This is a genomic window from Ramlibacter sp. (genome assembly GCF_035655895.1).
GTDB lineage: Bacteria > Pseudomonadota > Gammaproteobacteria > Burkholderiales > Burkholderiaceae_C > Ramlibacter.
Window position 1 is genome coordinate 279,518 of the sequence record NZ_DASRTN010000013.1, and the last position, 109,463, is coordinate 388,980.

The 109,463-nt window shown below is 71.3% G+C and carries 111 protein-coding genes and 4 tRNA genes (2 of these 115 running past the window's edge); 56 read left to right on the forward strand and 59 right to left on the reverse strand.

All coding sequences use genetic code 11. The features are described 5' to 3' along the window. From VFE82_RS15695 to coaD, 3 genes are all read left to right on the forward strand, one after another. Positions 1-1,140 carry the 3' portion of a pitrilysin family protein gene (locus VFE82_RS15695; protein ID WP_325001253.1) on the forward strand. Its footprint begins 225 nt before the window's first position, so the window shows 1,140 of its 1,365 coding nt (coding positions 226-1,365); the start codon falls outside the window, past its left edge; the stop codon is at positions 1,138-1,140. 217 nt (positions 1,141-1,357) lie between these two features. Next, positions 1,358-1,966, forward strand: coding sequence for a 16S rRNA (guanine(966)-N(2))-methyltransferase RsmD (gene rsmD / locus VFE82_RS15700; RefSeq protein WP_325001254.1), 609 nt, complete (start codon positions 1,358-1,360; stop codon positions 1,964-1,966). 31 nt (positions 1,967-1,997) lie between these two features. Then, positions 1,998-2,504 carry a pantetheine-phosphate adenylyltransferase gene (gene coaD, locus VFE82_RS15705; RefSeq protein ID WP_325001255.1) on the forward strand — a complete coding sequence of 169 codons (507 nt, stop codon included), beginning with the start codon at positions 1,998-2,000 and terminating at the stop codon, positions 2,502-2,504. On the opposite strand, the gene VFE82_RS15710 is transcribed toward coaD, so the two are convergent. The 8 genes from VFE82_RS15710 to VFE82_RS15745 all read right to left on the reverse strand — a co-directional run bounded on the left by VFE82_RS15710 (position 2,501) and on the right by VFE82_RS15745 (position 11,280). Beyond that, positions 2,501-3,208 carry an alpha/beta hydrolase gene (locus VFE82_RS15710; protein WP_325001256.1) on the reverse strand — a complete coding sequence of 236 codons (708 nt, stop codon included), beginning with the start codon at positions 3,206-3,208 and terminating at the stop codon, positions 2,501-2,503. The genes coaD and VFE82_RS15710 overlap by 4 nt on opposite strands. Continuing rightward, positions 3,205-4,539, reverse strand: coding sequence for a tetratricopeptide repeat protein (locus VFE82_RS15715; RefSeq protein ID WP_325001257.1), 1,335 nt, complete (start codon positions 4,537-4,539; stop codon positions 3,205-3,207). Before VFE82_RS15715 ends, VFE82_RS15710 begins: the two co-directional genes overlap by 4 nt. Further along, a complete protein-coding gene (locus VFE82_RS15720; protein ID WP_325001258.1) occupies positions 4,529-5,950 on the reverse strand; it encodes an amidase in 1,422 nt (473 codons plus the stop codon). The genes VFE82_RS15715 and VFE82_RS15720 overlap by 11 nt, the downstream gene beginning before the upstream one ends. An 85-nt stretch (positions 5,951-6,035) precedes the next feature. Continuing rightward, positions 6,036-7,529, reverse strand: coding sequence for an ABC transporter substrate-binding protein (locus VFE82_RS15725; protein ID WP_325001259.1), 1,494 nt, complete (start codon positions 7,527-7,529; stop codon positions 6,036-6,038). 97 nt (positions 7,530-7,626) lie between these two features. Next, positions 7,627-8,436: an ATP-binding cassette domain-containing protein gene (locus tag VFE82_RS15730; protein WP_325001260.1), complete on the reverse strand. Its 810-nt coding sequence runs from the start codon at positions 8,434-8,436 to the stop codon at positions 7,627-7,629. Then, positions 8,433-9,434, reverse strand: coding sequence for an ABC transporter ATP-binding protein (locus VFE82_RS15735; protein ID WP_325001261.1), 1,002 nt, complete (start codon positions 9,432-9,434; stop codon positions 8,433-8,435). Before VFE82_RS15735 ends, VFE82_RS15730 begins: the two co-directional genes overlap by 4 nt. A gap of 3 nt (positions 9,435-9,437) precedes the next feature. Continuing rightward, on the reverse strand, positions 9,438-10,319 hold the full coding sequence (locus VFE82_RS15740) for an ABC transporter permease (protein WP_325001262.1): 882 nt from the start codon (positions 10,317-10,319) through the stop codon (positions 9,438-9,440). Between the two features lie 10 nt (positions 10,320-10,329). Next, the gene (locus VFE82_RS15745; RefSeq protein WP_325001263.1) at positions 10,330-11,280 is read right to left on the reverse strand and encodes an ABC transporter permease; all 951 of its coding nucleotides are present in this window, start codon (positions 11,278-11,280) and stop codon (positions 10,330-10,332) included. Positions 11,281-11,337: 57 nt separating this feature from the next. Between VFE82_RS15745 and VFE82_RS15750 the strand changes: the two genes are divergently transcribed. Further along, positions 11,338-11,625 carry a YfhL family 4Fe-4S dicluster ferredoxin gene (locus tag VFE82_RS15750; RefSeq protein ID WP_325001264.1) on the forward strand — a complete coding sequence of 96 codons (288 nt, stop codon included), beginning with the start codon at positions 11,338-11,340 and terminating at the stop codon, positions 11,623-11,625. On the opposite strand, the gene VFE82_RS15755 is transcribed toward VFE82_RS15750, so the two are convergent. From VFE82_RS15755 to VFE82_RS15790, 8 genes are all read right to left on the reverse strand, one after another. Further along, positions 11,622-12,092 carry a DUF4124 domain-containing protein gene (locus tag VFE82_RS15755; RefSeq protein WP_325001265.1) on the reverse strand — a complete coding sequence of 157 codons (471 nt, stop codon included), beginning with the start codon at positions 12,090-12,092 and terminating at the stop codon, positions 11,622-11,624. The genes VFE82_RS15750 and VFE82_RS15755 overlap by 4 nt on opposite strands. 29 nt (positions 12,093-12,121) lie before the next feature. Then, a complete protein-coding gene (pth, locus tag VFE82_RS15760) occupies positions 12,122-12,730 on the reverse strand; it encodes an aminoacyl-tRNA hydrolase (RefSeq protein ID WP_325001266.1) in 609 nt (202 codons plus the stop codon). Between the two features lie 84 nt (positions 12,731-12,814). Continuing rightward, the gene (locus tag VFE82_RS15765; RefSeq protein ID WP_325001267.1) at positions 12,815-13,489 is read right to left on the reverse strand and encodes a 50S ribosomal protein L25/general stress protein Ctc; all 675 of its coding nucleotides are present in this window, start codon (positions 13,487-13,489) and stop codon (positions 12,815-12,817) included. 79 nt (positions 13,490-13,568) lie between these two features. Continuing rightward, entirely contained in the window at positions 13,569-14,546 is a 978-nt protein-coding gene (locus VFE82_RS15770) for a ribose-phosphate pyrophosphokinase (protein ID WP_325001268.1), read from the reverse strand. A gap of 43 nt (positions 14,547-14,589) precedes the next feature. Continuing rightward, positions 14,590-14,666 (reverse strand) — tRNA-Gln (locus tag VFE82_RS15775). A 20-nt stretch (positions 14,667-14,686) separates the two neighbouring features. Then, the gene (gene ispE, locus VFE82_RS15780) at positions 14,687-15,547 is read right to left on the reverse strand and encodes a 4-(cytidine 5'-diphospho)-2-C-methyl-D-erythritol kinase (RefSeq protein WP_325001269.1); all 861 of its coding nucleotides are present in this window, start codon (positions 15,545-15,547) and stop codon (positions 14,687-14,689) included. A gap of 3 nt (positions 15,548-15,550) precedes the next feature. After that, complete coding sequence (locus tag VFE82_RS15785) at positions 15,551-16,072, reverse strand: outer membrane lipoprotein LolB (protein ID WP_325001270.1); 522 nt, start codon at positions 16,070-16,072, stop codon at positions 15,551-15,553. Beyond that, on the reverse strand, positions 16,069-17,814 hold the full coding sequence (locus VFE82_RS15790) for a tetratricopeptide repeat protein (RefSeq protein WP_325001271.1): 1,746 nt from the start codon (positions 17,812-17,814) through the stop codon (positions 16,069-16,071). Before VFE82_RS15790 ends, VFE82_RS15785 begins: the two co-directional genes overlap by 4 nt. A gap of 38 nt (positions 17,815-17,852) precedes the next feature. On the opposite strand from VFE82_RS15790, the gene mutM reads away from it, so the two are divergent. Genes mutM through mutY form a run of 3 tightly spaced genes read left to right on the forward strand, consistent with a single transcriptional unit; the run spans position 17,853 to position 21,692 of the window. Continuing rightward, complete coding sequence (mutM, locus tag VFE82_RS15795) at positions 17,853-18,668, forward strand: bifunctional DNA-formamidopyrimidine glycosylase/DNA-(apurinic or apyrimidinic site) lyase (protein ID WP_325001272.1); 816 nt, start codon at positions 17,853-17,855, stop codon at positions 18,666-18,668. 46 nt (positions 18,669-18,714) lie between these two features. Further along, entirely contained in the window at positions 18,715-20,664 is a 1,950-nt protein-coding gene (locus VFE82_RS15800; RefSeq protein WP_325001273.1) for a dynamin family protein, read from the forward strand. Beyond that, the gene (gene mutY / locus VFE82_RS15805; protein WP_325001274.1) at positions 20,661-21,692 is read left to right on the forward strand and encodes an A/G-specific adenine glycosylase; all 1,032 of its coding nucleotides are present in this window, start codon (positions 20,661-20,663) and stop codon (positions 21,690-21,692) included. The genes VFE82_RS15800 and mutY overlap by 4 nt, the downstream gene beginning before the upstream one ends. On the opposite strand, the gene rapZ is transcribed toward mutY, so the two are convergent. Genes rapZ through VFE82_RS15820 form a run of 3 tightly spaced genes read right to left on the reverse strand, consistent with a single transcriptional unit; the run spans position 21,689 to position 25,109 of the window. Continuing rightward, positions 21,689-22,567, reverse strand: a complete 879-nt coding sequence (rapZ, locus tag VFE82_RS15810; RefSeq protein WP_325001275.1) for an RNase adapter RapZ — start codon at positions 22,565-22,567, stop codon at positions 21,689-21,691. The genes mutY and rapZ overlap by 4 nt on opposite strands. Beyond that, positions 22,564-24,216 (reverse strand): DNA repair protein RecN, encoded by a 1,653-nt coding sequence (gene recN, locus VFE82_RS15815; RefSeq protein WP_325001276.1) that lies wholly within the window; start codon positions 24,214-24,216, stop codon positions 22,564-22,566. The genes rapZ and recN overlap by 4 nt, the downstream gene beginning before the upstream one ends. Further along, positions 24,213-25,109 carry an NAD kinase gene (locus VFE82_RS15820; protein WP_325001277.1) on the reverse strand — a complete coding sequence of 299 codons (897 nt, stop codon included), beginning with the start codon at positions 25,107-25,109 and terminating at the stop codon, positions 24,213-24,215. Before VFE82_RS15820 ends, recN begins: the two co-directional genes overlap by 4 nt. Before the next feature lie 44 nt (positions 25,110-25,153). Here VFE82_RS15820 and hrcA point away from each other — a divergent pair, with 44 nt between their 5' ends. The 3 genes from hrcA (at position 25,154) to VFE82_RS15835 (ending at position 26,990) form a co-directional block, all read left to right on the forward strand. Further along, the gene (gene hrcA, locus VFE82_RS15825) at positions 25,154-26,158 is read left to right on the forward strand and encodes a heat-inducible transcriptional repressor HrcA (RefSeq protein ID WP_325001278.1); all 1,005 of its coding nucleotides are present in this window, start codon (positions 25,154-25,156) and stop codon (positions 26,156-26,158) included. Positions 26,159-26,184: 26 nt separating this feature from the next. Then, positions 26,185-26,258, forward strand: a tRNA-Ile gene (locus tag VFE82_RS15830). A 360-nt stretch (positions 26,259-26,618) separates the two neighbouring features. Beyond that, entirely contained in the window at positions 26,619-26,990 is a 372-nt protein-coding gene (locus tag VFE82_RS15835) for a hypothetical protein (RefSeq protein ID WP_325001279.1), read from the forward strand. Between the two features lie 623 nt (positions 26,991-27,613). Here the strand turns inward: VFE82_RS15835 and VFE82_RS15840 are convergent. Genes VFE82_RS15840 through VFE82_RS15855 form a run of 4 tightly spaced genes read right to left on the reverse strand, consistent with a single transcriptional unit; the run spans position 27,614 to position 31,539 of the window. Continuing rightward, positions 27,614-27,955, reverse strand: a complete 342-nt coding sequence (locus VFE82_RS15840) for a response regulator (RefSeq protein ID WP_325001280.1) — start codon at positions 27,953-27,955, stop codon at positions 27,614-27,616. Beyond that, positions 27,952-28,446: a GAF domain-containing protein gene (locus VFE82_RS15845; RefSeq protein WP_325001281.1), complete on the reverse strand. Its 495-nt coding sequence runs from the start codon at positions 28,444-28,446 to the stop codon at positions 27,952-27,954. The genes VFE82_RS15840 and VFE82_RS15845 overlap by 4 nt, the downstream gene beginning before the upstream one ends. 28 nt (positions 28,447-28,474) lie before the next feature. Further along, positions 28,475-29,833, reverse strand: a complete 1,359-nt coding sequence (locus tag VFE82_RS15850; protein ID WP_325001282.1) for a chemotaxis protein CheW — start codon at positions 29,831-29,833, stop codon at positions 28,475-28,477. Beyond that, entirely contained in the window at positions 29,833-31,539 is a 1,707-nt protein-coding gene (locus VFE82_RS15855; protein ID WP_325001283.1) for a PAS domain-containing methyl-accepting chemotaxis protein, read from the reverse strand. The genes VFE82_RS15850 and VFE82_RS15855 overlap by 1 nt, the downstream gene beginning before the upstream one ends. Before the next feature lie 166 nt (positions 31,540-31,705). Here VFE82_RS15855 and VFE82_RS15860 point away from each other — a divergent pair, with 166 nt between their 5' ends. From VFE82_RS15860 to VFE82_RS15895, 8 genes are all read left to right on the forward strand, one after another. Further along, entirely contained in the window at positions 31,706-31,948 is a 243-nt protein-coding gene (locus tag VFE82_RS15860; protein WP_325001284.1) for a glutaredoxin, read from the forward strand. A 76-nt stretch (positions 31,949-32,024) separates the two neighbouring features. Beyond that, entirely contained in the window at positions 32,025-32,381 is a 357-nt protein-coding gene (locus tag VFE82_RS15865) for an Mpo1-like protein (RefSeq protein WP_325001285.1), read from the forward strand. Positions 32,382-32,876: 495 nt separating this feature from the next. Continuing rightward, positions 32,877-33,869, forward strand: coding sequence for a 3-oxoacyl-[acyl-carrier-protein] synthase III C-terminal domain-containing protein (locus VFE82_RS15870; RefSeq protein WP_325001286.1), 993 nt, complete (start codon positions 32,877-32,879; stop codon positions 33,867-33,869). Next, entirely contained in the window at positions 33,866-34,855 is a 990-nt protein-coding gene (locus VFE82_RS15875; protein WP_325001287.1) for an NAD-dependent epimerase/dehydratase family protein, read from the forward strand. Before VFE82_RS15870 ends, VFE82_RS15875 begins: the two co-directional genes overlap by 4 nt. 49 nt (positions 34,856-34,904) lie before the next feature. Beyond that, complete coding sequence (locus tag VFE82_RS15880; protein WP_325001288.1) at positions 34,905-35,696, forward strand: MBL fold metallo-hydrolase; 792 nt, start codon at positions 34,905-34,907, stop codon at positions 35,694-35,696. Then, positions 35,693-36,847 (forward strand): hypothetical protein, encoded by a 1,155-nt coding sequence (locus VFE82_RS15885; RefSeq protein ID WP_325001289.1) that lies wholly within the window; start codon positions 35,693-35,695, stop codon positions 36,845-36,847. The genes VFE82_RS15880 and VFE82_RS15885 overlap by 4 nt, the downstream gene beginning before the upstream one ends. Next, a complete protein-coding gene (locus VFE82_RS15890) occupies positions 36,844-37,977 on the forward strand; it encodes a hypothetical protein (RefSeq protein WP_325001290.1) in 1,134 nt (377 codons plus the stop codon). The genes VFE82_RS15885 and VFE82_RS15890 overlap by 4 nt, the downstream gene beginning before the upstream one ends. Further along, entirely contained in the window at positions 37,974-38,978 is a 1,005-nt protein-coding gene (locus VFE82_RS15895) for an aromatic ring-hydroxylating dioxygenase subunit alpha (RefSeq protein ID WP_325001291.1), read from the forward strand. Before VFE82_RS15890 ends, VFE82_RS15895 begins: the two co-directional genes overlap by 4 nt. Here VFE82_RS15895 and VFE82_RS15900 read toward each other — a convergent pair. The 3 genes from VFE82_RS15900 to VFE82_RS15910 all read right to left on the reverse strand — a co-directional run bounded on the left by VFE82_RS15900 (position 38,963) and on the right by VFE82_RS15910 (position 42,547). Then, a complete protein-coding gene (locus tag VFE82_RS15900; protein ID WP_325001292.1) occupies positions 38,963-40,255 on the reverse strand; it encodes a hypothetical protein in 1,293 nt (430 codons plus the stop codon). The genes VFE82_RS15895 and VFE82_RS15900 overlap by 16 nt on opposite strands. A 490-nt stretch (positions 40,256-40,745) precedes the next feature. After that, positions 40,746-41,261, reverse strand: coding sequence for a hypothetical protein (locus tag VFE82_RS15905; RefSeq protein ID WP_325001293.1), 516 nt, complete (start codon positions 41,259-41,261; stop codon positions 40,746-40,748). Between the two features lie 110 nt (positions 41,262-41,371). Further along, entirely contained in the window at positions 41,372-42,547 is a 1,176-nt protein-coding gene (locus VFE82_RS15910; RefSeq protein WP_325001294.1) for an MFS transporter, read from the reverse strand. A gap of 90 nt (positions 42,548-42,637) precedes the next feature. Here VFE82_RS15910 and VFE82_RS15915 point away from each other — a divergent pair. The 14 genes from VFE82_RS15915 to fabG all read left to right on the forward strand — a co-directional run bounded on the left by VFE82_RS15915 (position 42,638) and on the right by fabG (position 54,424). Continuing rightward, a tRNA-Arg gene (locus tag VFE82_RS15915) sits at positions 42,638-42,714 on the forward strand. Between the two features lie 208 nt (positions 42,715-42,922). Continuing rightward, entirely contained in the window at positions 42,923-43,192 is a 270-nt protein-coding gene (locus tag VFE82_RS15920; RefSeq protein ID WP_325001295.1) for a phosphopantetheine-binding protein, read from the forward strand. Position 43,193: 1 nt separating this feature from the next. Beyond that, the gene (locus VFE82_RS15925) at positions 43,194-43,865 is read left to right on the forward strand and encodes a hypothetical protein (protein WP_325001296.1); all 672 of its coding nucleotides are present in this window, start codon (positions 43,194-43,196) and stop codon (positions 43,863-43,865) included. Next, entirely contained in the window at positions 43,862-45,262 is a 1,401-nt protein-coding gene (locus tag VFE82_RS15930; RefSeq protein ID WP_325001297.1) for an AMP-binding protein, read from the forward strand. Before VFE82_RS15925 ends, VFE82_RS15930 begins: the two co-directional genes overlap by 4 nt. Continuing rightward, positions 45,255-45,608, forward strand: a complete 354-nt coding sequence (locus tag VFE82_RS15935; RefSeq protein WP_325001298.1) for a 3-hydroxyacyl-ACP dehydratase — start codon at positions 45,255-45,257, stop codon at positions 45,606-45,608. Before VFE82_RS15930 ends, VFE82_RS15935 begins: the two co-directional genes overlap by 8 nt. Further along, on the forward strand, positions 45,605-46,600 hold the full coding sequence (locus VFE82_RS15940) for an acyl-CoA synthetase (protein ID WP_325001299.1): 996 nt from the start codon (positions 45,605-45,607) through the stop codon (positions 46,598-46,600). The genes VFE82_RS15935 and VFE82_RS15940 overlap by 4 nt, the downstream gene beginning before the upstream one ends. Then, complete coding sequence (locus tag VFE82_RS15945) at positions 46,597-47,199, forward strand: LolA family protein (protein WP_325001300.1); 603 nt, start codon at positions 46,597-46,599, stop codon at positions 47,197-47,199. The genes VFE82_RS15940 and VFE82_RS15945 overlap by 4 nt, the downstream gene beginning before the upstream one ends. After that, complete coding sequence (locus VFE82_RS15950) at positions 47,196-49,583, forward strand: transporter (RefSeq protein WP_325001301.1); 2,388 nt, start codon at positions 47,196-47,198, stop codon at positions 49,581-49,583. Before VFE82_RS15945 ends, VFE82_RS15950 begins: the two co-directional genes overlap by 4 nt. 5 nt (positions 49,584-49,588) lie before the next feature. Beyond that, a complete protein-coding gene (locus VFE82_RS15955) occupies positions 49,589-50,452 on the forward strand; it encodes a polysaccharide deacetylase family protein (protein ID WP_414708771.1) in 864 nt (287 codons plus the stop codon). A 6-nt stretch (positions 50,453-50,458) separates the two neighbouring features. Further along, positions 50,459-51,223 carry a class I SAM-dependent methyltransferase gene (locus VFE82_RS15960; protein ID WP_325001303.1) on the forward strand — a complete coding sequence of 255 codons (765 nt, stop codon included), beginning with the start codon at positions 50,459-50,461 and terminating at the stop codon, positions 51,221-51,223. Between the two features lie 18 nt (positions 51,224-51,241). Next, a complete protein-coding gene (locus VFE82_RS15965; RefSeq protein ID WP_325001304.1) occupies positions 51,242-52,426 on the forward strand; it encodes a beta-ketoacyl-[acyl-carrier-protein] synthase family protein in 1,185 nt (394 codons plus the stop codon). Then, complete coding sequence (locus VFE82_RS15970; RefSeq protein ID WP_325001305.1) at positions 52,426-53,265, forward strand: beta-ketoacyl synthase chain length factor; 840 nt, start codon at positions 52,426-52,428, stop codon at positions 53,263-53,265. The genes VFE82_RS15965 and VFE82_RS15970 overlap by 1 nt, the downstream gene beginning before the upstream one ends. Then, complete coding sequence (locus VFE82_RS15975; RefSeq protein ID WP_325001306.1) at positions 53,262-53,708, forward strand: hydroxymyristoyl-ACP dehydratase; 447 nt, start codon at positions 53,262-53,264, stop codon at positions 53,706-53,708. The genes VFE82_RS15970 and VFE82_RS15975 overlap by 4 nt, the downstream gene beginning before the upstream one ends. Continuing rightward, positions 53,705-54,424 (forward strand): 3-oxoacyl-ACP reductase FabG, encoded by a 720-nt coding sequence (gene fabG / locus VFE82_RS15980; RefSeq protein WP_325001307.1) that lies wholly within the window; start codon positions 53,705-53,707, stop codon positions 54,422-54,424. Before VFE82_RS15975 ends, fabG begins: the two co-directional genes overlap by 4 nt. Before the next feature lie 9 nt (positions 54,425-54,433). On the opposite strand, the gene VFE82_RS15985 is transcribed toward fabG, so the two are convergent. After that, a complete protein-coding gene (locus VFE82_RS15985; protein ID WP_325001504.1) occupies positions 54,434-55,192 on the reverse strand; it encodes a glycosyltransferase family 2 protein in 759 nt (252 codons plus the stop codon). A gap of 188 nt (positions 55,193-55,380) precedes the next feature. Further along, positions 55,381-56,259, reverse strand: coding sequence for a MipA/OmpV family protein (locus VFE82_RS15990; RefSeq protein ID WP_325001308.1), 879 nt, complete (start codon positions 56,257-56,259; stop codon positions 55,381-55,383). Positions 56,260-56,485: 226 nt separating this feature from the next. Here VFE82_RS15990 and VFE82_RS15995 point away from each other — a divergent pair, with 226 nt between their 5' ends. Further along, on the forward strand, positions 56,486-58,351 hold the full coding sequence (locus tag VFE82_RS15995) for a sensor domain-containing phosphodiesterase (RefSeq protein WP_325001309.1): 1,866 nt from the start codon (positions 56,486-56,488) through the stop codon (positions 58,349-58,351). A 24-nt stretch (positions 58,352-58,375) separates the two neighbouring features. Here VFE82_RS15995 and VFE82_RS16000 read toward each other — a convergent pair whose 3' ends face one another. Beyond that, positions 58,376-58,786: a response regulator transcription factor gene (locus tag VFE82_RS16000; RefSeq protein WP_325001310.1), complete on the reverse strand. Its 411-nt coding sequence runs from the start codon at positions 58,784-58,786 to the stop codon at positions 58,376-58,378. 197 nt (positions 58,787-58,983) lie between these two features. Here VFE82_RS16000 and VFE82_RS16005 point away from each other — a divergent pair, with 197 nt between their 5' ends. Beyond that, positions 58,984-61,422, forward strand: coding sequence for a sensor domain-containing protein (locus tag VFE82_RS16005; RefSeq protein WP_325001311.1), 2,439 nt, complete (start codon positions 58,984-58,986; stop codon positions 61,420-61,422). Positions 61,423-61,480: 58 nt separating this feature from the next. Here VFE82_RS16005 and VFE82_RS16010 read toward each other — a convergent pair whose 3' ends face one another. Beyond that, positions 61,481-62,221: a hypothetical protein gene (locus tag VFE82_RS16010; RefSeq protein ID WP_325001312.1), complete on the reverse strand. Its 741-nt coding sequence runs from the start codon at positions 62,219-62,221 to the stop codon at positions 61,481-61,483. 170 nt (positions 62,222-62,391) lie between these two features. After that, the gene (locus VFE82_RS16015; RefSeq protein ID WP_325001313.1) at positions 62,392-62,688 is read right to left on the reverse strand and encodes a hypothetical protein; all 297 of its coding nucleotides are present in this window, start codon (positions 62,686-62,688) and stop codon (positions 62,392-62,394) included. Positions 62,689-62,852: 164 nt separating this feature from the next. Here VFE82_RS16015 and greB point away from each other — a divergent pair, with 164 nt between their 5' ends. Beyond that, a complete protein-coding gene (gene greB, locus VFE82_RS16020) occupies positions 62,853-63,425 on the forward strand; it encodes a transcription elongation factor GreB (RefSeq protein ID WP_325001314.1) in 573 nt (190 codons plus the stop codon). Here greB and VFE82_RS16025 read toward each other — a convergent pair. The 4 genes from VFE82_RS16025 to VFE82_RS16040 all read right to left on the reverse strand — a co-directional run bounded on the left by VFE82_RS16025 (position 63,414) and on the right by VFE82_RS16040 (position 67,654). Continuing rightward, a complete protein-coding gene (locus tag VFE82_RS16025) occupies positions 63,414-65,687 on the reverse strand; it encodes a bifunctional (p)ppGpp synthetase/guanosine-3',5'-bis(diphosphate) 3'-pyrophosphohydrolase (RefSeq protein ID WP_325001315.1) in 2,274 nt (757 codons plus the stop codon). The genes greB and VFE82_RS16025 overlap by 12 nt on opposite strands. A gap of 94 nt (positions 65,688-65,781) precedes the next feature. After that, positions 65,782-65,985 (reverse strand): DNA-directed RNA polymerase subunit omega, encoded by a 204-nt coding sequence (gene rpoZ, locus VFE82_RS16030; protein WP_061496933.1) that lies wholly within the window; start codon positions 65,983-65,985, stop codon positions 65,782-65,784. 21 nt (positions 65,986-66,006) lie between these two features. Next, positions 66,007-66,627 carry a guanylate kinase gene (gene gmk, locus VFE82_RS16035; RefSeq protein ID WP_325001316.1) on the reverse strand — a complete coding sequence of 207 codons (621 nt, stop codon included), beginning with the start codon at positions 66,625-66,627 and terminating at the stop codon, positions 66,007-66,009. A 109-nt stretch (positions 66,628-66,736) separates the two neighbouring features. Continuing rightward, on the reverse strand, positions 66,737-67,654 hold the full coding sequence (locus VFE82_RS16040; RefSeq protein ID WP_325001317.1) for a YicC/YloC family endoribonuclease: 918 nt from the start codon (positions 67,652-67,654) through the stop codon (positions 66,737-66,739). 69 nt (positions 67,655-67,723) lie between these two features. Between VFE82_RS16040 and VFE82_RS16045 the strand changes: the two genes are divergently transcribed. The 5 genes from VFE82_RS16045 to hemW all read left to right on the forward strand — a co-directional run bounded on the left by VFE82_RS16045 (position 67,724) and on the right by hemW (position 72,352). Further along, positions 67,724-68,722: a serine/threonine-protein kinase gene (locus tag VFE82_RS16045; protein ID WP_325001318.1), complete on the forward strand. Its 999-nt coding sequence runs from the start codon at positions 67,724-67,726 to the stop codon at positions 68,720-68,722. Positions 68,723-68,813: 91 nt separating this feature from the next. Further along, positions 68,814-69,716 (forward strand): PP2C family serine/threonine-protein phosphatase, encoded by a 903-nt coding sequence (locus VFE82_RS16050; protein WP_325001319.1) that lies wholly within the window; start codon positions 68,814-68,816, stop codon positions 69,714-69,716. Between the two features lie 52 nt (positions 69,717-69,768). Continuing rightward, on the forward strand, positions 69,769-70,497 hold the full coding sequence (gene rph, locus VFE82_RS16055; protein ID WP_325001320.1) for a ribonuclease PH: 729 nt from the start codon (positions 69,769-69,771) through the stop codon (positions 70,495-70,497). Between the two features lie 56 nt (positions 70,498-70,553). Beyond that, positions 70,554-71,159: an RdgB/HAM1 family non-canonical purine NTP pyrophosphatase gene (gene rdgB / locus VFE82_RS16060; RefSeq protein ID WP_325001321.1), complete on the forward strand. Its 606-nt coding sequence runs from the start codon at positions 70,554-70,556 to the stop codon at positions 71,157-71,159. 26 nt (positions 71,160-71,185) lie between these two features. Further along, positions 71,186-72,352 carry a radical SAM family heme chaperone HemW gene (gene hemW, locus VFE82_RS16065; RefSeq protein ID WP_325001505.1) on the forward strand — a complete coding sequence of 389 codons (1,167 nt, stop codon included), beginning with the start codon at positions 71,186-71,188 and terminating at the stop codon, positions 72,350-72,352. Positions 72,353-72,397: 45 nt separating this feature from the next. Here the strand turns inward: hemW and VFE82_RS16070 are convergent. Further along, a tRNA-Ser gene (locus tag VFE82_RS16070) sits at positions 72,398-72,487 on the reverse strand. A gap of 115 nt (positions 72,488-72,602) precedes the next feature. On the opposite strand from VFE82_RS16070, the gene VFE82_RS16075 reads away from it, so the two are divergent. Beyond that, complete coding sequence (locus VFE82_RS16075) at positions 72,603-73,454, forward strand: hypothetical protein (RefSeq protein ID WP_325001322.1); 852 nt, start codon at positions 72,603-72,605, stop codon at positions 73,452-73,454. A gap of 112 nt (positions 73,455-73,566) precedes the next feature. Beyond that, positions 73,567-73,803 carry a hypothetical protein gene (locus VFE82_RS16080; RefSeq protein WP_325001323.1) on the forward strand — a complete coding sequence of 79 codons (237 nt, stop codon included), beginning with the start codon at positions 73,567-73,569 and terminating at the stop codon, positions 73,801-73,803. A gap of 18 nt (positions 73,804-73,821) precedes the next feature. Here VFE82_RS16080 and ureG read toward each other — a convergent pair whose 3' ends face one another. From ureG to VFE82_RS16115, 7 genes are read right to left on the reverse strand one after another with little or no spacing between them, the layout of a single operon-like run. Further along, positions 73,822-74,475, reverse strand: a complete 654-nt coding sequence (gene ureG, locus VFE82_RS16085; RefSeq protein ID WP_325001324.1) for an urease accessory protein UreG — start codon at positions 74,473-74,475, stop codon at positions 73,822-73,824. Beyond that, positions 74,472-75,146, reverse strand: coding sequence for an urease accessory protein UreF (locus tag VFE82_RS16090; RefSeq protein WP_325001325.1), 675 nt, complete (start codon positions 75,144-75,146; stop codon positions 74,472-74,474). Before VFE82_RS16090 ends, ureG begins: the two co-directional genes overlap by 4 nt. Next, complete coding sequence (gene ureE, locus VFE82_RS16095; protein WP_325001326.1) at positions 75,121-75,714, reverse strand: urease accessory protein UreE; 594 nt, start codon at positions 75,712-75,714, stop codon at positions 75,121-75,123. Before ureE ends, VFE82_RS16090 begins: the two co-directional genes overlap by 26 nt. Positions 75,715-75,718: 4 nt before the next feature. Beyond that, positions 75,719-77,437: an urease subunit alpha gene (ureC, locus tag VFE82_RS16100; protein WP_325001327.1), complete on the reverse strand. Its 1,719-nt coding sequence runs from the start codon at positions 77,435-77,437 to the stop codon at positions 75,719-75,721. Between the two features lie 50 nt (positions 77,438-77,487). Further along, positions 77,488-77,793, reverse strand: coding sequence for an urease subunit beta (locus tag VFE82_RS16105; RefSeq protein ID WP_325001506.1), 306 nt, complete (start codon positions 77,791-77,793; stop codon positions 77,488-77,490). Between the two features lie 10 nt (positions 77,794-77,803). After that, positions 77,804-78,382 (reverse strand): HupE/UreJ family protein, encoded by a 579-nt coding sequence (locus VFE82_RS16110; protein ID WP_325001328.1) that lies wholly within the window; start codon positions 78,380-78,382, stop codon positions 77,804-77,806. A gap of 22 nt (positions 78,383-78,404) precedes the next feature. Further along, complete coding sequence (locus VFE82_RS16115) at positions 78,405-78,707, reverse strand: urease subunit gamma (RefSeq protein WP_325001329.1); 303 nt, start codon at positions 78,705-78,707, stop codon at positions 78,405-78,407. Between the two features lie 182 nt (positions 78,708-78,889). Between VFE82_RS16115 and VFE82_RS16120 the strand changes: the two genes are divergently transcribed. Further along, positions 78,890-82,252, forward strand: coding sequence for a hybrid sensor histidine kinase/response regulator (locus VFE82_RS16120; RefSeq protein WP_325001507.1), 3,363 nt, complete (start codon positions 78,890-78,892; stop codon positions 82,250-82,252). Further along, positions 82,249-83,232: a response regulator transcription factor gene (locus tag VFE82_RS16125; RefSeq protein ID WP_325001330.1), complete on the forward strand. Its 984-nt coding sequence runs from the start codon at positions 82,249-82,251 to the stop codon at positions 83,230-83,232. Before VFE82_RS16120 ends, VFE82_RS16125 begins: the two co-directional genes overlap by 4 nt. A gap of 81 nt (positions 83,233-83,313) precedes the next feature. On the opposite strand, the gene VFE82_RS16130 is transcribed toward VFE82_RS16125, so the two are convergent. Both VFE82_RS16130 and VFE82_RS16135 read right to left on the reverse strand, forming a co-directional pair. Continuing rightward, entirely contained in the window at positions 83,314-83,943 is a 630-nt protein-coding gene (locus VFE82_RS16130) for a hemerythrin domain-containing protein (RefSeq protein WP_325001331.1), read from the reverse strand. A gap of 25 nt (positions 83,944-83,968) precedes the next feature. Then, a complete protein-coding gene (locus VFE82_RS16135; protein ID WP_325001332.1) occupies positions 83,969-85,120 on the reverse strand; it encodes a glycosyltransferase in 1,152 nt (383 codons plus the stop codon). A 249-nt stretch (positions 85,121-85,369) separates the two neighbouring features. On the opposite strand from VFE82_RS16135, the gene urtA reads away from it, so the two are divergent. The 5 genes from urtA (at position 85,370) to urtE (ending at position 91,041) form a co-directional block, all read left to right on the forward strand. Further along, on the forward strand, positions 85,370-86,647 hold the full coding sequence (urtA, locus tag VFE82_RS16140) for an urea ABC transporter substrate-binding protein (protein WP_325001333.1): 1,278 nt from the start codon (positions 85,370-85,372) through the stop codon (positions 86,645-86,647). A gap of 115 nt (positions 86,648-86,762) precedes the next feature. Then, positions 86,763-88,331 carry an urea ABC transporter permease subunit UrtB gene (gene urtB / locus VFE82_RS16145; RefSeq protein ID WP_325001334.1) on the forward strand — a complete coding sequence of 523 codons (1,569 nt, stop codon included), beginning with the start codon at positions 86,763-86,765 and terminating at the stop codon, positions 88,329-88,331. Further along, on the forward strand, positions 88,331-89,470 hold the full coding sequence (urtC, locus tag VFE82_RS16150) for an urea ABC transporter permease subunit UrtC (protein WP_325001335.1): 1,140 nt from the start codon (positions 88,331-88,333) through the stop codon (positions 89,468-89,470). The genes urtB and urtC overlap by 1 nt, the downstream gene beginning before the upstream one ends. Then, the gene (gene urtD / locus VFE82_RS16155; protein WP_325001336.1) at positions 89,467-90,339 is read left to right on the forward strand and encodes an urea ABC transporter ATP-binding protein UrtD; all 873 of its coding nucleotides are present in this window, start codon (positions 89,467-89,469) and stop codon (positions 90,337-90,339) included. Before urtC ends, urtD begins: the two co-directional genes overlap by 4 nt. 9 nt (positions 90,340-90,348) lie before the next feature. Further along, positions 90,349-91,041 carry an urea ABC transporter ATP-binding subunit UrtE gene (gene urtE / locus VFE82_RS16160; protein WP_325001337.1) on the forward strand — a complete coding sequence of 231 codons (693 nt, stop codon included), beginning with the start codon at positions 90,349-90,351 and terminating at the stop codon, positions 91,039-91,041. A 218-nt stretch (positions 91,042-91,259) separates the two neighbouring features. Here the strand turns inward: urtE and VFE82_RS16165 are convergent, their stop codons facing one another. The 6 genes from VFE82_RS16165 to VFE82_RS16190 all read right to left on the reverse strand — a co-directional run bounded on the left by VFE82_RS16165 (position 91,260) and on the right by VFE82_RS16190 (position 95,996). Further along, positions 91,260-91,529: a hypothetical protein gene (locus tag VFE82_RS16165; protein WP_325001338.1), complete on the reverse strand. Its 270-nt coding sequence runs from the start codon at positions 91,527-91,529 to the stop codon at positions 91,260-91,262. 243 nt (positions 91,530-91,772) lie between these two features. Next, positions 91,773-92,234 carry a hypothetical protein gene (locus tag VFE82_RS16170; RefSeq protein ID WP_325001339.1) on the reverse strand — a complete coding sequence of 154 codons (462 nt, stop codon included), beginning with the start codon at positions 92,232-92,234 and terminating at the stop codon, positions 91,773-91,775. 126 nt (positions 92,235-92,360) lie between these two features. After that, positions 92,361-93,191, reverse strand: a complete 831-nt coding sequence (locus tag VFE82_RS16175) for an urease accessory protein UreD (protein WP_325001340.1) — start codon at positions 93,189-93,191, stop codon at positions 92,361-92,363. Positions 93,192-93,201: 10 nt separating this feature from the next. Next, positions 93,202-93,969: an ABC transporter permease gene (locus VFE82_RS16180; protein WP_325001341.1), complete on the reverse strand. Its 768-nt coding sequence runs from the start codon at positions 93,967-93,969 to the stop codon at positions 93,202-93,204. Further along, positions 93,966-94,862, reverse strand: coding sequence for an ABC transporter ATP-binding protein (locus VFE82_RS16185; protein ID WP_325001342.1), 897 nt, complete (start codon positions 94,860-94,862; stop codon positions 93,966-93,968). The genes VFE82_RS16180 and VFE82_RS16185 overlap by 4 nt, the downstream gene beginning before the upstream one ends. Before the next feature lie 99 nt (positions 94,863-94,961). Continuing rightward, positions 94,962-95,996 (reverse strand): ABC transporter substrate-binding protein, encoded by a 1,035-nt coding sequence (locus tag VFE82_RS16190; RefSeq protein WP_325001343.1) that lies wholly within the window; start codon positions 95,994-95,996, stop codon positions 94,962-94,964. Positions 95,997-96,329: 333 nt separating this feature from the next. On the opposite strand from VFE82_RS16190, the gene VFE82_RS16195 reads away from it, so the two are divergent. Next, the gene (locus tag VFE82_RS16195; RefSeq protein ID WP_135249388.1) at positions 96,330-96,596 is read left to right on the forward strand and encodes a GlsB/YeaQ/YmgE family stress response membrane protein; all 267 of its coding nucleotides are present in this window, start codon (positions 96,330-96,332) and stop codon (positions 96,594-96,596) included. A 135-nt stretch (positions 96,597-96,731) separates the two neighbouring features. Here the strand turns inward: VFE82_RS16195 and VFE82_RS16200 are convergent, their stop codons facing one another. From VFE82_RS16200 to VFE82_RS16215, 4 genes are read right to left on the reverse strand one after another with little or no spacing between them, the layout of a single operon-like run. Next, the gene (locus tag VFE82_RS16200) at positions 96,732-97,979 is read right to left on the reverse strand and encodes a M20 family metallopeptidase (RefSeq protein ID WP_325001344.1); all 1,248 of its coding nucleotides are present in this window, start codon (positions 97,977-97,979) and stop codon (positions 96,732-96,734) included. Continuing rightward, positions 97,976-99,763, reverse strand: a complete 1,788-nt coding sequence (gene uraD, locus VFE82_RS16205) for a 2-oxo-4-hydroxy-4-carboxy-5-ureidoimidazoline decarboxylase (RefSeq protein WP_325001345.1) — start codon at positions 99,761-99,763, stop codon at positions 97,976-97,978. Before uraD ends, VFE82_RS16200 begins: the two co-directional genes overlap by 4 nt. Positions 99,764-99,767: 4 nt before the next feature. Next, positions 99,768-100,745, reverse strand: coding sequence for an allantoinase PuuE (gene puuE, locus VFE82_RS16210; protein ID WP_325001346.1), 978 nt, complete (start codon positions 100,743-100,745; stop codon positions 99,768-99,770). Positions 100,746-100,791: 46 nt separating this feature from the next. Then, positions 100,792-101,463 (reverse strand): GntR family transcriptional regulator, encoded by a 672-nt coding sequence (locus tag VFE82_RS16215; protein ID WP_325001347.1) that lies wholly within the window; start codon positions 101,461-101,463, stop codon positions 100,792-100,794. A gap of 67 nt (positions 101,464-101,530) precedes the next feature. Between VFE82_RS16215 and uraH the strand changes: the two genes are divergently transcribed. Then, positions 101,531-101,884 (forward strand): hydroxyisourate hydrolase, encoded by a 354-nt coding sequence (gene uraH, locus VFE82_RS16220; protein WP_325001348.1) that lies wholly within the window; start codon positions 101,531-101,533, stop codon positions 101,882-101,884. 86 nt (positions 101,885-101,970) lie between these two features. On the opposite strand, the gene VFE82_RS16225 is transcribed toward uraH, so the two are convergent. Beyond that, complete coding sequence (locus VFE82_RS16225; protein WP_325001349.1) at positions 101,971-102,501, reverse strand: hypothetical protein; 531 nt, start codon at positions 102,499-102,501, stop codon at positions 101,971-101,973. Between the two features lie 152 nt (positions 102,502-102,653). Between VFE82_RS16225 and xdhC the strand changes: the two genes are divergently transcribed. The 5 genes from xdhC (at position 102,654) to VFE82_RS16250 (ending at position 107,920) form a co-directional block, all read left to right on the forward strand. Then, complete coding sequence (xdhC, locus tag VFE82_RS16230) at positions 102,654-103,454, forward strand: xanthine dehydrogenase accessory protein XdhC (protein WP_325001350.1); 801 nt, start codon at positions 102,654-102,656, stop codon at positions 103,452-103,454. Between the two features lie 7 nt (positions 103,455-103,461). Beyond that, positions 103,462-104,667: a urate hydroxylase PuuD gene (locus VFE82_RS16235; RefSeq protein ID WP_325001351.1), complete on the forward strand. Its 1,206-nt coding sequence runs from the start codon at positions 103,462-103,464 to the stop codon at positions 104,665-104,667. Positions 104,668-104,699: 32 nt separating this feature from the next. After that, on the forward strand, positions 104,700-105,116 hold the full coding sequence (locus tag VFE82_RS16240) for a secondary thiamine-phosphate synthase enzyme YjbQ (RefSeq protein ID WP_325001352.1): 417 nt from the start codon (positions 104,700-104,702) through the stop codon (positions 105,114-105,116). Positions 105,117-105,131: 15 nt separating this feature from the next. After that, a complete protein-coding gene (locus VFE82_RS16245) occupies positions 105,132-106,478 on the forward strand; it encodes a glycerate kinase (RefSeq protein ID WP_325001353.1) in 1,347 nt (448 codons plus the stop codon). Positions 106,479-106,576: 98 nt separating this feature from the next. Beyond that, positions 106,577-107,920 carry a hypothetical protein gene (locus tag VFE82_RS16250; protein ID WP_325001354.1) on the forward strand — a complete coding sequence of 448 codons (1,344 nt, stop codon included), beginning with the start codon at positions 106,577-106,579 and terminating at the stop codon, positions 107,918-107,920. Positions 107,921-107,932: 12 nt separating this feature from the next. On the opposite strand, the gene VFE82_RS16255 is transcribed toward VFE82_RS16250, so the two are convergent. The 3 genes in view from VFE82_RS16255 to VFE82_RS16265 are tightly spaced (at most 54 nt apart) and all read right to left on the reverse strand, a layout consistent with a single transcriptional unit that may run on beyond the window. Beyond that, positions 107,933-108,346: an acyl-CoA thioesterase gene (locus VFE82_RS16255; RefSeq protein WP_325001355.1), complete on the reverse strand. Its 414-nt coding sequence runs from the start codon at positions 108,344-108,346 to the stop codon at positions 107,933-107,935. Between the two features lie 4 nt (positions 108,347-108,350). Continuing rightward, positions 108,351-109,343, reverse strand: coding sequence for a tripartite tricarboxylate transporter substrate binding protein (locus tag VFE82_RS16260; RefSeq protein ID WP_325001356.1), 993 nt, complete (start codon positions 109,341-109,343; stop codon positions 108,351-108,353). Between the two features lie 54 nt (positions 109,344-109,397). Then, positions 109,398-109,463, reverse strand: partial view of an indolepyruvate oxidoreductase subunit beta family protein gene (locus VFE82_RS16265; RefSeq protein WP_325001357.1) — the 3' end only. Its footprint extends 1,572 nt past the window's final position; 66 of the gene's 1,638 nt are visible here — the last part of the coding sequence; the start codon falls outside the window, past its right edge; it ends in the stop codon at positions 109,398-109,400.

The following is a 109,463-nucleotide window of genomic DNA, read 5'->3' on the forward strand; positions in this document are numbered from 1 at the left end:
ACGGCGGGCATGGCCGGCAAGGGCGTGCTGCCCGCAGCCGGCGAACCGGCGCTGGACGAGAATCAGCTGGGCGAGGCCTGGGCCGACCTGGGGGCCGGCTTCGGCGCGGACGCCGGCTGGGACCGCATGAGCTTCACGCTGCGCTCGCTCACCGACCCGGCGCTGCTCGACCGCGCCGTCCTGCTGGCCTCGCGCCAGCTCGGCGAGCCATCCTTCCCGGTCGACGTCTGGAACCGCGAGCGCCAGCGCATCGGGGCCGCGATCCGCGAGAGCGACACCCGGCCGGGCACCGTCGCCTGGAAGGCCTTCCAGAAGGCCGTGTACGACAGCCATCCCTATGGCCAGGACACGACCGTGGCGACGCTGGCGGCGATCGGCGTCGAGGACATGCGGCGTTTCCACCGCGCGCACCTGCTCGCGTGCCGGGCCAAGGTGACGATCGTGGGCGACCTCGACCGCACGCGTGCTGATGCCATGGCGGCCCGACTGCTGGCACGCCTGCCTCGGCTGCCCGACGGGGCCGGCTGTCCCGAGCTGCCGGCGGTGCCCGAGGTGCAGCCGATCGCCGCGCCGGCGATGCAGAGCATCCCGTTCCAGTCGGCCCAGGCGCATGTCCTGTTCGGCGAGCCGGGCTACAAGCGCAGCGATCCCGACTACTTCCCGTTGCTGGTGGGCAACTACGTGCTCGGCGGCAGCGGGCTGGTGTCGAGGCTGAACCAGGAGGTGCGGGAAAAGCGCGGGCTGACGTACGGCGCCTCGAGCTCGTTCTCGCCGGGACTGCATGCCGGTGCCTTCACCGTGTCGCTGCAGACGCGACCCGACCAGGTGCAGCAGGCGCTGCGCGTCGCGCAGGAGGTGGTGGCGGGCTACGTGGCGCAAGGCCCCACGCCGGCCGAGTTGCAGGCGGCCAAGGACAACCTGATCGGCGGCTTCCCGCTGCGCATCGACACGAACCGCAAGTTGCTGGACAACGTCGCCTCGATCGCCTGGCACGACCTGCCGCTGGACTACCTGGACACCTGGACGGCGCAGGTCGCCAAGGTCACCGCGCAGGACGTGCGCGCCGCGATGGCGCGCAAGCTGCAGCCCGGCCGGATGGTGACGGTCGTCGTCGGCGCAACGCCGTCCGTCCGGCCATGAGGGCCGCCCCTGTCAATCTTGACAGGGGCGCCGCTTCACTCCTGTCCGGTTTGCCCAAGAATCCAACCACCTGCTGTCACACAGGTTCGGTTCACAGAGTTACTCCAAGCACTTCGAGAGGAATTGGGCGCAGCGTCTTCGGACCCTGCGCCTTTTTTTTGGCCTGCCGCTTTCCAGGCGCGGGATGCCGCCCCGATGCTGCCGGTAAGCTGCTGGCATGCCACGCCCGCGCGCTTCCGCTCCCTCGTCCGCCCGCCGTCCGCCGCAGGAGGTCCGCATCATCGGCGGACTGTGGAAGCGCACGCGACTCGCGGTGGCCGACAAACCCGGCTTGCGGCCCACATCCGACCGGGTGCGCGAGACCCTGTTCAACTGGCTCGGTCAGGACCTCGACGGCTGGCGCTGCGTGGACGTCTTCGCGGGAACCGGCGCGCTCGGGCTGGAAGCCGCCTCGCGCGGGGCAGCCCAGGTGCTGCTGGTGGAGCAGGACCCCGATCTCGTCGCGGCGCTGCGGGCTGTCAAGGCCCGGCTCGCCGCCGATGCGGTCGAGGTCCGCCGGGCCAACGGCCTGAGCGTGCTGAAGGACCTGGCCGGCACCGGCCAGGACCTGGTGTTCCTCGATCCGCCGTTCGACGCCGACCTGTTCGACAAGGCCGTCGCCGCCGCCGTGCCGGCCCTGGCCGAGGAGGGCAGGCTGTACCTCGAAGCACCCACCGCATGGTCGGAAGCGGCCGCCGCGGCGCACGGCCTGGTGCTGCAGCGCCACGTGAAGGCCGGGGCCGTGCACGCCCACCTGCTCGGCCGCGCGCCGGCCGCCGCCGCATAATCGCCAACGGCTCGACCACGAGGCAAGCTCCATGCCCCCCATCCACCCCGTCATTGCCGTCTATCCCGGCACCTTCGACCCGATGACCCTGGGCCACGAGGACGTCGTCCGGCGCGCCACCCAGCTGTTCGAGAAGGTCATCATCGCCGTGGCCGCCGGCCACCACAAGAAGGCGATGTTCACGCTGGCCGAGCGCATCGACATGGCGCGCGAGGTGGTCAAGGCCTACCCCGGCGTGGAGGTGGAGAGCTTCTCCGGGCTGCTGCGCGATTTCGTCGTCGCCCGCGGCGGCAAGGCGATGGTGCGCGGCCTGCGCGCGGTGACCGACTTCGACTACGAGTTCCAGCTCGCCGGCATGAACCGCAGCCTGATGCCGGATGTGGAGACCGTGTTCCTCACGCCCAGCGACAAGTACCAGTTCATCAGCAGCACCTTCGTGCGCGAGATCGCGGTGCTGGGCGGCGAGGTCGACAAGTTCGTCTCGCCGATGGTCCAGCGACGCCTGACCGAGAAGGTCCGCAGTCTCGGTGGACCCTAGGCCCAGGCCGGCAGGCTCTCCAGCCACTCCCGCAGCAGCGTGTTGACGGTCTGCGGCTGCTCCATCGTCAGCATGTGGCCGCATCGCGGCAGCAGCACCAGCCGGGCGTGCGGCACCAGCGACGCGATCTCGCGCGAGCGCTCCGCGGGCGTCAGCTGGTCGTCCTCCCCGCAGACCACCAGGGTCGGGCAGCGCAGTCGCGCCAGGTGCGGCCGGGCATCGGGACGCTCGACGATGGCCCGGTTCTGGCGCACCAGTTGCTCGCCACCGGCTTGCAGGACGAACGCCAGGTAGCGGCCCACGAGGTCGGCATCCTGCGCGTGGTCGGGGTGGAAGGCCATCGCCGCATTCGGCTCGATCACGTCGGCCACCCGGCCTTGCGAGAAGAGCGCGATGGCGCGCTCGCGCACCTGGCGCATCTCGTCGGTCTCCGGCTGTGCCGTCGTGCCGAGCAGGGCCAGCCCGGCCACCCGCGTGGGTGCCTGGCGCGCGACCTCCATGGCCACGATGCCGCCCATCGAGGCGCCGCACAGGACCAGCGGGCCGGGGTGCCGCACCAGCAGCGCCGCCGCCATCTCGGCCACGGTGGGATGCCGCATGTGGACATCGGTCACCACCGGTCGCCATCGCGCCAGGGCGGGCAGCTGGTCGCGCCACATCCGGGCATCGGCCGCCAGGCCGGGCAGCAGCACGAGCGTGGTCACAGGAACTGGTGCGCCACGGCCCGCAGGCCCAGCGATGTGTAGAGCTGCGCCGCCTGCCGCCGCAGCCGGCGCGACTCGGGTTGGGCGCGCAATTGCGGCTGCAGCAGGTTCTGCGCCCCGCTGCCGTGGCCGCTGCGCACCAGCGCGTCGAGGTGGACCTGCGCGAACAGGTCGCGCTGGGCGTGGCTGCCGCCGATCTCCTGCAGCCGGGGCAGGGCCTCGCCCAGCGACCGCACCGCCTGCGGGTGGTCGCCCCGCGCCCACGCCAGCAGTCCGCGGCTGGCCGGCAGGCAGACGTCGCGCCAGACATGGTCGTCGTCGCCCGCCTGCGCGGCGCGGCGCTCGATGTTGCGCATCAGCGCGTCGGCCTCGGGCCGGCCGGCGCGGGCCAGTCCCAGCAGGTACTGCATGTCCAGGAAGGGCAGGACCTGGTCGGCAGTGCGGCCCGCCAGGTGATTGCCCACGTCCTGCCAGCGATCGCCGACGTCCACCCCGGCCAGCTCCAGCCGCGCGAGCAGCGACACCGCGTTCACCTGGTCCTGCGTGTAGTCCTTGGCGACGCCCCACACCTGCCGGTCGTGCAGCACCAGCACCTCGTCGGCGCGGTCCAGTTCGAGCGCGAACAGCGCCTGGTGCCACCAGTTGTGCGTGGCCATGAACGAGTTCAGCCCGGTCCAGGTCGCGCTCACGTCGGCCAGGAAGGCGTGTCCCTCGTGCAGGCGGCCATGCGTGAGCATCACGTGGGCGAGCGCGTGGTGGGCCCACGGCTCCTTGCGCCGCAGCCGCATCGCCTGCCGCGCGGCCGCCTCTGCCTGCTCGAGCCCGTGGCACTGCTCCCACGCGAACGCCAGCATGCCGTGCAGATAGGGCACGTCGGCCGCCGCCGGCAACGCGGCCAGTGCCAGCCGCAGCATGCCGGGCGCATCGCCCCGGTTGAAGAGGTGGTACTGCGCGAGCTTCAGCGCCGCCAGGTCCCTCGGATGCTCTTGCACATGGGCCTCGTGCCGCGCCAGGGCGAGCGGCAGGTCGCCCTCGACCCACGCGCCGACGGCCTCGATGAAGCTGCGCTCACGCGGCGTGACGGCGCCAGCGCCCGCCCGGGCGCGCGCCAGGAACGGCCGGGCGTTGGCCGGTGCCGCCGCGGACTCGGCGAACATGTGCACCGCCGCGATCGACGCCTGCACGATGGGGCTCGGGTCATCGGCGGCGGCCAGGATGCGGGTGGCCCGCGCCTCGCTGGCGATGAAGCCTTCGACGAAGTCGTTCAGCGCTCCCAGGCCCGTGCCGCCCGGCTCCAGCGTGACGGCGTTGCCGAGGCTGTCAGTCCACATGGTCCAGCGCCTCGGACGGCGGCTGCGGCCAGGGCCGCTGCGGGCCGCGCAGCAACTCGAACGCGCGCGCCACCTGCAGCACGCCGAGATCGTCGAAGCGCTGGCCCGCGATCTGCAGGCCGATCGGCAGGCCCTCGGCGGTGAAGCCGCAATGGACCGACGCGGCAGGCTGCTCGGACATGTTGTACGGGACCGTGAAGCCGATGTGCTCGAGTGGTCGCAGGGGATCGTTGGTGGGCGAGGGGAGCCGGGCATCGAACGCCGGCACCGGCGACACCGGCGAGATCACGTAGTCGAACGGCCGGCAGGCCTCCACGGTGGCGACGCGCGTCAGGTGGAACTGGTGGAAGGCGCGGAACACCGCCTCCCCGTCCATGCCGGCGGCGCTGTCGGCCCACTGCCGGATGTAGGGCAGCACCTTGGCGCGGCGCTGCGCGGGGAGCATGGCCATGTCGACGCGCGACCGCATGCGCCAGAAGTGGTCCATGCCGTCGAGCATTCCCTGCGTCATGAACGGCGCCATCGGCGCGATGCGGGCGCCCGCGCGCTCGAACAGCCGCGCGGCGTGTTCGACGGCCGCGCGCACCTCGGGGGACACCGCCAGCCCGCAGCCGGCTTCCAGCAGCAGTCCGATGCGCAGGCCGGCGAGCCGCTGCGCGCCGCGGTCGAGGTCGCTCCAGGCGATGTCCTGCCAGGGCAGGCTCATGCTGTCGCGCGCGTCGGGACGCGAGAGCACCGACATCGCCAGGGCGGCGTCGGCCACGGTGCGCGTCATCGGACCGGCGGCACGTCCGATGTAGGGTGGATCGATCGGGATGCGGCCCAGGCTGGGCTTGAGGGTGAAGATGCCGCACCAGCCGGCCGGCAGCCGCAGCGAGCCGCCGATGTCGGTGCCCACGTGCAAGGGCCCGTAGCCCGCGGCCGCCGCCGCGCCGGCCCCGGCGCTGGAGCCGCCGGGCGTCTTGCGCAGGTCCCAGGGATTGCGTGCCAGGGCGTGGAAGCTGGACAGTCCCGAGGACAGCATGCCGTAGTCGGGCATGGTGGTCTTGGCCAGCAGCACGGCGCCGGCCTCGCGCACACGGGCTGCCGGCGGTGCATCGGCGGTGGCCGGCAGCAGGTCGGTCGCGGCGGTGCCGAGCGGGAGCGGATCGCCCGCCGTCGCGATGTTGTCCTTCAGGGTGAGCGGCACGCCATCGAGCGGGCCGAGCGGTTCGCCGCGCAGCCAGCGCGCTTCGCTGGCGCGCGCCTGTTCCAGCGCCCGCTCGGGTCGCAGCAGGTACAGCGCGCACAGATGCCGCTCCCAGCGCTCCACGTGGCCCAGCACCGCGCGTGTCGCCTCGACCGGCGAGAACTCGCGGCGGCGGTAGCCCTCGAGCAGGGCCGTGGCGGACAGCTCGTGCAGCGGCGTCATGCGGCACCCCGCGCGGCGCCGCAGCAACGCCGCGCGGGGTGCGGCCAGGCCGCGGTGAATGCGATCGCGAAGGGCACCGGAGACCTCAGGTCCAGGCGAGCGCCGACAGCTCGTTGCAGAAGATCGGCATGTCCTTCCACAGCCCCTTGAGGTTGCGGTTGGCCACCGTCACCCACTGCGCCTGGTACAGGAAGGCGTGCACGCAATCGTCGGCCAGCAGGCGCTGGGCGTCCGCGAGCAGCTTGTTGCGGTCGGCCGCCCGCTGCGACGTCTTGATGCGGTCGTAGATCTCGTTGAACTTCGGGTTCTGGTAGTTCCAGTAGTAGTCGGGCTTGGCGAAGTTGCCCAGGTCGAACGGCTCGACGTGCGAAATGATCGTCATGTCGTAGTTCTTGTTGCCGTACACGCCCGAGAGCCACTGCGCCCATTCGACGTTCTGCAGCTTCGCGTTGATCCCCACCTTGGACAGCTGCGAGGCCAGCACCTCGCCGCCCTGGCGTGCATAGGGCGGCGGCGGCAGCGTGATCGTCAGTTCCAGCGGCGAGGTGATGCCCGCTTCCTTGAGCAGGGCACGTGCCTTGTCGGGGTTGTACGGATTCACGCCGGTGGTGTCGACATAACCGGGTGCGCCCGGCACGTAGTGGCTGCCGATGGGCACGCCGTAGCCGTCCGCCGCGCCCTGGATGAAGGCCTGGCGGTCGATCGCCGCCGCGATCGCGCGGCGCACCCGCACGTCGTCGAGCGGCTTGCGACGGTTGTTCAGCGCCAGGATGGTCTTGGCCCGCGAGCCGGCCACCACCAGCTGGTAGCGCGGGTTGTCCTTGAACTGGGCGACGCTGCGCGGCGTGACCCGCGGAAAGACGTCGACGTCTCCGGCTAGCAGCGCCGCGACCTGGGCCGCCGGGTCGGGGATGAAGCGGAAGGTCGCACGCCTGAGCCGCACGTTGGCCGCGTTGCGGTGGCCATCCCACTTGGTGAGCGTGATGGCGGAGCCGCGCATCCAGTTCTCCAGCCGGTACGGACCCGTGCCCACGGGACGCGTCGCGTTGGTGTCGGCGCTCTTGGGCTCGACGATCGCGGCCGTGGCCTGTCCGAGCAGGAAGGGGAAGTCCGGGTCGATCTCCTTGGTCAGCACCACCACCGTGTGCTCGTCCACCACGCGCGTGGTGAGGTTCGCGAAGGTGCGCTTGTCCTTGTTGGTGCTGCGCTCGCCGCCGGCCCGGTCGAAGGAGAATTTGACCGCCTGGGCATTGAATGGCTCGCCGTTGTGGAACCGGACGCCCTTGCGCAGGCGGAAGGTGTAGGTGGTCAGGTCGGGCGAGACTTCCCAGCTCTCCGCGAGCAGCGGCGTCACGCCGCCGTCCGCGCCGATCTTGGTGAGCGTCTCGAAGATGTTGTAGAGCGTGACCTCGCCGATGGAGGAGGCCGCGCCGGCCGTGGGGTCCAGTCCGGGGCTCGGCTCGAGCGCCATGGCCAGCACGACGGCGTCCTTGCGTCCCTGGGCCCATGCCAGCTCCGGCAGTGCAAGCGGCAAGCCCGCGGCAGCGGCGGAAGAAAGGACGGTCCGGCGATTCAGCATGTGAAGGCTCCAGGCAGGTTCAACGGGTGCACTGTAGTGCGTGCGGCAAGGCGCCGGATCATCCGGCACATGGGCGTCGGGCGGCAAGGGGCATCGCTCAGCCCGCCACCGCCGGCGACGCGATGCGCGGCACCGAGGCCACCAGCGCGCGGGTGTAGGGGTGTTCCGGCGCGTGGAACAGGCGGGCCGGCGGGCCTTGTTCGACGATGCGGCCCTGCTGCAGCACGGCGACCTCGTCGCACAGGTGCTGCACCACGGCCAGATCGTGGCTGATCAGCACGTAGGTCACGCCGAAGCGGGCCTGCACGTCCTGCATGAGGTTGAGCACCTGCGCCTGCACCGAGACGTCCAGGGCGCTCACCGGCTCGTCGGCGACGATCAGGCGCGGCCGGGTGATGAGTGCCCGCGCGATCGCGATGCGCTGGCGCTGTCCGCCCGAGAACTCGTGGGGGTACTTGCGCAGGTCGCTGGCCCGCAGGCCGACCGACTCGATGGCTTCAGCCACGCGCGCCCGCCGCTGCGACGCCGTGGCGTCCCCCTGGGCAGCCAGGGGCTCGGCGACGATGCGGTCGATGGTCTGGCGCGGATCGAGCGATCCGTAGGGATCCTGGAAGACCATCTGGAAGTCGCGCCGGGCCTGCCGCAGCGCCCGGGCAGGCAGTGCGTGCAGGTCGCGGCCGTCCAGGAGCACCCGTCCCGCCGTGGGCCGGTCCAGCGCCATCACCAGCCGGGCCAGCGTGGACTTGCCGGAGCCGGATTCGCCCACGATGCCCAGGCTGCGGCCCGGGTGGACCTGGAAGCTCACGCCGGCCAGCGCGTGCACGACCGGCGGGGGCGAGAACAGCCGCGCGCGCGGCAGCGTGTAGTCGCGCACCAGTTGCTCGACCTGCAGCAGCGGCGCGCTCATGCGGTGTTCCGGCCGGGCGCCGCCCTGGCGGCCGCGACGGCGTCGAGCCGGATGCAGCGCGCGTGGTGCCCGGGACCCACCGGAGCCGGCGGCGGCACGGTGGTGTGGCAGTCGGGGATGGTGAACGTGCAGCGGCCGGCGAACGGGCAGCCGGGCGGCAGGTCGGGCAGGTCGGGCACGGTGCCGGGAATGGTGGCCAGCCGTTCGCCGCGCGCCCGGCCCAGGTGCGGCCGCGCGCCGAACAGCCCGAGCGTGTACGGATGCATCGGATCGGCGAACACCGTGCGCGTCGGGCCGCCTTCCACGGCGGAGCCGCCGTACATCACGATGAGGCGGTCCACGTGTTGTGCCACCACGCCCAGGTCGTGCGAGATCAGGATCAGCGCCATGCCGCGCTCCTGCACCAGGCCGCGGATCAGCTCCAGGATCTGCTGCTGCACCGTCACATCGAGCGCCGTGGTCGGCTCGTCGGCGATCAGCAGGTCGGGCCCGCAGGCCAGCGCCATCGCGATGGTGATGCGCTGGCGCTGGCCGCCCGAGAACTGGTGCGGGTAGCCGTCGATCCGGCGCGCCGCGTCCGGGATGCCGACCCGGTCGAGCAGCGCCACCGCCTCGCGGCGCGCCGCCGACGCCGACAGGCCCCGGTGCAGCCGCAGCGGCTCGGCCACCTGGCGGCCGATGGTGTGCACCGGATTGAGTGCTGTCATCGGCTCCTGGAACACCATGCCGATGCGGTCGCCGCGCAGGCGGCGCAGCTGCGACTCGGGCAAGCCGAGCAGCTCCTGCCCGTTCAGGCGCACGCTGCCGGTGGCGCGCGCGTTCTCGGGCAGCAAGCCCATGAGGGCCAGGGCCGTGACCGACTTGCCGCAGCCGGACTCACCCACCAGGCCCAGCGTCTGGCCACGCTCCAGCGTGAATCCCATGTCGCGGACCGCCCGCACCGGGCCGCGCTGCGTCTGCAGCGTGACGGCGAGGTCCTGGACGTCGAGCAGGGGCATGCGTCAGCGGCGGCGCGCCAGGCGGGGGTCGAGCAGGTCGCGCAGGCCGTCGCCGAGCAGGTTCAGGCCCAGCACGGCCATGGCGATCGCCACGCCGGGAAAGACCGCGAGCAGCGGCGCCTGGAACATCAGTGTCTGCGCCTCGGCCAGCATGCGGCCCCAGGACGGCTGCGGCGGCTGCGTGCCCAGCCCCAGGTACGACAGCGCGGCCTCGGCCAGGATGGCGATCGCGAACCGGATGGTGGCCTGCACCACCAGCACCGAAGCGATGTTCGGCAGCACGTGCTCCAGCGTGATCGCCAGCGTGCCCTTGCCGCAGGCGCGCGCGGCCAGCACGAAGTCGCGCGACCAGATCGCGTTGGCCGAGGCCCGGGTGATGCGGGCGAAGGTCGGGATGTTGTAGATGCCGATCGCGACGATGGCGTTGACCATGCCGGGCCCGAACACGGCCGTGAGCATGATGGCCGACAGGATGGCGGGGAAGGCGAAGCCGAAGTCGGCCACGCGCATGATCACCTCCTCGACCCAGCCGCGGCGCGCCGATGCCAGCAGGCCGAGCGCCGCGCCGACCACGAGGCCGATGCCGACGGCGATCACGCCCACCAGGATCGAGGCGCGCGCGCCCACCAGCAGCAGCGAGGCGACGTCGCGGCCGTACGGATCGGTCCCCAGCCAGTGCGTGCCGCCCGGCGGCAGCAGCTTGCTGGCCATGTCGACGTCGTATGGCGAATGTGGCGTCCAGCCGAGCGAGAGCGCTGCGGCGGCGGCCAGCAGCAGGCTGAGCACCGCGCCCACGACGAAGCTGGGATGGCGCAGCGCACGGCGGCCGAAGCCCGGACCGTCGGCCGGCGGCGGGGGCGGGGAAGGCAGGGGCACGGCATCCATCGGCTCGACCTCAGATGTCGCTCGCCTGGACCCGCGGGTCGATGGCCGCATACAGCAGGTCGACGACGAAGTTGACCACCACCACCATCGCGGCCAGCAGCATGACGCAGTTGCGCACCACGATCAGGTCGCGGTTGGCGATCGACTGGAAGATCAGCCGCCCCAGCCCCGGCAGGTAGAAGACGCTCTCGACGACGATGGTGCCCGCCAGCAGCTCGGCGAACTGCAGGCCCATGACGGTCACCACCGGCACCATGGCGTTGCGCAGCACATGCCCCCACAGCGTGCCGCGCCGCGAGACGCCCTTGGCGCGGGCCGTCCGCACGAAGTCCTCGCGCAGCACGTCAAGCACCGCCGAGCGCGTGATGCGCGCCAGGATGGCGGACTGCACCACGGCCAGCGAGAGGGCCGGCAGCAGCAGGGCCCGCAACCCCGGGAGCAGTCCTTCGCCCCACCCGGGGAAGCCGCCCGCGGAGAACCATTTCAGGTGCACCGAGAACAGCAGGATCAGCAGGATGGCGAACCAGAAGTTGGGGATCGCGACGCCCAGCTGCGACAGCCCCATCACGCCGACGTCGCCCAGCCGGTTGTGGCGGGATGCGGCGTAGACCCCCGCGACGAGCGCGATGACCGCGGTCAACGCCATGGCCATGACAGCCAGCGGCACCGTGACCTCGAGGCGCTCGAGCACCAGTTCGGACACCGGCGTGCTGTAGGCGTAGCTGTTGCCCAGGTTCCCGGTGAGCAGGCCGCCGATCCAGTCGGCATAGCGCTGCAGGGGCGGGCGATCCAGCCCGAGCTGGCTGGCCAGCTCCTGGACCGCTTCCGGCGAAGCATCAGGACCCATGAGCAGCTGAGCGGCGTTGCCAGGCAGCACTTCCAGCACCAGGAAGACCACGGCCGAAGCGCCAACCAGTGTCGCAACCAGGGTGATCAGCCGCTTGAACAGGAACACGCTCATGCAGCGCGGGATAATGCCAGATCAGGTCTGGACTCGAGCTGCTGCAAGGACACGTACATGGCATTGATGATCACGGATGAGTGCATCAACTGCGATGTCTGCGAGCCCGAGTGCCCGAATGCGGCGATCTCGCTGGGCCCGGAGATCTACGAGATCGACCCGGGCAAGTGCACCGAGTGCGTGGGCCACTTCGACGAGCCGCAGTGCGTGCAGGTGTGCCCCGTGGCGTGCATCCCGCCGAACCCGGCGCACATCGAGGACCGCGAGACGCTCTGGCTGAAGTACCGGCGCCTCACGCTGAGGGTCGAGCCGGTGGTGGTCCCCTCACCCGACGCCAAGGCCTAGGGCCGGCGACCGCCCGCGGCCATCCGCCCCGGTTCCGCTGTCGCGGCCGCCTTGTCGGTCGACGGCTTCGCGGTCTTGGCTTTCTCCTTCTTCCTGGCTGCGGCGCTTCCCGGCACGGTCGCAGTGAAGACGTCGAGCTTGCGCGTGCCCGCCTTGTCGGGCCACTTGTGGGCTTCGGGGCGCGGCAGGTCCGATGCCGGCACGACGGACGTGGCGCGCGCGGCGGTTTCCTGCCGGAGCCTGTCCTTTTCCATCGCGTCGGCCAGCCGTGCATCGCGCTGGGCGGCGGCCTGGCTGCGCGCCCTCTCGGCGGCCGTCGGGGGCGCAGGCGCGTCCGCCACGCTGCTGCCCCGTTCGCAGGGTTGCTGGCTGTAGGTGTTGTCGGCGCAGCGCCAGATGGTCTGGGCGCCGGCGCCCGCGGATGCGGCGGCGAGCAGGAGCGGGGCAATGGCCCGGATCGATGGCATGGTGGTCCTCCCTGCCGCCAGCTGTCGGTTCAGGCCTCCGGCGGCCGTGGCGGCTTCGGTCGCGGAGGCTTGCTCGTGTGCACGAGCAGGGTGGCCTTGTCCATCTCGCCCGCCAGCAGGGCGGGGAATGCCTGGAGGGTGCGGGCGATGCAGGCCTGGATCGCGTCGCGCTGGTCGGGCGCGGGTTTCTTCAGGACCCAGTGGATCACCTCGGACTTGACGCCCGGATGGCCGATGCCCAGCCGCAGGCGCCAGTAGTCGCCCGTGCCCAGCTGGGCATGGATGTCGCGCAGCCCGTTGTGGCCGGCATGGCTGCCTCCGAACTTGAGCTTGGCCTGGCCCGGCACGACGTCCAGCTCGTCGTGCACCACCAGGATCTCCTCGGGCTGGATCTTGAAGAACCGGGCGAGGGCGGCGACCGACTTGCCCGAGAGGTTCATGAACGTCTGCGGCTCGAGCAGCCACACGGTCTGGCCGTGCACCGTGCCACGCGCCACCAGCCCGTGGTAGCCCCGGTCCATCGTCAGGTGCAGCTTGAGGTCGCGTGCGAGTGCGTCGATCCACCAGAACCCCGCGTTGTGGCGCGTGTCCTCGTACTCGGAGCCCGGGTTCCCCAGGCCGACGAACAGCTTGATCATCGGGCGATGGTAAGTGCAAACATGGCGGTCCCCAGACGCAAGAAGGCCCGCCGAGGCGGGCCTTCTTCCTTCAGCTGAAGGGGCTTACTTCTTGGCGGCAGCCTTGGCCGGGGCGGCGGCCTTGGCGGGCGCAGCGCCCTTGGCCGGAGCAGCCTTGGCATCCGCGGCCGGGGCGGCGGCGGCCTCGGCGGGCTCCTCGGCCACGGTGGCCACGACGGAGACCAGCACCGGGTCCTTCTTGCCGTGCAGGACCGGGGTCACGCCCTTGGGCAGCTTGACTTCGGACAGGTGCAGCGACATGCCCTTCTTCAGGCCGGACAGGTCGACTTCGATGAACTCGGGCAGGTCGCCGGGGAAGCAGGCGACTTCCAGCTCGGAGATCACGTGGTTCACGACGCAGTGCTCGAACTTGACGGCCTGGGACTCCTCGGCCTTCACGTAGTGCACCGGCACCTTCATGTTCAGCTTGGTCTTGGCGTCCACGCGCTGGAAGTCGACGTGCTGCACCAGCTGCTTGAACGGGTGCATCTGCACGTCGCGCAGCAGGACCTTGCTGGTGTTACCGGCCATTTCCATCTCCAGGATGGTGGAGTGGAAGGTTTCCTTCTTCAGCGCGTGCCACAGCGCGTTGTGGTCCAGCTCGATCAGCTGGGGCTGGCCATCGCCACCGTAGACGATGCCGGGCGTGCGGCCGGTGTTGCGCAGACGGCGGCTCGCACCCGTTCCCTGCTTGGCGCGCTCGAAAGCGACGAATTTCATGTTTGACTCCGTGAAGAACCCACCGCGACCAGTGTGGCTCCGGTTGAAAAAGGCCCCCGACAGCGGAGGCCGCGATGCCTCAGAACAGGTTTTCCTGGTCCGAGAACAGACTCATCACCGACTCGCCCTTGGCGATGCGCTGGATCGTCTCGGCGATCAGCGGGGCCACGGTGAGTTGGCGGATCTTGCCGCAGGCGCGCGCGCCGTCCGACAGCGGGATGGTGTTGGTGACCACCACCTCGTCGAGCGCCGAGCCCTTGGCGATGCGTTCGATCGCCGGGCCCGAGAAGATCGGGTGCGTGCAATACGCGTAGACCTTGCGGGCGCCGCGTTCCTTGAGCACTTCGGCGGCCTTCACCAGGGTGCCCGCGGTGTCGATCATGTCGTCCATGATCACGCAGTTGCGGCCCTCGATCTCGCCGATGACGTGCATCACCTCGCTGACGTTCGCGCGCGGGCGACGCTTGTCGATGATGGCCAGGTCGGTACCCAGCTGCTTGGCCAGCGCGCGGGCGCGCACCACGCCGCCCACGTCGGGCGAAACCACGATCAGGTTCTCGTACTTCTTGGAGCGCACGTCGGCCAGCAGCACCGGCGAGGCGTAGATGTTGTCGACCGGGATGTCGAAGAAGCCCTGGATCTGGTCGGCGTGCAGATCCATCGTCAGCACGCGCGAGACGCCCACGGTCTGCAGCAGGTTGGCCACCACCTTGGCCGAGATCGGCACGCGCGAGGAGCGCGGGCGGCGGTCCTGGCGGGCGTAGCCGAAGTAGGGGATGACGGCGCTGATCCGCTCGGCCGAAGCGCGCTTGAGCGCGTCGACCATGATCAGCAGTTCCATCAGGTTCTCGTTGGTCGGAGCGCAGGTGGACTGCACGACGAACACGTCGCGGGCCCGCACGTTGGTGTTGATCTCGACCGTGACTTCGCCGTCCGAGAACCGCCCGACGCTGGCCGCTCCGAGCGAGATGCCCAGGTGGCTCGCGATCTCGGCCGCGAGGCCGGGATTGGCGTTGCCGGTGAACACCATGAAGTCGGGAGTCTGAGCAGACTGCATGTGCGGTCCCAGCGATCAGTTAACCAATGTGTGCCAATGAATTTGGCAGGGGAGGAAGGACTCGAACCCTCGCATGCCGGAATCAAAATCCGGTGCCTTAACCAACTTGGCGACTCCCCTACACGGGTCGACCGCTGCAATCAGCGGCAAACCGATGAATCGTCGCTGGGTGCCCATCCCACGAGTGGATGGACCTCCATGTTGCTGCACTCCCTGACCGCCCAGCCGTCCGGTGCCTGCGCCATCGACTGTCCCGGCGGAAGCGGCGCGAACACCGCGCTCCCCGAGCCTGTCATCCGGCCGGCCAGCCCTTGCGAGGCCAGCCATTCCAGAGCCCGGCCCACATCGGGGCAGAGCCGCTGGGCCACCGGCTGCAGGTCGTTTCGACCGAATTGCAGCGGGTCTGCAGCAAAGCCCGAGAGTATAGCAGGCTCCGAGTCGCGCTTGAGCGCCGTGTCGCGAAAGATCGACGCGGTCTCCAGCCCGCTGGGTGGCTTGGCCACCACGAACCGGGTGATCGACACGTCGATGGGCGTGATCTGCTCGCCCACGCCTTCGACCCAGGCATTGCGTCCGCGCAGGAAGAATGGCACGTCGGCACCAAGCGCGAGCCCCAGGTGCTCGAGCTGCGCGAGCGGCAGCCGGGTGTTCCACAGTCGGTTCAAGGCCAGCAGGCAGCTGGCCGCGTCGGAGGAGCCGCCGCCCATGCCGGCCTGGGCGGGCACCCGCTTGTCGAGCACGATGTGCGCGCCGGCCGTCGTGCCGGTGGCGGCCTGCAGCGCGCGAGCGGCGCGCAGCACGAGGTCGTCGGCCGGGACCGGCGCGCCGATGTCCTCGCGGCTGAGCGCGCCACCTGGCCGATGCTCGAAATGGAGCGTGTCCTGCCAGTCGATCAGCGTGAACACCGACTGCAGCAGGTGGTAGCCGTCGGGCCGCCGTCCCGTGATGTGCAGGAAGAGGTTGAGCTTGGCCGGTGCCGGCACGTCGTGCAGCGAGCGCATGGATCAGCGATCCAGTACGACGCGCAGGTCCGCCTGGGGCGGCGGCGACTTGCGCTGTGCCCGCAGGCGCCCGTCGTGCAGGGCCGTCAGGTCGGCCTCCCAGCCAGGCACGGGTGTGGCGATGCCGGCCAGCCAGTCGAACAGCGCGCCCAGCGGCAGGGCGGAGCCGGTGGCCTGTTCCACCATGGCGTCCACAGATGGAAAGCGCTGCGGCTCGCGGCCCTGGGCCGACAGCACGGCCTCGCCGGGCTGCCACCGCAGGACCGCGACCGTGCCGCCCAGCGGGTTCAGCAGCGTCAACTCGCCCGCCTCCGGGCGGCCACGCAATTCGAAGGCCGCGGAGAACGACTGGCCCGGCTGGTCCTGCACCGCCAGCGCCAGCCGGCCGGTGCGCACGTCGCCCGCCGGCGCGGTCTCGGGGCGGTGCGGTGGCGCCGCGCAGCCGGCCAGCAGGAGCGCCACGACGACAGCCGTCGCGGCCCTGCGCTGCCTGCCGCGCAGCAGGGCGCGCAGGCGTGGGCTCATGGCTTGAAGCGCAGGCGCTTGAACGTTTCCTGCAGTGTCTCGTTGTCCGGTGCGGCCAGGGCGCCTTCGCGCCAGACCGCCCGCGCGCGCTCCTGCTCGCCCAGGCTCCACAACACCTCTCCGAGGTGCGCCGCGATTTCCGGATCGGGCTTGGACCGGTAGGCTTCCTCGAGGATGCGCTTGGCCTCGGCCTTGTTGCCCATGCGGAATTCGACCCACCCCAGGCTGTCACTGATGAACGGATCGCCGGGGGCGTACTCGAGCGCCTTCTGCACCAGCTGCCGGGCCTCGGGCAGGCGGACGTTGCGCTCTGCCAGCGAGTAGCCGAGGGCGTTGTACGCATGGTGGTAGTCGGGCTTGAGCTCGATCACCTGGCGCAGCAGCCGCTCCATCTCGGCGTGGTTCTCGAGCTTGTCGGCCAGCATCGCCTGGTCATAGAGCAACTCGGTGTCGCGCGGCTCCTTGGCCACCGCGTCGGCCAGCAGGTCGTAGGCGGCCCGGTACTGCTTCTGCTCGCGCAGCAGCTGCACCTCGGCGGTGAGCTTCATCCGGGCGTCGGTGGGAGCGCGCTCGGGAATCGAGCGGATCAGCTTGCGTGCGTCGTCCAGCCGGCCCTGGCCCGCCAGCAGCGAGGCCCGGCGGCTCTGCGCGGACACCAGGTCCTGGGAGTTCTCGATGCGGTCGAGCCACGCCGTCGCACCCGCGAAGTCGCGCCGTTTCTCGGCGATCTGGGCCAGCGCCAGGTAGGCCTGGGCCAGGCCCCGGCTGCGGTCTTCGGCGCCGCGCTGCTCCTGCGCCAGCTCGACGTACCGCTTGAGCGCCGTCTCGGCGCCGGGCAACTGGTTCTCCTGGACCTGCAGCGTGCCGAGCACCAGCCACGCCTCCGCCAGCTCGGGGCGCTCGGTCGTGACGACCTGCAGCTGCCGACGGGCCTCGACGTAGCGCTGGGCATCGAGCAGCGCCCGCGCATACCCCATGCGCATCTCGGGCAGCGGCTTGCCGTCCATGTACTGGCGCACGATGGCCTCGGCCTGCGGCTGCCCCGGCTCCATCAGCTCCAGTGCGAGCAGCACGGGCGCTTCGGCCGCGGCATCCGCGGCCTGGCCGCGGCGGGCGGCGTCCAGCGCCCCGGGCGTGTCGCCCGCCGCCAGCCGCACGCGCCCGACACTGGCCCAGGCGGCCGCCGCCGTGGCGGGCTGCGCCAGGGGTTCGGCCAGTGCCTGTTCGACCACGTTCGCGGCCAGATTCTTGTCGGCCACCCGCGCATACAGGCGCGGGATCGCCGCCAGCAAGGCGCCGCGCTCGCGCGGCTCGGACAGCGCGAACTCCGTGCGCAGTGGATCGGTGCTTTCGGTGATCCGGTTCAGCGCCAGCAGGATCTGCAGCACGTAGCGGTTCGCTTCGCGCGACTTCGGCTGCGCCTGCTTCCAGGCCCGGGCGGCTTGCAGCGCCGCATCGCCGGAGCGGCCCTGGAAGGCGATCTCCACCGCGCGCTGGTACAGCTCCGGATCGTTGGTCTTGCGCGCGGCATCGAGGACCAGCGCATAGCCGGTGGCCGGCTCGGTGCCGCGCGCGTTCAGCTCGCCAAGCAGCACTTCGTAGAACAGCTCGGCGTCCAGTGCACTGGGAACAGGCGCGGGCTCGGCGCTGGCTTCGGGCCGTTCGGCCTGCTGGGCTAGGCCCGTCTGCACCAGGGCGAGCAGCAGGAGTGCGCCCGTGGCCAGGCGGAAGCGGGATTTCATCCGGACCATCATAATCCCGGCTCCACGCGCCCGCAGCGATGCCTGAATTGCCCGAAGTCGAGGTCACGCGCCTCAGTTTTGCCGACCGCATCGCCGGCGCCTGCATCGAGCAGGTGCGACTGGGCAAACCCCTGCGCTGGCCGCTCGGATGCCTGCCCGCGCAGCTCCAGGGGCGCACCGTCCGCGCCGTCCGGCGCCGCGGCAAGTACCTCCTGATCGACCTGGACGACGGCCTGCTGCTGTTGCACCTGGGCATGTCGGGCAGCCTGGCCTTCGTGGCCACCGCGCCCGACCCGGGCGTGCACGACCACTTCGACCTGGTGACCACCCGGGGCGTGCTGCGGCTGAACGACCCGCGCCGGTTCGGAGCGGTCGTGTATGCCTCGGGCGAGCAGTCGGCCGAGGCTGCCAAGCTGCTGGGGGCCTTGGGCGTGGAGCCGCTGGGCGACGACTTCGAGCCCGAAGCCTTCCACGCGGCGCTGCGCCGTCGCAAGGCGCCGATCAAGCAGGTGCTGCTGGCCGGCGACGTCGTGGTCGGCGTCGGCAACATCTATGCGTCCGAAGCGCTGTTCCTGGCCGGGATCCGCCCGACGCTCGCGGCTTCGCGGGTCAGCGGACCGCGGGCCCGCAAGCTGCATGCCGCCATCCGCGACGTGCTGGCCAGGGCCGTCCGCAAAGGCGGCAGCACGCTGCGCGACTTCTCGAACGCGAACGGCGAGTCCGGCTACTTCCAGCTGGAGGCCGCGGTCTATGGCCGGGCCGGCCAGCCGTGCCGTGTCTGCGGCACCACGGTCCGTGGCATTCGGCAGGGCCAGCGGGCGACCTTCTTCTGCCCGTCCTGCCAGAAAGTCTGAGCTGGCCGCCCCGGTGCTATATTCAACCCGGCAATACGGGGGCACAGTGGGCACTTCCTTCAACGAGCAGTTCGACCAGCACGGCGCATGGCGGCGTGAGTTCGCTCTGCGCCTGAAGCTGCTGTCCGAGTGGCTCAAGGACCACGACCTGCTCGACTCCGCGATCGAGGAGCGCCTGCGCCGCCTCGAGACGCAGGTGCGTTCGGACAAGGTCATGGTGGCCTTCGTCGCCGAGTTCTCGCGCGGCAAGTCCGAGTTGATCAACGCGATCTTCTTCGCCGGCTACAAGCGCCGCATCATGCCGGCCAGCGCCGGCCGCACCACGATGTGCCCCACCGAGCTGGGGTACGACGCCGAGGTGCCGCCCTGCCTGCGTCTGCTCCCGATCGAGACGCGCCTGCAGCCGCAGCCGCTGATGGAGTGGCGCCTCGCGCCCGAGAAGTGGACCCGCGTCGATCTGGACGTGAACGACTCGGCGCAGCTGGCCAAGGCCTTCGAGAAGGTGGCCGAGGTGCGCCACGTCAGCAAGGACGAGGCGCGTGCGCTGGGCTTCTGGCACGACGACACGCCCGAAGACAACCCGATGGTCGCGGCCGACGGAACGGTCGAGATCCCACGCTGGCGCCATGCCCTCATCAACATCGCCCACCCGCTGCTCAAGCAGGGGCTGGTGATCCTGGACACTCCGGGCCTGAACGCCATCGGCGCCGAGCCGGAACTGACGGTCAACCTGATCCCGCAGGCGCACGCCGTCGTCTTCATCCTGGCCGCCGACACCGGCGTCACCAAGTCCGACCTGGCGATCTGGCGCGAACACCTCATCGCCGACAGCCCGGAGAGCGACTCCCGCCTCGTCGTGCTGAACAAGATCGACACGATGTGGGACTCGCTCAGCACCACCGTCCAGGTCCAGGCGCAGATCGAGCGCCAGCGCGCCACCTCGGCCGAGATCCTGGGCCTGCGCCCCGAGCAGGTGATCCCAGTGTCCGGCCAGAAGGGCCTGGTCGCCAAGGTGAACAACGATGCCGAGCTGCTGGCTGCTAGCCAGTTGCCGGTGCTGGAGCGGGCGCTGGGCCAGGGCATGATGGGCCAGCGCCAGAAGATCCTGCGCACGGCCGTCGCCACCAGCATCAACGATCTGCGCACCGAGGCCGGCCGCTCGCTCAACATCCGCCGGCGCGACCTGGCCGAGCAGATGATCGAGCTGCGCGGCCTGCGCGGCAAGAACACCTCGGTGATCCGCCACATGCGGTCGCGCATCGAGCAGGAACAGCGCGATTTCGACGTCAGCGGCGCCAAGATCCACGCCGTGCGCTCGGTGCACCTGCGCCTGCTGCGCGAAGTCTTCACCCTGCTGGGCACCTCCACCCTGAAGGCCGAGATGGCCGAGCTCACGCGGGAGCTGCGCCAGCCCGGCATCAAGCTGGGCGTGCGCAAGGCCTACGGGGCCACGTTCGACCGGCTGCGCGAGGGCCTGCGCAAGGCCCACAAGACGGGCGGCGAGATCCAGTCGATGCTGACCGGCACCTTCCGCCAGCTGAATGCCGAGTACGGCTTCTCGCTGCAGCCGCCCAAGGAGCCCGACCTCGCCAGGTTCGAGCGTGACCTCGAGCTGGTCGAGCGCAGCCACCAGCAGTACCTGGGCATGACGAACGCGCTGCGCCTGGCGCAGCCCGAGTTCGCCGACCGCCTGGTGCGTGCGCTCACCACCCGCCTGCGCGTGATCTACGAATCGGCGCTTGGCGAGGTCGAGCTGTGGAACAAGGGCGCGGCCGCCCAGCTCGACGCGCAACTGCGCGAGCGTCGCCGCAACTTCGTGCGCCGCATGGAAGCCATCGAGCGGATCCAGCAGGCCGCATCCGGGCTGGACGACCGCATCGCCGAGATCGAAGCCCAGGAAACCGCGATCAGCGAACTCGACGCCAAGCTGGGGGAACTCACCCAGCACCTGCTGGCGCCGCCCGCGGCCGAGCAGCCCGAACTCCAGCGGGCATGACCCTCCCGGAAGGTTTCGCCAGCCAGGTGGTGCGCTGGCAGCGCAGCCACGGCCGCAGTGGCCTGCCCTGGCAGGCCACGCGCGACCCCTACCGGGTGTGGCTCTCCGAAATCATGCTGCAGCAGACCCAGGTGTCGGTCGTGCTGGGCTACTACGACCGCTTCCTGCAGCGATACCCCGACGTCAGTGCCCTGGCCGCCGCACCGCTGGACGACGTGCTCGCACTCTGGAGCGGCCTGGGCTACTACAGCCGTGCCCGCAACCTGCACCGCTGCGCACAGGACGTCATGGCGCGCCACGGCGGTGCATTCCCCGCAGCGAGCGCGCAGCTGCAGCAGCTGCCGGGCATCGGCCGCTCGACGGCGGCGGCGATCGCGGCGTTCTGCTTCGGCGAGCGCGCGGCCATCCTCGACGGGAACGTGAAGCGGGTGCTGGCCCGCACGCTCGCCTTCGGCGACGATCTGGCGAGCCCGGCGGCCGAGCGCGCGCTCTGGCAGCGTGCCACCGAACTGCTGCCCGAGGCGGCGGACGACATGCCGGCCTACACCCAGGGGCTGATGGACCTGGGCGCGACCGTGTGCCTGGTCCGCCAGCCCAGCTGCCTGCTGTGCCCGGTGCAGACGCTGTGCGCCGCGCGGCGCGAAGACCGCCCCGAGGCCTACCCGGTCCGCACGCGCAAGCTCAAGCGCTCCTCGCAATCGCTCTGGTTGCTGCGTGCGCAGGCGGACGACGGCTCGGTCTGGCTGGAAAAGCGCCCGGTGCCGGGCGTCTGGGCCGGGCTGTACTGCCTGCCGCTGTTCGATTCGCGTGAGGCGCTCGAGGCGGCCGTGCCCGCCGCCGACCGCGCGGCGCTGCTCGACGAGGCGGCGTTCCTGCACGTGCTCACCCACAAGGACCTGCACCTGCACCCGGTGCGCGCGCAGTTCGCCGCCGATGGCTGGTCACGTGCGGAGGGTGGCTGGTTCGCGCCGGCGCAATGGCCCTCGCTGGGGCTGCCCACGCCGGTGCGCCGGCTGCTCGGGGCCTAGGCCCGCTCCATCTCGCGGTGCCGCTTCAGGGTGGTCCAGCGGCTGCCGAACGCGGCGGCCAGCCGTTCCACCAGGTAGACCGAGCGGTGTTGCCCACCGGTGCAGCCGATGGCCACCGTGACGTAGCTGCGGTGGTCGCGTGCGAGCGGATCGAGCCAGGTCTGCAGGAAGCCTTCGATGCAGCGGTACATGTTCTCGACGCTCTCCTGCCCATGCAGGTAGTCGGCCACCGGTGCGTCCATGCCGGTCAGGTCGCGCAGCGCCGGCTCGTAGTGCGGATTGGGCAGCATGCGCACGTCGAACACGTAGTCGGCATCCACCGGAATTCCGCGTTTGAAGGCGAACGATTCGAACACCAGCGTCAGCTGGTTGGTCGGCGCCGAGAGCAGCGCCTTGACCTGGGCCTGCAGCTGCGCCGGCCGGATCGTGCTGCTGTCGATCACGTGCGCCTGCTCGCGCAGGTCGGCCAGCAGTTCGCGCTCCAGCTCGATGGCGTCGACCAGCGCGTGCTCGCGCTGCAGCGGGTCCTGGTCGCCGGTCTGCTGCCGCGACAGCGGATGGCGGCGACGCGTCTCGGAGAAGCGGCGCACCAAGGTGTCGGTGGTGGAGTCGAGGAACAGTGATCGGATCTGCACGCCCTGCGCCCGCAGTTCGCGCAGCTGCGCCGGCACCTGCGGCAGCGACGTGGCGCTGCGCACGTCCATCGCGATGGCCACGTGCTTGCCCTTGTTCGCCTGCTCCAGCGCCACGAACGAGAGCAGCAGCTCGGGCGGCAGGTTGTCGACGCAGTAGAAGCCGGCGTCTTCCAGGGCGCGCAGGGCCACCGACTTGCCGGAACCCGACATCCCGGTGATGAGGACCAGGTCCAGGCTCATGGCGCGGCGCTGCCCAGCATTTCCTTGGCGTGGGCGAGGGTGGTGCCGGACAGTCGTTCGCCGCCCAGCATGCGCGCGACCTCGGCGACCCGCTGCTCGCCCTGGACCGGCTCCACGCGGCTGGTGGTGCCGGCCTTGTCGCTCTGCTTGGACACCACGAGGTGGTGGTCGGCGCAGGCGGCCACCTGCGGCAGGTGGGTGACTGCCAGCACCTGGCGATCGCGGCCGAGCTGCTTCATCAGGCGCCCGACCGTCTCGGCGACCGCGCCGCCGACGCCCGAGTCGACTTCGTCGAAGATCAGCGTCTGCGCCGTGCCCAGCTCGCTGGTGGTGACCGCGATGGCCAGCGCGATGCGCGAGAGCTCGCCGCCGGAGGCGACCTTGCCCACCGGCCGCGGCGTGGCGCCCGGATGGCCGGCCGCGAGGAAGCTGACGTCGTCCAGGCCCCACTGCGCAGGCTGAGGCAGTGCCTGCAGCTGCACCTCGAAACGGCCGCCCTGCATGCCCAGGCCCTGCATCGCCTGCGTGATCGCCTTGGCCAGCTGCGGCGCGGCCTTGGCGCGCGCCTTGGACAGGGTCTTGGCGGCCGCCAGGAACGCTTGCGCATGCCGCTGTTCGGCCGCCTCCAGTGCCTGCAGGTCGGCCGCGGCATCCAGCCGGGTCAGCTCGTCCTTCCAGCCGGCCAGCAAGGCCGGCAATTCGGGCGGGGTGCGCTTGTAGCGGCGCGCCAGCGAGAGCCACAGCGACATGCGCTCGTCGAGTTCGGCCAGCCGGTCGGGGTCGAGGTCGGTCTTGCGCAGGTACGCGTGCAGCGAGTGCGCGGCGTCCTCGGCCTGCGCCAGGCTGGACGCCAGCACCTCGGCCAGCGCTTGGAACTCCGGCTCCAGGTGCTCCTGTGCCTGTAACGCGCCATGGGCCTGCGCGAGCCGCCCGGTGGCACCGCTGTCCTCGCCCTCCAGGGCCTCCAGCGCGCCGCGTGCGGCTTCCAGCAGCGCCTGCGCGTGCGACAGCCGCGTGTGCCCGGCGTTGAGCTCGTCCCATTCGTCGGCGCCAGGCGCCAGCTTCTCGACCTCGCCGATCTGCCAGGCCAGCCGCTCCCGTTCGCGCTGCAGGGTGTCCTGCGCCTGGCGGGCGTCCTCGAGCTGCTGCTGCGCGCTGCGCCACGCCTGCCAGAGCCGCTGGATCTCGTCGGTCGACACGCCGGCGTACGCATCGAGCAGGCCGCGCACGGCGTCCGGCCTGGTCAGGCTCTGCCAGGCGTGCTGGCCGTGGATGTCGACCAGCTGCTCACCGAGTTCGCGCAGCTGGGTGGCGGTGGCGGGGCTGCCGTTGACCCACGCCCGGCTCTTGCCCTGGGCGTCGATGTTGCGGCGCAGCAGCAGCGTGTCGCCCGGCTCGAAGCCGGCCTGGTCGAGCCAGCCGGCAAGCGCCTGGGGATGGTCGAACTCGACGCTGATCTCCGCGCGAGCGGCGCCTTCGCGCACCACGCCCGCGTCGCCCCGGGCGCCCAGGGCCAGCTGCAGCGCGTCGACCAGGATCGACTTGCCGGCGCCGGTCTCGCCGGTCAGCACGGAAAAGCCCGAATCCAGGTCGAGCTCGAGTTCGCGCACGATCACGAAATCGCGCAGGTTGATCCGCCGGATGCTCACGATCCCCCCTCGTTCCAGTGCAGCTTCTTGCGCAGCGTGTCGTAGTAGGTCCAGCCCCGGGGATGCAGGAAGCGCGCCTGGTGCTCCGAGCGGCGCACCAGGATGCGGTCGCCGTGCAGCAGCGACGCCAGGGACTGCATGTCGAAATTGGCACTGGCGTCGCGCCCGGCCACCAGTTCGATGGCGATCTCGCCGCTGTCGGGCAGCACGATCGGCCGGTTCGACAGCGTGTGCGGCGCGATCGGCACGAGCACCCAGGTCGGGTTGGCCGGATGCAGCAGCGGCCCGCCGGCCGACAGCGAATAGGCGGTGGAGCCGGTCGGCGTCGCCACGATCAGGCCGTCGGCCCGCTGGTTGGCCACGAAATGGCCGTCCACCTCGACCCGCAGTTCGACCATGCCGGAGGTGGCGCCGCGGTTGACCACCACGTCGTTCATCGCGAGGGCCTTGAACACGCATTCGCCGTCGCGCATGACGCACGAGTCGATCAGGCTGCGGCGGTCTTCCTCGTGCTCGCCGCGCAGCATGGGCGAGAGCACCTGCCGGTAGCGGTCGAGGGGGATGTCGGTGATGAAGCCCAGGCGGCCCTGGTTGATGCCGATCAGCGGCACGCCGAAGCGCGCCAGCTGCCGGCCGATGCCCAGCATGGTGCCGTCGCCGCCGACCACCAGGCCCAGATCGCACTTCGCGCCGATGCCGGGGACGTCGAGCACCGGATAACCGGTGATGCCCGACGTTGTGGCCGTGTCGTGCTCGATGGCGACATCGCAGCCCTCGCCGGCCAGGAATTGTGCGATGTCCTCCAGCGCGGCCCGGTTCCCCGCTGCCGCTGCCCCGCCGGCGACGGCGTGGTACTTGCCGATCAACGCAACCTGGCGAAACAAGGTCTTCATTGGCGCAAATTACATCATTAAAATCTCAGCAAAGCCTGCTCACCATGCTCGATGACCGTGCCAAGTTGTTGTTGAAAGCGCTGGTCGAGCGCTACATCGCCGACGGCCAGCCCGTCGGCTCCCGCACGCTCTCGCGTGCCTCGGGGCTGGAGCTCTCGCCAGCCACCATCCGCAACGTGATGTCCGACCTGGAGGACCTGGGGCTGATCGCCAGCCCGCACACCTCCGCCGGGCGAATCCCGACGGCGCGCGGCTACCGCCTGTTCGTCGACACCATGCTCACCGTGCAGCGCGAGCAGTTCAATGCGCCCACGCTGCCGGCCGACCAGCCGCAGCGCGTGATCGCCAATGCGGCCCAGCTGTTGTCGAACCTCTCGCAGTTCGTCGGCGTGGTGATGGCGCCACGCCGCACGTCGGTGTTCCGGCACATCGAGTTCCTGCGGCTGTCGGAGCGGCGCTTCCTGGTCATCATCGTCTCGCCCGATGGCGACGTGCAGAACCGGGTTGTCTTCACGCAGACAGACTACACCCAGCAGCAGCTGGTCGAGGCGTCGAACTACCTCAACACGCACTATGCCGGGCTGGCCATCGAGCAGGTGCGCGAGCGCCTCAAGGGCGAGGTCGAGCAACTGCGCGGCGAGATCGCCCAGCTGATGCAGACGGCGGTGGACGCCAGCTCCGAAGCGATGAGCCAGGCCCAGGACGACGTGGTGATCTCCGGCGAGCGCAACCTGCTGGCCGTCACCGATTTCTCCAGCGACATGTCGCAGCTGCGCAAGGCCTTCGAGCTGTTCGAGCAGAAGACCCAGCTGATGCGCCTGCTCGACATCTCCAGCCAGGCCGCGGGCGTGCGCATCTACATCGGCGGCGAGAGCCAGGTCGTGCCGTTCGAGGAGCTGTCGGTGGTCAGCTCGCCCTACGAGGTCGACGGCCAGGTGGTGGGCACCCTGGGCGTGATCGGCCCCACGCGCATGCCCTACGACCGCATGATCCAGATCGTCGACATCACCGCGCGGCTGGTCAGCAACGCGCTGAGCCACCACAAGTAGCCCGCCTACAATCGTCCGCCGCACAGGGGGCGTTAGCTCAGTTGGTCAGAGCAGGGGACTCATAATCCCTTGGTCGCTGGTTCAAGTCCAGCACGCCCTACCCGTCGGCGCAAGCGTGTTGGCGCTCCGGAAGGAGCTCGGACGCTCACGTTGAGCTCGTATAGCTACCATGTAGCCCGTTACAGGCGGATGACAGCAATCAACTTGCGCCTTTCGTTTGGCGCAGGCGCAGCTAGGGGTGTGAACTGAGGTCCTCATGGCGTCCGTCCGTGCGGTCGCTGGCCGCTTTCGAGGATCCTCGCTCCCGGTGCTTTCTCCATCTGGTACTGGCAAATCTGCGCCTCGCAAACAGCGCACCAGTTTGCAGACCATTGATGAGTCAGAACGCGCGTGACCATATGTTGAGGACGACCTTCGCCGTCGCTGTGAACGCACCGCTTTACATCAGCATGTTCATCTGGTGCATCAGTCGCATCCGGATGGAGTGAGATTCAATATTACGATCGCAAGAAGAAGCCGTGGGAACGACATGGGACAGCTTGGGACCAAATCACTCTTCGCCATCCTGTTAGGGCTTGCTTCTCTTGCCGCGCTTGGGGACCAGACGCTGCCTCCGGATGTCGCGCGCTTCGTGCAGCGGCGGGATCTCTGCGATCACTTCCGCGGTGAGGAACCGTACGATGCTGAACGAAGAGAGTTCTTGAACAAGAGCATGCGCGAGTTCTGCATTGGCACAGATGCGGAGCTCGCCACCCTCAAACGGAAGTACAAAGACAAGTCCGACGTGATGGCGAAGCTGGCTGAATATGAAGCAGCCATCGAGCCACGTTAAGGCCCGTGCTCGTTGTTGCGCGGCCTAGCCGCTATTGCGCAACGGTCGAATACTGGGGCAGGGAGCATGCCACCGCCGCTTCAGGTGCGTCAGCGCAACTGACCGTCCAGTCCGCGCCACTCGCCACCTCGCCGAACTGCTCCCACGCGTTTGGCATGGACACGCAAGCAGGTGCCACAGGGCCCAGCGGCGACCTTCGTGTAGTCGTGCACCAGTCCAGCCTGGGTCGCACCTGTGCTGTCGCCGATGAGGCGATCGCCGTGCGTGTCCTTGCGCCGCGCAGGCGATTCGGCGCCGAGACCGCTGGCTCGCGCTCCACCGCCTGAGCGGGCTTGTCCGCGCGCGGCCCCTTGAAAGACGCATGCCGCAGCGAGCCTCCCTCGTGCCACTCGCTGAAGGTGCCCAGGGTCCCCGGATCTCCTCGTTGAAACGCAGCCGATCGGCTGGGCGCAGCGCCGCCTGGAACGCGTGGCGCCGTTGCTCCACGGGCAGATGCTGCAGATCGTGCCCGCCGATGAACGGCGCATCGAACAGGTAGTAGCCAATCTCCTCGTTGGCGGCCCGATCGCGTTCTGCGGGGCGTTGGAGTTGGGCTGACCGAGCTGACGGGTGTGGCTGATCCTTTAGCCCGCGAGCGCGCCCAGTAGGTCTTTCACCTTCACCGGCTTGCGCAGCACCGTCACCCCGTCGGGCGCGGCCTCGCCCGGGGCCAGCAGCAGGATGCGCCGCGCTGCCTGGGCGGTGTCGGCCAGCTGCTGCAAGGCGCCGGGCGCCGCAGCTGGCGCGGCTTCCTGCGACAGCACCACGGCCGCGTAGGACTGCAACGCAGCCAGCCGTTCGGCGGCGCCGAGGTTGGCGGCCTCGTGCACCTCGGCCAGGCCGAGGTCGCGTGCGGCGGCGGCGAAGGTGCGCCGCAGCACGAACTGCGGCTCGACCAGCAGCACGCGGGGCAGGGCAGGGCTCATGGCCGGTACCCCGCCGCAAGTTCCTCCTGCACCAGCTGGCGCATCGCGCGCAGGATGGCGAGGTCGGCCGCATCGGGCGAGCGTGGGCGGGTGTCGATCAGGCACAGGGTGCCGACCGCCTGGCCCCCGGGCGCGAGCAGCGGCGCGCCGGCATAGAAGCGGATGTGCGGCGGGCCCACCACCAGCGGGTTGTCGGCGAAGCGCGGGTCGCGCGACGCGTCCACCACCACCAGGGTCTCGCGGTCAGCGACTGCGTGGCCGCAAAAGGAGATGTCGCGACCGGTCTCGCAGGCTTCCAGGCCCACGCGGGCCTTGAACCACTGGCGGTCCGCGTCGACGAGGCTGACCAGCGCGATCGGGCAATCGAACTGCTCGGCGGCGAACTGCACGATGCGGTCGAACCGTTCCTCCGGTGGCGTGTCCAGCAGGAGCAGCTCACGCAAGGCGCGCACGCGGGCCTCGTCGTCGGCGGGAATGGGGGCAGGAATCATGGCTGCAATGTGTCGTGTGGATGCCGGCTCACGCCAGCGCATAGGCGACCTCGGCGAGGTCGACCACCATGTGGCTGCTGCGGGCGGCGCCCTCGCCCACCGTCAGCAGCGAGAGTTCGCCCAGGTTGGCCACGCGCATGCCGCTGGCCCGCTGGCCCGTGGCCCAGCCGCGCAGCCCGGCCACCGCGATGGCCACCGCGGCGCCGTCGCCCGGGTCCACGAGCAGCGCCACGCGGGGTGCGTTGGCCGGCGAGCGGCCGCTGTAGCAGGGCAGGGCGTGCACTGGCACCAGCCGCTCGCGCCAGCGCAGGTGCAGGGGCTCGCCGGCAGCCGCCGCGCGCCCTTGCTCGGCATCGAGCGCCAGCACGCACAGCACCGCCTCGGCCGGCGTGGCGTAGATCGCGTCGTGCTCGAACAGCAGGTGGGCTGCCGACGACGGCGCCTCGGCGTTCGCAGACGCGGGTCGCGCAGGCTGGCCCGTGGACGGCCCGGCGAGCACCGCCTGAGGAAGCCCCCGCAGCAACGCCGCGGCGTCCACGCGGCGCACTTCGCCCAGGCCTGGCACCCATTGGGGCGCTCCGTCAGCGGGCTGCGCCACCGGCAACCGGTGCACCTGGCGCACCGCATCCACCAGCAGCGCCACACCGTGGCTGCCGTCGGTGGCAAGCGCCATCAGTGCGCCGCCAGCAGGCGGAAGGCCGTGCAGGCGGCCGAGGTCGAGCACGGGCAGCTTGTTGCCGTCCCAACTGCAGAAGCCGCGGGTCGCGCCATCGCCGGGGAAGGCGTACTCCAGCGGTGCCGCGGGGCGCACCTGCACCACGGCGCCGACCGGCAGCGCCCACAGGTGGCCACCGGCATCGAACACGGCATGCGGCAGGCGTTCGCCGCCCTCCTGTGCTGCAGCGGGCTGCAAGGCGTCGCCGGGCAGGGCGCAGGCGGCGTCGGCGTCCGCGTCGGCCCACGCGCGTGCCAGGTCGGCCAGCCGCCCGACCTCGAGCAGGGGCGAGAGGCCGCCGCCGTCGGGCCATTGCACGGCCGACTGGAACAACTGCTGGGGATCGTCGTCCTGGTGCAGGCGCTGCACACAGCCGCCGCGGACCACGCCGTGCAGTCCGTCCGCGCGCACGGCCACCCGCCGCGACCCCTCCTGCAGGACCAGCACCTCACCGGTGCTCGCACCGGGAGCCTGGCCCATGTCGATCCAGCGGGAGAGGTCAACCACCGGCACCACGCCCCAGGGCGTGGGGCAGGCACCGACCAGCGCGCCGCCGCGGCGTGGCAGCGTCGCCGGCGGCCCCTCGGGCTGGACGGCGGCGAGCACGGCCTGCGCGGGCACGGCGAGGTCGTGCGCCCCGACGCGCACGCGCGCATGCAGCCGGGCGTGCATCAGTGGCCCACCGCCACCGCCTGCAGGTCCCGCAGCAGGCCAGCCACATTGCGCGTGGAGGTCGACTGCTCGGCCATGGCCCGGTCGATCTCGCCGACCGCCTGGCTGGTGTCGCCGACCTGGCGCAGGATGCGTCCGAAGGCGGCGTCCACGTCTTCGGACAGCCGGCCGCCCTCGGTGACCTGGCCCATGTTCTGGCTGATCTGCCGGGCGATCTCGCGCGCCGCCTTGGCTGACTTTTCGGCCAGCTTGCGCACCTCGTCCGCGACCACGGAAAAGCCGACGCCGTGCTCGCCGGCACGGGCCGCCTCGATCGCGGCGTTGAACGCGAGCAGGTGGGTCTGGCTGGAAATCTCGCCGATCGTGTCGACGATCTCGTGCACCGCGTCCGCCGACTTCTGGATGCCGATGATGGCCTCCCGCGAGCGCTGCAGCAGCTGGCTGCCTTCGCCAGCGGCGCGCTGGGTCTCGCCAGCCAGGTGGCTGGTGCGCTCGGTGGTGCGCGCCACGGTCGCGATGGACGTGGCCAGCCCCTGCAGCTGGCCGGTGATGGCGTCCAGCTTGCGGGCGACCTCGCGCTCGCGCACGACCTGCGCGGTGATGTCGACGGCGAACTTCACGACCTTGTACGGCCGGCCGTCCATGTCGAGCACCGGGTTGTAGGTGGCCTGGATCCACACCTCGGCGTCGTGCTTGCCGCGGCGGCGGTAGCGGCCCGACTTGAACTGGCCCTGGCCGAGGTCGGCCCAGAAGTCGCGGTACTCCTGCGTGCGCACGTGCTCGGGCTCGCAGAACATCGCGTGGTGCTGGCCGATGATCTCCTGGGCCGTGTAGCCCATCGCGCGCAGGAAGTTGGCGTTGGCTGCCAGCACGTTGCCCTGCATGTCGAACTCGATGGCGGCCTGGGAGCGGTCCAGCGCGTCCAGCTTGGCCTGCGTCTCCGTGCCGCGCACCACGTCGGCGGTGATGTCGGTGGCGTACTTGACGATCTTGGCCGGCTTGCCGTCGACGCCCAGCACCGGGTTGTACGAGGCCTGGATCCAGACATCGGCACCGTCGCGCGTGCGACGGCGGTAGCGGCCGGCGTCCGCTTCGCCGCGCCCGAGCCGCTGCCAGAACTGCTGGTACTCGGGCGAGCGCACGTGCGCCGGATCGCAGAACAGGCGGTGATGCTGGCCGCGCACCTGCGCCAGCGAGTAGCCGAAGGTGGCCAGGAAGTTGTCGTTGGCCCACAGCACGTGGCCCTCGAGGTCGAACTCGATGACGGCCTGCACCCGGTCGATGGCGGCGATCTTGGCCTGCGTCTCCAGCTCCTTGCGGCGCGCCTCGGTCACATCGGTGGCGAGCTTGACCACGCCCACCGGGCGGCCGTCCTCGTCGTACACCGGGCTGTAGGAGGCCTGCAGCCAGACCGGCCGACCCTGCTTGTCGACGCGCATGAACAGGCCCTCTTCGGCCTGGCCGGCGCGCAGGCGGTTCCAGAAGGCGCCGTACTGCGCGCTGCCGGCCTCCTCCGGCGTGCAGAAGATGCGGTGGTGGCGGCCGGCCACTTCGTCGAGGGCATAGCCCATGCACTGCAGGAAGCGCGGGTTGGCGTGCAGCACGTGGCCGTCGAGGTCGAACTCGATCACGGCCTGTGTGTGGTCGAGCGCAGCCAACAGGCCACGCGCCCGGCGCTGGTCTGCGGACGGTGCGGAATCGGTCATCGGGTGGGGCTTTCGAAGGTCTATGTAGCCTTTCGGCTTCTTCGCCCGCGACTTGAGCCCGCCCATGGCATCCTCCAAGAACGCTGCGCAACCGCCGGGGCGACCACACGGGTGTCGGCTGCCTGCAGCGCGCGTGGCTCTGCAGACGCGGCACTACACTGGCAGGATGAGCTTGAAGATCGTCGTCTACTCCAAGTCGGCCTGCCCTCAGTGCGAGTCCGTCAAGATGCTGCTGAAGTCCCGGTCCCTCGCGTTCGAGGAAATCCGGATCGACGACGAGGCCGAGCGCCTGGCCTTCTACGCCAAGTGCGGGCCCGCGGTGCGTCAGATGCCGCAGGTCTTCATCAACGATCAGCGCGTCGGCGGTCTGGCAGGCCTGCAGGCCGCGCTCGGGCAGCTGTCGTCGTGAACAACGGGCGGGCGTTGGCCTGCCGATGGCCCGCCGCCATGAGCACCGGCGGGCGCTGAGCAAAGGAGGCGCATCCATGGGAGTCGTTCAGTTGCTTCGCTGGCAGTGGGACGGGTACCAGCGGTACCACCAGTCCCGGGCGAACCTCGTCCTGCACATCCTGGTGGTGCCGCTGTTCCTCGCCGGGAACATCCTGCTGGTCGTGGCGCTGGCGCGCGCCTGGTGGCTGACGGCGCTCGTGTCGCTCGCGGCCATGGTGGTGTCCGTCGCCTTGCAGGGGCGCGGGCACGGCCGGGAGGCGATGCCACCCGAACCATTCACCGGTCCGGCCAACGCCGTGGGCCGCATCTTCCTGGAGCAATGGGTCACCTTCCCCCGGTTCGTGCTGTCGGGTGGCTGGTGGCGAGCCCTCCGGAATGCGTCAGCGCGCTGACGGTGGGCTGCCGCGGGGCAGGCCACCGCCGCGCTGCTCCCGCCGGCCGCCCCGCGCCCACGCTGAGTCGCCGGGCAGCAACCGCCTGACGGGCCCATTGCCGGTCGAGTCGGACGCCGCTGTCGGCCGTCGCGTGCGCTGCGTCTGCGGAGCGCTCCTGGGGCTGGTGCTCACGCTCTGGCTGTTCTGCCACGCGGGTCCCTTCCATCCTGTCGCGGCGCTGGCGCTGGCGTCCGCATGCGCCGCTGCATGCGGCATCGCAGCGATGCGCGAGGGCGACGCTTTCTGGCGGCGGGTGATCGCGGTCCTGGGCGTCTGGCGCTAGCAACCTGCGGGTGGCGCAGGCAGCTCCCCGCCCGGCATCGGCCCGGTGCCGCGACCCGATACTCCCGGCATTCCAGGGCCGGACTTCGAAGCAAATCCGCCGCGCCCGCGATGCGCGCAAGAGACACTCCGCCCGAACGTGGCCTACGCAAGGCTAGACTGGAGCGGAGGATGAAGAGCAGGAGTTTCGGCATTGCCGGGAGCGCGGTGGCGCATCCCCGGCGCTCGGTCTCGTCGCGCGAGGTCGATGAGCGCCTCGGCATGCCGCACGGGCATGTCGAGGCGACGTTCGGCATCCGCCGCCGGCAATGGGCCGACCCCCAGGAGACCAGCTCCGCGATGGCCGCCGCCGCCGCGGCGCAGGCCCTGGCGGAGGCAGACTGGTCCGCGGACACGCTGGACGTCATCGTCGGTGCATGCGGGGTGATGGAGCAGCCGATTCCGGGCACGGCGCCGCTCGTGCAGCGCCGCCTGGGGCTGGGGGGCAGCGGCATCCGCGCCTACGACGTGAACGCGACGTGCCTGTCGTTCCTGGTGGCACTGGAGCACGTGCTCGATGGGTTCGCACTCGGGCGGTGGCAGCGCGCGCTCGTCTTCACGGCGGACATCGCGTCGGCCGCCCTGGATTTCCGGGACCATGAAGCCTCGGTGATTTTCGGCGACGGTGCGAGCGCCTTCGCCCTGGCGGCGGACGGTGCGCACCGATGCCGCGCGCTCAGGATCGAGACGTATGCCGACGGCGCCGACCTGTGCCGCCTGGAAGCCGGTGGCACGCGGCTGCGCCCGCACGAGGACATCGACGGCTTCCTGGCCGCGTCGCGGTTCCGGATGAACGGCCCCGGCGTGTTCCGGGCCGCCGGCCGCCGGTTGCCACGCTTCCTCCAGACGCTGCTCGGCGAGGCCCGCACCGCCCCGCACGAGCTGGCCACCATCGTGCCCCACCAGGCCAGCGCACCGGCGCTGGAGCACCTGAAGCGCATGCTGCCTGACGGCCATGCCCGCACCATCGACATCTTCGCCGAGCACGGCAACCAGATCGCGACCAGCCTGCCGCACGCCCTGCATGTCGCCCGTACGCGCGGGCGCCTGCGTACGGGGGAGCAGGCCCTGATGGTCGGCACCTCCGCCGGCATCTCCCTGGGCGGGGCGGTGTTCCAGTGGTGACGGGCCGGGTTCTCGTGACCGGCGCCACCGGCGGGCTGGGGCGGGTGCTGGTGCCGGCGCTGCGCGAGCTGGGCTGGCAGGTGGTCGCCACCGGCCGCCGAGCCGAGGCGCCGCCCGAGTGGTCGGCTCCCGGCATCGCGTACCGTCCCGCGGACCTGGCGTGCGATCCTCTCCAGCAGCTGACGGACGGCGTCGACACCGTGTTCCACCTCGCAGCCCTCTCGGCACCGTGGGGCAAGCCCGAGGCCTTCGCCGCCGCCAACGTCACGGCGACGCAGCGGCTGCTCGATGCCGCTCGCGTGGCAGGCTGCCCCGCGTTCATCCACGTTGCCACGCCCTCGATCTACACGGAAGCACGCGACCGCCTCGAGCTGACCGAGGCGTCTCTCTTGCCGCGCCGCTGGCCGAACGACTACGCGCGCACGAAGTTCGCCGCCGAGCGGCTGGTCGCGGCCGCCGCGTCGTCCGGCATGGCGACGGTCGTGCTGCGGCCACGGGCCATCGTCAGCCCATTCGACACCGTCCTGCTTCCCCGGCTCTTGCGCGCGGCACGCAGCGGCACGCTGGTCCTGCCCCACGGCGGCCGCGCCCTGGTGGAGCTGACCGACGCCCGCGACGTGGTGTCCGCCCTGGTGGCGGCCCGCACGCGCAGCCAGGCCCTGCGTGGACAGGCCTTCAACATCTCGGGCGGCATGCCGCTGCCCCTGGGCCAGGTGGCGGCGCTGGTGTTCCGCCTGCTCGACCGGCCGGTCCGCATCCGGTCGGTTCCTCGCCGTGTCGCACTCGCGGTCGCCAGCGTGGCCGAGCGCGTGGCGGCCACCTTGCCCGGCCGGCCAGAGCCCGCGCTGACCCGCTATGGCGCAATGGTCGCCGGCTGGTCGCAGACCTTCGACCTGACGGCCGCACGTGAGAGCCTGGACTGGCGCCCGCACCATGCGCCGCAAGAGGCGCTCGCCTGGGCGCTGGCGGGCATGCGGCATGCGTGAGGTCTCGGTCCACGTTCTCACGGCAGGCGGCTGCCGACACCCGCAGGCGATGACGCTGCGCGGCGGGGCATGGCGCCCGGTGGAGTTTCCTGCGCGGCCCACGCTGCTGGTCCACCCCGAGGAGGGGCCGGTCCTGTTCGACACCGGCTACGCCGACGCGTTCACCGAAGCCACGCGGCCGGTCCCGGAGCGCTTCTACCGCTGGCTCACGCCGATGCGCCTGCCGCCGGGGCTGGACGCGGCCAGCCAGTGCCGCTCGCTCGGCATCGAGCCTGCCGAGGTGCGCCACGTGGTGCTCTCGCATTTTCACGCCGACCATGTGGCGGGGCTGAACGATTTCCCGGCGGCGCGTATCCATTGCGCGCGCGCGGGCCTGGCCGATGCGACGCGCGGCGGGCGCTGGCGCAGCGTGTGCGCGGGCGTGCTGCGCGGGCTCCTGCCCGCCGACATCGCGTCACGCGCCCGGTTCTTCGAGGAGCGCCCGCGGGTGGCGCTTCCGTCGGACGCCAGGCCTTTCACCGAGGGCGCCGACGTGCTGGGCGACGGCTCGCTGCTGGCCGTGGAGCTGCCTGGGCATTGCCCGGGCCATTGGGGCTTGCTGGTGGCCGACGCGCGGCGCGGTCTGAACTTCCTGGTGGCCGATGCCACCTGGTCGGTGGAGGCCGTGCGCACCAACACGCCGCCGCCGGCACTGACCACCGGCTTCCTGGGCTCGACGCGCCGCTACCGGGCCACCCTCGGTGCGCTGCACGTGTTGCATGTCCGCAATCCGGACCTGGTGCTGACACCGTACCACGGCGCCGACGACGTTCCGGCGCGGCCAGCAGGGGCCGTCGCGTGAAGCGCGACGTGCTCGTGACCGGCGCCCGTGCCCCGGTGGCAACGGACCTGGCACGGGCCTGCCTGGCCGCCGGGCACGCGGTCCGGCTCGCCGACTCCGTGACGCCGTACGCGGCGAAGTGGTCGACCGTCGGTCGCGGCCGCGTGCTGCCGTTGCCTTCGCCGCGGCGCGATTTCCCGGCCTACCGGAATGCGTTGCACGCGTGGGCGCGCTGCCATCCGGCCGGCGTGGTGCTGCCCACCTGCGAGGAGGTGTTCTACGTCGCGCAGGCGGCGGCGCAATGCGGTTTCCAGCGGCAGGTGCTCGCCCCCACGCCGGAGGTTCTGCGCCGACTCCACTCCAAGATCGAGTTCCCGGCGTGGGCGCGCCGGCTCGGCATCCCCGCGCCCGAGACCGAGGCGATCGCGTCGCCGCAGGAAGCCCGCGCACTGGCGGCGCGTCCGTCGTCGGGGCTGGTGCTCAAGCCCGAGTTCTCCCGTTTCGGCACGGCCACGCTGATCCGGCCCACGGCCGGCCAGCTCGCGGCGCTCGACGCCCGGCCCGGCGGTCGATGGGCGGCGCAGGCTCACGTGGCGGGCGAGGAGATCTGCCTCTGGTCCTCGGCGCGCGACGGTGAGATCGTCGCGAGCGCCGCGTACCGGCCGCTCTGGCGACTGGGCCGGTCCGCCTCGTTCGCCTTTGAAGCGATCGATTGTCCGGCCGCCCTCGACGTGGCCCGCACCCTGGCGGCGGACGCCAGGATCACCGGGCAGCTCAGTTTCGACATCATCCTGCGTCCCGACGGGCAGGCCGTGCCGATCGAATGCAACCCCCGCGCCGTGAGCGGCGTGCACCTGTTCGGCGGCGCGGCGCGGCTGGCCGACGCCCTGCTGGGGGACGGACCGCCGGTGCATGCCACCGAAGGCCTGGCGTACCTCCGGCCGGCCATGCTGCTGTTCGGAGGGCCGCAGGCCCTGCGGCAGGGGCGCTGGCGGCAATGGCGCCACGACCTGCGGCGCGGCACGGACGCACTCGCCGCGGCGGGCCCTGCCGTGCCGCTCGGGGCGCTGCTGGATGCGACGCGTTTCGCCTGGGTGGGCCTGTCGCGGCTGCGCAGTCCCACGCGCCAGAGCACCGACGACATCGAGTGGAATGGGGAGCCGATCGGGTGAGCCTGCTGCTGTTCGATCCGTTGCAGGCGCCTGCGGACGCCTGGCCCGAGGGCCGCGAGATGGAGCGGCGCTACATCGAAGCGGTGGCGCACGCGGGGCCCGGCCTGGTCGCGAACGTCCGCACCCGCTGGATGGCCTTGCGCAGCGGCGGGCGGCTCTACCCGGTGACGGTGAACGACGGCGAGTACGGCGACAGCTATGTCTGCCTGCCCCACAGCGGCTATGTGCTGTACGGCCGGCGGGAGCTCGACCTGGTGGACGTGGGCCGCCTGCGCCCCTGGCTGCGAGCCGGCCTCGGCATGTTGGACGTCCTGCTGCGCGCGGCCCGCGTCAACCGCATCGTCCACGTCGACAACTGGCTGCTGTCCACCAACCTGCACGGCGACTGGAATGGAAGCGATGCCCGCGCCATCCGCGAGTTGCTGCAGGAGCGCTACCCGGGCCACCTCATCGCCGTCCGGTCGGTCGATCCCTGGTCCTCGCCCCAGCTCGATGCCGCGTTGCGGGCCGACGGATGGCTGATGCTGCCGAGCCGGCAGCTGTGGGTGCTGGACAGCCTGCCCCGCCAGTGGCGTCCCCGCAGGGCGGCCCGCCACGATCGCCGGCTGCTGACCGACAGCGGACTGGCCGTCGAGGACCTGCGGCAGCTGCAGCCCGGCGATGCCGAGCGGATCGCCACGCTCTACCGCATGCTCTACGTCGACAAGTACTCGGGACTCAATCCGGTCTTCACGCCCGCGTGGATCACCTGCACGCAGCGCAGCGGCGTCATCCGCTACCGGGTCGCGCGCGACAGCGGCGGCACCATCCAGTCCGTCGCCGGCAGCCTGGTGCGGGGCGACGTGCTGACGCCGCCGGTCGTCGGGTACGACACCTCCAGGCCGCGCGAAGACGGCCTGTACCGGATCGCGAGCTACCTGTTCTGCGAGCAGGCCGAAGCGCTCGGGCTGCGACTGAATGCCTCGGCGGGTGCGGCGGATTTCAAGCGCACGCGCGGTGCCCGCCCCGTCATCGAGTGCTCCGCGGTCTGGGCGGGTGGCGTGGCGCCCTGGCGGCGCTGGCTGCTGCGGGTGTTCGGCATGCTGCTGTGGCGCGTGGTCGTGCCCGTCATGCGCAGGAGGCAGCTGTGAACGGTGACTCCTGGCCATGCGCCCTCGCGAGCGGCTGGCATCCGCTCGCGCATGCGCGCGAGCTGGGCGCCCGGCCGCTGGCGCGGACCCTGATGGACGTGCCGGTCGTGCTGTTCCGAAGTGGCGGCCAGGCGGTCGCCCTGGTGGACCGCTGCCCGCACCGCAACGTTCCGCTCTCCTGCGGACAGGTCCGGGACGGCGCGATCCACTGTCCGTACCACGGCTGGGCTTTCGATGCGGGGGGGCGCTGCGTGCGGGTGCCCGGGGCGGAGGCGGTGCCCGATGTCGCGGCGCGGGCGCTGGCCGTGCAGGAATGCGCAGGATTGGTCTGGGTCAGCCTGGCGCCGATCCCCGCCGCGTTCCCCGGACTGCCACCGGTCCTGGACGAGCCGACCCGGGACGGGTTCTGGTGGCCGCTGCCCGCAAGCCGGGCGCGCGTGCTCGACGCCATCGAGAACCTGCTCGATCCGGCGCATCCGCACTTCCTGCATCCCTACCTGGTGCGGCGCCCTGGCGCGCGCCGGGCCGTGCGCGTGCGCTTCACCAGCGACGAGCGGGGCGGGGAGGCCCGCTACGACGAGGCCGAGGCCAGTCTCGCGTGGCTGCCGCAGCTGTTCGAGGGTCGGCGCACCACCGTGGTCGGCCGCTATCTCGCGCCGAGCATCGCGCAGCTGGCCTTCGACAGCGACGCAGGATCGACGCTGACGTTGACGGTGATCTTCACGCCCGAATCGCAGGAGCGCACCCGGCCTTTCGCGCACTTCTCCACCCGACGCGGGCTGCTGCCCGCCTGGCTCAAGCGCTGGCTGCTGATCGCGTTCCACCGGCCCGTGCTGCACCAGGACCGCGTCATGCTCGCGCGCCAGGCCGCCACGATCGAGCGCTTCGGCGAAGCGGCCTTCAGCGTGGGACCGATGGACTTGTTCGGGCCGCTCATCTGGCGGCTGGCGAACGGGCGGGCGTCGTCTGCGCAGCAGCGCGAGCTTCAGTTCTGGCTCTGAAGGCCCGGCGGCGGTGTCCAGGCGCGGCGCACGCGCCGCAGCTTGCGGTCCATCGGCGCGTCGATCCCGCGAACGACCGTCAGGCGCAGATCGCCGGCGCCGAAAGGCGCCAGGCGCCCGCGCAGGGCCTGGACGACCGCGGCATCGACGCCGGCCGGCAGATCAGGGGGCAGCGCCACTTCGATGCTGTGCGCATCGGCCTGCACCGCGCGGAAATCGCGGATCGCCGGCGACGCGTCGACGATCGCATTGCGCACGACGTCGGGCGTGACGAGACGCCATCCGCCCGGCGCCTGCAGCCAGAAGACGTCGTCCTGCCGACCCTCGATGCTGCGGACCGGCTGGAGCGGTGACCCGCAGGGGCAGGGCCCGGGCGCCAGTGCCAGCAGATCGTTCATGCGGTAGCGGACCATCGCCTGCGCGCGGCGCGTGAAGTCAGTCACGAGCGGGATCCGCAGCTCGGAGTCGGCGCTCGCCCGCTGCCACTCGAAATGGACGACGTCCTCGGCCAGGTGGAGCGTCCCGTGCGGGCAGGACACGCCGAACAGGCCTTCGGTGGCCATGTAGATCTCCCGCACCCGCACGCCGGTGGCTTCTTCGATCACGGTGCGGTCCAGCGGGTCCAGGACCTCGGCGCCGCTGAAGACATGGCGGGCGTGCAGGTGCCCCTGTTCCGCCAGCCGGCGGAGCACCTTGGGGGTTCCGACCACGGTGTCCGGCGCGAACTCGCAGAAGGCGGGCGCCCACGCGTCGACCCCCTGTGCGAGATCGAAGAAGCCCAGGACGATCCGGCTGCCGGACGAGGCCGACCGGTACAGCCGCGACAGCCCGGGAAGGGCCAGCGCCACGCGGTGCCGGCGCCACAGCGCGTCCGGCAGCGCCTTGGCCAGCAGGGTGCCGAGCCATTCGTAGCGCTCCAGCTCGGTGATCACGTAGTAGCCGCGGTTGCCCGACGTTCCCGTGCTCTGGCCGACCACGTGGCCGGCGATCCGCTCGTCTCCCCGGGCGAGCGCGGCCCGGATCTCCGCCAGGTCCAGGCCCGGGCGGTTGAGCTCCGGGAAGTGGGCCAGCAGGCGGGTCTTGTCCATCACCGGCAGGTCGGCCAGCCCGGTCGCGCGCAGGCCGCTGTAGAAGGGGAACTCGCGACCGCAGCGCTCCAGCAGGCGTTGCAGCCGACGATCCTGGTGCCGCTCGATGTCCGCGCGCGACCGCAGCTGCCGGCTCCACCAGCGTGTGCGGGCGAACGCGGCAACTGCGACGGCGAGGCCTTGGAGCATGGTGCGGGGTTCGGACGCGAGGTGGTGGGGCGCGCGTCGTGTCAGGCGCTTGTCGCCGGGAGCTCGAAGATACCTTGGGACTGGCCGCACGCGCACGCCACGCTCACGGTGGCAAGGCCGCCCGCCTGCTGGGGCGTCGCCGCGGCCACCTGGAGCGTGTCGGCGCAGGAGGGACAGCGGGCCGTCACGCGCTCGCCGTGCGGTGGCTCGCCTGCGCGCGAACCACCGGGTCCTCGCCGGGCGATGCAGTCGCGGCGCCATACCGCCTGGCGGCGGCGTGCTCGGCGCCTTCCTGGAGAACAGCGCGTTCCGGCTGCACACGAACAGGACAAGCCTCATCCGTGCGACTGCCATGGAGACCACAGGGCCGCCCGGTGCCGCGCCGGCCGGGGACGCACCGCCGCGGGATCGTGCACGTCATGTCTTGCGCATGAATGATCGCTGCGCAAGCTCCGCCGGCGTGCCACCCGCGCCGGCCGGCAGCCAGCCGTCAGCGCAGGATCCGGTACAGCACCAGCGCGCCCAGTGCCCACATCCAGGGCCGCACGCTGGAAGCTCGGTCGGTGCCGCGCGGCACCGACCAGGCAACGGGGTCGGCGTCCTGCCGTCCCAGTTCGCGGTCGAAGCTGAGGGCTGCGCGGGGGTGCGGCCGCGGCTGGGCGCCATCGGCGCCGCCCAGGCCGGCCGCGACGCTGCGCGCTGCCGGACGGGCGACCCGGTCCGCTGCGCCGGCGTCCTTGGTCGTGGCGTCATCGGCGGTGGTGTCGTCGGTCGGAGGGTCGTCGTCCCGGCTCGCAACGTCGGCGGCCACTGCGTCGCCGCTCGCGTCGACGTCGTCGACCAGCCTGCCCGCCTTGCGGACGCCGGCCCGGCCTGCCTGCGTCCGCTCGCGCGCGAGGTTCTCCAGGCCGGACAGGCCTTCCTCGACGGCCAGGTCCGGGGACTCGGCATCCGGCAGGTGCACATCGCCGCTCATCTTCACGGGGCCGCCGCGGTTCGTCGCCATTGCTGTCTCCAAGTCAGTGAGGCGACCAATCTAGGCGCAGTGGCACGACCGGCGTGTAGGAGCCGCCCGCACGGCGTTCGCAGTGCAATCCCGCAGCGGCCACGGCCTCGTCAGGACGGCTGGACGGCAGCCGGGCGCCGGCCAAGGGTCAGCAGCAGCGACGCGCTGACCATTCCCAGCGCGGCCGTTCCCCAGAGCGACGCGGCGCCCCAGCGCTCCAGCGCCAGCCCGAACAGGAACGGTGCGCTGGCCTGCGCCATGCGGGCCGGCAGCATCAGCCAGCCCTGGCGCGCGCCATAGCCGCGCGGCCCGAACAAGGCCAGCGGCAGGGCACCGTTCGCGATGGTCATGATGCCGTTGCCCATGCCGTGCAGCACCGCGAACGCCGGAGCCGCCACCGGCCCCAGTGCGAACAGCGCCAGCGCGCCGGCGGGGTGGCCCAGGGCTGCCAGCCGGGCCGCCAGCAGTGGGTGGAAGCGCTGCAGCACCCCGAATTCCAGCAAGCGGGCCACCACCTGCGCCGGCCCGATCAGGGCGCCGACCAGCACCGCGGTCGCCAGCGTCACGCCCGCGGCCTGCAGCAGCCTCGGCAGGTGCGCCGCCATGGCGGTGCTGGTGAACCAGGTGATCGCGAAGATGGCGGCCAATGCGGCTGCGGTGGCCAGCGGCACCGGCGTGGCCGGCTCGGCCGCCTGGCCGCGGTCGTCGGGCCGCTCGCGCACGGCCGGTGCGCGCGGCAGGCTGAGATACAGGGGAAGCGAGACGAACAGGTGCAGCGCGGCCCAGCCCAGGCAGGCGCCGCGCCAGCCCCAGGCGGAGGCCATCCAGGCCGACGCCGGCCAGCCGACGGTGCTGGCGAAGCCGGCCATCAGCGTCACGCCCGTGATCGAGGGGCGCGCGTGCTGGCCGTGCAGCCGCACCAGCGTGGCGAACGCGGCGTCGTAGAGCCCCGCAGCCATGGCCACGCCGAGCAGCGCCCAGGCGCACAGCAGGCCGACCAGCCCGCTCGCGCGGGACAACAGGGCCAGGCCGGCAGCGAAGGCGATCGCGCTGCAGGCGAGCACGGCCCGCCCCCCGATGCGGTCGATCGTGCGACCGGCCCAGGGTCCGGTGCAGGCCGAGACCACCAGCGCCAGCGAGAAGGCGGCGAAGACCAGGGGCAGGGGCAGCGCCAGTTCGTGCGCGATGGGCTCGGCCAGCACCGCGAGCAGGTAGTAGCTGGAGGCCCAGGCGAGCGTCTGCGCGGCGCCCAGCGGCGCGGTGATCCGAAGTTGCGGCTCGACCATCGGCGGCAGTATCGTCGCGCACCGGGTCGGCGCGGTCCGCGACACCAGATGCGGAAACCCCCGCGCAAGTGCTGTATACTTGCAGGCTTCGCGGCTGTAGCTCAGTTGGATAGAGTACTTGGCTACGAACCAAGGGGTCGTGGGTTCGAATCCTGCCAGCCGCACCACTCTCACGGCACCAGCAGCCTCGCTGCTGGTGCCGTTTTCCTTGGCGCGCCACGTCGCGCTGCCGCCGGAGAGGGCGATCCCCACGTAACAGATCGACAAAGCGGCTTTTTGCCGCGGGCGTGTCCACTGCCCGCGTCCGTGCCGCCACTGTCGCGTTGATAAAATTCGCCCACCTTGCGTCTCTGGCAGGGGCGATCGACCGTGCATATGAAGACTGCCGACAGCCAGTTGCTGCAAGAGATGGCGAGCTTGCTGGTGACCGAACTCAACCTCGAGATGTCGCCGCAGGAGATCGATCCTGCGGCTGCGCTCTATGGGGATGGCCTCGGCCTGGATTCGATCGACATCCTGGAGGTGTCGCTCGTCGTGTCCAGGCGCTATGGCGTCCAGCTGCGCTCGGACGACGAGAACAACCAGAAGATCTTCGCCTCGCTGTCCAGCCTCTGCGACTACATCGCGGCGAACCGCACCACCTGAGATGCCGCGCCCGAGCCGCGCGTCCTCCGGCCAGCGCTGGATCCTCGGCGCGCTCGCGGCCGTGGCCTACGCCGTTGCCTCGCACCTGGCCATGACGCTGGCCGGCCACTCGCCGGCGGCCCTTGCCCTGGTGCTCGGCCCCCTGGTGACGGTCGGCCTGTGCGGCCTCTGGGCAGGTGGTCATCGCGCACTCGCGCTCGCGGCCGGCCTCGCCGCGGCGGGCATTGCCGCCATGTCGGCCCGCGGCGGCGCGCTCGACCCGCACCTGCTCTACCTGGCGCAGCACGCCGGCGCGCACCTGGCGCTGGGTGCCTGGTTCGGCACCACCTTGCGGGCCGGCCGCCAGCCGCTGATCTCGTCGCTTGCCGCGCGGCTGCACGGCGGGCTGACGCCGGCACTGGCCACCTACACCCGGCACGTCACGCAGGTCTGGACCGGCTACTTCCTGCTGATGGTGGCGTTGTCGCTGGGCCTGTTCTTCGGCGCCGACTTCGACCGCTGGTCGATGTTCGCCAACCTGGTCACCCCGGTCTCGGCAGTGGCCCTGTTCACGGGCGAATACCTGCTGCGCTACCGGCTGCATCCGGAGTTCGAGCGGGTGAGCCTGGCCGACGGCCTGCGGGCCTACCGTGCCCATGGCAACGCGCCCGCCCGCGAGCAGGAGGCGCCATGACGCCCGGCCTCGCGGATCTGCCGCTGCTGCCGACCGGCCTGCCGCCGGACACCCCCGTCTGCTGGCACGCGGGCCATCCGATCTCGCGGCGGCAGTACCTGGGCGACGTGCAGCATCTGGCCGGGCTGCTGCGGCCGGGCGGGCCCGTGCTGGCGCTCACCGCCGACCGCTATCGCTTCGCCGTGGCGTTCGGCGCCGCGGCCGTGCGCGGCCAGGCTGGCCTGATGCCGCCGAACCACACGGCGGACACGTTGCGGCGCCTGCACGACCTGTTCCCCGGGGCCTATGTGCTGGCGGACGAGGCGGCGCCGGCGGTCGGTCTGCCCACGCTGCCGTATCCGTCGGCGCCGGGCGATGCGAACGCCTCGGCCAGCCTGGCCGGCGCGCAGGCCGGGCCCGACATTCCTCTGGTGCCGCAGGCGCAGCCCGTGGCGCACGTGCTCACCTCCGGCTCCACCGGGCAGCCGGTTCCGCACGCGAAGCACTGGGGCCTGCTGCAGGCCAGCATCCGCGCAAGCGCACAGCGCGTGGCCGAGCACCTGGGCCGGCCCGACCTGCACGGGGTGAGCTTCGTGGGCACCGTGCCCCCGCAGCACATGTACGGCTTCGAGTCGACGGTGCTGCTGCCGCTGCTCTCGGGGGCCGCCTTCGCCGCGGAGCGCCCGTTCTTCCCGCAGGACGTCGCGCGGGTGCTCGCGCTGGTGCCGCGCCCGCGCGTGCTGGTGACCACCCCGGTCCACCTGCGGAACCTGACCGAGGCGGGCATCGCGCTGCCGCCGGTGGACCTGGTCATCTCGGCGACGGCGCCCCTGTCGGTTCCCGTGGCGGGGCAGGTGGAGGCCGCGCTGGCCGCTCCGCTGATGGAGATCTACGGCTGCACCGAGGCCGGCCAGGTGGCGACCCGTCGCACCACCGCCTCGACCGAATGGCGCACGTTCGACGGGCTGAGCCTGACCGGCGATGGCGACCGCACGCTCGTGCAGGGAGGGCATGTCGGCGAACCCACCCCGCTGGCCGACGTGCTGGAGGTGCTGTCGCCCACCCGCTTCCGCCTGCTGGGGCGCAGCAACGACATGGTCAACGTGGCGGGCAAGCGCACGTCGCTGTCCCACCTCAACCACCAGCTGCTGTCCATCCCGGGCGTGATCGACGGCGCCTTCTGGCTGCCGCCCTCGCGCCGGGACGAGGACGTGGTGCGGCTGGTGGCCCTGGTGGTGGCGCCGGGCCTGGACCGCGCCCGTCTGACCGCCGCGCTGCGCGAGCGCATCGACGCGGCGTTCCTGCCGCGGCGCATGGTGTGGCTCGATTCGCTGCCGCGCGACCCGAGCGGCAAGCTGCCGGCCGACCGGCTCGCCGGGCTGGCGGGCCGGCTGGTGGGGGAGGACACGCGTGCCTGACGCCCAGCAGCGCGTGCGCGTGCCGATCGCCCCCGACCACCCGGCGTTCGCCGGCCACTTCCCCGGCCAGCCGCTGCTTCCCGGGGTGGTGCTGCTCGCGCAGGCGATCGAGGCATTGATCCAGGCACCCGACTGCGCAGCCTGGGTGGCGGCCGGTGCCTCGCTGGGGGCGGTGAAATTCCTGGCGCCGGTGCCGCCCGGTGCCGACCTCGACGTGCGTTGGACGACCGACCCCGGCCGCCGGCGTGCCCACGTCGAGGTCTGGCGGCTGGGCCCCGGCGACGGCACCGCGGGCGTGCTGGCCGCGACGGCGCAGCTGCAGGCGCCGCCGGAGCCTGTCGCATGACGTCCGGCTCGCCGCGCGCGGGCGCGCACACCGCCGCCTGGACGAGCCAGCCGGAGCGCAGCAGCAGGTGGGTCCTGCAGCTGATGCGATGGATCGCCGTCACGTTGGGGCGGCGCACCTCGCGGGTGGTGCTGCATCCGATCGTCCTGTACTTCCTCCTGTTCGGCGGCACCAGCGCGCGGGCCTCGCGCGACTACCTTGGCCGGGTGCTCGGACGCCGCCCCGGCTGGATCGACCGGTACCGCCACCTGCACCGCTTCGCCAGCACCGTGCTGGACCGGGTGTACCTGCTGCGCGGCGAGTTCGGACGTTTCGACATCCGCGTCACCGGCACCGAGCACCTGGAGGCGGTGCTGGCCCTGGGACGGGGCGCCTTCCTGGTCGGGGCGCACCTGGGCAGCTTCGAGGCGCTGCGCGCCGTCGGGGAGAGCCGGCGCGGCCTGCCGATCGCGATGCTGATGTACGAGGAGAACGCGCGCCTGATCAACAGCACCTTGCGCGCCATCGCCCCCGAGGCCGAACTGCGCGTCATCGGCCTGGGCCACATGGGCGCCATGCTGGAGCTGCGCGACTGGCTCGACGCCGGCGGCGTGGCCGGACTGCTGGCCGACCGCAGCCTGGAGGCCGCGGGGGCCGAGGCGGCCTCCCAGCGCACGGCCACCCACTGGATCGACTTCCTCGGCCGGCCCGCCGCCTTCTCCGATGGCGCCTTTCGGCTGGCCGCGCTGCTGCGCCGTCCCGTTCTGTTCATGACCGCGCTGCACACCGGCGCGAACGGCTACGACATCCGCTTCGTGCCGCTGGCCGATTTCAGCCAGGCGCGCGGCGGTGGCAAGCGCGACGTCGCGCCCGCCGTGCGCGCGGCGCTCGAGCGCTATGTGCGCCTGGTCGAAGCGCATTGCCGCGAAGCACCCGACAACTGGTTCAACTTCTTCGATTTCTGGGCTGACCCGGAAGTCGCTCCATCGAGTCCTTCCGGGAGCCCGCCATGAAGCGAACGACCCTGGTGCGCGGCATCCTGCTGGCGCCGCTGCTGTGCATTGCCGGCCACGCCGGTGCCGCCGGCTTCGACCTCGACGCGCTGATGCGGCTGCTGGCGCAGACCCGCTCCGGCGAGGCGACCTTCACCGAGGAGCGCCACGTGCAGCAGGTCGAGCAGCCGCTGCGGTCCAGCGGCCGCCTGAGCTTCTCGGCGCCCGACACCTTCGTGCGCGAGACCCTGGCGCCGCGCCGCGAGCGACTCGCCGTCGTCGGCAACGAGCTCACGATGACCCAGGGCAGCCGCACCCGCACCGCGCAGCTCGATGCACTGCCGGAGGCGGCGGTGGTCGTCGAGGCGATCCGCGGCACCCTGACCGGCAACCGCGCCCTGCTGGAGCGCGACTTCGCCCCCCGGCTGCAGGGCGGCCCCGAGCGGTGGCAGCTCGAACTGGTCCCGCGCGAGGTCCGCCTGCGCGGGATCGTCGCGCAGGTGCAGGTGGAAGGGCGCCAGGACCAGGTGCGCGAGGTGCGCATCACCATGGCCGACGGCGATCGCTCGGTGATGCAGATCCAGCCGCTGCCGGCCGCCCCGGCCGGGACCTCCCGTTGAATTCCCCGGTCCCGCGGCGCGCGGCCTGGCGCGATCCGCTGCCCTGGCTGTGGCTGGCGCTGATGGCGCTCGGGCTGTGGCTGTGCACGCGCGCGAACTACGTCGCCGACCTGTCCGCCTTCCTGCCCGCGGCCCCGACGGCCGAGCAGCGTGTCCTGCTCGCCCAGCTCAGATCGGGTGCCACCGCGCGCGTGCTGATGATCGGGCTGCGCGGCGGCGAGGCGCCGGCGCGGATCGACGCGTCCCGTCGCCTGGCCGCCGCACTGCGCGAGAGCGGTGACTTCGAGTCGGTGCACAACGGCGACCGTGCCGGGGGCGACGACGTCGCGCGCCTGGTGTTCGAGCGCCGCTACCTGCTCAGTCCCGGCGTGGACGAACAGCGGTTCACGACGGCGGGCCTGCGCGACGCGATGCAGGACACGCTCGGCCTGCTCGGCACGCCGGCCGGCGCCCTGGTCAAGCCGCTGCTCTGGCGCGATCCCACCGGCGAGGCGGTGCGGCTGGTGGAGACCATGCAGCCGCCCAGTGCTCCCCGCGTCGAGGGCGGCGTGTGGGTGTCGCGGGTCGCGCCGCGCGCCGTGCTGCTGGCCACCACCCGGGCCGGTGGCGAGGACCTGGACGCCCAGGCACGCGCGCAGTCCACGGTCCGCACGCGCTTCGCTGCGCTGCAGGCGCCGGGCGTGGTGCTGGAACTCTCGGGACCTGGCGTCTTCGCCGTGGAGGCCCGCGAGACCATCCGTGCCGAGGTGGAGCGCCTCTCCATCCTCGGCAGCCTCGCCATGCTGGCCTTGCTGGTGGTGGCATTCGGCTCGCTCAAACCCCTGGGGATCGCGGCCCTGCCGGTGGCCAGCGGCGTGGTCGCGGGCATCGCCGCAGTGAGCCTGACGGCGGGGCAGGTCCACGGCATCACGCTCGGCTTCGGCGCCACGCTGATCGGCGAAGCGGTCGACTACGGCATCTACTACCTGGTGCAGGCGCGCGGACTGGGGCGCGAAGGCTGGCGCCGCGAGCACTGGCCGACGGTGCGGCTCGGGCTGTTGACGTCGCTGGCGGGGTTCTCGACCCTGGTGGCCTCGGGATTCGACGGGCTGCAGCAACTGGGCGTGTTCTCCCTCAGCGGCCTGCTGGCTGCCGCGGCCACCACCCGCTTCGTGCTGCCACGACTGGCGCCGGACGGTGCGCCCGGGCTGGGATTGCGCACCGCCCTGGGCGAATGGACGCGCCGCGCCAGCATGGCGGCGCCGCGCTGGCGACGCCCGCTGGCCGTGCTCACCGTGGCCGGGGTGGCGGTCCTGCTCCTGCATCCGACGCCCTGGCGGGGCACGCTGGCCACGCTCAGCCCGGTTCCGGCCGATGGTCTCGCGCTCGACGCCCTCCTGCGTGCCGACCTGGGTGCGGCCGATGTCGGAACGCTGGTGGCGGTGCAGGGTGCCGACGAAGCCGGGGCGCTCGAGGCGGCGGAACAGGCCGGCGCCCGCCTCGATCCTCTGGTCGAGCGCGGACTCCTGCGCGGCTACCAGTCGCCCGCGCTGCTGCTGCCGAGCCCGCGCGCACAACGTGCCCGCCAGGCCGTGCTGCCGGATGCGCCCACGCTGCGCGAACGGGTGCATGCGGCGGCCGATGCGGGCGCGCTCCCCGCGGCCAGGCTGGAGCCCTTCGTCGAGGACGTGCAGGCGCAGCGCCGGCTCGCGCCGCTGACGCGCGCCGACCTGCAGGGCACGCCGCTGGCCGGCGCACTCGATGCGCAGCTGGTGCGCTCGGCCGACGGCCGCGGCTGGATCGCGCTGCTCAGCCTGGTGCCGGCGGCCGACCGGCACGACGCGGCCGCCCAGGCGCTGCCTGTCGCACTGGCCGGATTGCCGAACGCGCGCGTGATCCGCGTGCAGCAGGAGCTCGATGCGATGTACGCCGACTACATGCGCCAGGCCCGCTGGCAGGCCCTGGCCGGCGCGTTGGCGGTGGTGGCCCTGCTGGCCTGGCACCTGCGGTCGGCAGCCCGGCTGCGGCGCGTGCTGGCGCCGCTGGCCGCCAGCGTGGTGCTGGTGCTGGCCGGACTCACCGTCGCGGGCGTCTCCCTGGGCGTGATGCACCTGGTGGGGCTGCTGCTCGTGATGGCGATCGGTTCGAACTACGCGCTGTTCTTCGACCATCTGCACGACCGCGGGGCCGCCGAAGTCGACACGCTCGCGTCGCTGCTGCTGGCCAATCTCACGACGGTGGCCTCGTTCGGGCTGCTGGCCACCGCGGACGTGCCCGCGCTGGCGGCGCTGGGGCGCACCGTCGCGCCCGGCGCACTGCTGTCGCTGCTCCTGTCGGCAGCCTTCTGCCCACCCTCGGCACCCGCGTCCGCGCAGGCGCTTGTGGGACAATCGCCCCCAGCCTGAGCCGGGTGCGCGCACCCGGCACTGCCACTCCAGTCCCCGTGATCCCCACCACCGTCCAAGCGCGGCCGGGGCGTTGGCCCCTCCCGCCGCTGTTGCAGGCCTCCGCGGCGGTCCACCTGGGCGCCGCGGGCGCGTTCCTCGCCTCGCCGGGGCTCTGGCCGCATGCCGCCGGGGCCGTGGCCCTGAACCATCTGCTGCTCGCGGCCACCGGCCTGTGGCCCCGCTCGACCGCCCTGGGCGACAACCTGCTGCGCCTGCCGCCCGAGGCCGTGCAGCGGGGCGAAGTGGGGCTGACCATCGACGACGGTCCCGACCCGCAGGTCACGCCCCGCGTGCTCGACCTGCTGGACGCGGCCGGGGCGCGCGCCACCTTCTTCTGCATCGGCGCCCGGGCCCGGCGCCACCCGGACCTGGTGCGCGAGATCGTGCGCCGCGGCCACAGCGTGCAGAACCACAGCCTGGTGCACCGCCACCATTTCTCGCTGCTCGGCCCGGGGCCGATGCGGCGCGAGATCGTGCGGGCGCAGGAGGCGCTCGCGCAGGCCGCCGGCCAGGCGCCCACGCTGTTTCGCGCACCCGCCGGTTTGCGCAACCCCTTCCTGGCGCCCGTGCTGCACGGGCTGGGCCTGCGGCTGGTCAGCTGGACGCGCCGGGGCTTCGATACCCGCGAGCGCGATCCCGTGCGCGTGCTGCAACGCCTCACGCGCGGGCTGGCCGCGGGCGACATCCTGCTGCTGCACGACGGCAACGCGGCCTGCACGGCGCAGGGCGAGCCCGTGACGCTTGCGGTGCTGCCGACGCTGCTGGCCGACATCCAGCGGCGGGGCCTGCGCTGCGTGACGCTGCCACAGGCGCTGCGCGCGTCCTGAGCACGGATGGACCAGCCCGCCACCGTGCCCGACCTGCGCGCCGACGCCACGGCATGGCGCCGTCTGCTCGAGCGCGCCAGCGCGCCGTACCGGGCCAGCGGCCGCTTCGCCTGGCACTTCGCCCGCGGCAAGCTGCGCGGCGACCCGGTATTTCGCCACCTGCTGGCGGCCGGGCTGATCGCGCCGCAGGCGCGCGTGCTCGACCTGGGCTGCGGCCAGGGATTGCTGGCCAGCCTGCTGCGTGCCTGCTCGCAGATGCGTGCGGCCGGCGAATGGCCCGCCAGCTGGCCGCCCGCGCCGACCGGCGCCCGGGTGGCCGGCATCGACCTGCTGGCGCGCGACATCCAGCGCGCGCGGACGGCGCTCGGCAGCGGCGAGAAGGACGGCAGCGGCGACGCATCGTTCGTCTGCGCCGACCTGCGCCGCACGCCCTTTCCCGCTGCCGACACCGTGGTGCTGCTCGACGTGCTGCACTACATGGACCATGTCGAGCAGGAGGCTGTGCTGCGTCGCGTGTGCGATGCGCTGCCCGCTTCCGGCCGGCTGTTGTTGCGGGTCGGCGACGCGCGCCGCGGGGGCCGGTTCCGCGCCAGCCAGTGGGTCGACACCCTGGTGGCGTGGCTGCGTGGGCACGGCCTCTCGCCAGCCCACGGCCGTGCCCTCGACGAATGGATCGCGCAGCTGCGCTCGCTCGGCCTGGCCGTGCAGGCCCGTCCCCTGAGCGAGGGCACGCCCTTCGCCAACGTGCTGCTGGTGGCGCAGCGCGCCTGAACGATCGGATCCCACACGATGAAGTCCCTTCCCATCACCCATGCGACGCTGATCACCGCGCTCGGCGCCGGTCTCGCGGCGCATGCGGCCGCGCTGCAGGCCGGCGCCTGCGGCCTGCGTCCCTGCGACTTCGAGGACGTGGTCCTCCCCGGCTGGATCGGCCCCGTCGCGGGGCTGGAGCAGGTCGCCCTGCCTGCCGCCCTGGCGGGCCATGCCTGCCGCAACCACCAGCTCGCCTGGCTCGGGCTGCAGCAGGATGGATTCGCGCAGGCGGTGCATGCCGCGCGCGAGCGCTGGGGCGCGCACCGCGTCGCGGTGCTGCTTGGCACCAGCACCTCCGGCATCCTCGAGACCGAGCATGCGTACCGGCGCCGCGGGCCGGATGGCGCGCTGCCTGGCGACTTCCATTACGCCAGCACCCACAGCACCGCCGCCGTGGCCCATTTCGTCCGGCTGGCACTGGGGCTGGAAGGCCCGGCCTGGGTGGTGTCGACCGCCTGCTCCTCCAGCGCCAAGGTGTTCGGCGACGCGGCCCGCCTGATCGAGGCCGGTCTGGTCGACGCGGCCGTGGTGGGCGGGGTCGACAGCCTGTGCCTGACGACGCTGTACGGCTTCCATTCGCTCGAACTGTTCTCGCCCGAGATCTGCCGTCCCTGGGACGCGGGCCGCTGCGGGATCTCGATCGGCGAGGCGGCCGCCTTCGCGCTGCTGCAGCGCGAGGACGGTGCCGACGCCCCGGTGGGCCGCCTGCTGGGCGTGGGCGAGAGCAGCGATGGCCACCACATGAGCTCGCCGCATCCTGAGGGCGCCGGCGCCGCGCTGGCGATGCAGCGCGCCCTGGCCGACGCCGGCCTGCAACCCCCGCAGATCGACTACGTCAACCTGCACGGCACGGCCACGCCCAACAACGACGCGGCGGAAGACCGGGCTGTCGAGCAGGTGCTGGGCCGCGACGTGCCCTGCAGCTCCACCAAGGGCGCCACCGGCCACACCCTGGGCGCGGCCGGTGGGGTCGAGGCGGTCCTCGGCCTGATCGCGATCCGCGAGGGGCTGATGCCGGGCGGCCTCAACCTGCGCGAGCGCGACCCCGGGCTGCGCATCCATTACCTCGGCGCCAACCGCCGCGGCACCGTGCGCCACGTGCTGAGCAACTCGTTCGGCTTCGGCGGCTCCAACGCCAGCCTGGTCCTGGGAGCCGCCTGATGGCCGCGATCGACCTTCACGTGCTGGGCATCGGCCTGGTCGGCCCGGGTCTCGCGTCCTGGCCGCAGGCCCAGGCCGCGCTGCGCGGCGAGTCGCCGTACCTGCCGGCTCCTTGCGCGCTGCCCGCGCTGCTGCGCCTGCCGCCGGCCGAGCGGCGCCGCGCGGGCGCGTCGGTGAAAGTGGCGATGGCGGCCGCCGAGGAGGCCTGCGCCGAGGCTGACGTCGACCCGCAGAAGCTGGCCACCATCTTCACCGCATCCGGTGGCGATGGCGCGAACTGCCATGCCCTGTGCGACGCCCTGGGCGCGCCGGCCTCGGCCGACCGGCTGGTCTCGCCGACCCGCTTCACCAACTCGGTCCACAACGCCCCTGCCGGGTACTGGCACATCGCAGTCGGCAGCCGCGAGGCCTCCACCAGCCTGTGCGCGCACGACGAAGGTTTCGCGGCCGGGCTGGTCGCCGCGCTGGCGCAGCTGCAAGGCACCGACGCGCCGCTGCTGCTGGTCGCGAGCGACACGCCGTACCCGCAGCCACTGCAGGCGGCGCGGCCGCTGCCCGACATGATGGGGGTGGCGCTGCTGCTGCAGCGTGGCGCGCAGCCCGACCGGCGTGCGCGTGCCACGCTGCGGCTGGACCTGTTGCCCGGCGCCGCGCGCCGCGAGGAGACGCCGTGCCGGGACGTCGGGCTGGAGGCCCTGCGGCGAAGCATCCCCTGCGCCCGCGCGCTGCCCCTGCTGGAGGCGATCGCGCGCCGCCGGGCGGCGCGTCTGGTGCTCGCGCTGCAGCCCCCGCTCGGCCTGCAGGTCGATGTCGTGGTTCCGGACGGAGGCGGCCGGTGAGCGCGGCGATCGACCGGCACGGCATCGCGCGCCTGGTGCCGCACGCCGGGAGCATGTGCCTGCTGGCATCGGTGCTCTCCTGGGACGCGGCCGGCATCCGCTGCACCGCGACCAGCCACACCGACCCGGCACATCCTCTGCGCACCCGCAGCGGCCTGCTTGCCAGCGCCGGCATCGAGTACGCCGCGCAGGCTGCGGCGGTGCACGGCGGACTGCGTGCGGCGGCGCAGGGCAGTGCGGCCGTCGCCGGCCGCCTGGCCAGTGCCCGCGCAGTGGCGCTGCACCGCCTGCGGCTGGACGACCTGCCCGGCGAACTGGTGGTCGAGGCGCAGGAGATCGCGGCCGATGCGCGCCAGCTGCTCTATGCCTTCCGCGTCGCGCACGCGGACCAGGCGCTCGTCACCGGCCGGCTCGCGGTCGTGCTTGGCATGGAGGCCCCATGAAGCGCGCTCTGGTCACCGGTGGCAGTGGCGACATCGGCCGGGCGATCGCGCAGCGGCTGGCGCGCGATGGGCTGCACGTCGTGGTGCACGCCAATGCCCGCCTGGCCGCGGCCGAGGACGTGGTGGCGGCGATCCGCGCGGCCGGCGGCTCGGCCGAGGCGGTGGCGTTCGACGTGACCGACCCTGCGGCGAGCGCCGCCGCCCTCGACGCGCTGCTGGCGAACGGCCCGATCCAGGTCCTGGTGAACAACGCGGGCGTGCACGACGACGCCGTGTTCCCCGGCATGCGCCCCGAGCAGTGGCAGCGGGTGATCGACGTCTCGCTGAACGGCTTCTTCCACGTCACGCAGCCGCTCTCGCTGCCGATGGCGCGCACCCGCTGGGGCCGCATCATCAGCATCAGCTCGGTGGCGGCGGTGATGGGCAACCGCGGACAGGTGAACTACGCGGCCGCCAAGGCGGCGCTGCACGGGGCCAGCAAGGCGCTGTCGCTGGAGCTGGCCAGCCGTGGCATCACGGTGAACGTGGTGGCGCCAGGGATCGTGCAGTCGGCGATGGCGGGCAAGTTGCTGGACGCCAAGGTGCTGGCCGAGCTGGTGCCGGCCCGGCGGGCGGGCACACCCGAGGAAGTCGCCGCGCTGGTTGCCTTCCTTGCCGGGCCCGAGGCCGGGTACATCTCGGGCCAGGTGATCTCGATCAACGGCGGGATGGCCTGAGCCGGCCGCTCAGGGCAGGAGCTGGAAGGGCGGGCGCCGGCGCACCCGGCACCAGAACAGCAGCGGCAGTCGCACCAGCGCCTGCAGCACCAGCCGCGTGTGCATCCAGGTCAGCAGGATGTTGTCGCGCAGGTAGTTGAAGTGCGACACGCCGCCCTCGTCGGCCCGCAGGTAGCGCACCGGCGCATCCAGGTTGATCGGCGCGATGCCGCGCCAGGCCAGCCGTACCGCGACCTCCGGATCGAAGTCGAAGCGGCGCATCCAGCGCCCCCGCCGCATGACCTCGACCAGCGGGGCGATCGGGTAGACGCGGAAGCCGAACAGCGAATCGCCGATGCCGGCGCGCAGCGTCTCCACGTGGGTGAAGAAGTTCGCGATGCGCCGGCCGCGCACCCGGATCAGCGGGGCCGACGCGTCGAACACCGGCCGGCCCAGGACCATTGCGTCGGCGTGAGCGAGCGACGCCCGCATGAAGGCAGGGATCAGGTCGGCCGGATGCTGGCCATCGGAGTCCATCGTGAGCACGTGCGTGAAGCCGGCCTGCCGGGCCGCTTCCAGCGCCACCAGCACCGCGCTGCCCTTGCCCTGGTTGCGCTCGAGCACCAGGACCTGCAGCTGCGGGTCGTGCGCGGCCATCTCGCGCAGGCCCTGGGCCGTGCCGTCGGTGCTGCCGTCCACCACCACCCACACCGGCGCCCAGTGGGCGCGCGCCTCGCGCACGGTCTCGTAGACCTTGGCACCGGCGTTGTAGGTCGGAATCACGACCAGGTGGGTGCGCGAGACAGGAGGTGCGCCGGGGGCCGTGGGCGCGGCAGGGGAGGAAGCGGCGACCGGCGGGCGGGCCGGCGGCCGGGCAGGGTGGCTCAACGGATGGACTGCTGGTTCGGGGATCGGGGCGGCCGATGGAGCCCGACGGCGGGCGCCCGGGCGCCAGCGATTCTACGGGAGGGGGTGCGCTACTCCGGTGAGTCCACCAGCGTGGAGGAGCGACCCAGCACCCAGACGTAGGCCACGCCCACCGACAGGGCGCTGCGCTGGCGCACCAGGGGGCTGTCCTCGAAGCGGGCGCCAGCCAGCGAATCGAACCGGGCGAAGCCGCCGAACCAGCCGTTGCGGTGCCGGCGGGAGGTGGACAGGGTCACCTGGGACCCTGCGTACCCGCCGGGCGCGGCGTAGGCAGGGCGCGTGGCCGTCGCCTGCGAAGGTGCGACCGAGTAGTAGTAGCTGTTGAACCGGCGTTCCTGGAACAGGGGCCCTGCCGAGGCGCCGAAGTTCCACCCCGCCAGCGCGCCGCCAGCGCGCATGTCGAGGTTGAGCTGGGGCGACAGCACCCACCCCAGCGAGCGCGGCGACGACTCCACCGTGAAGGCCATCCGAAGCGGGATCCGCAACCCGACCTGCATGTCCCGTTGCGGCGAGCGCCAGAGGTCGACGCCCAGGTTGGCGCCCGCCTCGACGGTGGGTCGCAGGTCCTCCATTCCCTGGCGCGCTTGGTTGCGCCGGCTGCTCACCGGCAGGCTGCCGTTGATGCTGAAGGTGAGGTCGACCCGGTCGCTGTCGAACAGCATGGCGCGCAGGCCGTTGCGATCGGCGCGCAGCAGCTTGCCGCGGTACACGAGATAGGGCACCGGCAGCAGGTAGGTGGTGCGCTGGTCGGAGCCGCGGTAGTCGGGCAGGTTCAGCACGCTGGGGCCGGTGCCGATCTCCCACAGCGGCAACTCGGCGGCCGACGCGTGGACCGCCGGCAGCGCCAGGGCGAGCAGGGCGGACAGAAGCGGCAAGCGCGGCAGGCGCGGCAGGCGCGCGAGGGAGGAAGGTCGGAAAGGCAGGCGCATGGGGCGCTGATTGTGGCCAAGTCTGCTCAGCGGCGTGGGCCGCCCGCGCCGGGCGGCTGGCATGGCGGCTCCGTCCTACAGCGGCACCGGGTCCCGGACGACACGGCCGCAAGCTCGGCAGTTCTTACATTGACTCGGCAATGAAATATCCGCTCACATCTTGCGAAGGCCGAGGACGTGCGGTCCCGCTTCAAGGCCGCGTTGGTGGCTGGCGGGGAGCCGCCTGATGGACCTCGCGCCGCTGCTGCGGCGCGCCCTCGAGCGGCCCGGCCGTTCGAGGCAGGTGCTGCGCATCGTGCGCCAGCAGGCCGGGACGAGGCTGGCGCCGGTGCTGCCGCGCGACGAACCGGAGCGCCTGGCCCAGCTGCACGAGCTCCAGGTCCTGGACACCGAGGCCGACGAGGATCTCGACGGCATCGTGCAGATCGCTGCCCAGCTGTGTGGCACGTCGATGGCCGCCTTGAGCTTCGTCGACGCGGAGCGCCAGTGGTACAAGGCGCGGGTCGGCATCCCCGTGGCGCAGGTCCCGCGCGAGCACGGGTTCTGCGGCCAGGCCATCGTCGGCCAGACGCGGATGCTGGAGATCCCGGACACCTCGCGCGTGGACGGGTTCGACCGCCAGCTGCACGGCCCGGGCGCCCTGCCGGTGCGGTTCTATGCCGGTGTGCCGTTGCGCACCCGCGAGGGCAGCGCGATCGGCACCCTGTGCGTGATGGACACCGTGCCCAGGCAGTTGGCCGAATGGCAGTGCGCCGCGCTGGAGAAGCTGGCGCGCACCATCTGCTCGCACCTGAGCCTGCGGCGCGAGTTGCGCATCGCCACCCAGACCGATCGCCTCACGGGGCTGCCCAACTGGCTGCATTTCGAGAGCCAGTTCGAGACCCTGCGGCCGCGGCGCGGGGTGGTGTGCTTCGCCCGGCTGAAGGCGGTGAGCCAGATCAACTCGGCGCACGGCTTCCGGGTGGCCGACGCGATGATCCAGCAGACCGCGGCGCGGCTGCGCAAGCTGGCCGAAGGCGACGTGCTGATGGGGCGGATCAAGCGCGGCCTGTTCATCCTGTTCTTTCCGCAGCTGGAGGTCGAGAGCTTCGCCCGCGACAAGGCCCGCGTGCTGGCGGCCGCCCTGCAGGAGCCCTACGCGGTCGGCCCGCTCACGCTGGTCTGCCCGGTCAACCTCGGCTTCGCGGCCTATCCGCGCGACGGCCGCACCCTGGACGAGGTGGTCAATGCCGCCGACGCGGCGCTCCAGCTCGCGATCGAACGGGACGAACCCGCCGCGTTCTTCGACAGGGCGGTCGACGCCGCGGCCAGCGCGCACTACCGCCTGGAGCCGCAGCTGCGCGACGCGCTCGAGCGCAACGAGTTCGTCAACTACTACCAGCCGAAGGTGGACATCGCCACCGGCCGAATCGTCGGCGTCGAGGCGCTGATCCGCTGGGTGCACCCCGAGCGGGGGCTGGTCCATCCGTCGGAGTTCGTGCCGGCGCTGGAAGCCACCGGGCTCATCCGCGAGGTGGGTCGCCACATCCTGCTGCGCGCGGTGGCCGACTGGCAGCGCTGGCGTTCGGCCGGGCTGCCCGCGCCACGCGTGGCCGTCAATGTCGCGGCCGCACAGCTGCGCCACGGCGAGTTGATCGCCCACCTGCGCGAAGCCCTGTGCGCCATCGGCAACCATGCGGGCGCGCTCGGCATCGAGGTCACCGAGTCGGTGCTCATCGGCGACATGGAACGGGCCGTGGAGCTGCTGAGGCAGGTGCGCGCCCTCGGCGTCCCGGTGGCCATCGACGACTTCGGGACGGGGTATTCGTCCCTCTCGTACATCGTGACGCTCCCCATCGACGAGGTGAAGATCGACCGCTCCTTCGTGCGTCGGATCGCGACCGACCCCGCCTACCGCGGACTGGTCGCCGCCTGCGTCGGGCTCGCGCGCAATCTCAACCTCAAGGTGATCGCCGAAGGGGTGGAGACGCGCGAGCAGGCCGACGAACTGCTCGCCCTTCGCTGCGAGCAGGCCCAGGGCTTCCTCTACAGCGCTCCCGTGCCCGCCGACGAGCTGGCCGTCCTGCTGCGCCGGGGGGCGCCCCTGGGGTGAGCCCGTTGCAGGGCGCCGTCCGCTTCAGGCCTGTGCCGGCTGGATGGTGGCGGCATGCTGCGCGCACCGCCGTGCGCAGTAGTCGACCAGCGCATCGATCTCGGTCGACTTGTCGAACACCGCATCCACCCCGAGCTGCGCGCAGCGCTTGCGCACGCTCGCGTTCACGTAGTTGCTGAACACCACCACCCGCTGGCCCGGACGCTGCCGGGCGATCCGCTGGACCAGGCCCATGCCGTTGCCCTTCTTCAGGAACAGGTCGACGATGATCAGGTCCCAGAGGTGCTCGGGTGACGCCAGCCAGGCCAGCGCCTCTTCCTCGGTGCCGCAGCTGCCCACCACGCGCACGCAGGTCAGTTCCTCCAGCGCGCTCGCGAGGTTCTCGCGGATGGTGGCGTTGTCTTCGACGACGAAGGCGCAGAGAGTGGCGGACACGGCCGGAGTGGAGCGGAGGAGGGATCGGAGCGTAAGGAAGGGTATCAGGCGTTACCCACTCTATGCGGCCGCGATCCAGCTCAGTTGCGAAGTGCGCGCAAACGGCGGTAGGACAGCGCCTACCGGCGCCCCCATGGGAGCGACTTACCATCGCGTACGGGCCTGCGCCCGCAGAACGATTTCCCAGACGGACAGTGATGCAGACCAGTGAAACGGTGAAGGGCGGCAGCCTTCTCGCCATGCTCGAGCGTGCGGCCTCCATCGGCGTGTGGCGGCTCGCGCTCGCCGACGGCACCCTCGAGTGGTCCCCGCAGCTGGACGAGATCCACGGCGCCCAGCCGGGCTACGTGCCGACTGGCGAGCCGCTGCGCCATTACGCGCCGGAGGATCAGCTCAAGCTGCAGAGGCTGCTCGATGCCTGCGCGCGCGAGGGCACGCCGTTCGATGAGGAGGCCCAGGTCGTCCGGCTGGACGGCCGGCGCGCGTGGGTGCGCACGCTCGGCGAGCCCGTGCGCGACGAGGCCGGCACGGTGGTGGCCCTGCAGGGCGCGGTGCAGGAGATCGCACCGCGCGGGCGGCCTGGCACCCTGCTGCGCATGGGGGCGGCGCTGGGCAGTGGCGAGGCCTTCGCGACCGTCGACCGCAACGGGCAGTACACCTATGTCAACGAACAGGCCGAGCAGCTGCTGGGCGCCGACAGCCGCCATCTGCTCGGGCGCCGGCTGTGGAATTCGTTCCAGAAGACGGTCCGCCTGCGGCTGGACGAGCAGTTCCGCGCCGCCTTCGAATCGGGGCAGCCGCTGGAATTCGAGGAGCTGGACGCGCGCCTGTCGCACTGGTTCGAGGTGCGCGGATTTCCGTTCGGCAGCGGCATGGCGATCCACCTGCGCGATGTCACGGCACGACGCAAGGCGCAGGAACAGCTGCGGCTGCTCGAGGGCAGCATCTCGCGGCTGAACGACATCGTCATCATCACCGAGGCCGGGCCGTTCAGCGAACCGGGGCCGCGGATCGTCTTCGTCAACGAGGCCTTCGAACGCCGCACCGGCTACAGCCGCGACGAGGTGCTCGGGCGCACGCCGCGGCTGCTGCAGGGCCCCAACACCCAGCGGCGCGCGCTCGACAAGATCCGCGCGGCCCTCGAGGAGTGGCGGCCGGCCCGGGTGGACCTGATCAACTACAAGAAGAACGGCGAGCCGTACTGGGTCGATCTGGACGTGTCGCCGGTCTGGGACAAGCAGCGCAAGCTGACGCACTGGGTGGCGGTCGGGCGTGACGTGACCGAACGCAAGATCGCCGAGGAGAAGATCCAGCACCTCGCCTTCTATGACGCACTGACCAAGCTGCCCAACCGCCAGCTGCTGATGGACCGGCTGCACGCCGCGCTGGCCGATCCGTCGCGGCCGCGCGAAGGCGCCCTGATGTTCATCGACCTGGACAACTTCAAGGTGCTCAACGACACGCTGGGCCATCAGAAGGGCGACATGCTGCTGCAGCTGGTGGCCGAGCGGCTGCGCTCCTGCGTCGCCAAGGGCGACACCGTCGCGCGGCTGGGCGGCGACGAGTTCGTGATCCTGCTGGAGAACCGCGGCGACAAGCCGCTGGAGCCGTCCAAGGGCGCACGGGCCGTGGCCGAGCGCATCCTGGCCGCGCTGGGCGAGCCTTACGTGCTGCCCGGCTACCTGCACCACAGCACCTGCAGCATCGGCGTGACGCTGTTCGGCAAGGGCGACCGCACGGTCAGCGAACTGCTCAAGCAGGCCGACCTGGCGATGTACCAGGCCAAGCGCGCCGGCCGCAACACGGTCTGCTTCTTCGATCCCGAGATGCAAGCCGTGGTCAGCGCCAACGCGGCCCTGTCCTCGGACCTGCGGCAAGCCTGGCGCGAGAACCAGTTCCGCATCGACTACCAGCCGCAGGTCAGCGCCGCCGGCCGTTTGATCGGGCTCGAGGCGCTGCTGCGCTGGCAGCACCCGCAACGCGGGCTGGTGCCGCCCGACCAGTTCATCCCCGCGGCCGAGGAGACCTCGCTGATCGTGCCGATCGGCCGCTGGGTCCTGGACGCGGCCTGCGCCCAGCTGGCCGCCTGGGAGCACCGGCCGGACCGCCGCCACCTGAGCATCGCGGTGAACGTCAGCGTGCGGCAGTTCCGGCATCCGGAGTTCGTCGACGAGGTCATGGCCGCGGTCCAGCAGTTCGGGGTCAAGCCCAACAAGCTCAAGCTGGAGTTGACCGAGAGCCTGCTGGCCGACGGCATCGACGTGACCATCGCGAAGATGGGCAGCCTCAAGGAAATGGGGGTGGCGCTGTCGCTCGACGATTTCGGGATCGGCTACTCGTCGCTGTCCTACCTCAAGCGGCTGCCGCTCGACCAGCTGAAGATCGACCGCGAATTCGTCAAGGACGTGCTGACCGATGCCAACGACGCCGCGATCGCCAAGACGGTGATCAACCTGGCGCACAGCCTGGACCTGGACGTGATCGCCGAGGGCGTGGAAACGCAGGAGCAGCGCGACTTCCTGGTCAGCCAGGGCTGCCTCGCGTTCCAGGGCTACCTGTTCTGCAGGCCGCTGCCCCTGGACGAGCTGGAGGCGTATCTCGACCGCCAGGCGGCACAGGTCGAGGCGGCGGCGTAGCGGACGGCAGGCGGGCAGGCCGCAGCGCCCAGCGGCCGGTCCCGCTCGCCGGGCCGGTTCAGAGCGGCGCGATCTGCAGCGGCGTGGTGGCCACCATGCGCGGGATGCGCATCACGATCTGCTCCTGGGTGCGGAACAGCTCGATGCTTTCGGCCAGGGCCAGCGCCTGCACATCGGTCCAGTCCAGCGCACGGTAGCCCGTCTGGGCGGCGATCGCGTCGATGGCCATGGCGTCCTCGTCGGTGCGCACCGTGCAGCGCACGGTCAGCACGGCAAAGCCCGGCGAGATCTCGGCGGTGACCACCAGGTCGCTCGGCACGGCCGCGGCATCCGCCAGCGACAGCAGCGACGCGGCGACCAGATGGCGCAGCGCGACGCGCGACACCTCGAACTCGGACTCGGGCACCTCGTTGGCGAGGGTGCAGCCGCGGAAGTTGAAACTGCTGCGCAGCAGGGCCACGCAATCGTCGACGCCGTCGCGCAGGCGGACCGTTTCGTCCTCGGACGGGGAGATCCAGTTGGCGACCTTCAGCGAGGTCATCACCGCCTCGCGCGCCAGCCGGTTCATCTTGTTGATGCTGGCCTCGAAGTCGGCCGGATTCGGCGTGCCGCGCTCGAGCTTGGCGCTGAGGACCTCGGCCAGCATGGCGACGGCCTGCAGGTTGACCACCATGTCGTGCTTCAGCGCAGGCGCAAGGCGGCGCAGCACGCCGTAGCGCGCTGCCTCGGCATTGGTGCGCGGACGGCGGCCGGAGGCCTGCGCCGCGGTGGTGCCCTGGGTGTGGGTGGCGACGCTCATCGGGTGGGGCTCCCCGCGATCGTTGCCAGGGTCGGGGCTACTTTTGTCATCGGAAGAGGATTGTTTGCAGCAGGGCCGTTCGCCACCGTCAGGCGATCACAGCGCGCCCTGTAGGAGACGGCCTGCGTCGGGTTGCTGCACCGCGCGGGAGATGGGAATCGCTTCGGCCGTCAGGCCGGCTGCGCCGCCGGGCACACCCGGTCCCAGGCGGCCTCAATCGCCTGGCGGGCTTCCGACCAGTCCAGCCGGGAGGTGCCGCGCACCCGCTCCCAGTCCTCCTGCAGCACGCCCTCGAGCTCGTGGAACCGGCCGCTGCGACGCATCGGCGCCGTGTAGCCCACCCGGAACGCCGGACCGTAATCGCGGTAGTCCAGACCAGCGCGGTAGTACGGCTCGTCGCGGAAGGCGCGGTGCCAGTGCGCGTCCTCGAGCGTCGGATTGATCAGGGTCGGGGCGGTGGCGGGCATGCGGGCGTCTCCTGGCAGCCCAGGGATCATCCGACGCCGCCGGGCCAGCGGGCGTTCAAAGCGGCCCATGCCGCTGTAGGACAACGTGCATGAGCTTGGCGGTGCCGCTTGGCTATGCTTGCAGCCTGAGCACCGCGCGCCCGGGCGGTGCACCGGAGACACCCATGAGCAAGGCGTTCACCCGAGAGGGCGCCACCGACACGGACGATGACGAGGAAGCCGCCGCGCCCCTGCTGCCCGGCGGCCGCAACTACATCACGCCGGCCGGGTATGCCCGCCTGCGCGCGGAACTGCTGTACCTGATGGACGACGAGCGACCCAAGGTGGTCGACGTGGTGCACTGGGCGGCCAGCAACGGCGACCGGTCCGAGAACGGCGACTATCTGTATGGCAAGAAGCGCCTTCGCGAGATCGACCGGCGCATCCGCTTCCTGACCAAGCGGCTGGAGATCGCCGAGGTGACCGATCCGTCCGTGCACCATGGCCGCACCCAGGTGTTCTTCGGCGCGACGGTCACCTACGCCGATGCCGCCGGCCAGGAGCGCACCGTCACCATCCTCGGGATCGACGAGGCCGACAGCGCGCGCGGCCAGGTGAGCTGGATCTCGCCCATCGCCCGCGCGCTGCTGAAGGCCCAGGAGGGCGACGTGGTGAAGCTGGCGACCCCCGCCGGCGTCCAGGAGATCGAAGTGCTGGAGGTGCGCTACCCCGCACCTGGCGAGGCATCAGCCGCCTGAGTGGCCGGCGCGCAGGCGCTGCGCGCGCAGCACCGAGGGCGTGCGCTTGAGCGTGCGCATCACCGTGTCGAGGTGGGCGCGGTCGCGCACCGCGATCAGGAACCGCAGGTCGGTCGCGTCCTGCGCCCGCTCGTCGTCCATGTCGACGTGCGTGATGTCGGCCTCGACGCTTGCCAGGGCCGAGGCCACCCGCGCCAGCACGCCCTTGGTGTTGACCACGGTGACCAGCACGTTGGTCTCGAACGGGCGGACCGGCTCGTCGGCCCACTCGACCCCGATGAAGCGCTCGCTGTCCTTGTGCTGGAGCCGGCGCGCCACCGCGCAGTCCTCCAGGTGCACCACCAGGCCTTCGCCGCGCCCCAGGTAGCCCAGGATCGGGTCGCCGGGCACCGGGCGGCAGCAGGCCGCGAACTGCACCGAGGCGTTCTCGCTGCCGTCCAGCACCACGCCGCCCTGCGAGACGTTCTCGTGCGCGGTGTAGCGCTCGCGCGTGATCAGCAATGCATCGGGCCTCTCGCCGCGCTCGGCCATGAGCGTCATCAACCGCTTGGCGACGATGCCGGCGATGCGCTTGCCCAGGCCGAGGTCGGTCAGGAGTTCGGGCCGGCTCTTGTTGCCGGTGAAGCGCAGCAGCTTCTCCCAGATCGCGTGGTGTTCCTCGTCGTCGGCCGGCAGGCGCTCCAGCCCCTCGGCCCGCAGCGCCTGGGCCAGGAGCTTCTCGCCGAGCTCCTGCGATTCCGCTTGCGCCAGCGTCTTGAGGTGGTGCCGGATCTTGGAGCGGGCCCGGCCGGTGCGCACGAACCCGAGCCAGGCCGGGTTCGGCGTCGACACGGCGGCCGTCACCACCTCGACCACGTCGCCGTTCTTCAGCTCGGTGCGCAGCGGCACCTGCATGCCGTTGATCTTGGCCGCCACGGTGCGGTCGCCGATGTTGCTGTGGATCGCGTACGCGAAATCGACCACCGTGGCGCCGCGCGGCAGCGCCATGATCTGGCTCTTGGGCGTGAACACGTACACGGCGTCCGGGAACAGGTCGATCTTGACGTGGTCCCAGAATTCGGCGGCGTCGCGCGTCTCATGCTGGATGTCCAGCAGCGACTGCAGCCACTTGGTGCCCAGCCGCTCGGCGGTGTCGGTGTCGGCGGGGCTGGCCTTGTACAGCCAGTGCGCCGCCACGCCGGACTCGGCCACCACGTGCATGGCTTCGGTGCGCATCTGGAATTCGACGTTGACGCCCGAGGGGCCCACCAGGGTGGTGTGCAGGCTCTGGTAGCCGTTGACCTTGGGGATCGCGATGTGGTCCTTGAAGCGGCCCGGCACCGGCTTGTACATCTGGTGCAGGATGCCCAGTGCCGTGTAGCAGTCGGTCACCGTGGGCACCACGACGCGGAAGCCGTAGATGTCCGTCACCTGCGCGAACGACAGGTGCTTCTCGTCCATCTTCTTGTAGATGGAGTACAGCGTCTTCTCGCGGCCGGCGATACGCACCTGCATGCCCATCGTCTCGAAGGCAGCCTCGACTTCGCGCTGCACCTTCTGGATCAGGTCTCGGCGGCGGCTGCGGGCCTTGGAAACGGCCTTGGAGAGCACCTGGTAGCGCCACGGGCGCAGGTGCCGGAACGCCAGTTCCTGCAGTTCGCGATAGGTCTGATTCAGACCCAGGCGGTGCGCGATCGGCGCGTAGATCTCGAGCGTCTCGCGGGAGGTGCGACCCCACTTCTCGCGGGCCACGTCGTCCAGCGTGCGCATGTTGTGCGTGCGGTCTGCCAGCTTGATCAGGATGACGCGGACATCGCGCGCCATGGCCAGCAGCATCTTGCGGAACGACTCGGCCTGGCTTTCCTCGCGGGTGTTGAACTGCAGCTTGTCGAGCTTGGTCAGTCCGTCGACCAGTTCGGCCACCGGGGCGCCAAAGCGCTCGATCAGGTCGGGCTTGGTGACGCCGCAATCCTCGATCGCGTCGTGCAGCAGCGCTGCCATCAGCGCCTGCGCGTCCAGCTTCCATTCGGCGCACTGGGCCGCCACGGCGATCGGGTGGGTGATGTAGGGCTCGCCGCTGGCGCGCATCTGGCCCAGGTGGGCCTCGTCGGCGAAGCGGTAGGCCTGCCGCACCTGCTCCACGTCGGCAGGATCGAGGTAGTCGAGGCGGGCGGTGAGCGCGGCGAAGCTGGCAGCCGCCGCGTTGGCCGCCGCCGGGCTGGGCAGCGACGCCGGCTTGTGGCGCTGTCCCTGACCCGCCGCGGAGGGGAGCACGGCACTCATGCCTTTAATGTAGCCGCAGGGCGAACGCGGCGCGAGCACCAACGAAAAAGCACCGCGTCGCGGTGCTTTTTGCGTGGAATTTCCGGCGAGGACCTCAGCCCGGAACCTTCTTGAGCATCTCCAGGCCGACCTTGCCGTCGGCGATCTCGCGCAGGGCGGTCACGCCCGGCTTGTTCTTGCTCTCGATCTTGGGCGCGTGGCCCTGGCTCAGCATGCGGGCGCGGTAGGTCGCGGCCAGCACCAGCTGGAACCGGTTCGGGATCTTCTCGAGGCAGTCTTCGACGGTGATACGGGCCATGGATTACTCGCGGTCGGGGAGTCAGGGGATGTGGAGGGCCTTGAAGGTCTCGGCCCGGGCGCGGCGCTGGGCGGAATACTTCAGCCGCTGGGCGTGCACGATCGCCTTGAGATCGAACAGCGCCCTCTCGAACAGTTCGTTGATTATAACGAAGTCGAACTCCGGAGCCTTGGATAGCTCCTCCCGGGCATTGCGCAGGCGCAGCTCGATCACCTCGGGCGCATCCTCGCCGCGGCGCTCCAGCCGCGAGCGCAACTCTTCCCAGCTGGGCGGCAGGATGAACACCAGCACGGCGTTGGTGAAGATGCGCTTGATCTGCAGCGCGCCCTGGTAGTCGATCTCCAGGATCACGTCGGCGCCGCGAGCGATGCGGTCCTCGATCATCTTCTTGGACGTGCCGTAGCGCTTCTTGTGCACGTTGGCCCACTCGACGAAGGCGTCGGCCAGCACCATCTGGTCGAATTCGGTGTCCGAGACGAAGAAGTACTCGCGCCCGTGCTTTTCCTGGCCGCGCGGCGCGCGGGTGGTGTGCGACACCGACGGCTGCACCTGCGAGTCGAGTTCCAGCAGGGCCTTCACGAGGCTGGACTTGCCTGCCCCGCTGGGCGCGGCCACCACGAACAGGTTTCCGGGGTAATCCATCAGTCGGTTCTCTGGTGCGTCAGCCGGCCTGTGCCGGGCCACCCCAAGCGGGCTGGCCCGCTCGGGGGGCAGCAACCCACACGGGGCGGGGGAGCGTGGGGGCGTCGTGTCATTCGATGTTCTGCACCTGCTCGCGCATCTGCTCGATCAGGACCTTCATGTCCACCGAGATGCGGGTCAGCTCCAGCGCGGCCGACTTCGATCCCAGGGTGTTGGCCTCGCGGTGCAGTTCCTGGATCAGGAAGTCCAGCCGCTTGCCGACCTCGCCGCCCTTGCGCAGCAGGCGCTCGATCTCGTCCAGGTGTGCGGCCAGCCGCGTCAGCTCCTCGGCCACGTCGATGCGGATCGCGAAGGCGGTCGCCTCGGTCAGCGCGCGGTCCTGGGCAGCCTCGGGCGACGTGCCGCCTTCGGCCAAGCCCATGGCCTCCTTCCAGCGTTCGAGGAACCGGGCCCGTTGCTGTTCGACCACCTTCGGCACCAGCGGCCGGGCCTGCTGCGCCAGCTCCCGCAGTTGCTGCAGGTGCCCGAGCAGCATCGTGGCCAGCCGCTCGCCTTCGCGTTCGCGGGCCCCCAGCAGGTCCGTCAGCACCTTGGACGCCAGGGCCTGCAGGGGCTCCGACAGGTCGCCGGGGGCGGCCTCGTCGCTCGTGCCCAGGCGAAGGATCTCCGCGACGGTCAGCGGCGACGCATCCGGCAGCCAGCCGCGCACGGTGTCCTGCAGGGAGGACAGGCGCTGCAGCATGCGGGGCGAGGGGTCGCGCATCGCCTCCGATTGCGTCGACTCGAGCCCGGCGCGCAGTTCGACCTTGCCGCGCTTGAGCCGCCCCTGCAGCAGTTCGCGCAGGGCGGGCTCGTGCTGGCGCAGTTCCTCGGGCAGGCGGAACGACAGGTCGAGGAAGCGGCTGTTGACCGAGCGGATCTCGAGACCGAGGCGTCCAGACGACACACCCCTGGAATCCTGACCGGGCGCGGCTTGCGCCAGGCTGTGCTGGGCGCTCGCGTAGCCGGTCATGCTGTAAACTGGCATCGACTCTTGGGGGTGTTGAGGGATTGCGAGGATAAACGGGGCGCCTGCGGCGACCTAAAGTCTGAAATTATGTCAAAGGTCAAGCCCGCACCCTTGCCCCCGGACACCGTCATCGGCGGTTACCGCGTGGTCCGCAAGCTTTCAGCCGGCGGCTTTGGCGTCGTGTACCTCGCGGTCGACAACGAAGGCCAGCAGGTCGCGATCAAGGAATATCTGCCCGCCTCGCTCGCCGGCCGGGCGCCGGGCGAGCTCCTGCCCCAGGTCCAGCCCGAGAAGCTCTCGCTCTACCGGCTCGGCCTCAAGAGCTTCTTCGAGGAGGGCCGCTCCCTCGCGCAGATCTCGCACGCCTCGGTCGTGAGTGTGCTCAACTTCTTCCGCGAGAACGAGACCGTCTACATGGTGATGAACTACCTGGAGGGCGCGACCCTGCAGGACTTCATCATCACCGCGCGCGAGCTGAAGAAGCAGAAGGTGTTCCGCGAGTCCACCATCCGCTCGCTGTTCGACGAGATCCTGCGCGGCCTGCGCATCGTGCACCAGCACAAGATGCTGCACCTGGACATCAAGCCGGCCAACATCTTCATCACCGACGACAACAAGGCGGTGATGATCGACTTCGGCGCCGCCCGCGAAGTGCTGTCCAAGGAAGGCAACTTCATCCGCCCGATGTACACGCCCGGCTTCGCCGCGCCCGAGATGTACCGGCGCGACTCGTCGATGGGCCCCTGGACCGACATCTACGCCATCGGCGCCTGCATCTACGCCTGCATGCAGGGCTATCCGCCCAACGACGCGCCCCAGCGCCTGGAGAAGGACCGGCTGGCGCTGGCCCTCTCGCGCTTGCGCGGCGTCTATTCCGACAACCTGATCGAGGTGGTCGAGTGGTGCATGTCGCTCGACCCGCTGTCGCGCCCCCAGTCGGTGTTCGCGCTGCAGAAGGAGCTCAGCCGGGAAGGCGAGCGCCGCTACACCAAGCTGACCGTGGGCGAGAAGATGCGCCTGCAGTTCGACAACATGGTGTCGGACACCCGCCGCAAGGCACCCGCCACCGGCGCGAAGCTCAAGTGAGCACGCGCGCGGCGGCGGCCGTTCTCACGATCGCCCGCCGCCGGCGGGCTGCCCGCCACGCAGCGGTGGCGACCTGGCGCGGAGGTGCCGCATGAAGTTTTCCGTCTTCCAGATCAGCCGGCGCGGCGGGCGCGAGAAGAACGAGGACCGGATGGGGTACTGCTACACGCGGGAATCCGGGCTCTTCGTGCTGGCCGACGGCATGGGTGGCCATCCCGAAGGGGAGGTCGCCGCCCAGCTGGCGCTGCAGACCATCTCTGCGCTGTACCAGAAGGAAGCCCGGCCGCAGGTGCGCGACCCCGCCGAATTCCTCTCGATCGCACTGATGGCGGCGCACCACCAGATCATCCGCTACGCCGGCGAGAAGGGCATGCTCGACACGCCACGCACGACGCTGGTGGCCGTGATCCTGCAGGGCACGTCGGCCACCTGGGTCCACTGCGGCGATTCCCGGCTGTACGTCGTGCGCGAGGGCGAGCTGCTCACCCGCACCCGCGACCACTCCTACATCGAGCAGCAGGGCTCGTCGGTCGTGCGCATGGAGCGGATCAACCGCAACATCCTGTTCACCTGCCTGGGCTCGCCCACCAAGCCGGTGTTCGACGTCACCGGTCCCGTCACCCTGCAGCAGGGCGACAAGCTGCTCCTGTGCTCGGACGGCCTGTGGAGCTCCATCCCCGACGAGGACATCGTCTACCAGCTCGGCTCCAAGATCGTCTCCGAAGCCGCGCCTGACCTGGTCGAGATGGCGCTGCGCACCGGTGGGCCGACCGGCGACAACGTCACCGTGATCGCGCTGGAGTGGGAAACGCCCGACGTGTTCGAGTCCACCCACGGGGTCTCCACCGACAGCATCTCCGACGGGGTGTTCGCGTCCACCATCCAGGCCGGCGTGCTCGACACGATGATCGATGACCTCGACGACGCCGCCATCGAGCGCTCGATCGCCGAGATCAACGAGGCCATCAAGCGCTCCGCGGCGCGCAAGGGCTGAGCGCTTCGCGCCGGCCGGGGCCGCCCTGCCGCGGGTCCTTAAGATCGGCCCCATGACGACGTTCCTTCGCAGCGGCGCGCGCGCCGCCGACCAGCTCCGCCCCGTGCGCATCACGCGCGGCTTCACCATCCATGCCGAGGGCTCCGTGCTGATCGAGTTCGGCCAGACCCGGGTGCTGTGCACCGCCTCGGTCGAGGAGAAGGTGCCGCCGCACAAGCGCGGCAGGGGCGAGGGATGGGTCACGGCCGAGTACGGCATGCTGCCGCGCGCCACCCACACCCGCGGCGACCGCGAAGCCGCGCGCGGCAAGCAGAGCGGCCGCACCCAGGAGATCCAGCGCCTGATCGGCCGCTCGCTGCGGGCGGTGTTCGACCTCAAGGCGCTGGGCGAGCGCACCATCCAGCTCGATTGCGACGTGCTGCAAGCCGACGGCGGCACGCGCACCGCCGCCATCACGGGGGCCTACGTGGCCGCGCAGGATGCGGTGCGCAAGCTCCTGGCCGCCGGCAAGCTGGCCGCCTCGCCGATCACCGGCCCGGTGGCGGCGGTCTCGGTGGGCATCGTCGACGGCACGCCGCTGCTCGACCTGGAGTACGTGGAGGACGTCGCCTGCGACACCGACATGAACGTGGTCATGACCGGCGCCGGCCACTACGTGGAGGTGCAGGGCACGGCCGAGGGCGTGGCGTTCACCCGCGCCGAGATGGACGAACTGCTGCGCCTGGCCGAGAAGGGCATTGCCGAACTCGTTCAACTGCAGCAGAAGGCCCTGGCCGCCTGAGCCCACCCGGGCCGCGGCGGGCGGGCGCAGCGGGGCGCGGGCACAATCCGCGACCCATGTCCTCCCGCATCGTCCTCGCCTCCAACAACCGCGGCAAGCTGGCCGAACTGCAGGCCATGCTGGCGCCCCTCGGCCTGGAGCTGGTCCGCCAGGGCGACCTCGGCATCCCGGAAGCCGAGGAGCCGTTCCGCACCTTCCTGGAGAACGCGCTGGCCAAGGCGCGCCACGCCGCCCAGCACAGCGGCCTGCCGGCGCTGGCCGACGATGCAGGCCTGTGCGTCGATGCGTTCGGCGGCCAGCCGGGCGTGGACACCGCCTACTACGCCACGCGGTTCGGCTACGACAAGGGCGACGACAACAACGTGAAGGCCCTGCTCGAGCAGATGCGGGGTGTCGACAACCGCCGGGCGGCGCTGGTCAGCACGTTGGTCGCGGTGCGCTCGCCGCAGGATCCGGAGCCCCTGGTGGCCGTGGGCCGCGCCGCCGGCGAGATCGCCCGCGAACCGCTCGGCGCCAACGGCTTCGGCTTCGATCCCGTCATGTTCATCCCGGCCTTCGGCAAGACCTTCGCGCAACTGCCGCCCGAGGTGAAGAACGCGAACAGCCACCGCGGCCAGGCCGCGCGCCAGATGGTGCAGCTGATCCGGGAGCGCTGGCTGTGAGCACCCTGCGCGATCCGGCCCACTACATGCGTCCGGGCCTGCTGCAACTGCCGGCGATGCCGCCGCTGTCGTTGTACGTGCACCTGCCGTGGTGCCTGCGCAAGTGCCCCTATTGCGACTTCAACTCGCACGAGGCGCAGCCCGGCGCGCTGCCCGAGCAGCGCTACCTCGATGCGCTGATGGCCGACCTGGAAGCCGCCCTTCCCCTGGTGTGGGGGCGCGTCGTGCACAGCGTCTTCATCGGCGGCGGCACGCCCAGCCTGTTCTCGCCGGCAGCCATCGCGCGCCTGGTGGGCGACCTGCGTGCGCGCCTGCGCCTGGAGCCCGATTGCGAGATCACGCTCGAGGCCAACCCCGGCACCTTCGAGAAGGACCGGTTCCGCGGGTACCGCGACGCCGGCATCACGCGGTTGTCGATCGGGGTCCAGAGCTTCCACGACGGGCACCTGAAGGCCCTGGGGCGCGTGCACAACCGCGCGCAGGCGATCGCCGCCGCGGAGGAAGCTGCCCTGGCGTTCGACACCTTCAACCTGGACCTGATGTACGCGTTGCCGGGCCAGGACCTGGCCCTGCTGGAAGAGGACCTCGTGCAGGCACTGGCGCTGATGCCGCCGCACCTGTCGGTCTACCACCTGACGATCGAGCCGAACACGGTGTTCGCCAAGTTCCCGCCGACGGTGCCGGAAGACGACCTCGCGTACGCCATGCTCGACCGCATCACCGAAATGACTGGCGCGGCCGGGCTGGACCGCTACGAGGTCTCCGCCTATGCCAAGCCGGGGCATGCCTGCCGCCACAACCTGAATTACTGGCAATTCGGGGACTACCTCGGCATCGGCGCCGGGGCGCACAGCAAGCTGAGCTTTGCGCACCGCGTGGTGCGGCAGATCCGCTACCGGGAGCCTCGGCTCTACATGGACAACGCGCTGGCCGGCCAGGCCGTCGCGCAGGACGAGGAGGTGGCGCGCGCGCAGCTGCCGTTCGAGTTCATGCTGAACGCGCTGCGGCTGCGACAGGGGTTTACGCTGCAGTCGTTCTTCGAGCGCACGGGCCTGCCGCTCTCGGCCATCGAGCCGCAGCTGGCAGAGGCCGAGCGCCGCGGCTTGCTGGTGCGCGAGGCCGGCTGGGTGCGGCCGACCGAACGGGGTTTCGATTTCCTGAGCGACCTGCAGGAGCTGTTCCTGCCGCAGTGAGCCGCGGAATGTCGTGCGGGTGGCGCGACTGTCGGGGCAGGCAGGTGGCGGAAGGCGTGGGATTCGAACCCACGGAGGACTTGCGTCCTCGCCGGTTTTCAAGACCGGTGCCTTCAACCGCTCGGCCAGCCTTCCAGTGCTGGATAGTGTAGTGCCGGGGACACGCCGTTTCGGCGACATCCCCCGGAGCAATGCCTCGCGACGAGGCCGGGGTGGCGTCACGGGCGCGCGGCGCGCCGCCTATGCGCCTTTGCGCGATCAGCAGTTGGTGGAGGAGCTGGAGGACCCGCCCGAGCCCGCGGTGCGGCTGGACGAGCCGCCGGAGCTCGCGCCCGCGCCGCCACCCGAGCCGCCGGCCGCCGTCGAGCTGCCGCCCGAGCTGCCCCCGGAGCTGCCGCCGGAGCTGCCGCCCGAGCCACCCGAGGCCGACGAGGAGCCGCCCGAGCCGCTGCTCTTGCCGCCGGAACTCGCGCTGCTGCCGCCCTTCATGCACGGATTCGAGCTCGAGCTGCCCGTGCCCGAAGCGCCCATCGAGCTGCCCGAGCCGCTGGAGCCGCCGGAGGCGCCGGAGCTGCCCGAGCCGCTGGAGCCGCCGGATGCGCCCATCGAGCTGCCGGAGCTGCCCGAGCCACCGGAGGCGCCGGAACTGCCCGAGCCCGAGCTGCCCGAGCCGCCGGAAGCGCCCATCGAGCTGGAACCAGCGCCGCCGGAGCTGCCCGAGGCCCCCGAGCTGCCCGACGATTGGGCGAACGTGAGCGGCGCCGCGCACAGGGCCACGGTGGCCACCAGCGTGCCCACTTTGTTGGTGATGCTTGTCATGTCAGAAGTCCTTTGGATGGATGAGAAAAACAGGTTGTGGAACCCAAGCGCGGCAGCGTCGGGGAAAGGACGCCGCACGTGCCGGGGCTGCTGCTGGGCACCTTGCGAAGCTCCACGCCTCCTCGCTGCGCCTTCGAGTTGTGCAAGCCGAAAGGCAACCGGTGTGCCCGGCCTCCACCGCCGCGGCGATCCCGAGGGCCGTGCGCGTCTGCTGGCCATGGCCGGCGTGCAGCGTGCAGCGCGGCAGGGACCCCCGCGGCTGCTCGTCGTCAGGTTTGTCTGATTGCCAGGGCGCCGCAACGGCGCGAGCATCGAGGGCTGACCACAAGAGGCGGGCTCCTTCGGTGTCGGCGCATCCCGCGCCGGCCGGCGCGGCGCGCCCATCCAACAGCACGATGCGCAACTCCGCTCCCGACCTCACCCTGCTCGTCCGCAACCTCGTTCGCTATGCCGGCCGCCACCCGCAAGGGTTCGAAGCCAGCGTCCTGCAGGACGGCAGCATCCGGGTGCTGGGGCCTTTCGGCGCGGTCTTCTATCCCGCCGAAGCCTGGACGAGCCGGTTCATGCGCCACCTGCACAAGGGGTACTTCGAGGCCGCGGTCGTGGCGCGCCGCGTGGCGCAGGCCGCCTAGGGCCGGCGAGCCGGGCGATCAGCCGGCAGCCAGCAGTCCCTTGCGTTCGATGAACGCGACCACCTCCTGCACGCCCGAGAGCGTCTTGAGGTTGGTCATCACGTAGGGCTTGCCCCGGCGCATCCGCTGCGTGTCCGCTTCCATCACCGACAGGTCGGCGCCCACGTGGGGCGCCAGGTCCGTCTTGTTGATCACGAACAGGTCGCTCTTGGTGATGCCGGGGCCGCCCTTGCGCGGGATCTTCTCGCCCGCGGCCACGTCGATCACGTAGACCGTCAGGTCGCTCAGCTCCGGGCTGAAGGTGGCGGCCAGGTTGTCGCCGCCGCTCTCGACGAACACGATGTCGGCATCGGGGAAGTCGCCCAGCATGCGGTCGATGGCCTCGAGGTTGATCGAGGCGTCCTCGCGGATCGCGGTGTGCGGGCAGCCGCCCGTCTCGACCCCGAGGATGCGTTCGGCCGGCAAGGCGCCGCTCACGGTGAGCAGGCGCTGGTCTTCCTTGGTGTAGATGTCGTTGGTGATGGCCACCAGGTCCCAGCGCTCGCGCATGGCCTTGCACAGCATCTCGAGCAGGGTCGTCTTGCCCGAGCCGACCGGGCCGCCGATGCCCACCCGCAGCGGCGGCAGGGGCTTGGTGCGGCGGGGGATGTGGTGCAGGGCAGTGGAGGTCATGAGCGGAACAGGCGGGAGTACTGGATTTCGTGCTGCGACGACAGGATCGCGAGCATGGGAGCGAAGGCCTGGCGGTCGTCGTCGCCCAGCGCCGTGGCACGGTCGACGGCTGCCGGGATGGCGGCGGCCAGCCGCTGCAGGATGCGCTGCCCCGCGCCCTGGCCGAGCGGCACGGCCTTGATCGCCGCCTGTGCCATGTTCTCGGCCCAGCCGAACGCGAAGGCCAGCGCCACGTCGCGCGCCGGGGCCTCGATGGAGGCGGCCGCGTGCGCGAAGGCGACGGGATAGGTGTGCGGGGCGGCGGCCGCCTGGCCGCCGAGCGACCGTTCCCAGTCGCCCAACGAGCGGCCCATCTGCTCGGCCTGCAGGCGCAGCTCGCTGGTCTCGCGGGTGCGGCGGACCCAGGCATCGAGTTCGGCCACCCGGGGGGCGTCGCCGGCGCGCCATGCCAGCACGGCGCTCGCGACCACGGCCAGGTCCGATCCGGCCAGCGCGAGATGCAACTGCTCGTCCAGCCAGGCGGCGGCGGTCGCCTCGTCCACCACCAGGCCGGCCTCGACGGCGGCCTCCAGGCCCTCCGAGTACGAGAAGCCGCCCACCGGCAGGGCGGGCGAGGCCAGCCAGATCAGCCGCAGCAGCGCCGCGTCAGTGCGCAGGGCCGTGTCCGCCATGGCGCGTGGCATCGGCCGGCCCGCCGGGGCCGGCATCCTGGGGTCCCGGACCGTGATCGTGATCGTGATCGTGATCGTGATCGTGGGCATGCCCATGGCCGTGTCCGTGCGATCCCGCGGCATAGGCGCCGCCTTCGGGCTCGAACGGCTCCTGCACCTCGTGCACGATCAGGTGCATGCCGCGCAGCATGGCGGCCAGCACGTGGTCCGGCTCGATCTTCAGGTGCGTCGATTGCAGTTCGATGGCGACGTGTCGGTTGCCCAGGTGATAGGCGGCGCGCATCAGGTCGAACGGCGTGCCGTGCTCGCTGCAGTGCGTGATGCGCAGCACCGGCTGCGGCGCCGCCACCACGCGCACCAGCGAGCCGTCCTCGGCCACCAGCACGTCGCCGCCGCGCACCACGCTGCCGCGCGGCAGGAACACGCCCAGCGTGCGGCCGAGCGAGTCGGTGGCCTCGAAGCGGCTCTTCTGGCGCACGTCCCAGTCCAGCTCGACGCTGCCGGCCCGCTTCAGGAGAACGGGTGCCAGGCCTTGCCCGGCGGGCAGGCATTTGGAGACGGTCAGCATGGTGCTAGAACAGGAAGTAGCGTTGCGCCATCGGCAGCACGCTGGCCGGCTCGCAGGTGAGCAGCTGGCCATCGGCCCGCACCGCGTAGGTCTGCGGGTCGATCTCCATGACCGGCAGGTAGCCGTTGTGGACCAGGTCCTGCTTGCGCACCTGGCGGATGCTGCGCACCGCCGCCAGCGTCTTGGCCAGGCCGTAGCGGCGCCCCACGTCGGCATCCAGCGCGGCCTGCGACACGAAGGTGAGCGATCCCTTGCCGACCGCCCCGCCGAAGGCGCCGAACATCGGCCGGTAGTGCACCGGCTGCGGCGTCGGGATCGACGCATTGGGATCGCCCATGGCGGCCATGGCGATGCTGCCGCCCTTGAGGATCAGCGACGGCTTGATGCCGAAGAAGGCCGGCTTCCAGAGCACGAGGTCGGCCCATTTGCCCGGCTCGATGCTGCCCACCTCGTGGCTGATGCCGTGCGCGATGGCCGGGTTGATCGTGTACTTGGCCACGTAGCGCCGGGCGCGGAAGTTGTCGTTGCGCGGCGTGTCGGCCGGCAGCTTGCCGCGCTGCAGCTTCATCTTGTGCGCCGTCTGCCAGGTGCGCAGGATCACCTCGCCGACGCGCCCCATGGCCTGCGAGTCGCTGGACATCATGCTGATGGCGCCCAGGTCGTGCAGGATGTCCTCGGCCGCAATGGTTTCCTTGCGGATGCGGCTCTCGGCGAAGGCGAGGTCCTCGGCGATGGCCGGGTCCAGGTGGTGGCACACCATGAGCATGTCGACGTGCTCGTCGAGCGTGTTCACGGTGTAGGGCATCGTCGGGTTGGTCGAGGACGGCAGGAAGTTCGCCTGCCCGACGACCCGCAGGATGTCGGGCGCGTGGCCGCCCCCCGCGCCCTCGGTGTGGAAGGCGCAGATCGAGCGGCCGCGGGTGGCGGCCATGGTGTTCTCGACGAAGCCCGACTCGTTGAGCGTGTCGCTGTGGATCGCCACCTGGGTGTCGGTGGCGTCGGCCACGTCCAGGCAGGTGTCGATGGCGCTCGGGGTGGTGCCCCAGTCCTCGTGCAGCTTCAGCCCGATCGCACCGGCCTCGATCTGCTCGTGCAGCGGCGCATGCAGGCTGGCGTTGCCCTTGCCCAGGAAACCCAGGTTCATCGGGAACGCGTCGGCTGCCTGCAGCATGCGTTGCATGTTCCACGGTCCCGGCGTGCAGGTGGTCGCGAAGGTGCCGGTGGCCGGGCCCGTGCCGCCGCCCAGCATGGTGGTGATGCCCGAGGCCAGCGCCTCCTCGATCTGCTGCGGGCAGATGAAGTGGATGTGGCTGTCGATGCCACCGGCCGTGACGATGGCGCCCTCGGCGCTGATGATCTCGGTGCCCGGGCCGATGACGATGTCGACGCCGGGCTGGGTGTCGGGATTGCCGGCCTTGCCGATGGCCGCGATGCGGCCGTCCTTCAGGCCGATGTCGGCCTTGACGATGCCCCAGTGGTCGAGGATGAGCGCATTGGTCAGCACGCAGTCCATGGCGCCCTGCGCGCGCGTGCGCTGGCTCTGTGCCATGCCGTCGCGGATGGTCTTGCCGCCGCCGAACTTCACTTCCTCGCCATAGCCGCCCGCGCGCAGGGTGTAGTCGTCCTCGACCTCGATCACCAGGTCGGTGTCGGCCAGGCGCACCCGGTCGCCGGTGGTGGGACCGAACATCTCGGCGTAGGCACGCCGCCCGATGGTGGCCATCTACACGCCCTCCCGCGGGATCCGGTTGAGGGCCTGGACAGTGCGCTGGCTCATAGGGCTCCTTGGACCTGGGCTTGGAAGCCGTAGACCATGCGGCTTCCCGCGTAGTCGACCAGTTCCACCGTGCGTTGCTGGCCCGGCTCGAACCTCACGGCGGTGCCGGACGCGATGTTCAGCCGCATGCCGCGGGCGGCGGCGCGGTCGAAGTCGAGCGCGGCGTTGGTTTCCGCGAAGTGGTAGTGCGAGCCGACCTGGATCGGCCGGTCGGCGGTGTTGCGCACCACCAGCGTGGCCGTGCGCCGGCCGGGGTTGAGCGCGTGCGCGCCGTCGTCGGTGAACAGTTCGCCGGGGACCATGGCCATCGGATCAGCCCAGCCCGAGCAGCAGCGTGGCACCCAGCAGCGCGACCGACGCGCCCGAGACCCGGGGCAGCCAGCGGTGGCGGGCCAGCAGCAGGCGTCCGATCCCGATGCCCGCCGCATGCAGCGCGGCGGTCGCCAGCAGCATGCCGGCAAGCGCGGCCGCGCCGCCGCCCAGTTCCACGCCGTGCGCGGCACCGTGGAAGAAGGCGAACGCGCCTGCCACCGCCGCGGCCAGCAGCGCCGGGACGCGGTGCACCGTGGCGAGCAGCAGGCCGACCACCAGCAGCGAGGCGGCGATCATGGGTTCGATGCCCGGCACCGCGAGCGCGGCGGCGCCCGCGAGCGCGCCGCAGGCCAGGAGGGCGACGAAGGCCAGCGGCGCCGCCCAGACCCGGCGCACCGCGATCGCGCTCCAGGCGCCGACCGCGACCATGGCCACCAGATGGTCGGCGCCGGTGAACGGGTGCAGCCACCCCGCCAGGAAGCCGGCGTGGGCGTGGGGCTGGGCACCGGTGTGGGCCAGCGCGAGCGGAGACGCCAGCAGCGCGGCGGCAAGGAGCAGGATGCGACGGGCGGGGGTCATGCGCGGTCTCCGGAGTGGGTTGTCAGACGATGGGTTGGTGGACGGTCACGAGCTTGGTGCCGTCGGGGAAGGTGGCCTCGACCTGGATGTCCGGGATCATGTCCGGCACGCCGTCCATGACGTCGGCCCGGGTGAGGATGGAGCGGCCCTCGCTCATGAGCTGGGCGACGGTGCGGCCGTCGCGCGCGCCCTCCATCACCGCGGCGGAGATCAGGGCCACGGCCTCCGGATAGTTCAGCTTCAGGCCGCGCGCCTTGCGCCGTTCCGCCAGCAGGGCGGCGGTGAAGATCAGCAGCTTGTCTTTCTCGCGGGGGGTGAGTTCCATTCCGGTGCGCGCAGGGAGTGTCCGTCCATCCTAGTGCAAGGGTTGTGCCGGGCCGTGGCAGCTCGGCACGGAACCTGCACGACCGGCGTGTGCACGAGGTCATTCCCATCCTGCCGGCCGACGCGCCGCAACGCGTGGTCAAGGTGCGCCGCGATTACAACAGCTGGGTGGCGCGCGAGACCATGGAGGACTACGCGCTGCGCTACGCGCCGCAGCGCTTCCGGCGCTGGTCCACGCTGCGGGTCGCCAACACCGCGTTCGGCGCGGCCTCGTTCCTGATCCTGGAGGCGGTCGGGGCCACGCTGCTGGTGCAGTACGGCTTCCTCAATGCCTTCTGGGCGATCGTCACCACCGGCGTGATCATCTTCCTGGCCGGCCTGCCGATCAGCATCTACGCGGCGCGGCACGGCGTCGACATGGACCTGCTGACCCGCGCGGCCGGCTTCGGCTACATCGGCTCCACGGTCACCTCGCTGATCTACGCCTCGTTCACCTTCATCTTCTTCGCGCTGGAGGCCGCCGTGATGGCCTATGCGCTGGAGCTGGCGCTGGGCATCCCGCCCCGTTGGGGCTACCTGGTCTGCGCGCTGGTCGTCATCCCGCTGGTCACGCATGGCGTCTCGGCCATCAGCCGGCTGCAGGTGTGGACGCAGCCGCTCTGGCTGGTGATGCTCGTGGTGCCTTTCGCCTTCGTGCTCGCGCGCGATCCTGGTGCCTTTTCGGCGGTTTCGCACTACATCGGGGAAAAAAGCGGCACGGCGGGGTTCCAGCTGCACAGCTTTGGTGCCGCCCTCACCGTGGGCATCGCGCTGATCACGCAGATGGGCGAGCAGGCGGACTACCTGCGCTTCATGCCCCAGCGCACCGAGGGCAATCGGGTGCGCTGGTGGCTCGGCGTGCTGGCCGGCGGCCCCGGCTGGGTGGTGCTGGGCGTGCTCAAGATGCTGGGTGGCGCCCTGCTCGCCGCACTGGCGATCAGCCACATGGTGCCGGCCGATCGCGCCGTCGATCCGAACCAGATGTACCTGGCGGCCTACGAGTACGTGTTCCCGCGCTATGGCTGGGCGGTGGCCGCCACCGCGCTGTTCGTGGTGGTGTCGCAGCTGAAGATCAACGTCACCAATGCCTACGCCGGGTCGCTGGCCTGGTCGAACTTCTTCTCGCGCGTGACCCACAGCCACCCCGGGCGGGTGGTGTGGGTCGTGTTCAACACGCTGATCGCCTTCATGCTGATGGAGATGAACGTGTTCCAGGCGCTGGGCGACGTGCTGGGCCTGTACTCCAACATCGCCATCGCCTGGATCATGGCGGTGGTGGCGGACCTGGTGGTCAACAAGCCGCTCGGGCTGTCGCCGCGCGGCATCGAGTTCAAGCGGGCCTACCTGTACGACATCAACCCGGTCGGGGTGGGCGCGATGGCGCTCGCGTCGGCCACGTCGGTGGCGGCGTGGCTGGGCGCGTTCGGACCGGTGGCGCAGGCCTTCTCCGCCCTGATCGCGATGGGCGTCGCCTTCGTGGCCTCGCCGGCCATCGCCTGGGCCACGGGCGGCCGCTACTACCTCGCCCGGCCGCAGGAGCCTGCGGCCGACCCGGCGGCGCTGCACCGCTGCGTGGTGTGCGAGCGCCAGTACGAGGCGCCCGACATGGCGCAGTGCCCCGCCTACCAGGGCCGCATCTGTTCGCTGTGCTGCACGCTCGACGCACGCTGCGGCGACGCCTGCAAGCCGCGCGCGCGGCTGGCCTGGCAATGGTCGGCCACGCTGCGCACGCTCCTGCCGCAGCGCATCTGGCCGTACCTGGACACCGGGCTCGCGCACTTCCTGCTGCTGATGCTGGTGATCGTGCCGCTGCTCGCGTCGGTGTTCGCGCTGCTGTACCACCAGGAGCTGCGTGCGTTGGAGGCGCTGGCCGCCGGGGTCGCCACGGCTGCGCGCCAGTCGCTGTCGGCCGGTTTCCTGAAGGCGTACGTCGCCCTGCTGGTGATCGCGGGCATCGTGGCGTGGTGGCTGGTGCTCGCGCACAAGAGCCGCCAGGTCGCCCAGGAGGAGTCCAACCGCCAGACGCACCTGCTGATGCGGGAGATCGAATCGCACCGGCAGACCGACGAGGCGCTGCAGCAGGCCAAGCGGGTGGCCGACGAGGCCCGGCGTGCCGCCGAACAGGCCAACCAGGCCAAGAGCCGCTACATCGGCGCGATCAGCCACGAGCTGCGCACGCCGCTCAACAGCATCCTCGGCTACGCCCAGCTGATGGGCGAGGACCCGAACCTGCCGCTGCACCGCCGGCAGGCCGTCACCGTCATCCGCCGCGGTGGCGAGCACCTGCTGTCGCTGATCGAGGGCACGCTGGACATCGCCCGCATCGAGGCGGGCAAGCTGCGCCTGGACGTCGGGCCGATGCAGTTCGCCGACAGCGTGCACGAGATGGCCGGCCTGTTCGAGCTGCAGGCCGCCGCCAAGGGGCTGGCGTTCCGCTTCGACGTGGAGGGCACCATTCCGGAGACGGTGCGGGCCGACGAGAAGCGGGTGCGCCAGATCCTGATCAACCTGCTGGGCAATGCGGTCAAGTTCACCACCGAGGGCCAGGTCACGCTGCGGGTGCGGCATGCGCGCGAGATGGCGGACATCGAGGTGGCCGACACCGGCCCCGGTCTGTCGGCCGCCGAGATCGCACGGGTGTTCGAGCCGTTCGCCCGGGGCGAGGGTGCCGGCCGCTCGGCGCCGGGCGCCGGCCTGGGCCTGACCATCGCCAAGATGCTGACCGACCTGATGGGCGGCGAGCTCACCGTCCAGAGCCAGCCGGGCCGCGGGGCGGTGTTCCTGGTGCGGCTGTTCCTGCCGCAGGTGCATGGCCCGCGCCGCGTGGTCAGCGCCGCCGCCCGGCCGGCCGGCTACGAGGGCCCGCGGCGCCGCGTGCTGGTGGTCGACAACGAGGAACCGGACCGTGAGCTGCTGGTGCAGTTGCTCGAACCGCTGGGGTTCGAGCTGCGCACCGCGGCCAGCGGCCATGACGCGCTGGACCTGCTGGCGGCCGGACTGGATCCCGATGCCATCCTGATGGACCTGGCCATGCCGGGCATCGACGGCTGGGAGACGCTGCGCCGCGCGCGCCAGCTCGGGCCGCTGCGGGCCCGGGTGGCGATCGTCTCGGCCAACGCGTTCGACAAGGGCCTGGACAACGATGTCGGCGTCCCGGCCGAGGACTTCATCGTCAAGCCCGTGCGCCACCCCGAGCTGCTCGGCTGGCTGCAGCGGGCGCTCGGGCTGCGCTGGCTGGAAGCCGCCGCGCCGGCCGTGCTGCCGCCGGCGTCTGCGGCCGCTTCCGGGCCGCTGCCCGACGCGGAGTCCCTGCAGGCGCTCGCACAGCTGGTGCACCTGGGCTACCCGCGCGGGGTGCTGAACAAGCTGGACCAGATCGCGGCGTCGCAGCCCGAGGCGGCGGCGTTCTGCCAGGGCCTGCGGGCGCTGGCGCGCGCCTTCGAGTTCGACGCACTGGCCCGCCGGCTGGCGGAAGCGGGCGTGTCCGCCGCGGAGACCGGGAAATGAGCGCCAGCGTCGAGCAGGCCCTGGACCGCTCCAACAGCGAGGTCGTCCTGATCGTGGACGATGTCCCGGACAACCTGGCGGTGCTGCACGATGCGCTCGACGAGTCGGGCTACACGGTGCTGGTCGCCACCAGCGGTGGCGCCGCCCTGGCCCGTGCGGCGCAGGCAGTGCCCGACATCGTCCTGCTCGACGCGATGATGCCGGGGATGGACGGCTTCGAGGTGGCCCGTCGCCTCAAGGCCGAGCCCCGCACGGCGCACATCCCGATCATCTTCATGACGGGGCTGACCGAGACCGAGCACCTGGTGGCGGCCCTGGAGGCCGGCGGCGTCGACTACGTCACCAAGCCGATCAAGCCCAAGGAGGTGCTGGCCCGCATGCACGTGCACATGCGTGGAGCCCGGCAGGCGCGCCAGACACGCAACGCACTCGACGCCTTCGGCTACGCCAGCATCGCGGTGCGCGCCGCGGATGGCCGCCTGCTCTGGCAGACCCCGCTCGCGCGCGACCTGCTCGCCACCTACTGCGGCATCGCCCCCGCGCCGGCGCAGCCCCAGGCGCCGCAGCCCGTGGTCGAGTGGCTGCGGCGGCACCTGCGCGACGCCATGCAGCAGATCGAGCCGCCGCGGCTGACGATCGAGCAGGGCGCCCGGCGCCTGAGCTTCCGCCTGCACCAGCAGATCGGCCAGGACGAGGAGGGCGGCGAGTGGCTGATCGTGATGCGCGAGGTGTCGGACGCCGGCGTCATCGAGGCCATGAGCCTGTCGTTCAAGCTCACCGCGCGCGAGGCCGAGGTGCTCTACTGGGTGGTGAAGGGCAAGATCAACCGCGACATCGCCGACATCGTGGGGTCGAGTCCGGCCACCGTGAAGAAGCACCTGGAGCGGATCTTCGCGAAGCTGGGCGTGGAGACGCGCACCGCGGCCGCCGGGATGGCGATGAACCGGATCCGGCAGCTGCAGCCCGGGTTCGGGGAGTAGGCCGGCGCGGCGGCCGGCCGCCGCGACACACGCCGCGGGCAGCGGCGCGACCCAAGGCGGGCGCCGTGGGGAACCGGAAGGTCAGTGGCCCCAGCGGGCCGGATTGAACCAGCCGGCGCCGCGGCTCGAGGCGGCCGAAGCGCCCGTGCGCCGCGCCAGCAGCAACCCGCCGGCGGCGGCCACCGCGCCCGCCGCCGCCAGCATGGTGCCGGCGCTCATCGAACGCGCCATGCTCCCCGCCAGCTCGCCGCTGCGCGGGCCGATCAGCTCGAGGCGGCGGCGCGTCATGCGCGCGCCCATCTCGGACAGCTGCCCGGACAGCAGGCGTTCGGCCTTCGGCAGCAGCTGCGTCTCCTCGTCTGCGACGTGGTGCATCACCACGCGCATGAGGTCGAACAGCGTGGTGTCGAACGCCGGATCGGTCGGCTGCAGCGCACGCAGGCGCGCGATCAGGTCGCGCATCTCGTTGTGCTCCGGCTTGGACTTCTCCAGCGTCGCATCGGGCGACACCTCGCGCAGTGCCGGATAGAAGATCTCTTCCTCCAGCTGCGCGTGGACCTCGAGCGCCAGGCAGATGTTGTCGGCCAGTCCCTTCTTCACGCGCGCGGGCGTGTCGACCTGGTACTGGTGGAACGCGGCCAGCACGTGCGTGTGGTCCATCCGGATCATGTTGGTGATCGATGGCGACATCCTGCTCAGCATGGAAGCCATGGTGGTCCTCCTGGCGTGCGGCCGGTCAGGCGACCCGGGCGAGGGTGGCGCCCTCGGATTCGTCGGCGGCCTCGCTCTCGCTGCGGGCACGGTCGGCCTGCTCGATCAGGGCGGCCATGGCCTGGGCGGTGCGGTCCCAGGACGTGCGGGCGATGGCGCGGGCCAGCTCGGCCGAGTGGGCCGCCTGCTGCTCCGGCGTGCGGGCAAGGATCGCCTCGCAGGCCGCCACGTAGTCCTGCGGCGTGTCGGCAATGGACACCACGTGACCGTACGGTTCCACCACGTCGCGGATCGACGTGCTGACCGACGGGCGGCCGCAGGCCATGTACTCCAGCATCTTGGTCGGGCTGATGAAGCGGGTCGCCTCGTTCAGGGCGAACGGCATCAGGCACACGTCCCAGCCGTTGATGAACGACGGCAGGTCGTTGTAGCTCTGCTGGCCGAGCCAGTGGATGTTGGCGTGCCGGGGCAGGCCGTTCGGGTCGATCTTCACCACCGGGCCGACCATGACGATCTGCCAGTCCGGGTGGCGCGTCGCCATCGCGTCGATCAGCTCCATGTTGATGCGCTCGTCGATGACCCCGCAGTAACCCAGGCGCGGCCGGCCCAGGCCGGACTGCAGCGGATGGTCGCCCTTGGCCGAGCTGAAGTGCTTGGCGTCGACGCTGCTGGGGAAGCAGTGCACGCTCGGATGCCGGTTCTTCTTGGAGTTGTAGAGGCTCGGGCCGCCCGTGAACACCAGGTCGGCGTCGCGGAACAGCACGTTCTCGCGCTGCACCAGTTGCCGCGGCGCGTGCTTGAACAGGGTCAGTTCGTCCATGCAGTCGTACACGATGCCGCGCGGCTCGAGCTCGGCAGCCAGCGGCACGGCCATGGGCGTGTAGAACCAGACCCAGTAGTCGGTGATCTTCTCCTCGCGGATGGCGTCCTGGATGAACTTCTGCAGGATGGAGATGTGGTCGTCATGGAAGCCGGGCGCGTCGGCGGTGACGTGCGGCCGCCAGACTTCCACCCCGTCGGTGGGCGAGAACTTCTCGAGGCGCTGCTCGGCTTCCCCAGGCACCGGCTCTTCCACGAACACCACGCGCCATCGCGAGGCCAGGCGGGACAGCAGGTGTTGCGGGCGCTGGTAGACGAAGTTCCAGCGCAGGTGGGAAAAGACGATCAGTGTTTGCATTGGCGGCTCCTGGTTTCGGTGCCCATGGGTGGGCAACTGGCGTGCCGGACGATGATGCCGAGCCCCCGGCCAAGCCCCTGTAGGAGCAGGGCTTTTTTGCTGCACTGCCGCGCACAACGTGCGCGGCCGTACGCCATGCGGCGTATTGGCCGCACCTCATCGGCTGCCTAGAGTGGACCCCATCCCAGCCGTCGCACGCGCGGCAGCGGGGACACCAACCCGGACCACTTTCCTTTCCTGGAGCAGCTGATGCAAAGACGATTCACCCTCAAGGCGCTGACCGCCGCGGTGGCCCTGGCGGGCACCGCCACCCTTCCGGCCTTCGCGCAGTCCGGCGACACCATCAAGGTCGGCATCCTGCACAGCCTGTCGGGCACGATGGCGATCTCCGAGACCGTCCTGAAGGACACCGCGCTGATGGCGATCGAGGAGATCAACGCCAAGGGCGGCGTGCTCGGCAAGAAGCTCGAGCCGGTGGTGGTGGATCCCGCGTCCAACTGGCCGCTGTTCGCCGAGAAGACCAAGCAGCTGCTGACCCAGGACAAGGTCGCCGTGATGTTCGGCTGCTGGACCAGCGTCAGCCGCAAGTCGGTGCTGCCGGTGGTCGAGGAGCTCAACGGCCTGCTGTTCTACCCGGTGCAGTACGAGGGCGAGGAGCTGTCCAAGAACGTGTTCTACACCGGCGCAGCGCCCAACCAGCAGGCAATCCCGGCCGTCGAGTACCTCATGAGCAAGGAAGGCGGCGGCGCCAAGCGCTTCGTGCTGCTGGGCACCGACTACGTCTATCCCCGCACCACCAACAAGATCCTGCGCGCCTTCCTGAAGTCCAAGGGCATCAAGGACAGCGACATCGACGAGAAGTACACGCCGTTCGGCCACAGCGACTACCAGACCATCGTCGCCGACATCAAGAAGTTCTCGGCCGGCGGCAAGACCGCGGTGATCTCCACCATCAACGGCGACTCCAACGTGCCGTTCTACAAGGAACTGGGCAATGCCGGCCTGAAGGCCAAGGACGTGCCCGTGGTCGCCTTCTCGGTCGGCGAGGAGGAGCTGCGCGGCGTGGACACCAAGCCGCTGGTGGGCCACCTGGCCGCGTGGAACTACTTCATGTCGGTCAAGAACCCGACCAACGACGAGTTCACCAAGAAGTGGGCGGCGTACGCCAAGGCCAAGAACATCGCCGGCCACAAGGACAAGCCGCTGACGAACGACCCGATGGAGGCCACCTACATCGGCGTCTACATGTGGAAGCAGGCCGTCGAGAAGGCCAAGTCCACCGACGTCGACAAGGTGATCGCCGCGATGGGCGGCCAGACCTTCAAGGCGCCGTCCGGCTTCACCGCCAAGATGGACGAGAAGAACCACCACCTGCACAAGCCGGTGTTCATCGGCGAGGTCAAGTCCGACGGCCAGTTCAACGTGGTCTGGAAGACGCCCGGCCCGGTCAAGGCCAAGCCGTGGTCGCCCTACATCGAGGGCAACGACAAGAAGAAGGACGAGCCGGACGGCAAGAGCCGCTCCTGATCGCGCCACGGGCGGGCCGCCGGTCGGTCCCGCCCGGCGCGTGGCGCCACGACACCGCGGCGCCGCGCGGTCCCTGCGCAATGGGTGGCGTGCCGCCCATTCCACAGGTTCCTGCATGAAGCGACTCCTCCTCCTCCTTGCGGCCACATGGGCCGTCCACGCGCAAGCGCTCACCCCCGACGAGGCCCGCGCCATCGCCGTCGGCGACAGCGATGCCCGCATCGAAGCCCTGAACAGGGCCGTGGCCGCCCCTGACGACCGCACCGCCGCCTACCTGCAGGCGCTGGCCGACGACGCGGTGAAGACGGCCGGCGACCGGGTCTTCATCGTCCGCGACGGCCAGGGCACCGATCCCGCCACCGGCGCCCCGGTGGACGTGCCGGCCGAGGCGGAAGACGTGGTCAGCAACAACCGCATGCGCGGCGAGATCGACACCGCGCTCGCCGCACTCAAGCTGTTCTCGCCCGACGTGCGGCGGCGCGCCGAAGCCGTGCAGGCGCTGCAGCGCGAGGCCGACGAGTCCAAGCTGCCGCTGCTGGACAAGGCCTACGCGGCCGAGCAGGACGCCGGCATCAAGGAGCAGCTCGCCCTGGTCCGTGCCGCCGCCCTGCTGGGCAGCAGCGACAAGGACAAGCGGTTGGCCGCGGCCCGGCTGCTGGCCGGCAGCCGAAGCCCCGCCACCAAGACGCTGCTGGTCGAACGCCTGCGCGAGGAATCCGAAGCCGACGTGAAAGCCGCGCTGCAGGCCTCGCTGCGCGAGGTGGATGCCGCGCTGGCATGGGGCGACCGCCTGGGGGCGCTGTTCTCCGGCATCAGCCTGGGCTCGATCCTGCTGCTGGTGGCGCTCGGCCTGGCCATCACCTACGGCCTGATGGGCGTGATCAACATGGCGCATGGCGAGCTGATGATGATCGGCGCCTACGCGACGTATGTCGTCCAGGGCCTGTTCCGCCAGTACCTGCCGGGCGCCTTCGACTGGTACCTGGTGGCGGCGGTCCCGGTCGCGTTCGCCACCTCGGCGCTGGTGGGCGCGGTCCTCGAGCGCGGCGTGATCCGGTTCCTGTACGGCCGTCCGCTGGAGACGCTGCTGGCCACCTGGGGCATCAGCCTGGTGCTGATGCAGCTGGTGCGCACGCTGTTCGGCGCGCAGAACGTCGGCGTGGAGAACCCGCGCTGGATGAGCGGTGGCGTTGCCGTGCTGGGCAACCTGCAGCTGCCCTGGAACCGCATCGTCATCGTCGGCTTCGCCTTCGCCGTGCTGCTGGGCATGGCCTTCATGATCTCGCGCACCCGACTCGGGCTGTTCGTGCGCGGCGTCACGCAGAACCGCCCCATCGCCGCGTGCATGGGCGTCAACACGGCGCGCGTCGACATGTACGCCTTCGCGCTCGGCTCGGGGATCGCCGGGCTGGCCGGCTGCGCCTTGAGCCAGATCGGCAACGTCGGCCCCGACCTGGGGCAGGCCTACATCGTCGACTCGTTCATGGTGGTGGTGCTCGGCGGCGTCGGCCAGCTCGCCGGCACGGTGTACGCCGCGCTCGGTCTGGGCGTGCTGAACAAGTTCCTCGAAGGATGGGCCGGCGCGGTGCTGGCCAAGATCGCCGTGCTGGTCTTCATCGTGGTCTTCATCCAGAAGCGGCCGCAGGGCCTGTTCGCGGTCCGTGGCCGCAGTGCGGAGGCCTGATGGATCGCGCTCCTTCCGTCGTCGCCCAGGCCGCCGTGTCCGGCACCGTCCTGCCCGCGCCGCTGCCGTTGCTGGGCCGTGGTGGCTGGGCCGCCTTCCTGCTGGCGCTCATCGCCGTCTGCGCGCTCGCGCCGGTGCTCAACCTGGTCGTGCCACCCGACAGCCCGTTCCACATGGGCGAATACGCGGTGGCGCTGCTGGCGCGGATCATGTGCTACGCCATCTGCGCGCTCGCGATGGACCTGATCTGGGGCTACACCGGCATCCTGTCGCTGGGCCACGGCCTGTTCTTCGCGCTGGGCGGCTACGTGATGGGCATGTACCTCATGCGCCAGATCGGGCGCGACGGCAACTACAAGAGCGACCTGCCGGACTTCATGGTGTTCCTCGACTGGAAGGCGCTGCCCTGGCACTGGCAGCTGTCCGACAGCTTCGTCGCCACCTGCGTGCTGGTGGTGGCGGTGCCCGCCCTGGTCGCCTTCGTGTTCGGCTTCTTCGCGTTCCGCTCGCGCATCAAGGGCGTGTATTTCTCGATCATCACGCAGGCACTCACGTACGCGGCGATGCTGCTGTTCTTCCGCAACGAGACCGGCTTCGGCGGCAACAACGGCTTCACCGACTTCAAGCGCATCCTGGGCATCCCGTTGCAGACGCCGGGCATGCGCATGACCCTGTTCGTGGTCACCGGCCTGACGCTGCTCGGCTTCTTCCTGCTGGCGCGCTGGCTGGTCAACGCCAAGTTCGGCCGGGTGCTGCAGGCGATCCGCGACGCCGAGACCCGCGTGATGTTCTCCGGCTACAACCCGGTGGGCTACAAGCTGGCGATCTGGACGCTGTCGGCCGCCATGTGCGGCGTGGCCGGCGCGCTGTACGTGCCGCAGGTGGGCATCATCAATCCCGGCGAGATGAGCACGGCCGCCTCGATCGAGATCGCGGTGTGGGCGGCGGTGGGTGGGCGCGCCACCCTCATCGGGCCGATCGTCGGCGCCTTCCTGGTCAACGGTGCCAAGAGCTGGCTGACGGTGAGCGCGCCGGAGATCTGGCTGTATTTCCTGGGCGGCCTGTTCATCGTCGTCACCCTGTTCCTGCCGGACGGCGTGGCTGGGCTGGTCCGCAAGCTCAAGAGGAATGCCGCATGACGCCGGACCTGATGGAAGAGGGCGCGCGCCGCGCCGCAGCCCGCGCGTCCGCGGCTCCCGGCAAGACCGAGTCCGGCGGGCGCGCCGCCGGCTTCGCCCACCCCGTGCGCGCGGGCGAGGTGGATGTCAGCCACGGCCGCATCCTGTACATCGAGGACGTGTGCGTCAGCTTCGACGGCTTTCGCGCCATCAACAAGCTGTCGCTGGACATCGCGCCGGGCGAGCTGCGCTGCATCATCGGCCCCAACGGCGCGGGCAAGACCACGATGATGGACATCATCACCGGCAAGACCCGGCCCGACAGCGGCACCGTCTTCTTCGGCAGCACCATCGACCTCTTGCGCTACAAGGAGGCCGAGATCGCCGGCCTGGGCATCGGCCGCAAGTTCCAGAAGCCCACGGTGTTCGAGCAGCTGACCGTGTTCGAGAACCTCGAGCTCGCCCTCAAGGCCGACAAGGGCGTGAAGGCCTCGGTGTTCTTCCGGCTCGATTCAGCGCAGGCCGACCGCCTGGCCGAGGTGCTGCGCACCATCCACCTCGCACCCAGCGTCAACCGCCTGGCCGGCACCCTCAGCCACGGGCAGAAGCAGTGGCTGGAGATCGGCATGCTGCTGATGCAGGACCCCAGGCTGCTGTTGCTGGACGAGCCGGTGGCGGGCATGACCGACGACGAGACCGCGCGGACCGCGGAGTTGTTCCTGTCGCTCAAGGGGCGCCACTCGCTGATGGTGGTGGAACACGACATGGGCTTCATCAGGACCATCTCGGAGAAGGTCACCGTGCTGCACGAAGGATCGGTGCTGGCCGAAGGCTCGCTCGACCAGGTGCAGAACGACGAGCGGGTGATCGAGGTCTACCTGGGCCGCTGAGGAGCCGCAATGCTTTCCGTCAAGAACGTCAACCAGTACTACGGCGGCTCGCACATCCTGCGCGACGTCTCGCTCACCGCCGAGCGTGGCAAGGTCACCGTGGTCCTGGGCCGCAACGGCGTGGGCAAGACCACGCTGCTCAAGTCGCTGATGGGCCTGGTGCCGATCAAGTCCGGCAGCATCGAGCTGGAAGGCCGGCCGATCCAGCAGTGGACCCCCTACCAGCGTGCCCGCGCCGGCATCGGCTTCGTGCCGCAGGGTCGCGAGATCTTCGCGCGGCTGTCGCTCGAGGAGAACCTGCGCATGGGCCTGGCCGGGCGCCCGGCCGGCACGCCGATCCCGGGCGAGCTGTTCGAGCTGTTCCCGGTGCTGCGGCAGATGCGCGGGCGCCGCGGCGGCGACCTCTCCGGCGGGCAGCAGCAGCAGCTGGCGATCGCGCGGGCGCTGGCGGCCGGCCCCAGGCTGCTGGTGCTGGACGAGCCCACCGAAGGCATCCAGCCCAGCATCATCAAGGACATCGGCCGGGTGATCCGGATGCTGGCCGACCGCGGCGACATGGCCATCGTGCTGGTCGAGCAGTACTACGATTTCGCGCAGGAACTGGCGGACCACTACGTGGTGATGGAACGGGGCGAGGTGGTGGCCCGCGGCGAGGGGCGGGACATGGAAGCGCAGGGCGTGCGCCGGCTGGTCGCGATCTGACGCCAGCCGCCCGACGACAGCTGCATTCGGCGGCAGCCTACCGCGGCTGCAGCACCTGCCCGGCAATCGGACGCCCGCCCGGGCGGTACCTTGGGTCATCGACAACCCAAGGAGAGATCACATGCCCGTCATTCTCTGGCTGCTCGGCGTCCCGCTGACCGTGGTCGTGCTGCTGATGCTGTTCCACGTCATCTGACGCGGAACGCCCGGCGCGCCGTTCAGGGCTTGGACTTGACTCGCTCGAGCTGGTCCAGGTTCGTCCCCGAACGCGCGCCGCGGTTGCCTTCGGCCACCTCGTGGCCCGCAGCCGGGCTCGGCGTTTCGCGTCGGCCCTGGTTGCTGTAAGGCTGGCGGCCGGAGCCGCCCTCCCACGTGACTTCGTTGCGGTACCCGTGCCGTGCCTGGGCGCCAGCAGCGGTCTCCCCCGGGGCTGCCGCCTGCTTGCGGGCAGCGTCCACCGGTTGCTTGCTCGATTCCTGCTCTCTCATCGGTACTCCCGGGCCTTCGCCCTCCTGGATGGCGCCTGCCACATCCTGGGGCAGACCACTGCACAGGCTAGCGGCGGACACGGCTGCGCCTGTCGGACAGTTCCCACAGAACGGACTGTTACGAATATGCGTCGCCTTCGCGCGACGGTGGGGCAGACGCCAGAGGACCGGTCGCAAGGCGATGGCGTGCCGAACGGTCGCGGCCGCGCGCTCCGGTCCCGGTGGATTGCCAGGAGCGCGGCGTCAGCGCGCCGGGACGATGACGACCGGCTCCGCGGTCTTGGGTTCGACGGTGATCTCGCTCTGCCCGGGTGGCATGACCACCGTCTCGACCGACCGCAGCACGCCACCACCGGCCACGCTGCCGCTGGTTTCCCCATAGCCCATCACCCGGGCCTGGCAGGCCGCCTTGTCCTCGCCGCCGAGCGGCGCGCAGCGGGCGGCGGCATTGGCCTGGAAGTCGGCGCCAGGCACCACCAGCCCGCCGCGGCGCTGGTCGGCCTGCGCGTTGCGGATCTCGCGCTGGCAGGCCTCGCGGTCCTGCGCGCTGGCGACCATGCAGGCCTGGAGCTGCTGCTGGGGGCTCCCGCTGGTCTGGGCCTCGGCCACGACCTGCGCGGTGGCCGCCGTCATCGCCAGCACGGCGGCGGCGCCGAAGCCGACCAGGCTCTTGCGCGAACGGGGCGCGCGTCGTTGGGCTTTCACGGGGACTCCTTGCGATTCTCGATGCCTGCAGGATAGGCAGGCACCCGGCGCGCGGTTGCCGGAAGAGCGGCCACCCGCGGGGCGGCGCAAGGCAACGGGGCAGGTAGGACGGAACCGGCAGGCCCGCTACAGGGACCAGAGCCGCGGCTGCGTCGCAGGCAGTTGCCACAGCTGCGTCCGCCAGGCCGAACGGATCGCCCGCAGCAGCGCCATGGCCGGCTCCACCAGGGGCGCCAGGACGCGGACCGCCACCACGCGCCCGCACGGGCTGGTGGCACCGGCGGTGCGCGCCAACGGATGCCCGGCGATCACGGAGCGGGCCGCCTCGAGGGCCAGCTCCCGGCGCTCGCGTCCCAGCTCGCTGCCGGTCGCGAAGTACAGCGTGCCCAGGCAGCGGTGCCCGGCCAGCCCCAGCGGGCCGTCCATCAGCCGCCGGTCGTCCGCGCGCAGGCAGCCGCGTTCGAGCCAGACGTCCTCCAGGGCCAGGTGCTGCAGCACCTGGCCGCGCTCGAAGGGCTGTCCGGAGGCGGGCAGGCCCAGGGCGCACACGTCCCAGCCGACCAGCTCCGCGTGCGGGGCCAGCCGCAGGTCGACGCGGTTCTCGGCATGGCAGCCGCTGTGGAAGATCGTCTCCAGCGGCAGCCACTCGAATCGCGCGCCTTCGGCCAGCTCGATGCGGGTGTGCTGCACCGCGGCCGGACCCTCGGAGCGGTAGAAGCGCCCGGCGCCTGGCGTGGTCAGCAGGCCATGCGCGCCGGCAGCGACCCGGATGCGCACGTCGACCACGTCGCCGTTGACCAGGCCGCCGGGCGGGTGCACCAGCACGTTGTGGCAGATCGCGTCGCCCTCCGGGTACAGCGTCTGCAGGATGCGCAGCGGCCCCTCGTGGGCGAAGCGCGCGACGCTGCGCCCTGCCTCCGATGCCAGGTCCAGCCGCAGGCTGGCGTGCCACCCCATCGCTAGCGGCTCACTGGCCCTGGGAGCCGCGGTGGGCCCAGGCGGTGGTGTGCCGCTCGACGAAGCTGAACAGCTCGTACATCACCATGGCCATCGCGCCGACCACCATCAGCCCGGCGAATGCCAGGCCCATCTGCATCGCCGACCCGGCCGAGATCAGGAGGTAGCCGATGCCTTCGTTGGCCGCGGTCATCTCCGAGACCGTGGTGCCCACGAAGGCCAGCGTGATCGCCACCTTGAGCGAGCCATAGAAGTACGGCATCGAACGCGGCAGGCCGACCTTGACCAGCACGTCCCAGCGCTTGGCGCCCAGCACCCGCAGCACGTCCTCCAGCTCGGGTTCGAGCGTTGCCAGGCCGGTGGCGATGTTCACCATGATCGGGAAGAACGAGATCAGGAACGCCGTCAGGATCGCCGGGCCGATGCCGATGCCGAACCAGACCACCAGGATCGGCACGAAGGCCGCCTTGGGCAGCGCGTTGAAGGCCGTCATCAGCGGGTAGACGGCCGCATAGGCCAGGCGCGAACTGCCGATCAGGAAGCCCAGGAGCACGCCGACCACGATGGCCAGGCCGAAGCCGGCCATGGTGACCCAGAAGGTGCGCCAGGCATGCGCGGCGATCGTGCCGCGGAACTCCAGCAGCTGGTTCCAGATCCGCAGCGGGCTCGGGAAGATGAACTCCGACACGCCGAACGCCGAGCACACCAGCTGCCAGACGACGATCACGGCCACCAGCAGGATCCAGGGCGACCACTGTTCCAGGCGCCGGTTCCTCATGGCGCGACCTCCGGCCCGGGCGCCGCCGCGACCGGACGGCCGGCCCCAGCGCGCACGCCGGCCGGCAACCCACCCGCAGCCGCAGCCGCGGGTGCGCCGGCGCCGCCGCGGATCGCCCCGATGTGCCCGCGCAGTTCCAGCACGATGTCGGTGAACTCCTTCGTGTAGGTCACCTCCAGCTCGCGCGGGCGTGGCAGGTCGATCTCGCGGCGCACGACGAAGCGGCCCGGGCTCTTGCTCATGACATAGACCGTGTCGGCGAGGAACACCGATTCGCGCAGGTCGTGCGTGACCAGGATCACGTTGAACCGCTGCTCGGTCCACAGGTCGCGCAGGATGCACCACAGCTCCTCGCGGGTGAACGCGTCGAGGGCGCCGAACGGCTCGTCGAGGAGCAGCATCTTGGGCTCGTGGATCAGCGCGCGGCAGATGCTCGCGCGCTGCTGCATGCCGCCGGACAGCTGCCACGGGAACTTGTCCTCGTAGCCACCCAGGCCGACCTTGCGCAGCAGGGCGCGGGCACGTTCCTCGTATTCCGCCCGCCGCGCCTTGAAGCGGCCGCGGTGCGGCTCCACGATCTCCAGCGGCAGCAGCACGTTGTCGACGGTCGTGCGCCAGGGCAGCAGCGAGGGGGCCTGGAACGCCATGCCGGACACCTTGAGCGGGCCGGTCACCGGCTGGCCGTCGATGCGGATGCGGCCCATGCTGGGCATCTTCAGCCCGGTGGCCAGCTTCATGAAGGTGGACTTGCCGCAGCCCGAAGGCCCGACGATGGCGATGAACTCGCCCTGCCGCACCTTCAGGTCGATGGCCTCGACCGCGAAGTGGTTCTGCCGCAGCTGCTCCTCGTTGTAGGCCAGCCAGACGTCCTGGAAGTCGACGAAATGTTCCATGTGCGTTGCGGCAGGACGGTCTTGCCCTGGCAGGCGGCGGGCACGGCCTCGCCGCCTGCAGGGACCGGGCTCGCCCGGGAACCCTCTGCCTGCGATCCTCTACTTCTTCGGTGCCGGCAGGACGTTGAGCTCGGCCCGGGCCGGCAGGAACGAGCCGTTCCACACCGCCTCGGGGTTCACGCGGGTCTTGGTGTTGAACGCGTCGGACACCTGCGACGCCATCAGCGACAGGCGCGCCGGGTTCACCTGGCCGAAGCCTTCGGCCCGCGCGTCGGCGCTGTTGATGACCGTGTCGATGGCCAGCTGCAGCCGGCGGGTCTCGAGGTCGGCGTTGATGATGCCGTCGCGCGCCTTGACGTCGGCCACCGCGGCCTTGGGGTTGGCGATCACGTCCTTCACGCCGCGGGTGAACGCCGAGAGGAACGACCGGATGGCGGCCGGGTTCTCGCGGATCAGCTTGGGGTTGACGATGATGACGTTGCCGTACAGCTTGACGCCGTAGTCGGGGTACTGGAGCACCACCACGTCGCTGGCCTTGACGCCGCGCGCCTCGAGGTTGAGCAGCGAGGTGAAGGTGAAGCCCGTGATGGCGTCGACGTCGCCGCGGGCCAGCATGGTCTCGCGCAGCGGCGGATCCATCGCGGTCCAGTTCACGTTGCCGACCTGGTTGGCCTTGGCGAAGATCGGGAACGCGCGGCGGCCGGCGTCGAACACCGGGGCGCCCAGCTTCTTGCCGTTCAGGTCGGCGGGGCGCTGGATGCCCGACTTCTTCAGCGCCATCACCGAGGCCGGCGTGTTGTTGTAGACCATCATGACGGCCACCGGCTTGCTCGGCGCGTCGGGATTGTTGGCGTGGAATTCCATCAGCGCGGCCAGGTCGGCGAAGCCGATGTCGTAGCTGCCCGATGCCACGCGCGTCACGGCCCCGCCGGAGCCGTTGCCGGCGTCGATGGTCACATCGAGCTTGGCGTCGCGGAAGTAGCCCTTGGCGGCCGGCGTGAGGAAGAGCGCGGCAGGCCCTTCGAAGCGCCAGTCCAGCTGGAACTTCAGGGGCGTGGTCTGGGCCGTGGCGGCGCCGAATGCCGACGCCAGCACACAGGCGGCGGCGGTCTGCAGGAGATGTCGTTTCTTCATGGATCCTCGGAGTCGAAAGGCGGAACTGCTCGCCGACAAGGCGGAAGCAAGAACGATGCCGCGGACCCATCGTGCCTGCCGCGGGCCGCGGCTGCCTCCGGACTTTCCCGCTGCCCACCTGGCCGCGAAATAGTCGAGCGCGGGTAGGGGTTGTCTGACGTTTCCACTGGAACGGCCCGCACGGTGAGCCTGTGTGGCCGACTACGCCCGCGCTTTGGCGGCGCGACCATATTGCCCATCACCGGCTGCCGGTATTGGGGTGGCAGGGGGTCGGAGTCGAGAGACGCCGGCCAGCTTCAACAACACGCCGTTCGCGGCTTCAAGGAGTGCAACATGGGCTTTCTGATTTGGTTGATCGTGGGTGGAATCGTGGGCTGGCTCGCCAGCCTGATCATGCGCACCGACGGCCAGCAGGGCATCCTGCTGAACGTCATCGTCGGGATCATCGGCGCCTTCATCGGTGGCTGGGTGATCTCTCCGATGGTGGGCGTGGGCACCATCAACGAAGGCATCAGCATCGGCTCCGTCCTGGTGTCGCTGGTCGGCGCAGTCATCCTGCTGGCCATCGTGAACCTGTTCCGCCGCGGCCGCGTCCGCTAAGCGGGCCACGATCCGCTGCGGGCCACAAGGGTCCGCGGGAAGGGGGCGCGATACGCCACTCGCAAGAGAGGCGTATCGCGCCCCTTTTGGCGTGCGCGGAGGCGCCACCGGCCGCCACGGGCGCCCGTCAGCGCTTCAGGGACGCCGCAGCAGGTCGAGCAGGGTGCGCGCGACCACCTTGGTTGCGCGGCGCAGGTCCTCGAGCGCCAGGCGCTCGTCGGCGCGCTTGGCATTCGATTCCAGCACGGTGCGCGGCCCGGCGCCGTAGATGACGCCCGGGATGCCGGCCTCGGTGTAGAGCCGCACGTCGGTGTAGAGCGGGGTGCCGACGGCGGGGACCGGCTCGCCGAACACGGCCTGGCCGTGCTGCTGCAGGGCCTGGACCAGCGGCCGGTTGCCGGGCAGCGGCACCATCGCCCGGGCCAGCAGCATGCGCCGCACCTCGACCCGGATGCCGCGGCCACCCCGGGCCGGTGCGAACGAGCGGGCGGCCGCTTCGATCGTGGCGCGCAGGTCGGCCTCGACCTGAATCGGATCCTCCTCGGGGATCATCCGGCGGTCGAGCTTGAACGTGACCTTGCCGGGGATGACGTTGGTGTTGGTGCCGCCACCGATCAGGCCCACGTTCAGGTAGGGATGGGTGATCCCCTCCACCTTGGAGCGCACCTGCGTGTACCCGTGGTTGAGCGCGTACAGCGCCTGCAGGATGTGGACGGCGCCCTGCAGGGCATCGGTGCCGCTGTCGGGGATGGCGGCATGGCTCATCTCGCCCTGCACGGTGACCTCCAGCTGCAGGCAGCCGTTGTGCGCCACCACCACCTGGTAGCTGAAGCCCGCGGCCAGCATCAGGTCGGGCCGCGTCAGCCCCTTGCGCAGCAGCCAGCCGGGTCCCATCTCGCCGCCGAACTCCTCGTCGTACGTGAAGTGCAGCTCGATGCCCCCCTGCAGCGGTGCGGCCAGCGACTCCAGCGCGCGCACGGCGAAGCTGAAGGTGGCGAAGTCGCACTTGCTCACCGCCGCGGCCCGGCCGTACAGGAAGCCGCCGTCGATCTCGCCGCCGTACGGATCGTGCGTCCAGCCCTCGCCGGGCGGCACCACGTCGCCGTGGGCGTTGAGCGCCACGACCGGGCCGTCGCCGTAGCGGCGCCGCACGATGAGGTTGGTGATCGATTGCAGGCCGTAGGCCTTGACGTCGTCGTCGGGCACCGGATGCCGCTCGGCTTCGAATCCGAACTCCGCCAGGAGCTGCGCGGTCCGCTCGGCGTGCGGCGCGTTGTGGCCGGGCGGCGTGTCGGTGGGCACGCGCACCAGCGCCTGCAGGAAGCGCACCTCCTCGTCGAAGTGGGCGTCGATCCAGGCGTCGAGTCGTTGGTGGTCGGTCATGTGGCGCTCGTCTCGTGGGCAAGTTGGTCGAGCAGGAGGCGGAACGCCTGCACCGACAGGTCGATGTCGTCGGCGCTGGTGCTCTCCAGCGGGTTGTGGCTGATGCCCGCGTTCTGGCCGCGCACGAACAGCATGGCCTGCGGCATCACCTCGTGCAGCTTCATCGCGTCGTGGCCCGCGCCGCTGGGCATCCGGTGCAGCGGCACGCCCAGCCCCTGCACGGCCTGCTCCCAGCGCGCCTGCCAGCGGGCGTCGCTGGGCGCGGCGGCCGCGCGCATGGTCCGCTCCGTGGTGAAGCGCAGCCCGCGCCGGTCGCAGATCGCCTGCAGTTCGGCCAGCACGTCGGCCACCATGGCATCGCGCTGGGGGTCGTTGGGCGCGCGCAGGTCGAGCGTGAACTGGCAGCGTCCCGGCACCACGTTGGTGGAGCCTCCCGGCACGTTCAGGATGCCGATGGTGCCGACCGAATCACCGTCGCGTGCGGCGCGGCGCTCCACGAAGAGCGCGAGCTCGGCGACCGCCACGGCGGCGTCGCGCCGGCGGTCCATCGGCGTGGTGCCGGCGTGGCTGGCCATGCCGACGACCTCGCACAGGTATCGCACGCCGCCGTTGATCGAGGTGACCACGCCCAGCGGGAGGTCCAGCTCCGTCAGCACCGGACCCTGCTCGATGTGGACTTCCACGAACCCGAGGTAGGCAGCCGGGTCGCGCCGCAGGGCGCCGATGGCCTCGAGCGTTCCGGGCAGCCCGGCGTGGTGCATCGCCTCGCGCATGGTGATGCCGTCGGCGTCCTTCTGGTCGAGCCAGGCCGGATCGAAGGCACCGATCAGCGCACCCGACCCCAGGAACGTGGCCTTGTAGCGTTGCCCCTCCTCCTCGGCGAAGGCGACCACCTCGATGCCGAAGGGCAGGCGCCGGCCAGCAGCCGCCAGCTCGCGCACGCAGGCGAGCGGCACGTAGATGCCGAGGCGGCCGTCGTACTTGCCGCCGTTGCGCACGGTGTCGTAGTGCGAGCCGGTCAGCAGCGCCTTGGCGCCTGGCGCCAGGGCGCGGTAGCGGCCCACCACGTTGCCGACCGCATCGACCGCCACCTCGTCGAAGCCGGCCTCCCGCATGTCCTGCGCGATGCGGGCGGCCGCCGAGCGGTGCGCATCGGTGAGGTAGGTGACGGTGAGCTGCCCCTTGTCCTTGAAGCCCGGGTCGCTGAACTGCGCCAGTTGCTCCAGCTGGTCCCAGACCCGCTCGCCCGATGCCGGGGACACGCCGAACTTGTCGTTCAGGCGGATCTCGACGATGCGGTGCACGTTGCGCAGGCACTCGGCTCGCTCGAAGTCGACCGGGTTGGCCAGCCGCCGCTCGAAGGTGTCCAGGATCTCGGTGCGCGACAGCCCGGTGCCGCGCGGACCGCGCACCGCCAGGATGAAGGGGAAGCCGAACTTCGCGTTGTAGTCGGCGTTCAGCCGCTGGATCTTCTCGAACTGCGCCGGCGTGCAGTCGGCCAGCCCCGCCTTGCCCTGCTCGGTGGTCGACTCGGCGGTCAGCGTGCGGCTGACCATGGCCTTGCCGGCCAGTTCGGGATGGGCGCGCAGCAGCGCCAGCTGGCGCTCGGCGCCGCTGCCATCGACCACGCGCGCCATCGCGTGCTTCAGGTGGGCGAGCGAGCGGAACGGCCGCTGCGCCAGCGCCTCGCGGGCGATCCAGGGCGAGTGTTCGTAGAGGCCGTCGAGGAGCGCGGCGGCGGCGTCGGTGCTGGCGGCGTTGAGTTGGTCGAGGGTGATCGGCATCGGGTCAACCGCGGTAGGGGTGAATGAGCTTCCAGTGGCGAGCCAGGTCGATGCGCCGGCAGACCCAGACCCGGTCGTGCTTTTCCACGTGGTCCAGGAACTTCTGCAGCGCGACGATCCGCCCCGGCCGGCCGAGCAGGCGGCAGTGCATGCCGACGCTCATCATCCTGGGCTGGTCGAGGCCATCGGGGTCGCCTTCGGCATACAGCGCGTCGAAGGTGTCGCGCAGGTAGACGAAGAAGTCCTCCGCCTGCGAGAACCCCTGCGGCAGCGAGAACCGCATGTCGTTGGCGTCCAGGGTGTAGGGCACGACCAGGTGCGGCACCACCGATCCGTCGGTGCGACGCACCTTCATCCAGAACGGCAGGTCGTCGCCGTAGTAGTCGCTGTCGTATTCGAAGCCGCCGTCGTCCACCACCAGCCGGCGCGTGTTGGGGCTGTCGCGGCCGGTGTACCAGCCGGCGCCGTGGACGGCACCGGGCGCGCCGTGGCGCTGCCCCGTGAGCTGCTCGATGGTGCGGATGGCCAGCCGCATGTGCTCGCGCTCGACCGTCTTGTCCACGTCCTGGTAGTGGATCCAGCGCCAGCCGTGGCTGGCGATCTCGTGGCCGAGCTCGACGAAGGCCGCCGTCACCTCCGGGCTGCGCTGCAGCGCCATGCCGACGCCGAACACGGTGAGCGGCAGCTGGCGCTTCTCGAACTCGCGCAGGATGCGCCAGACGCCCGCGCGCGAGCCGTACTCGTAGATGCCTTCCATGCTCAGGTGCCGTCCCGGGTAGCTGGCCGGGTTGAACATCTCCGAGAGGAACTGCTCGGAGCCGGGATCGCCGTGCAGCACGGCGTTCTCGCCGCCTTCCTCCCAGTTCAGCACGAACTGCACCGCCACCCGGGCCTTGCCGGGCCATTGGGGATGCGGCGGGTTGCGGCCGTAGCCGGCCAGGTCGCGCGGGTACGCGGCGGTGCTGTCGTAGATGGTGCTCACAAGGTTCTCCGCCTCCAGTGGCGTGTTGGGCTGCCGCGGGCCGCCTTCATGCGGCCGCGAGCGCCTGGGTGATGTCGCTCGAGGGGCGCGGGCGGTCGAACGCCAGGCTGGCCTCGACGTGGCGCAGGTGCTCCTCCATCAGCTGCACCGCGCGCTCCGCGTCGCGGCCGGCCAGCGCCCGGACGATCTCCACGTGTTCCTGCTGGGAGTGGCGGGCGGCGCCGGCGCGCTGGTACATGAGCGTGATGAGGGAGCTGCGGGAGATCAGGTCACGCAGGATCTGCGCCAGCACCTCGTTGTCCAGGAGTTCGGCCATCCGCACGTGGAAGTCGCCGAGCAGCTCGATGCTCTCGGCCGTGTCGCTGTCGTCCAGCGCCGCCTTCTCGCGTGCCACGTGCTCGCGCAGGGCCTTGATGCGGGCCGGCGTCGCCTCGCGTGCGAAGGTGCGGGTCATCTCGGCCTCGAGCATCCGCCGCACCGCGAAGACCTGGCGCGCCTCGTCCACCGTCGGGGCCGCCACGAACGCGCCGCGCGCCGGCTCGAGCGTCACCAGCCGGTTCTGCGCGAGCTGGTGCAGGGCCTGCCGCACCAGGGTGCGCGAGACACCGAAATGGTCGGCCAGCTTCTGCTCGGCCAGCTTGGTGCCGGGCTGCAGCCGCTGCCCGGCGATGGCCTGGGTCAGCTCGCGGGCGATGACGGCGGTGGTGGACGGCTGCATGGCAGGCGCGATGATAGCGGGCCGGGCAAAACTGTATACACTCCTGTCGACCATTGAGGAGCGCCGCATGGGCCTGAGCACCCACGTCCTGGACACGATGCATGGAACGCCGGCCGCGGGCATGGGCGTCGAGCTGTACACGCTGCAGGACGGCCAGGCGGCGCTGGTGCGCCGCTTCGCGCTGAACGCCGACGGCCGCAGCGCGGACGGACCGCTGTACCGGGACGGCGAGCTGAAGGCCGGCCGCTACCGGCTGGTGTTCGACGTGGCGGCGTATTTCCGCGGGCGCGGCGTCGCGCTGCCCGACCCGGCGTTCCTGGACCGTGTGTCGCTCGACTTCGGGATCGCGGCGCCGCAGGAGCACTACCACGTGCCGCTGCTGGTCAGCCCATGGAGCTACTCGACCTACCGGGGATCATGAACGGGAACGGCCGGTTCCCGGGAGAGCGGGGCGGCGGCCCCGCGCGGGCGAAGGACCCCGGTCTGCGCCGGGATCCCGCCGGGTCCTCAGTCCTGGCCTTCGGTCAGGGTGTCCAGCTGGAAGCGGCCGCTCTTGTGCCACAGCCAGGTGTCGGTGTAGACCACCTTGCCCATCTGCGCCGGCGCCGGGTACGGCGCGGCCTGGCGCACGGTGCGCTCGATCTCGGCCATCACCTCGGGCGCATGCTTGGGCGCGCGCATCCAGCTGACGTTCTGCACCTGGCCCTGGCGGTCGACCTCGACCTGCAGCACGCCGACGGCGTACAGCAGCGGGGGCATGCGACCTTTGTAGATCCGCTCGCGGTTCAGGCCGTACAGGTGCTTGGCGGCGTCCTGCCGGTAGGCGCGCGGATTGGCGGCGCCCGAGACGTTCCTGCTGGCGGGCTGGGCCGCGGCGACCGGCGGGGCTTCGACCGCCGGCGGCGGCGTCACCGCCACCGGAGCCTCTTCCTGTGGCGGCTGCGGGGGCGGCGACGAGCAGGCGGCCAACAGGGCGGCGGCCAGGGCCCCCAGCGGCAGCAGCAGGGCGCCGGTGCGGCGCGGTTGCGAGCGCTTCATGACTTCTCCTCCTTGCGCCGGACGGGCGCGAATCTCGTGGGCGGGCGGCCGGGCCTCCCGCCGCGCAACGCCATCCACGGACCCCGGATGGCGCTGCCGACAGCTGAGGTTCAGTGTTGCCGAGCGCCGCGCCCGGGCGGGAGTGCGTGCGGATGAGTGGCTTTTCGCTTCCGACGTGCGGTCGGGCCGTGCTGGTGACCGTGACATCCGTCGAAGGCTCGGGGCCGCGCGAGCCGGGGGCCTGGATGCTGGTCGCCGACGACGCGGTGGACGGCACCGTGGGCGGCGGCCGCCTCGAGTTCGACGCCATCGCGGCGGCCCGTGCGATGCTGGCCCAGGGCGTCACGGTGCCCGCCACGCGGCGGTATGCGCTGGGACCCAGCCTGGGGCAGTGCTGCGGCGGCGTGGTGCACCTGGGCTTCGAGCCGGTCGTTCCCGGCGATCTGCCCTTGCTGCGGCAGCGGCTGGCCCCGCGCGGCCGGCCGGTCGCCCTGTTCGGCGGCGGCCACGTCGGCGCCGCGATCGTGCGCGTCTGCGACGGCCTGCCGTTCGAGCTCACCTGGATCGACAGCCGCGACGGCATCTTCCCGGCGGAGGCGCCGGCCAACGTGCGGTGCGAACACTCCGACCCGGTGCAGGACGCGGTGCGCGACCTCGCGGCCGGCAGCCTGGTGCTGATCATGAGCTTCAGCCACGCCGAGGACCTGGACGTCCTGGCCGCCTGCCTGCAGCGGCGGCGCGAGCGCGACGACCTCCCGTTCCTCGGCCTGATCGGCAGCAGGACCAAATGGGCGACCTTCCGCCACCGGCTGGAACACCGCGGCTGGAGCGCCGCCGAACTGGACCGGGTGCACTGCCCGATCGGCGTGCCGGGGATCGCCGGCAAGCAGCCGGCCGTCATCGCGGTCGCCGCGGTGGCACAGCTCCTGCAGGCAACCGGGACACAGACCTGACACACACATGGACAGCTACCTCTTCGACTGGGCCAACCTCCTGCTGCGCTGGGCGCACGTGATCACCGCGATCGCGTGGATCGGCTCCTCGTTCTATTTCGTCTTCCTGGATTCCAGCCTCACGCCGCCGGTGGACGACGACCTCAAGCGCCAGGGCGTCAGCGGCGAGCTGTGGGCCGTGCACGGCGGCGGCTTCTACCACCCGGTGAAGTTCGCCGTGTCGCCACCGGCACTGCCGCCGCACCTGCACTGGTTCTACTGGGAGAGCTACACCACCTGGATGTCGGGCTTCGCGCTGCTCACCGTGTCCTATCTCTGGAACGCGGGCACCTACCTGGTCGACAAGTCCCTGGTCGACTGGTCGCCGCAAGCCGCGGTGGCGGCGGTGCTGGCCTTCCTGGTGGTCTTCTGGCTGGTGTACGACGTCATCTGCCGCATGGTCGGCGAACGCAAGGGCGGCGACACCATCGTCGGCGCGCTGGTCGCCGTGCTGGTCTGCCTGGCCGCCTGGCTGGCCTGCCAGCTGTTCCCCGGCCGCGCCGCGTTCCTCGTCGTGGGCGCGATGCTCGCCACCACCATGACGGCCAACGTCGCGATGCTGATCATCCCGGGGCAGCGCAAGATGGTCGCCGCGATCCGCGACGGCCGGCCGGTCGACCCGATCCACAGCCGGCGCGGCAAGCAGCGCAGCGTGCACAACACCTACTTCACGCTGCCCGTGCTGCTGGCGATGCTGTCCAACCACTACAGCTTCCTGTGGAGCCACCCGCGCAACTGGTTGGTGCTGATCCTGCTGATGGCGGCGGGCGCGGCGATCCGCCAGTTCTTCGTGCTGCGGCACGGCTGGAAGCTGGGGCGCCACCGCCATCCGCTGCCCTACGCCCTCGCCGGCGTGGCGTTGATCGCCGCGACCGCGGTCTGGCTGGCGCCCGCGCCCCGGTCGGCAGCTGCCGTTGCCGCCGACGCCGCGCCGGTGGGCTATGCGCAGGTGCGGCCGATCCTGGAGCAGCGCTGCTACCTGTGCCACGGCGCGCAGGTGCAGATGAAGAACGTGCGCCTCGATTCGCCGGACGGCGTGCGCCAGCATGCCGCGTCGGTCTACCAGCAGGCCGTGGTGGCGCGGCTGATGCCGATGAACAACGCGACCGGGATCACCGAGGACGAGCGCGCGGTGCTCGGCCGCTGGTTCCAGCAGGGCGCCCGGGTCGACTGAACGCCGCGGCCCGCAGGCACAATCGCCGGCGAATGGCCCACCAGTCCACGCTCGAGTTCGCCACCCCCGGCCGTGGCACCCGCAATGTCACCGAGGCGGTGGCGCGCGTGGTCGCCGCCTCGGGCGTCCGCACCGGTGTCGCGCACGTGTTCGTCCAGCACACCAGCTGCTCCCTGGCGATCACGGAGAACGCCGATCCCGACGTGCGCCGCGACCTGGAGACGGTGCTGGGCCGGCTGGCGCCCGACGCCGACCCCGCCTACCGCCACGACACCGAAGGCCCCGACGACATGGCGGCGCACGCGCGCACCGTGCTCACCGGCAACGCGCTGAGCGTGCCGGTCGGCGGCGGCCGCCTGCTGCTGGGGACCTGGCAGGGCCTCTTTCTCTGGGAGCACCGAACCGACCCGCAGCAGCGCCGCGTGGTGGTGACGGTGCTCGGTGACTGACATCCTGCACCCGCCATGACCGCTTCCGCCCCTTCCGCATTTCCGTCCGCTGCCCCCGATCCGCGCCAGGACCCGCGCGGCTTCCTGGAACACCTGTACCGGGCCGCGGTCCACCGCGCGATGCCGCTGCACCACACGGCTGCCTTCCTGCCGCCGCCGCCGCCGGGCAGGACCGTGGTGCTCGGGGCCGGCAAGGCTGGCGGCTCGATGGTCCACGCGGTCGAGGCGCTGTGGCCGGCGGACCGGCCGCTGTCCGGCCTGGTCGTCACGCGCTACGGCCACATCCCGCCCCGCCCCGACGGCGTGCCCGCCCGCATCGAGCTGGTGGAGGCGGCGCACCCGGTGCCCGACGCGGCCGGCCTGGCGGCGGCGCAGCGCATCCTCTCGCTGGCCCAGGGGCTGACCGGGGACGACCTGGTGCTGTGCCTGATCTCCGGTGGCGGCTCGGCGCTGCTCACGCTGCCGGCGCAGGGCCTGACGCTGGAGGACAAGCAGCGCATCAACCGCCAGCTGCTGGACTCGGGCGCCAACATCGCCGAGATGAACTGCGTGCGCAAGCACCTCTCGCGCATCAAGGGCGGGCGGCTGGCTGCGGCCTGCGCGCCGGCCCGCGTGGTCACCCTCACGATCAGCGACGTGCCGGGCGACGACCCGTCCATCATCGCCAGCGGCCCCACCGTGCCCGATGCGACCACGTGCGCCGACGCCGTGGCGATCCTGCAGCGCTACGCCATCGACGTCCCGGGGGCGATCATGCGCCTGCTGGAGCAGGGCGCGCTGGAGACCCCGAAGGCCGCTGACGGAGCGTTCGCCGGGCAGACGGTCCACCTGATCGCGACGCCGCAGCAGTCGCTGGAGGCGGCCGCCGCGCAGGCGCGGGCCGCCGGCCTGGACGCGCACATCCTCAGCGACGAGATGGAAGGCGAGTCGCGCGAGGTCGGCAAGGTGCACGCGGCGCTCGCCCGCGCCGTGGCGCAGCGCGGCCAGCCGTTCCGCCGCCCCTGCGTCATCCTCTCCGGGGGCGAGACCACCGTCACGGTGCGCAAGCCGCCCGACGGCACGCCGCGCGGCCGCGGTGGCCGGGCCGGCGAGTTCTGCCTCGGGCTGGCGCAGGCGCTGCAGGGACAGCCCGGCGTCTGGGCGCTGGCCGCCGACACCGACGGCATCGACGGGATGGAGGACAACGCCGGCGCCTTCGTCGCGCCCGACACCCTCCAGCGTGCAGGGCGCGCCGGACTCTCGGTCGAGCGGCACCTGCAGCGCAACGATGCGTACGGCTACTTCAGTGCGCTCGGCGACCTGGTCGTGACCGGACCGACGCACACCAACGTCAACGACTTCCGGGCCCTGCTCGTCTTGTAAGGTCCTGCGGGCGGCGGCCCACGGGCGGGCCGGCCCGCAAGTCACGGCCGGGTGCTCGTTCCCCGGAACCCGTCGTGCCGTCCGGCCTCCAAGCAGACATGAACCGGCGACGCGCGCTCCTGCTGCCGGCCCTGCTGGCGGGACCGCGGGCCCCGGCGCAGGCGCAGGCCCCAGGGGCGGCTCAGGCGGTCCACGGAGTGGCGTGGCAGCCGCCGGTCGAGCTTGCCTCCGGGCCCGGCGAGCGCGGTCCCTGGCAGCAGAACGACTCCGCCTATGCCTTCGTCGACGACCCGGCGGTGGCGTTCGCCGGGGACGGCGCGCTGCTGCTGGCCTGGGTCGACCAGCAACGCAAGGCCGTGCTGGTGCAGCGGCGCTCCGCGCAGGCGGCCGCCCTGGGCCCTGCCGTGCCGGTCGATCGCGACCCGCAACGGTTCTCCTGGCTGCCGCGGCTGGCCGTGCCGCCGGACGACCCGGCGACGGTCCTGGTGCTGTGGCAGGAGATCATCTTTTCGGGCGGCTCGCATGGCGGCGAGATGCTGCTGGCACGGTCCACCGACGGCGGCCGCAGCTTCACGCCGCCGCTCAACCTGTCGTCGTCGACCGGCGGCGACGGCAAGGGCCGCATCACGCCGCAGGTCTGGCACAACGGCAGCTGCGACCTTCTCGCGATGCCCGGCGGCGCCGTGCTGGCGACCTGGACCGAGTACGACGGGCCGCTGTGGGCGAGCCGCTCGTCCGATGGCGGACGCACCTTCTCCCGGCCATTGCAGCTGGCTGGCGGGGGGCGCCGCCCCGCTGCCCGCGCACCCTCGCTGGCGCTGGCGCCGGACGGCACCGTCTGGCTGGCCTGGACCGAAGGCAGCCGGCCGGGCGCCGACCTGCAGCTGGCCCGCTCCGGCGACGGCGGCCGCACCTTCGACCGGCCGCGGGCCGTCGCGCCCAGTCCCGCCTTCTCGGATGCGCCGAGCCTGGCGGTGGACGCGCGCGGCGTGCTGCACCTGGCCTGGGCCGAGAGCGGCGGCGGACCGTTCGAGGCGCATCGCATCCAGATCACGCGCTCGGCCGACGGCGGCCGCAGCTTCGAAGCGCCGCGCGTGCTCACGCCGACGCTGCCGGCGCCGTTCGTGGGCGCCGGCTATCCCGTGCTGGCGGTGGACCGCAGCGGCACCGTGCTGGTCGCCTGCGAACTGTTCGAGCACCCGCGCCAGCGGTCCCGCGGCATCGCGCTGCTGGTGTCGGCGGACGGCGGCAGCCAGTTCGGCGAGCCGGCCGTGGTGCCCGGCAGCGTCGATCCCGACGGCGGGTTCAACGGCAGCACGCAAGGGCTGCTGATGAAGAAGCTGGCCCTGGGTCCCGGCGGCCGCGTCGCCCTGGTCAACAGCAGCCTGCTGGAAGGGCGGCGCAGCCGGGTGTGGCTGCTCCCGGGGCGGCTGGCGCGCTAGGCCGGGCTGGGACTATCCGCAGGCCGCCCGGATGGCCGGCGGCACCGGCAGCGCGAAGATGCCGCCGTCCTCGCGCCGGCCGGCGAAGATGCGCACCTCGTCGCATTCCATCAGCAGGTCGTCGCCGCGCATCACGCGGTAGCGCTGCACGAAGCTCTTGCCGCGCCATTCGGCCACGCTGGTGTGGATCTGCAGCGTGTCGCCGTAGGTGGCGGTCTTCATGAACTTCGCGTGCGTGTCCACCAGCGGCGTGCCGATCACGCCCAGCGTCTGCTCGGTCTCGGTCCAGGGCGGCACGCCGCATTCGACGAAGAAGTGCCGCGACGCGGCATCGATCCAGCGGAAGAAGTTGGGAAACCAGACGATGCGCGCGGGGTCGCAATCGCCGAACTCGACGCGCACGGTGTAGACGACGGATCGGCTCACGGGCTCAGTCACCCTGGATGTTGCGCGAGCGGATCAGGCTGCCGAAGCGTGCGCTGTCGGCCTGGGCGCGGGCGGCGAAGTCCTGCGGCGCCATCGGCGCAGGCACGCCGCCGATGGCGTTCATGCGTTCGGCGAACGCGGGCGTGCGCAGCACCTTGTTGATCTCCGCGTTCAGCCGGGTGATCACCGCCGGCGGCGTGCCGCCGGGTGCGTAGAACCCGAACCAGGTGTCGGCATCGAAGCCCTGGAGGCCCGCCTCCTCCATCGTGGGCACGTCGGGGAACTGCGGCGAGCGCTTGGGGCTGCCCACGGCCAGCAGCTTGAGCTTGCCCGCCTTCACGTGCTGCAGACCGATGCCGGGATCGAACATGAAGTCGATCTGCCCGCCCAGCAGGTCCTGCATTGCCGGCGCTGCGCCGCGGTACGGGATGTGGGTGGCGTACACGTTCGCGCTGGCCTTCATCATCTCCGCCGCCAGGTGCGGCGAGCTGCCGTTGCCGGGCGAGCCGTAGGTCAGCCTGCCGGGGTTGGCCTTCACGTAGGCCAGGAACTCCCGGGCGCTGGCCACCGGCACCTTCTGCGGGTTCACCTCCAGGTACACCAGCACGCGCGCGGCGGCGGCCACGGGCACCAGGTCCTTGACCGGATCGAACGGCATGCGGGGATACAGGTGCGGGTTGATCGACACCGTGCCGCCCGAACTCATGAGCAGGGTGTAGCCGTCGGCCGGCTGCTTGGCGACGTAGTCGCCGGCGATGTTGCCGTTGGCGCCGGAGCGGTTCTCCACCACCACGGGCTGGCCCAGCGCCGCCTCCAGGGGCTGCGCGATCGCGCGGGCGATCTGGTCGGCCGCGCCGCCCGGCGGGAAGCTGACGATCACGCGGACCGGCTTGGCCGGATAGCCGCCCTGCGCGAGCGCCAGGCCGGGCAGGGCACCTGCGGCCAGGAGGGCGGCCAGTGCGAGGCGGCGGCCAAGGGTCGGGATGCTGGGCTTCATGGTGTTGTCTCCTTCATTGTTGGAAGCGGAACCGGGCGGCGGTGCCCGGCGTCGTCAGGGCGCCTTGGCAGTGCCGGCGGCCAGGCCGCGCGGCGTGCGGGACCAGCGGATCGGCACCGC

Coding starts and splice junctions, on each gene's coding strand:
- rsmD (WP_325001254.1), top strand. CDS start 1,358: ATGCCACGCCCGCGCGCTTCCGCTCCCTCGTCCGCCCGCCGTCCGCCG.
- coaD (WP_325001255.1), top strand. CDS start 1,998: ATGCCCCCCATCCACCCCGTCATTGCCGTCTATCCCGGCACCTTCGAC.
- VFE82_RS15715 (WP_325001257.1), bottom strand. CDS start 4,539: ATGTGGACTGACAGCCTCGGCAACGCCGTCACGCTGGAGCCGGGCGGC.
- VFE82_RS15720 (WP_325001258.1), bottom strand. CDS start 5,950: ATGACGCCGCTGCACGAGCTGTCCGCCACGGCCCTGCTCGAGGGCTAC.
- VFE82_RS15725 (WP_325001259.1), bottom strand. CDS start 7,529: ATGCTGAATCGCCGGACCGTCCTTTCTTCCGCCGCTGCCGCGGGCTTG.
- VFE82_RS15730 (WP_325001260.1), bottom strand. CDS start 8,436: ATGAGCGCGCCGCTGCTGCAGGTCGAGCAACTGGTGCGCGACTACACG.
- VFE82_RS15735 (WP_325001261.1), bottom strand. CDS start 9,434: ATGCCCCTGCTCGACGTCCAGGACCTCGCCGTCACGCTGCAGACGCAG.
- VFE82_RS15740 (WP_325001262.1), bottom strand. CDS start 10,319: ATGGATGCCGTGCCCCTGCCTTCCCCGCCCCCGCCGCCGGCCGACGGT.
- VFE82_RS15745 (WP_325001263.1), bottom strand. CDS start 11,280: ATGAGCGTGTTCCTGTTCAAGCGGCTGATCACCCTGGTTGCGACACTG.
- VFE82_RS15750 (WP_325001264.1), top strand. CDS start 11,338: ATGGCATTGATGATCACGGATGAGTGCATCAACTGCGATGTCTGCGAG.
- VFE82_RS15755 (WP_325001265.1), bottom strand. CDS start 12,092: ATGCCATCGATCCGGGCCATTGCCCCGCTCCTGCTCGCCGCCGCATCC.
- pth (WP_325001266.1), bottom strand. CDS start 12,730: ATGATCAAGCTGTTCGTCGGCCTGGGGAACCCGGGCTCCGAGTACGAG.
- VFE82_RS15765 (WP_325001267.1), bottom strand. CDS start 13,489: ATGAAATTCGTCGCTTTCGAGCGCGCCAAGCAGGGAACGGGTGCGAGC.
- VFE82_RS15770 (WP_325001268.1), bottom strand. CDS start 14,546: ATGCAGTCTGCTCAGACTCCCGACTTCATGGTGTTCACCGGCAACGCC.
- ispE (WP_325001269.1), bottom strand. CDS start 15,547: ATGCGCTCGCTGCACGACGTGCCGGCACCGGCCAAGCTCAACCTCTTC.
- VFE82_RS15785 (WP_325001270.1), bottom strand. CDS start 16,072: ATGAGCCCACGCCTGCGCGCCCTGCTGCGCGGCAGGCAGCGCAGGGCC.
- VFE82_RS15790 (WP_325001271.1), bottom strand. CDS start 17,814: ATGAAATCCCGCTTCCGCCTGGCCACGGGCGCACTCCTGCTGCTCGCC.
- mutM (WP_325001272.1), top strand. CDS start 17,853: ATGCCTGAATTGCCCGAAGTCGAGGTCACGCGCCTCAGTTTTGCCGAC.
- mutY (WP_325001274.1), top strand. CDS start 20,661: ATGACCCTCCCGGAAGGTTTCGCCAGCCAGGTGGTGCGCTGGCAGCGC.
- rapZ (WP_325001275.1), bottom strand. CDS start 22,567: ATGAGCCTGGACCTGGTCCTCATCACCGGGATGTCGGGTTCCGGCAAG.
- VFE82_RS15820 (WP_325001277.1), bottom strand. CDS start 25,109: ATGAAGACCTTGTTTCGCCAGGTTGCGTTGATCGGCAAGTACCACGCC.
- hrcA (WP_325001278.1), top strand. CDS start 25,154: ATGCTCGATGACCGTGCCAAGTTGTTGTTGAAAGCGCTGGTCGAGCGC.
- VFE82_RS15840 (WP_325001280.1), bottom strand. CDS start 27,955: ATGAGCCCTGCCCTGCCCCGCGTGCTGCTGGTCGAGCCGCAGTTCGTG.
- VFE82_RS15845 (WP_325001281.1), bottom strand. CDS start 28,446: ATGATTCCTGCCCCCATTCCCGCCGACGACGAGGCCCGCGTGCGCGCC.
- VFE82_RS15850 (WP_325001282.1), bottom strand. CDS start 29,833: ATGCACGCCCGGCTGCATGCGCGCGTGCGCGTCGGGGCGCACGACCTC.
- VFE82_RS15855 (WP_325001283.1), bottom strand. CDS start 31,539: ATGACCGATTCCGCACCGTCCGCAGACCAGCGCCGGGCGCGTGGCCTG.
- VFE82_RS15860 (WP_325001284.1), top strand. CDS start 31,706: ATGAGCTTGAAGATCGTCGTCTACTCCAAGTCGGCCTGCCCTCAGTGC.
- VFE82_RS15865 (WP_325001285.1), top strand. CDS start 32,025: ATGGGAGTCGTTCAGTTGCTTCGCTGGCAGTGGGACGGGTACCAGCGG.
- VFE82_RS15870 (WP_325001286.1), top strand. CDS start 32,877: ATGAAGAGCAGGAGTTTCGGCATTGCCGGGAGCGCGGTGGCGCATCCC.
- VFE82_RS15880 (WP_325001288.1), top strand. CDS start 34,905: ATGACGCTGCGCGGCGGGGCATGGCGCCCGGTGGAGTTTCCTGCGCGG.
- VFE82_RS15900 (WP_325001292.1), bottom strand. CDS start 40,255: ATGCTCCAAGGCCTCGCCGTCGCAGTTGCCGCGTTCGCCCGCACACGC.
- VFE82_RS15905 (WP_325001293.1), bottom strand. CDS start 41,261: ATGGCGACGAACCGCGGCGGCCCCGTGAAGATGAGCGGCGATGTGCAC.
- VFE82_RS15910 (WP_325001294.1), bottom strand. CDS start 42,547: ATGGTCGAGCCGCAACTTCGGATCACCGCGCCGCTGGGCGCCGCGCAG.
- VFE82_RS15920 (WP_325001295.1), top strand. CDS start 42,923: ATGAAGACTGCCGACAGCCAGTTGCTGCAAGAGATGGCGAGCTTGCTG.
- VFE82_RS15925 (WP_325001296.1), top strand. CDS start 43,194: ATGCCGCGCCCGAGCCGCGCGTCCTCCGGCCAGCGCTGGATCCTCGGC.
- VFE82_RS15930 (WP_325001297.1), top strand. CDS start 43,862: ATGACGCCCGGCCTCGCGGATCTGCCGCTGCTGCCGACCGGCCTGCCG.
- VFE82_RS15940 (WP_325001299.1), top strand. CDS start 45,605: ATGACGTCCGGCTCGCCGCGCGCGGGCGCGCACACCGCCGCCTGGACG.
- VFE82_RS15945 (WP_325001300.1), top strand. CDS start 46,597: ATGAAGCGAACGACCCTGGTGCGCGGCATCCTGCTGGCGCCGCTGCTG.
- VFE82_RS15960 (WP_325001303.1), top strand. CDS start 50,459: ATGGACCAGCCCGCCACCGTGCCCGACCTGCGCGCCGACGCCACGGCA.
- VFE82_RS15965 (WP_325001304.1), top strand. CDS start 51,242: ATGAAGTCCCTTCCCATCACCCATGCGACGCTGATCACCGCGCTCGGC.
- VFE82_RS15970 (WP_325001305.1), top strand. CDS start 52,426: ATGGCCGCGATCGACCTTCACGTGCTGGGCATCGGCCTGGTCGGCCCG.
- fabG (WP_325001307.1), top strand. CDS start 53,705: ATGAAGCGCGCTCTGGTCACCGGTGGCAGTGGCGACATCGGCCGGGCG.
- VFE82_RS15990 (WP_325001308.1), bottom strand. CDS start 56,259: ATGCGCCTGCCTTTCCGACCTTCCTCCCTCGCGCGCCTGCCGCGCCTG.
- VFE82_RS15995 (WP_325001309.1), top strand. CDS start 56,486: ATGGACCTCGCGCCGCTGCTGCGGCGCGCCCTCGAGCGGCCCGGCCGT.
- VFE82_RS16005 (WP_325001311.1), top strand. CDS start 58,984: ATGCAGACCAGTGAAACGGTGAAGGGCGGCAGCCTTCTCGCCATGCTC.
- VFE82_RS16010 (WP_325001312.1), bottom strand. CDS start 62,221: ATGAGCGTCGCCACCCACACCCAGGGCACCACCGCGGCGCAGGCCTCC.
- VFE82_RS16015 (WP_325001313.1), bottom strand. CDS start 62,688: ATGCCCGCCACCGCCCCGACCCTGATCAATCCGACGCTCGAGGACGCG.
- greB (WP_325001314.1), top strand. CDS start 62,853: ATGAGCAAGGCGTTCACCCGAGAGGGCGCCACCGACACGGACGATGAC.
- VFE82_RS16025 (WP_325001315.1), bottom strand. CDS start 65,687: ATGAGTGCCGTGCTCCCCTCCGCGGCGGGTCAGGGACAGCGCCACAAG.
- rpoZ (WP_061496933.1), bottom strand. CDS start 65,985: ATGGCCCGTATCACCGTCGAAGACTGCCTCGAGAAGATCCCGAACCGG.
- gmk (WP_325001316.1), bottom strand. CDS start 66,627: ATGGATTACCCCGGAAACCTGTTCGTGGTGGCCGCGCCCAGCGGGGCA.
- VFE82_RS16040 (WP_325001317.1), bottom strand. CDS start 67,654: ATGCCAGTTTACAGCATGACCGGCTACGCGAGCGCCCAGCACAGCCTG.
- VFE82_RS16045 (WP_325001318.1), top strand. CDS start 67,724: ATGTCAAAGGTCAAGCCCGCACCCTTGCCCCCGGACACCGTCATCGGC.
- VFE82_RS16050 (WP_325001319.1), top strand. CDS start 68,814: ATGAAGTTTTCCGTCTTCCAGATCAGCCGGCGCGGCGGGCGCGAGAAG.
- rph (WP_325001320.1), top strand. CDS start 69,769: ATGACGACGTTCCTTCGCAGCGGCGCGCGCGCCGCCGACCAGCTCCGC.
- rdgB (WP_325001321.1), top strand. CDS start 70,554: ATGTCCTCCCGCATCGTCCTCGCCTCCAACAACCGCGGCAAGCTGGCC.
- hemW (WP_325001505.1), top strand. CDS start 71,186: ATGCGTCCGGGCCTGCTGCAACTGCCGGCGATGCCGCCGCTGTCGTTG.
- VFE82_RS16080 (WP_325001323.1), top strand. CDS start 73,567: ATGCGCAACTCCGCTCCCGACCTCACCCTGCTCGTCCGCAACCTCGTT.
- ureG (WP_325001324.1), bottom strand. CDS start 74,475: ATGACCTCCACTGCCCTGCACCACATCCCCCGCCGCACCAAGCCCCTG.
- VFE82_RS16090 (WP_325001325.1), bottom strand. CDS start 75,146: ATGGCGGACACGGCCCTGCGCACTGACGCGGCGCTGCTGCGGCTGATC.
- ureE (WP_325001326.1), bottom strand. CDS start 75,714: ATGCTGACCGTCTCCAAATGCCTGCCCGCCGGGCAAGGCCTGGCACCC.
- ureC (WP_325001327.1), bottom strand. CDS start 77,437: ATGGCCACCATCGGGCGGCGTGCCTACGCCGAGATGTTCGGTCCCACC.
- VFE82_RS16105 (WP_325001506.1), bottom strand. CDS start 77,793: ATGGTCCCCGGCGAACTGTTCACCGACGACGGCGCGCACGCGCTCAAC.
- VFE82_RS16110 (WP_325001328.1), bottom strand. CDS start 78,382: ATGACCCCCGCCCGTCGCATCCTGCTCCTTGCCGCCGCGCTGCTGGCG.
- VFE82_RS16115 (WP_325001329.1), bottom strand. CDS start 78,707: ATGGAACTCACCCCCCGCGAGAAAGACAAGCTGCTGATCTTCACCGCC.
- VFE82_RS16120 (WP_325001507.1), top strand. CDS start 78,890: ATGGAGGACTACGCGCTGCGCTACGCGCCGCAGCGCTTCCGGCGCTGG.
- VFE82_RS16125 (WP_325001330.1), top strand. CDS start 82,249: ATGAGCGCCAGCGTCGAGCAGGCCCTGGACCGCTCCAACAGCGAGGTC.
- VFE82_RS16130 (WP_325001331.1), bottom strand. CDS start 83,943: ATGGCTTCCATGCTGAGCAGGATGTCGCCATCGATCACCAACATGATC.
- VFE82_RS16135 (WP_325001332.1), bottom strand. CDS start 85,120: ATGCAAACACTGATCGTCTTTTCCCACCTGCGCTGGAACTTCGTCTAC.
- urtA (WP_325001333.1), top strand. CDS start 85,370: ATGCAAAGACGATTCACCCTCAAGGCGCTGACCGCCGCGGTGGCCCTG.
- urtB (WP_325001334.1), top strand. CDS start 86,763: ATGAAGCGACTCCTCCTCCTCCTTGCGGCCACATGGGCCGTCCACGCG.
- urtC (WP_325001335.1), top strand. CDS start 88,331: ATGGATCGCGCTCCTTCCGTCGTCGCCCAGGCCGCCGTGTCCGGCACC.
- urtD (WP_325001336.1), top strand. CDS start 89,467: ATGACGCCGGACCTGATGGAAGAGGGCGCGCGCCGCGCCGCAGCCCGC.
- urtE (WP_325001337.1), top strand. CDS start 90,349: ATGCTTTCCGTCAAGAACGTCAACCAGTACTACGGCGGCTCGCACATC.
- VFE82_RS16165 (WP_325001338.1), bottom strand. CDS start 91,529: ATGAGAGAGCAGGAATCGAGCAAGCAACCGGTGGACGCTGCCCGCAAG.
- VFE82_RS16175 (WP_325001340.1), bottom strand. CDS start 93,191: ATGGGGTGGCACGCCAGCCTGCGGCTGGACCTGGCATCGGAGGCAGGG.
- VFE82_RS16180 (WP_325001341.1), bottom strand. CDS start 93,969: ATGAGGAACCGGCGCCTGGAACAGTGGTCGCCCTGGATCCTGCTGGTG.
- VFE82_RS16185 (WP_325001342.1), bottom strand. CDS start 94,862: ATGGAACATTTCGTCGACTTCCAGGACGTCTGGCTGGCCTACAACGAG.
- VFE82_RS16190 (WP_325001343.1), bottom strand. CDS start 95,996: ATGAAGAAACGACATCTCCTGCAGACCGCCGCCGCCTGTGTGCTGGCG.
- VFE82_RS16195 (WP_135249388.1), top strand. CDS start 96,330: ATGGGCTTTCTGATTTGGTTGATCGTGGGTGGAATCGTGGGCTGGCTC.
- VFE82_RS16200 (WP_325001344.1), bottom strand. CDS start 97,979: ATGACCGACCACCAACGACTCGACGCCTGGATCGACGCCCACTTCGAC.
- uraD (WP_325001345.1), bottom strand. CDS start 99,763: ATGCCGATCACCCTCGACCAACTCAACGCCGCCAGCACCGACGCCGCC.
- VFE82_RS16215 (WP_325001347.1), bottom strand. CDS start 101,463: ATGCAGCCGTCCACCACCGCCGTCATCGCCCGCGAGCTGACCCAGGCC.
- uraH (WP_325001348.1), top strand. CDS start 101,531: ATGGGCCTGAGCACCCACGTCCTGGACACGATGCATGGAACGCCGGCC.
- VFE82_RS16225 (WP_325001349.1), bottom strand. CDS start 102,501: ATGAAGCGCTCGCAACCGCGCCGCACCGGCGCCCTGCTGCTGCCGCTG.
- xdhC (WP_325001350.1), top strand. CDS start 102,654: ATGAGTGGCTTTTCGCTTCCGACGTGCGGTCGGGCCGTGCTGGTGACC.
- VFE82_RS16235 (WP_325001351.1), top strand. CDS start 103,462: ATGGACAGCTACCTCTTCGACTGGGCCAACCTCCTGCTGCGCTGGGCG.
- VFE82_RS16240 (WP_325001352.1), top strand. CDS start 104,700: ATGGCCCACCAGTCCACGCTCGAGTTCGCCACCCCCGGCCGTGGCACC.
- VFE82_RS16245 (WP_325001353.1), top strand. CDS start 105,132: ATGACCGCTTCCGCCCCTTCCGCATTTCCGTCCGCTGCCCCCGATCCG.
- VFE82_RS16250 (WP_325001354.1), top strand. CDS start 106,577: ATGAACCGGCGACGCGCGCTCCTGCTGCCGGCCCTGCTGGCGGGACCG.
- VFE82_RS16260 (WP_325001356.1), bottom strand. CDS start 109,343: ATGAAGCCCAGCATCCCGACCCTTGGCCGCCGCCTCGCACTGGCCGCC.